This is a genomic window from Pseudomonas sp. C11, assembly GCF_034683865.1.
Classification (GTDB): domain Bacteria; phylum Pseudomonadota; class Gammaproteobacteria; order Pseudomonadales; family Pseudomonadaceae; genus Aquipseudomonas.
In genome coordinates this window covers 1-85,744 of the sequence record NZ_JAWIIP010000018.1, presented here as the reverse complement: position 1 = coordinate 85,744, position 85,744 = coordinate 1, and the positions used below count along the sequence as shown (strand labels likewise).

The window sequence follows — 85,744 nt, the reverse complement described above, 5'->3', positions numbered from 1 at the left end:
GCTCCTGGAAGGCTGTGTTGGTCGCGCTTCCAGAATTCCGGGAATGCCCCGGATGAACAACCTACTGAGAGATCACACCTAGCAGGCCGTGAAAACGACCTGCTAGCCGCGCATCGGCGCTTCGGGGTGCAACAGGGCGTAGAGGTAGCAATCGCCCATGCTGTGATTGTCGGCGACGCCGGCATAGCTGGCGGTAAAAGTCACCGGTACGCCCAGATGCTGATACAACCAGCGATCACTGTCCGCTGGCGGCACCTCGGGCACCAGGTCACTGTCGTTGACCAGACGCAAGGTGGGCACGGCCAGGTCGTTGTAGTAGCGGGCAAAGGCGGGCGAAGCCAGGCGCGGGCTGGCGAAGTTGTAGTGCTGCAGCGGCAACACCGGCCAGCGCCGGCGCAGATCCGGCACCGCCAGGCTGCTCAAGGCGCTGCCCAGGCTGTGCCCACAGGCCCATAGCCGCGCCTGCGGCTGCAGGTCGTCCAGCGCCAGCAAGGCCTGATCACGCAGCGAGGTATAGAGCTTGAGGAAGCCGTCGTGCACCGGGCCGACATCGGCCTGCCAGGGGTAGTCGGCCTGATCCAGGTCGAGATCATCGAGCCAGTCCTGCACCGACTCGGTGCCGCGGAACACCAGATAGCAATCGCCCTGCGGGTCGCGCGCAGCGAAGCCGAAAGGCTCCGACTCGTTGAACAAGTGCCACTCGCTGAGGACGCTCCAGATCGGCGCGGAAAACTGCCAGCCGGGTCGTTGCGGCAACTGCCAATGGAAGTTCGCAGGTACGCGTGGACGCTGTTGCGTCAACCACTGCGCGTACTGGTCATAGGCGAGCATGACCAGATCGGCGCATTGCAACGCATCGGCACGCGAACAACTGGGCGGAAAGTAGAGGGGAAGACTGGGCATGGCGAGGCCTCCTTGCCAATGGCGCGAGACCTCACTCTAGTTCAGATGCAGCCGCTCGTCAGCGGTCGTACTCGCCCGCCGCCTCCGGCTGATACTCCACGGCCAGCAGGGTCAGTTTGAGCTGCTTGCCGCTCGGTACCGGCCAGTCGATATGCTGACCGACGGACAGGCCCAGCAACGCGCTGCCCACCGGGGCAAGAATGCTGACTTTGCCCTCACCGCCGGCATCCTGTGGATAAACCAGGGTCAGGTGATAGTCCTTGCCGCTGCTTTCCTCACGGCAGTGCACGCGCGAGTTCATGGTCACCACGCCGGACGGCACTTCGTCATGGCCGACCACCTGCGCCCGAGCCAGCTCTTTCTCCAGCGCTTCGGCGCCTGGGCCGAAGTCCTCCAGCGAGTCCAGCAGACGCTCCAGGCGCTGCAGATCGAGACGGGTGATAGTGATGGCGGGTGCGCTGTTCATGATGCCGGGCAGACTCCTTGCGTGAGAAACCGTCCATGGCCGACTACGCGTCGGCTCTCCTGTAGCGAACGGATTCCATGGCTCAAAAAAGCAAAACCCCGTCTTGGAGACGGGGTTTCACAACGTTTTGCCGACCGTAACACAGCTGGCCGAATAAACAAGACTGGCAGGTCAGCTCGGTGATTTGCGCGATAGTAGCCGCGCTTCGGCGGCCTGACAGATCTGCCGGCGCCGCTGCGTATCGGCAGCGCCCCAGTCAAGAATCTCCTGCAGGCTGCGTCCGCAACCGATGCAGATATCCTGATCGTTCAGGCAACACTGCCGGCGGCAGGGCGAGGCCGGCGGGTGCGGCTCAGATCTCATCGAACTCCAGCTCGGCACCAGCCTGCTCGACCACGAAGCGGGTGAGCATCTCGCTCAGCAGTTCTTCGCTGGTGTCGCAGATCCAGTGCTGCTCGGCCTCGTCGTAATCGAAGTGGAAGCCGCCCGAACGCGCGGCCACCCAGAGCTGACGGATCGGCACCTGGCGGCTGAGGATCAACTGGGTGCCGTTCTCGAAGCGCACGGTCAGCACGCCGCCGCTGTTCTCCAGGTCAACGTCCAGGCCGCTGTCGTCGAAGATGTCCTCCACCGCTTGCTGGGTGGCATCGATCAGATCGTGGAAGCGGGCTTCGCTCAGGCTCATCGGGGTGTCCTCACTCGGTGCAACGACTGCAAAAAATAGGCGAAAACGCCAGGCTGCGGTAAGCCGCCTAGGCGCCAAGGTGGCGACGGTACTCGCCCGGAGTCGTTCCCGTCCAGCGACGAAAGGCCCTGAGCAACGAACCCGGCTCGCTGAAACCGACGCGAAAGGCAATTTCGCCGAGATCCAGAGAAGGCTCATGCAGCGCGTGCAGCACCAGTTGCTGGCGGGTTTCGTCGACCAACTGGCTGAACGACAGGCCGGCTTCACCCAGGCGCCGTTGCAGAGTGCGCGGGCTGAGCGCCAACGCGCTGGCGATGGCCTGCAGATCGGCGCCCTGCTCCGGCAGTTGCTGGGCCAGTATCAGCCGTGCACGGTCGAGCACGCTGCGGCCCTGCTCGAGTTCGGCGAGCAGGCGCTCGGCATAACCTTCGAACATTGCCCGTACCTGCGCATCGGCCTGGCTCAAGGGCAGATTCAGCAGCCGTTTGGGAAACACCAGTGCATTGTCGGCCTGCTCGAACAAAACCGGACAACGAAAGATACGCTGGTGCTCGGACGTATCGGCCGGCGCCGCATGCCGGAAGCGCACCTCGCTCGGCGGAATGTCCAGGCCGGTGATCCAGCGCCCGAAACTGACCCAACCGGCCAGGGTCTCCTCGCTGACCTGCCGTTGCTGCTGCACCAGAAACGGCGCCCAGCTATGCGCCACCAACGCTTCGCAGCCGGCGCGTGACGGCTCGTCGTCCAGCCCTACGCGCCCCAGGCTGCCAACCAGAGAGGCGTAGCGTGCCTGGCGATGCAGTGCGTCACCCAAGGTGGCGCAACTCATCACCAGATGACCGAGCACACCGTAGTAACCGGGGCGCACGGCCTCACCCAGGTGCAAGCCGAGACAATCGTCACCACTGAGCCGACAGCCCTCGCCGAGCAGTTGCAGGTAAGCGCTGGCAGCGACGCGCCGCTCCCGCTGCTGCAACAGCGCGGGCGTCAGCCGCGCACGGGCGAGCAGCGCAGGCGCGGCGACGCCATGACGCTCCAGGTGCTCGACCAGCCCCTGCAGGTAAGCCACAGAGACCGAGCCGGCCAGTGTCGCGGGATGTTCCATCCACTCTCCTCGATAGCCCCCCTGTACCCGGCCGATTCGGCCAGCCCCCGCCGGACGGGCGCCCGGCGCATAGGCAAGGTCGCGGGTGGTCGGTATACTCCGGCGCAATTCACGCTTTTTTCAAGGACTGTCCCATGAAGCGACTGACCCTCGCGCTCCTCGCCGTTGTCTGCCTGGTGGCCGGCTGCGGCCAGAAAGGCCCGCTGTACATGCCGGGCGACGAAAAAGCCGGCAACAGCCGAGACCGTTTCGAACTCTGACAGGAGCCCACCATGGAAGCCTTCAACTACCGCGACGGTGAGCTGTTCGCGGAAGGCGTTGCCTTGTCTGCGCTGGCCCAGCGCTTCGGCACGCCCACCTATGTCTATTCCCGCGCGCACATCGAAGGGCAGTACCGTGCCTATGCCGACGCCCTGGCCGGCATGCCGCATCTGGTTTGCTTCGCGGTCAAGGCCAACTCCAACATCGGCGTGCTGAACGTCCTGGCGCGCCTCGGCGCCGGCTTCGACATCGTTTCCAGCGGTGAGCTGGAGCGCGTGCTGGCCGCCGGCGGCGAGCCGAGCCGCATCGTCTTCTCCGGCGTCGGCAAGAGCCGCGACGACATGCGCCGCGCCCTGGAAGTCGGCGTGCACTGCTTCAACGTCGAATCCAGCGTCGAGCTGGAGCGCCTGCAGAAGGTCGCTGCCGAGCTGGGCGTCAAGGCGCCGGTATCGCTGCGGGTCAACCCGGACGTGGACGCCGGCACTCACCCGTACATCTCCACCGGCCTCAAGGAAAACAAGTTCGGCATCGACATCGAGCAGGCCGAGGCGGTCTACGCCCGCGCCGCCGAGCTGCCGAACCTGGACGTGATCGGCGTCGACTGCCATATCGGCTCGCAGCTGACCACCCTCGAGCCCTTCCTCGATGCGCTGGATCGCCTGCTGCTGCTGGTCGACAAGTTGGCCGCGCGCGGCATCACCATCAAGCATCTGGATCTCGGTGGTGGCCTCGGCGTGCAGTACCGCGACGAGCAGCCGCCGCTGGCCGGTGACTACATCGCCGCCGTACGCAAGCGCCTGGCCGGCCGTGACCTGTCGCTGGTATTCGAGCCGGGCCGCTTCATTGTCGCCAATGCCGGCGTGCTGCTGACCCAGGTGGAATACCTCAAGCACACCGAGCACAAGGATTTCGCCATCATCGATGCGGCGATGAACGACCTGATCCGCCCAGCCCTGTATCAGGCCTGGATGGACGTCTCGCCGGTGCAGCCGCGTGAAGGCGAGGCGCGCAATTACGATCTGGTCGGGCCGATCTGCGAAACCGGCGACTTCCTGGCCAAGAATCGCCAGTTGGTGCTGGAAGAAGGCGACCTGCTGGCCGTGCGTTCGGCGGGCGCCTATGGCTTCGTCATGAGTTCCAACTACAACACCCGTGGCCGCGCCGCCGAGGTGCTGGTCGATGGCGAGCAGGCGTTCGAAGTGCGCCGTCGCGAAACCGTTCAAGAGCTCTACGCCGGCGAAAGCCTGCTGCCAGATTGAGGGTAAAGCCATGCTATTGCGCTTTACCAAGATGCACGGCCTGGGCAATGACTTCATGGTGCTCGACCTGATCAGTCAGCACGCCCATGTGCAGCCCAAGCACGCCAAGCAGTGGGGCGACCGCCACACCGGCGTTGGTTTTGATCAGTTGCTGATCGTCGAGCCGCCGAGCCATCCGGACGTCGACTTCCGCTACCGCATCTTCAACTCCGACGGTTCGGAAGTGGAGCAATGCGGCAACGGCGCGCGCTGCTTCGCCCGCTTCGTGCTGGACAAGCGCCTGACCACCAAGAAGGTCATTCGCGTCGAGACCAAGAGCGGCGTGATCGAGCTGCGCGTGCAGAACGACGGCCAGGTCTGCGTCAACATGGGCGCACCGCGTCTGCAGCCGGAACAGGTGCCGTTCCAGGCCGAACAGGCCGCGCTCAGTTATCGCGTCGAGGTCGACGGCCAGAGCGTCGAGCTGGCCGCACTGTCGATGGGCAATCCCCACGCCGTGCTGCGCGTCGACAATGTCGATGAGGCGCCGGTGCATACGCTCGGGCCGAAGCTGGAACATCACCCGCGCTTCCCGCAACGGGTCAACGTCGGTTTCCTGCAGGTACAAAGCCGCAAACAGGCGCGCCTGCGCGTGTGGGAACGCGGCGCCGGGGAAACCCAGGCCTGCGGTACCGGTGCCTGCGCCGCCGCGGTCGCAGCGATTCGCCAGGGCTGGATGGATTCCCCCGTGCAACTGGAACTGCCCGGCGGCCGGCTGTCCATCGAGTGGGCAGGCGAAGGCCATCCCGTTATGATGACCGGGCCCGCCGCCCGCGTTTACGAAGGACAGGTTCGTCTATGACCGACCAGCAGGACACGCCCAAGACGCTCGACTCGGAGACGGTCGCCGCCTACCTGCGCCTGCACCCGGAGTTCTTCATCGACCATGAAGAACTCATCCCCGAGCTGCGCATTCCCCACCAGCCAGGCAATGCCGTGTCGCTGGTCGAGCGCCAGGTCAAGCTGCTGCGCGAACGCAACATCGAGATGCGCCATCGTCTCGGCCAACTGATGGATGTAGCCCGCGACAACGACCGCCTGTTCGACAAGACCCGTCGCCTGGTACTCGATCTGCTCGATGCCGGCAGCCTGGAGGAAGTGGTCGGCATCATCGAAGACAGCCTGCGCCATGAGTTCCAGGTGCCCTTCGTCGGCCTGATCCTGTTCAGCGACAACCGCTTGCCAGTCGGTCGCTCGGTCAGCTCGGCCGAAGCGCACCAGCAGATCGGCGGCCTGCTCAGCGGCGGCAAGACCATCTGCGGCGTGCTGCGCCCGCACGAGCTGGAGTTCCTGTTCGGCAAGGACGAGGCCAGCCAGGTCGGTTCAGCAGCGGTGGTCAGCCTCAGCCATCAGGGCCTGCATGGCGTCCTTGCCATCGGCAGTGCCGACCCGCAGCACTACAAGAGTTCGCTGGGCACGCTGTTCCTCGGCTATATCGCCGAAGTGCTGGCGCGCGTTCTGCCAGGCTTCTCTACCCCGCTGCGTTCGGTACGCTAGCAGGCCGTTGAAAAACGTAGGCGAGGCAGCCAGTGCAAGGCAAAAACAGCCGAAAAAGCGCAGTTTACGTGTTGTAAATGAGCATTTTGAGGCTGTTTTTAACGCAGCAATGGCAACGCAGGTAGTTTTTCAACGGCCTGCTAGGTCGTGTAGGGTGGATGACGAGGCTCATCCACCTTCGGCCCGCTCGGAGCCCGACACGTGACACTTGAAACCCACCTTGATGCCTACCTCGAACACCTGCGCCGCGAGCGCCAGGTGTCGGTGCATACCCTCGATGGCTATCGCCGCGATCTGGCCAAGGTGCAGGCCTTCTGCGAAGCCGAAAGCCTGAGCGACTGGGCCGCACTGGATACCCGTAATCTGCGCCGCCTGATCTCTCGCCTGCATCAGCAGGGCCTATCCAGCCGCAGCCTGGCACGACTGCTCTCGGCCACCCGCGGCCTCTATCAATACCTGCTGCGTGAAGGCCTGTGCCGTCACGACCCGGCCACCGGCCTCAGCCCGCCGAAACGCGAACGCCGCCTGCCGCGCACCCTGGATGCCGACCGCAGCGCGCAGTTGCTCGACGGCGCCGTGGAGGACGACTTCATCGCCCGCCGCGACCAGGCCATGCTCGAGCTGTTCTACTCCTCCGGTTTGCGCCTGTCCGAGCTGGTCGGTCTCGACCTCGACGGCCTCGATCTGCCCGCCGGCCTGGTGCGTGTGCGCGGCAAGGGCAACAAGGTGCGCGAACTGCCGGTCGGCAGCCTGGCGCGCCAGGCGCTGGAGCATTGGCTGCCGCTGCGCAAACTGGCCAACCCGAGCGATGGTGCGGTATTCATCAGCCAGCAGGGCCGCCGCCTCGGGCCACGAGCGGTGCAACTGCGGGTGCGCCAGGCTGGCGTGCGCGAGCTGGGCCAGCACCTGCATCCACATATGCTGCGCCACAGCTTCGCCAGCCATATGCTGGAGTCCTCGCAGGATCTACGCGCCGTGCAGGAACTACTCGGCCACGCCGATATCGCCACCACGCAGATCTACACCCACCTGGACTTTCAGCATCTGGCCAACGTCTACGACCAGGCCCATCCACGCGCCAAGCGCAAAGGCGGTAGCGAATGAGCATCGACTTGATCACCTTCGACCTCGACGACACCCTGTGGGACGTCACCCCGGTGATACAGGACGCCGAAGCCGCCCTGCGCAACTGGCTGGCCCTGCATGCACCCCGTCTCGGTGGAGTGCCGATCGAGCACCTGTGGGCCGTGCGCAGCCGCTTGCTCGAAGCCGAGCCGATGCTCAAGCATCGCCTTAGCGAGCTGCGCCGACGCATTCTGTTCCACGCCCTGGAAGACGCCGGTTATCCACACGGCGAGGCACAGGCACTGGCCGAGGCCGGCTTTCAGGTGTTTCTCAGCGCGCGCCATCAGGTGGAGCTGTTCGCCGAAGTGCATCCGACGCTGGAGGCGCTGGCCGAGCGCTTCATGCTCGGGGTGATCACCAATGGCAATGCCGACGTGCGCCGCCTGGGCCTGGCTGAATATTTCCAGTTTGCCTTGTGCGCCGAGGAACTGGGCGTGGGCAAACCCGACCCGAAGCCCTTCCGCGAGGCGCTCAGCCGCGCGGGCGGTGTGGTTGCCGAGCGCGCCGTGCATATCGGCGATCACCCCAGCGACGACATCGCCGGCGCCCAGGCGGCCGGCATGCGCGCCATCTGGTTCAATCCGCGAGGGCTAACCTGGGAAGGCCAGGGCACGCCGGATGCGCAGATCAGCAGCCTTTCCGAACTGCCGGGGCTACTGGATAGCTGGCTGCGCTAAGCCTTATCCGGGGAATCCTATAGATGGGCTTTTTGCGCTTTAGGGTTGAAATGCTTGGTTGAAACTGGACTGGCAAGTTTGTGCTGGCTTGCTGGTTGTTCCGGTGTTTCTTCCAGATTGCCGCGTTTTTGCTGATATCTTTGGTTTCGCCCTCCCGGGCGAGTGACTTTTGCCCCGGATGGCCGGCCCGACAAAAGTAACTAAAACCCTCCGCCCGTTCATCCGGCCCTGGCTGCGCCAGGGTTCGCTCACTCCATCGCCGTTCCAGAGGCCCGACCGGATGCGGCCCACCGACGGTGGGCCATCCCTGGCCCATCGCGGCTCTCGCGACATCCATGTCGCTCAACCTCTTCCACGACGATTCCGTTCGCCCTCCTAGGCGGGCTCTGCGCACGCCTGAGCATGAGGTAACTCAGGTGTAGCCAGGAGTGTTCTGGCAAAAGCAACAGAGAACGACTTGGCTATTGAATGAAACCAATACTTTCAGGCGCGCGAAACTCCCCCTTCAGGAGGCCGAACGTAGGCAGTGCGCAGGGGGCGAGTGGCATGGATGCCACGAGAGGCTTGATGGGCCAGGGATGGCCCATGCAAGCCGACCCCGGAGCGATGCCGGAGTGAGGGAAGTCGAGCGCAGCGAGACCCGGATGGCGGGGGTGCGTTTCTTTTGCTTACTTTTCTTTGCGCACTTCAAAGAAAAGTGAGTCGCCCGAGGGGGCGAAACAAGGAGTCCCCGCAAACACCGCAGCGGCGTCCAGACACAAACTTGCCAGCCCGGTATCAAGACGGACTTTCCCAAGACTCCACGAAAAACCATAAAAAACCCGCCACGCAGGCGGGTTTCTTATAGCGAGCCGTCCTCAGATGGGGCGGCTGCCGTATTTGCTGTCAGGCTTCTTGGGTGGGTCGGCGACCACGTTGGGCTCCACCTCCTGCACCTTGCCACCACGCGCGAGGAACTCTTCCATGGCGCGCGCCAGGGCATCACGTTCCTTCTGCTTGGCCTCGATGCTGGGCAGCTCGTCGACCTCGACGGCCTTGGCCTTGCTCTTCTTGCCAGGCGCTACGGCTTCACCGTCGCCGCCATCATCACCAGCGTCGCCGTCATCGGCTGCCGCCAGCTCCTCACCGTCATCCTCGTCGGAGGCTTCCAGATCATCTTGTTCCAGGTCTTCGTCGCTCATGTTCAACCTCATGACTTGCGAAAAGCAGGTTAGTTATAGACCAGCTACGCAGCCTTCACTGCCCAGCCAGAAAAAATTCAAATCACCTCACCGTGCAGCGTCGCCACCACTCGGCGCGCACCGCCATGGTCGCGATGTTCGCCGAGATAGATGCCCTGCCACGTGCCCAACGCCAGGCGTCCATCCTGTATCGGCAGCTGTAGCTGAAAGCCCAGCAGGCTGCCTTTGAAGTGCGCCGGCAAATCGTCCGGCCCTTCGTAATCGTGTTCGTAGCCCGCCTCGCCTTGCGGCGCGAGACGGTTGAAGAAGCGCTCGAAATCGCGGCGTACGGCCGGGTCGGCGTTCTCGTTGACCGTCAGCGACGCCGAGGTGTGCTGCAACCACAGGTGCAACAGACCCACACGCATCTGCGCCAGTTCAGGCAATCGTCCAACGACCTCATCGGTCACCAGATGAAAACCGCGGCTGCGCGGCGACAGTTCGAGGGTGCGCTGTATCCACATGGCACATCTCCCAGGCTTCGGCGCGCGCATTCTAGCGTGCTGTCAGAAAAAACAAAGGGCGCCGAAAGGCGCCCTTGTTTTTTCCACCGGCGCTTACTTCTTGCCAGTGAACTCCGGGTAGGCTTCCATGCCGCATTCGGCGATGTCCACCCCCTCGTATTCCTCTTCTTCGCTGACGCGCAGGCCCATTACCGCCTTGAGGATGCTCCAGACGATCAGGCTGGCGATGAACACCCAGGCGAAGATGCAGCCGATACCGAGCAACTGAGCGCCCAGCGAGGCGTCGTTGTTGGTCAGGCAGACGGCCAACAGGCCCCAGATGCCGACCACACCGTGCACGGAGATGGCACCAACCGGGTCGTCGAGCTTGAGCTTGTCCAGGCCGAGGATGGAAAACACCACCAGCACGCCACCGACACCACCGATCAGGGTCGCCTGCAGGGCGCTCGGGGTCAGCGGCTCGGCAGTGATGGCCACCAGGCCAGCCAGGGCACCGTTGAGCGCCATGGTCAGGTCGGCCTTGCCGAACAGGATGCGGGCGACGATCAGTGCCGCGATCAGGCCACCAGCAGCGGCCATGTTGGTGTTGGTGAACACCTGAGCCACGGCGTTGGCGTCTTCGATGGTGCTCATCTTCAACTGCGAGCCACCGTTGAAGCCGAACCAGCCCATCCACAGGATGAAGGTGCCGAGGGTAGCCAGCGGCAGGTTGCAGCCCGGAATGGCGTTGACCTGGCCGTTGGCGCCGTACTTGCCTTTACGCGCGCCCAACAGCAGCACACCAGCCAGAGCAGCAGAGGCACCGGCCATATGCACCACGCCGGAACCGGCGAAGTCGAGGAAGCCGGCTTCGTTGAGGAAGCCCGAACCCCATTTCCAGAAGCCCTGTACCGGGTAGATGAAGCCGGTCATGACCACGGCGAAGGCCAGGAAGGCCCACAGCTTCATACGCTCGGCAACGGCACCGGAGACGATCGACATGCAGGTAGCAGCAAACACGACCTGGAAGAAGAAGTCCGAACGAGCCGAGTAGTACGGGGCATCGTCGCCACCGGCCAGGACGGCCTCGACGGTGTTCTCGTCACCGATCAGGAACCCTAGGCTCGGCAGGATGCCGCCCTCGGGGCTGGAGTACATGATGTGATAGCCGATCACCAGGTACATGACGCTGGCAACCGCGTAGAGGGCGATGTTCTTGGTCAGGATCTCGGTGGTGTTCTTGGCACGCACCAGGCCGGATTCGAGCATGGCGAAACCTGCCGCCATCCACATCACCAGCGCACCACAGATCAGAAAGTAGAAGGTGTCGAAGCCGTACTGCAATGCAGTCAATGCTGTGTTGTCCATTATTCACCTCTTGCCGGCGCGCTTATGCATGCGCTCTTCGGTAGAGACGCCCGGGTTGGCGCCGGGCGCGCTCCATGTGATGGCCTGCCGGAGCCCGGCAGGCCTCAGCCACTTACAGGATGTAACCGCGCTCGTTGTGCTGAGCCAGGTCGAGACCGACAGTCTCTTCCTCTTCGCTGACACGCAGCCCCATCACCACATCGATCACCTTGAGAATCACGAAGGTGACGATGCCGGTGTAGACGACGGTGAACAGCACGCCGACGAACTGGGTCCAGACCTGCGCACCGATGTCTTCGACGGTGCCGAAACCACCCAGGGCCGGTGCAGCGAACACACCGGTGAGGATGGCGCCGACGATACCGCCAACACCGTGCACGCCGAAGGCGTCCAGGGAGTCGTCGTAGCCCAGCTTGCGCTTGAGGCTGGTGGCGCAGAAGAAGCAGATCACGCCAGCCGCCAGGCCGATGGCCAGGGCGCCCATGGGGCCTGCAGTACCTGCGGCCGGGGTGATGGCGACCAGACCGGCGACCACGCCCGAGGCAATGCCCAGTGCGCTTGGCTTACCGTGGGTAAGCCACTCGGCGAACATCCAGCCCAGCGCCGCAGCAGCGGTGGCGATCTGAGTGACCAGCATGGCCATGCCGGCGGTGCCGTTGGCGGCGACTGCGGAACCGGCGTTGAAGCCGAACCAGCCGATCCACAGCATGGCAGCACCGACCAGGGTGTAGCCCAGGTTGTGCGGCGCCATCGGCGTGGTCGGGAAGCCCTTGCGCTTGCCCAATACCAGGCAGGCGACCAGACCGGCGATACCGGCGTTGATGTGCACCACGGTGCCACCGGCGAAGTCCAGCACGCCTTCATCCCACAGGAAGGCACCGTCACCGGACCAGACCATGTGGCAAATCGGGGCATACACTAGGGTGAACCAGACGCCCATGAACACCAGCATCGCGGAGAACTTCATACGCTCGGCGAAGGCACCGACGATCAGCGCCGGGGTGATGATGGCGAAGGTCATCTGGAAGGTGATGAATACGCTCTCAGGGAAGGCAGCAACCAGGCTGTCGACGCTCAGACCGCTTAGGAAGGCCTTGTTCAGGCCACCGATGAAGGAATGGAGATTGGTGACGCCTTTCTCCATGCCGGTGGTGTCGAACGCCAGGCTGTAGCCGTAGATCACCCAGAGAATGCTGATCAGGCCGGTGATGGCGAAGCACTGCATCATCACCGACAGGACGTTCTTCGAACGCACCATGCCGGCGTAGAACAGGGCCAGGCCCGGGATGGTCATGAACAGAACCAACGCGGTGGCAGTCAGCATCCAAGCTGTGTCACCGGAATTCAGCGTCGTTTCCGCAGCCATGGCCAGGCCCGGGGAAAGCAGGGACAAAAGGGCTCCAAGCCCTGCGATTTTTCGCAGAGTCATGATTTAACTCCTGGGACGATTCTGGGGGTAGGGCGCTGGGCTTAAATCGCGTCGGTATCGGTTTCGCCGGTACGGATACGAATCGCCTGCTCCAGGTTGACCACGAAGATCTTGCCGTCACCGATCTTGCCGGTGTTGGCTGCCTTGGTGATGGCCTCGATCACGCGATCGAGTTGATCGTCGGCGATGGCGACGTCGATTTTCACCTTGGGCAGGAAGTCGACGACGTATTCGGCGCCACGGTACAGCTCGGTATGGCCCTTCTGACGACCGAAGCCCTTGACCTCGGTAACGGTGATGCCTTGCACGCCGATTTCCGACAGCGACTCGCGTACGTCGTCCAGCTTGAACGGCTTGATGATGGCAGTGACTAGCTTCATGAAACTTTCTCCCGTGTTAGGTGGACTTGCCCCAGGAATTTTCGGCCCGTCGCAAGTCTAAGCGCAGTGTCCGGCTTTTGTAATGCACCGACCGCCCCAACCGGGCCTGGCCGATACCCATCAACCGCTCCCGACGAAACACTCCCCCGCTTCGCCTGACGCTCCGGTACTGCATCGGTGCATGCGTCATCAGGGGTTAAGCAGAAAGCTTGCCAGCTCGAAAAAAAGACCGTTTATCAAGCGCTTGAGCAAGAAAAAGGGCTTTTCCCAGGGAAGCACGCCCTGATGCGCGCACCAAAAGCGCGCACTAAGCCCGTTCAAGCCGCTCAAAAAGTGTGCAAAGCCGCACCACCGATCCTCTCCAGGTCACGTGCTACACTGCCGGCCATCTCGATCTGGAACCCGACCATGCTGCCGCCCAAAGCCCTGCTCGACACCCTCAGTAGCCACGCCTCGCGCCTGTTCAGTGGCGACAGTCCGCTGCCCCGCGCCGAGCTTGAAGCCCAGTTCAAGGCTCTGCTGCAAAGCGGTTTCAGCAAACTGGATCTGGTCAGCCGCGAGGAATTCGACAGCCAGATGGTAGTACTGGCCCGCACCCGCGCCCGCCTGGAAGCGCTTGAGGCCAAGGTCGCCGAGCTGGAAGCCAAGCTCACCGCCACAGACTAAGGTTATGGTGTAGGAGCGGCTTCGGCCGCGCACAGGCTTCGCGGCCGAAGCGGAATGCCGCCCAGCCGCTCCACAGGCACTGCACCCCACTTGATCAAGGAGCGATCATGTCTCTGGCCATCGTCCACAGCCGCGCACAGGTCGGCGTCGAAGCACCGGCAGTGACCGTCGAAGCCCACCTGGCCAACGGCCTGCCGGCACTGACCCTGGTGGGGCTGCCGGAAACGGCGGTGAAGGAAAGCAAGGATCGCGTGCGCAGCGCCATCCTCAATTCCGCCTTCGATTTCCCCAACCGGCGCATCACCCTCAACCTGGCACCAGCTGACCTTCCCAAGGACGGCGGGCGTTTCGATCTGGCCATTGCCCTGGGCATACTTGCCGCCAGTGGCCAGATACCCGCCGATACGCTGGACGAGTACGAATGCCTGGGCGAGCTGGCACTTTCCGGCGCGCTGCGTCCAGTACAGGGCGCGTTACCAGCGGCGCTGGCTGCACGCGAGGTCGGGCGCACCTTGCTGGTGCCGCTGGCCAATGCCGAGGAAGCCAGCCTGGCCTCCGGGCTGAAAATCATCGCCGTCGAGCATCTGCTGCAGGTGGCTGGCCACCTCAACGGCAGCCAGCCGCTGCAACCTTATGCAGCCAAAGGCCTGCTCCGGCAGAGCCTGCCCTACCCCGACCTGGCCGAAGTTCAGGGCCAACTCGCCGCCAAACGCGCCCTGCTGGTAGCGGCGGCGGGCTCGCACAATCTGTTGCTCAGCGGCCCACCCGGCACCGGCAAGACGCTGCTGGCCAGCCGTCTGCCGGGCTTGCTGCCAGCATTGGAAGAGGACGAAGCGCTGCAGGTCGCGGCGATTCATTCCGTTGCCAGCCACACGCCATTGCAGCATTGGCCACAACGCCCCTTTCGCACGCCCCACCATAGTGCATCCGGGCCGGCGCTGGTCGGTGGCGGCAGTCGCCCGCAACCGGGGGAAATTACCCTGGCGCACCAGGGCATCTTGTTTCTCGATGAGCTACCGGAGTTCGACCGCAAGGTACTGGAAGTCTTGCGTGAGCCACTGGAAAGCGGCCATATCGTGATTGCCAGAGCCCGTGACCGGGTTCGTTTCCCCGCGCGTTTTCAACTCGTCGCGGCGATGAATCCCTGCCCGTGCGGCTACCTGGGCGACCCCAGCAACCGCTGTCGCTGCACGCCGGATCAGATCCAGCGCTACCGCGCCAAGCTCTCCGGGCCACTGCTTGATCGCATCGACCTGCACCTGACCGTGGCGCGCGAAACAACGGCCCTGAATGCAGCGCCGCAAAATGGCGAAAGCACAGCCCAGGCCGCCGCCAAGGTGGCGCAGGCACGTGAACGGCAACTGCAGCGCCAGGGCGTGGCCAATGCCTTTCTTAACCTACCCGGCCTGCGCCAGCACTGCTATCTGCCGGACATCGATCGCCAGTGGCTGGAGGGCGCCTGCGAACGCCTGGGCCTGTCCCTGCGCGCCGCCCACCGCGTGCTCAAGGTGGCGCGTACCCTGGCCGACCTGGAGGGCACCGACGCCATTGCCCGTCAGCATCTGGCCGAGGCGCTACAGTACCGCCCCAGCCAGAGCTAAGGCTTAGTGAAAGCGCTCGACTTCCTGGCGTAGCTGCGCGGCGACCTGATCCAAAGCGCTGGCGGTCTGAGCCAGATTGGCCACCACCTCGCGCTGCTCGCCGTTGGCATGGGCGATATTCTGCAGATTGCCGCTAAGCACGGTGGCGGTGCGGCTCTGCTCCTGGGTCGCAGTGGTGATCACGGCAAACTGCTCGCCGGCGGCGCTGCTGCGTTCGGTGATCTGCGCCAGCGCGGCGGCAACCTTGGTGTTGCGCTCGAGGCCTTCCTGCATCAGTTGCCGGCCCTGCTCCATGGTGGCGATGGCGCTGCTGGTTTCGCTCTGGATGCTGCCGATCATCGCCGAGATTTCGTTGGTCGCCTCACGGGTACGCCCGGCCAGATTGCGCACCTCGTCGGCGACCACAGCAAACCCCCGGCCCTGCTCGCCAGCCCGCGCAGCCTCGATGGCTGCGTTCAGCGCCAGCAGGTTGGTCTGGTCGGCGATGGAGGTGATCACGCTGACGATGCCGCCGATTTCCTGCGAGCGCTGGCCCAGGCCGTCGATCACCCGTGAGGTTTCGTTCAGCGCCTCGGCGATCTGTACCAGGGCTTCGGAGGCCTGATCCATCGAGGTGCGGCCGACTCGAGTCTGCTGCGCGTTCTCGCTGGCCAGGCGCTCGGTATCGCGCATGTTGTCGGCGATATCCTGCGAAGTGGCGCTGAACTCTTCAACCGCGCCGGCCATGCTGCTGATCTCGCCAGACTGCTGGTCGATGCCCTGGTAAGCCTCGTGAGACAGGGACGACAACGTTTGCGCGCGAGCGCTGACATCCTGCGCGGCATGGCGAATGCGCGCCACCATGGTCGACAGGGCCTCGCCCATCTGGTTGAAGCTGCGCGCCAGCATGCCGATCTCGTCATCACTGGACAGCGCCAGGCGCACGCTGAGGTCGCCAGCACCGAGCGCATGCGCCTGCTGCACCAGATCCTCCAGCGGACGCAGCTTGCGCCGCAACAGCCAGACCACGGCGATCACTGCCAGCAGCAGGGTGATGGCGCTGCCGATGGCGAGTTGGGTACCGACACTCCAGGTCACCGCCTGAATCTCTTCGCGCGGCATGCTCGCCAGCACCGTCCAGGGGCCACCGGCGAAAGGCCTGGCGACACTGTAGAAATCCTGCTGGCCGTCATGCCAGAAGCCGCCCTCGCCAGCCCGTTTGATCAGCGCGCTCAGCTCGCTGGGCAGGCTGTCCAGGGCGCCTGCACCGGCGGGTTTGACCAGCCACTTGCCCTGCTCATCCAGCAGCGCCAGGGAACCGGTGCTGCCGATGCGGAACTCGGTCAGTTTGCGCAATTGCAGGTTCTGCGCGTCGGTGTAGTCGAAGCCGACGAAAAGCACGGCGATGACCTTGCCGCCCGCGTCACGTACCGGGGTGTACTGGGTCATGTAATAACGATCGAACAACAGAGCCTTGCCCACATAGCCCTGCCCGGCGAGCAGGCGCTGGTAGGCCGGGTGCAGATGATCGAGTGCGGTACCCAATGCGCGGGCGCCATCCTGCTTGGTCAGGGAGGTGGTGATACGAATGAACTCGTCACCATCACGCACGAACACGGTGGCCACACCGGCGGTCATGCGCTTGAAATCATCCACTTCGGAGAAGTCATTGTTGAGGCGGTTGTCGCCGAGATACAGCGCAGGCGTCTGCAGACTGCCTACTGCAACACGCTCATCCGACTGCACATGCACGCCCTGGCTGAAGCGTTGCTCGAACAGCCCAGCCAGACGCTGGGTGCTGTCACGCAGACTGCCGTGGAAGGTTTCCAGTTGGTCGGCCAGCAGGCTGGCCTCGCTGCCCAGGTGCTTGGCACGCGTGGCGAGGTTAGCCTCATTCAGCGAACGCAGGGCGAACAGGGTGCTCAGACTGATCAGCAGTACCAGCATCAGTGCGAGCGCAGCGGCCAGTTGCAGGGCTATACGGGAACGGGGGGCATGCATGATGGACTCCGAGATGGCCATCCACAGACGATGGATGGATGACCAAGGCAATATCGATACCAGGCCTGGTCGTCCTATGACTCGGCGAAAGCGCGCGAGGGTACTTGACTGTTTAGCTCAGTCAATAACAAAGCGCCAAATGGCCATCATTTTTTATAAAAATGTCGTGACCGGTTAATGTAGGCACTCGACCGCCGGCAAAACCACAGCCTGCACCTCAGCCAGCAGGTAATCACGCAGGCGCCGCAGACGCGCCTGAGCACGATGCGCACGCGGCCATACCAGATAGTAGCTCTCGCCACTGAATACGGCGGTCGGCCAGGGCAATCCGAGGCGCCCGAGCGCCACGTCCTCGGCGACCATCAGCAGATCGCCAATCGACACGCCGTAGCCACGGGAAGCAGCGACGATGCCCAGCTCCAGCATGTCGAACATCTGCCCACTCTTCAGCGGCACGGCTTCGCTCAGACCTGTAGCGTGCAGCCAGCGGCGCCAGTCGCGGCGATCCACGGTGGGATGGAGCTGTTCCGTGGCCTGCAGCCGCGCCAACGACCAGGGCCCGTCCGCCGCGTCTGCCGCGCTGCACACCGGGATCAGCCACTCCTCGAACAACAGGGTGCTCTCCCATTCGTCGGAAAAGTTGCCATCCGACAGCAACACCGCACAGTCGAACGGTTCCTGGCGGAAATCCACCTTGTCCACATCCATCCAGGCGCTGGTCAGTTGCACCTCGGCATCGGCATGCGCCAGGCGATAGTGCGAGAGCCGCGCCAGCAGCCAGCGCACGGTCAGCGTAGTGGGCGCTTTCAGGCGCAACACACCATCGTCGGCCTGCAGGATTGCGCACGCCCGTGCCAGGCTGTCGAAACCCTCGCTCACCCCGGGCAACAGGGCGCGCGCCTGTTCGCTCAACTGCAGGCTGCGCCCATGACGCTCGAACAGGCGGCAGTCGAAGTGTTCCTCCAGGGTGCGAATGTGCCGGCTCACTGCACTCTGGGTGATGGCCAGCTCCTCAGCCGCGCGAGTGAAGGAGGCATGCCGCGCGGCAGCTTCGAAGGCGCGCAGGGCATAGAGCGGAGGCAGGCGTCGATTCATCGGCACGATCCATGAGTTTTTGGAATGCTGGCATGGCTATTTTCCTTTTGTGGGGAATTAACTCAAGCCAGAGAATGGAGGGCATCCACTCTCACCCGAGAATCTGGCGAGATTTCTCCTGCCGAAGTTTGACTCATCATGACGCTTTCCCCTGGACACGAACTGCGGGCGCTGCTGCGCCTGGCCGGCCCGCTGATTTCCGCGCAACTGGCCCATGCGCTGATGATCTTCACCGATACCCTGATGATGGCCATGCTCGGCCCGCAGCAGTTGGCTGGCGGCGCGCTGGGCGCGACCTGCTACTTCATCTTCTCGATCTTTTGCACCGGAGTGATCGCCGCCGTGGGCAGCCTGGTCGCCATCCGCCATGGCGCCGACGATCCGGCGGGCGTCTCCCGGCTGATCCAGAATGGCCTGTGGCTGGCCCTGCTGCTGGGCGGCATCAGCGCCCTGTGCCTCAATGGTCTGGGGCCACTGCTGCCCTATCTGGGGCAGGAACCGGGCGCTGCCAGCCAGGCCATGGCCTTTCTGCATCCGCTGTCGCTGGCCCTACCCGGCTACCTGTGCTTCATGGCGCTACGCGGGTTCACCAGCGCCATCGGCCATCCCGGCCCGGTCATGGCGATCAGCATCGTCGGCACCCTCGCCAACTTCGTCATCAATTACGCACTGATCCAGGGCTGGTTCGGCCTGCCCGAACTGGGCCTGAGCGGCATCGGCATGACCACTGCGCTGGTCAGCAGCGGCATGGCCCTGGCGCTGGCCCTGTATATCCGCGCCGCGCCTACCTACCGCCGCTACGCCTTGCGCCTCGGTCGCCCACAGCAGGCGGACATGCGCGCGCTGCTGCGCCTGGGCCTGCCCATCGGCGGCACCTATGCGGCCGAGCAGGGCCTGTTCACCTTCGCCACGCTGTGCATGGGCGCACTGGGCAGCGTGCAGCTGGCGGCCCATCAGATCGCTATGCAGACCGTCGCACTGGCCTTCATCGTGCCGCAGGGGCTGTCCTACGCCGTAACCTTCCGCGTCGGCCTACATTACGGCGCTGGGCGACTGGCTCTTTCGCGGCTGAGTGGTCACCTGGGCATGCTGCTCGGCGCGGGGCTGATGCTGCTGTTCGCCTTGCTGTTCTGGTTGCTGCCGGAATGGATCATCGGCCTGTTTCTCGACCGCAACGACCCGGCTTTCGCCGAGATCATCACACTGGCGGTGAGCCTGTTGGCAATCGCTGCCTGGTTCGAACTGTTCGACGGTCTGCAGAGCATCGCCATGGGCGCGATCCGTGGCCTGAACGACGGGCGTCTGACCCTGGTGATCGGCCTGGCCGGCTACTGGTGCGTGGGCGCACCGTTGGCCTGGCTGCTGGGCTTCGTGCTGGGCTGGGGTGCACAGGGCGTATGGTGGGGCCTGGCCGCCGGGCTGGCGGTCACAGCCAGTGGGCTGGTGCTGGGCTTCCAGTGGAAAACGGCGCGCCTGCAGCGGCCGAAAGCCCCCGAGGACAAGGCCTGCCTGGCGTAGCCCGGATGCAATCCGGGGCCGCACCTGAATCGCTTGCGGCTACGCGCTACCGCCGAACAACGGCTGACGCATGCCGAATACCAGAAAGCGCGCCAGCTCTGCGAGCGGTACGGGCTTGCTGATCAGGTAGCCCTGCACCTGATTGCAGCCGTACTGGCGCAGCATGTTCAGTTGCTCGATGTTCTCCACCCCCTCGGCCACCACCTCGAGGTTGAGGTTGTGCGCCAGATTGATCATCGCCTTTACCAGTTGGCGGTTCTCGGCGCGCTCGCCCATGCCGGCGACGAAGCTCTTGTCGATCTTTAGCAGGGCGATGGGCAGGCTGTTGAGGTGCACGAAGGAGGAAAAACCGGTGCCGAAGTCGTCCAGGGAGAAACGCACCCCCAGCCGCCCCAGGGCCAGCATGGTCTGCTGCACCTGATCGCTGCGGCGCATGACGGCGGTTTCGGTCAGCTCGAATTCCAGCCATTGCGCGTCCACGCCACGGTCTTCGATCAGGCGCGCCAGCGTCGACAGCAACTGGCTGTCGAGAAACTGACGAAACGACAGGTTGATCGCCATGTGCAGGGCCGGCAGGCCACGCCCGAGCAGCCACTGCATGTCGCGCAGGGCGCGGGCGATCACCCAGTAGCCGAGCGGCACAATCAGCCCGGTTTCCTCGGCCAGGGGCACGAACTCACTGGGCGCCAGCAGGCCACGCTCGGGATGCTGCCAGCGCACCAGGGCTTCGAGGCCGACGATACGCCCGCTCTCCAGGCACAGCCGCGGCTGATAGTGCAGCTCCAGCTCGTCCCGACGCAGGGCGCGGCGCAGCTCGCTCTCCAGGTCAGCCTGGCGGCGCGCACTGCGGTTGAAGCGTTCATCGTAGATATGGAAGACGCAGCCGGCATGGGCCTTGGCCTGCTGCATGGCGCTGTGCGCATGCCACAACAGCGGATCGGCGCCTTCGCCAGCGCGGGCATGGGCCAGGCCGAGGCTGCAGCCGATGAGCAGACTTTCGCCATCGACCCAGTAAGGCTCGGACAGCGATTCGGTGACCTGCTCGGCCAGACGCTCGGCCCGCTGCGGGTCACGGCGGACGTCAAGCAGCAGGGCGAACTCGTCGCTGCCCAGCCGTGCCAGATGATCGCCGGGCTGCAGCAGTGCCTTGAGCCTCGCCACCACCTGCAGAATCAGGCGGTCACCACCCTGGTAGCCAAGGGCGTCGTTGGCATGGCGGAAGTTGTCCAGGTCGAGGTGACCGAGCACCAGGCCACGCCCGGCGCATTCGCTCAGGCGCGCGGCAAGCAGGGTCAGCAGGCCCTGGCGATTGGCGATCCCGGTCAGCGGATCCTGTTCGGCCAGGCGCTGCAGGGTGTGCTTGAGATTGCCCTGCTCGCGGGCATAACGCAGGCAGCGGCGCAGGGTATCGAGGGTCAGGCTGTCACGCACCAGCCAGTCGCTGACGCCGACGGGCAGGTGCTGCGGCTCGGCATCGAGCAACAGCACCACGGGCAAGGGGCAACGGGTGGGATCGGGCAGGTGCTCGGGCGTGGCCAGCAGCAGGCCGTCCACGGCATCATCGAACAGATTGCTGGCCGCCTCCCAGGAGGGCGCGGTGATCAATGGCGACTGGCTGTTCAGTGCGCTCAGGTGCTCACGCAGCAGCTCGGCCCACTCTGGCGTATCCGCCAGCAATACCAAGCGTACGGGTTCGATGGGCGTGGACAAGCAACCTCCCCCAAAACACAAGAATGATGGCGACTTCTGATCGCCTGGTCGCGTCTTAATCGACGTCTAATCAAGGACATCCGTGTGAAATTTGGCGTACATCCTGAGGTATTGCCAAAAAACCGGCAAGCCCCTTGAGGGTACTGCAATGGGATAAATAACCAAGCGCAACGATGTCGCATTGCGTGCGCCAGGCCACAGTTCCAGACGGTCGCGGCAGAAAACCTCAGGCCTGTTAGAATGCGCGGCCCATTTTTCCTGCAAGCGATCCCATGTCCCGACTCAATCCCCGGCAGCAAGAAGCCGTGAACTACGTCGGCGGCCCCCTTCTGGTGCTGGCCGGCGCGGGCTCCGGCAAGACCAGTGTGATCACGCGCAAGATCGCCCATCTGGTGCAGAACTGCGGCATCCGCGCCCAGCACATCGTCGCCATGACCTTCACCAACAAGGCCGCGCGCGAGATGAAGGAGCGCGTCGGCACCCTGCTCAAGGGCAGCGAAGCACGCGGCCTGACCGTGTCCACCTTCCACAACCTGGGCATGAACATCATCCGCAAGGAATACGCGCGCCTGGGCTACAAGCCCGGCTTCTCCATCTTCGATGACGGCGATATCAAGGCGCTGCTCACCGACATCATGCAGAAGGAGTATTCCGGCGATGACGGTGCCGACGAGATCAAGAACTACATCGACAGCTGGAAGAACGACCTGATCCTGCCCGACGAAGCCCTGGCCAAGGCGCGCAATCCCAAGGAGCAGACCGCCGCCATCGTCTACCTGCACTACCAGCGCACGCTCAAGGCGTACAACGCGGTGGACTTCAACGACCTGATCCTGCTGCCGGTGAAGCTGTTCCAGGAGCACGCCGACATCCTGGAAAAGTGGCAAAACCGCATCCGCTACCTGCTGGTCGACGAATACCAAGACACCAACGCCAGCCAGTACCTGCTGGTGAAGATGCTGGTGGGCATGCGCAACCAGTTCACCGTGGTCGGTGACGACGACCAGTCGATCTACGCCTGGCGCGGCGCGCGCCCGGAAAACCTGATGCTGCTGAAAGAGGACTACCCGTCGCTGAAGGTGGTGATGCTGGAGCAGAACTACCGCTCTACCAGCCGCATCTTGAAATGCGCCAACGTGCTGATTGCCAACAACCCGCACGTGTTCGAGAAGCAACTGTGGTCGGAGATGGGCCATGGCGATGAGATCCGCGTGATCCGCACCCGCAATGAAGACGCCGAGTGCGAGCGCGTGGCCCTGGAAATCCTCACCGAGCACCTGCGCACCCAGCGCCCGTACAGCGACTTCGCCATCCTCTACCGGGGCAACTACCAGGCCAAGCTGATGGAGCTGAAGCTGCAGCACCACCAGATTCCCTATCGCCTGTCCGGAGGCACCAGCTTCTTCGCCCGTCAGGAGGTGAAAGACCTGATGAGCTACTTCCGCCTGCTGGTCAACCCGGACGACGACAACGCCTTCTTGCGCGTGATCAACGTGCCGCGCCGCGAAATCGGCTCGACCACCCTGGAAAAGCTCGGCAACTACGCCAACGAGCGCAAGATCAGCATGTACGCGGCCGCCGGCGAAATCGGCCTTGGCGAACACCTCGATGCACGCTTCACCGAACGCCTGCAGCGCTTCACCAAATGGATGGATCGCGTGCGCCAGGAGTGCGCGCAGAACGACCCGATCGCCGCCATCCGCAGTATGGTCATGGACATCGACTACGAGAACTGGCTGCGCCAGAACGCCTCCAGCGACAAGGTGGCCGACGCGCGCATGGGCAACGTCTGGTTCCTCGTCGAGGCGCTGAAGAGCACCCTGGAGCGCGACGAAGACGGCGACATGACCATCGAGGACGCCATCGGCAAGCTGGTGCTGCGTGACATGCTCGAGCGCCAGCAGGAAGAGGAAGAAGGCGCCGAGGGTGTGCAGATGATGACCATGCACGCCTCCAAGGGCCTGGAGTTTCCATCGGTGTACATCATCGGCTTCGAGGAAGAGATACTGCCGCACCGCTCCAGCATCGAGGCCGACACCATCGAGGAAGAACGGCGCCTGGCCTACGTCGGCATCACCCGCGCCAAACGCAACCTGGCGCTGACCTTCGCCGCCAAGCGCAAGCAATATGGCGAAGTGATCGACTGCTCGCCGAGTCGCTTCCTCGATGAGCTGCCACCCGAAGACCTGGTCTGGGAAGGCCTGGAAGAAGCCCCAACGGAGGTCAAGGCCGCCCGTGGCAACGACGCGCTAGCCAACATGCGCGCCATGCTGAAAAAATGACTGGGAGTCATTTTTAACATCGCGCAGCGATGGCCCGAAGGGTGGCCGCCAGGGACGGTGGCCATAAAAAATAGCCGGGAGCTATTTTTAACGTCGCGCAGCGACGGCCCGAAGGGCGACCGCCAGGGATGGCGGGCCGTAAAAAATAACCGGGAGCTATTTTTACGCGTAGCGACGGCCCGCAGCGGATGACAGATACCGAACAAGCGACACCGTAGCCCGGATGCAATCCGGGGAAACCGTCCCGGATTGCATCCGGGCTACGTTCATCTCAAGAGGAATCCCGCGTGCAAGCGCTGAAACAGAAGATTCGCGAGGAAGGCATCGTCCTGTCCGAGCAGGTATTGAAGGTCGACGCCTTTCTCAACCACCAGATCGACCCGGCGCTGATGCAGCAGATCGGTCACGAATTCGCCCAGCGCTTCGCCGATCAGGGCATCACCAAGATCGTCACCATCGAAGCCTCCGGTATCGCACCGGCGATCATGGCCGGTCTGGAGCTGGGCATCCCGGTGATCTTTGCGCGCAAGTTCCAGTCGCTGACGCTCAAGGATGACCTGCTGATCTCCAAGGTGTTCTCCTTCACCAAGCAGACCGAAAGCACCATCGCCATCTCCGCCCGCCACCTGACCGCGCGTGACAAGGTACTAGTGATCGACGACTTCCTCGCCAACGGCCACGCGGCCAAGGCGCTGATCGACCTGATCCAGCAGGCCGGCGCGCAGATCGCAGGCATTGGCATCGTTATCGAGAAGTCCTTCCAGAACGGCCGCGCCCTGCTGGAAAGCGAGGGCTACCGCGTCGAATCGCTGGCCCGCGTGGCCGCGCTGGAGAACGGCCAGGTGCGCTTCATCGACTGAGCCGCTCAGGGCTCGGGCTTATAGCCCAGACGCAGGCCGCCCCAGTGCCGCCCCCGCACCAGGATCGGCACCGAGAGGTCATGCATCAGCTCGCCGGTATCGCGCATGTAGGTCTGCAGCAACAGGGCCTGGCGGTGACTGCCACAGCGGATGCCGGTGCGATCATTGAACAGACGCTTGCCGCGGCTGCGCGTGGCGTCGACCGCCGGGTCGCCGCTCGGCGGGTGGTTGAACGCCTGGTTGTGGGTCGGCACATAACCTTCGGGCGTGGTGGTGATGGCGAACACCAGTCCCTCGTGGCGCTTGAGCAGCGGCTCCTGTAACCCCGGTAGCACCTGATCGGCGTACTGGTCGAAGCGGGTGCGGTACTTCTGCGGCTGGGTACCGGCAATCGGTTGATAGTTGCGGTCGAACAGATCGTCGAGCGCGATGCGCCCGGCAGAGAGATCCGCCTCGAACTGTGCGGCAATCGCCGCCGCACCCTCACGGGCCAGGTCATAGATGCGCTGGTGATAGTCGTCCAGGCCAACCTCGGCGAGCTGCTCGCTGACCGTCTCGGCCTGTCCGACCAGTTGCTCGGCGGCGCCTGCCAACTGCCGTGTCTGCCCCTCGCTGCCCTGCACGTCGTCACGCAACTGCAAGGCAGCCGCCGACAGGCTGGCCAGGCGCTGGTGGTTATCCGCCGTGCCGGCACTGATCTGCGCCACCTGCTGCTCCACCTCCTCGGCCTGATCGGCGATGCCGTGCAGTTGCTCGCCAGCACGCTCGATCTGCCGCGCCGCCTGTTCCAGCTCGCTGCTCTGGCGCTGGATATGGCTGACCACCGCCGCGCTCTGCTGGCGAATATCGGCGACCATCTGGCTGACTTCCTCGGTCGCACTGGCGGTGCGGGCGGCCAGATTGCGAACCTCGTCGGCGACCACGGCAAAGCCGCGGCCCATCTCACCCGCGCGCGCCGCCTCGATGGCCGCGTTGAGCGCCAGCAGGTTGGTCTGGCTGGCGATGGATTGGATCACCTGAGTGACCTGCTCGATCTGCTCGGTCCGGCTGCCCAGGCCGTCGATCAGCTCACGGCTGGCCAGGGTCTGCTCGCTGAGCTGCTGCATGCGGGCGATGGCCTGGGTCAATTCGGCCTGGCCGCTGCTGCTGGCGGCACGCACGTGCTGTGCGGCGGCCAGGGTCTGCTCGGCGCGCTGAGCGCTGTCCTGCTCGGTGAAGGTGATGGCTTCGGCCGCCTCGCTGACCTGCTCCACGGCAGCCAACTGCGTCTGCAGGCGCCCGGCCAGGTGTTGCACGGCATGCGCCACGCGCGCGGCGGACAGGGCGTTGTGGCAGGTATGGCGCGACAGGCCACGGCTCAACTCGACGAAATCGCTACCGCCCGGTGAGGGCCTGACGAGCGCATCGCCCTCGTCACGTCGCTGCCAGGGCCACAGCCAGGGCCACAGGGCCAGGATCATGAAGGACGGTACGCTGATGTACAGCGGCAACTGCATCGACTGGTAGGCCACCATCAGGGCGGCCAGCCCCAGCGCATGCAGCGCACAGGTGAAGGGGGAACGGACAAACGCAGCTTGCATGACCGACCTCGCGATTCTTGTTCTTGCGCGCGGCGACGCGCTGAGAGCGGACGGTGGCATGGACGACCTCCTTGATCATCTCGCCGCGCCCACAAGGCAGGCTAGGCGATTGGCGGCTAACCGGCGAGAGTCCCAAAACGGGCGACGGTCAGGTAACGCTCGATTCGACCATCCGGCCAGCACGGGTGCCATCACACTTTGGTCGCAGCCTACCCCGTACTCGGGTACGACACCACCGCTATCCAGCGAGGTGATGACGGCGCACGAAGCGCTGATCGAGCCAGTCCTTGCAGCACCCATAGAACCGACCATCGGCACTCCAACCGCGCCAATCGAGCAATGCACCACCATCACCGGTGGCCAGCAGCGTAAGCCCCTGGCGTGGCGCCCGATACAGGCGCAGTGGCTGGTTCTGCAGGGCGGCCTGCAGGTTGCCCGCCAGCACCCGCCCCTGGCGCGAGGAGCGACTGAGGCTGCGTGGCACGTCGAGCAACGTGGCGCACTCGCCGACGGCGAAAATCTGCGGGTGCGACAGGCTCTGCAGGCTGTCGTGGATGGCCACGAAACCCTCGGCATCACAGGCCAACCCCGAGGCGCGCAACCACGGCCAGGCTCGCGCGCCACTGCCAAGTAGCAGACGTCGCCCGCGCCAGACCGGCTCATCGCCGCTGAGCAGCCAATCGTCCTCGATGCGTCCGATCGGACAATGTTCACGCACCTGCACGCCGCGCAGACGCAAGTAGCCCAGCGCACGCAGGCGCAGCCCAAGCGATTGCCCCGGCAGCAGCGGCCCGCCGCAGAACAGGGCCAGATTGGGCACCTGCCCGGCAATGGCCAACGCGAGCTCGACGCTGCTCGGCGTACCACCGAGGATGGCCAGGCGTCTCGGCTCTTGCTGCCAGGCGCGCCAGCCGGCCAGGAACTCATCGATGGGCCGCGCGGCCAGTACCTGCATGGCATCGCCTGTCTTTGGCGGCGGCAGCAGGCCGGCACCGACATCCAGCGACAGCCACTGCGCCTGCAACGCGCGGCCGTCGGCCAGGTGCAAGGTACGACTGTCGGCCTGCAAGCCGTCGATAGCGCTCTCGATCAGTTCGACCTTGGCAGCCCGACACAGCGGTTGCAGCGCGATTCGGCAGGCATCTTCGGCGCAGTGCCCGGCGACCAACCCTGGCAGACGTCCGCTGTACCAGGCATGCGGCGCAGAATTGACCAGGGCGATGCGTCCCTGAGGGCGCGCCACCAGCGCCCAGCGCCGCAGCACACCGAGATGGGCATGCCCGGCCCCCGCCAGAATCAGGTCGTAGTCACTCATCTAACACTCTTCATTCCCTCGCAATGGCAGGCACTTCTGCAGTACCGAACCTGGCCTGCAGTAAGATGGCCTGGCGAGCATGTCGCGATGATCCCATGCTCGCAAGCCCTGCTGCAGGCACAGCGGCGATGAACGTCATTCGTCAGTACACGGAGGGGTTGAGACACGCCGCGCAATGATTTTGCCAGCACTCGACTAAAATCCCCGAGCGCCCTTTCCGAATGGCGCCCTCGTAGTGATCCCTGAGGCGCCGTCGATGGCTCGCTGTTTTTCCCCGCTGCTGCTGTTACTTTGCCTGATCGGTGCCTGGCCGACCTGGGCAGAATCGCGCCTGCCCCTGCATCAGCCAACCCGTGAGTTTCTCACCGAGCCCTTCGCGCTCGATCACAGCCTGCTGCTCGAAGATCCGCAGTCCACGCTCACTGCCGACCAGGCCCTGCCGGCACTGATCGCGCGCGGCCAGCCCATCACCGGCAACGCGCGCATCGGCTATTCAACCAGCACCTGGTGGCAGGCCATGCAGGTGAGCCTGCCGACCGACGAGGCGGTACAGCTGATCGTCGCGACCCCATTTCTGGACAACCTCGACCTGTGGTTGTTCGATGGCGAACACCCAATTGGCTCGCTGCGCAGCGGCAATCGACAGCCCTTCAACGAGCGCGGCGAGCCCTATCCGCAATTCATGCTCGCCTTGCCATACCTGCAAGCAGACCACCCCTATACCCTGCTGCTGCGCGTGAGCAGCCATTCCTCGATCGACCTGCCATTGCAACTGGTCAGCGCCGAAAGCAGCCCCGCGATGATCGGCCAGAGCTGGTTGCGCAGCGGCCTGCTGGTCGGCGCCCTGCTGGGCCTGGCGCTGTTCTACCTGATTCGCTACAGCACCCTGCGCGAAGCGCAACTGGCCTATTTCAGCCTCACCGCTTTGTGTGCGGCCGCCTATAACGCCAGCCTGTATGGCGTGGTCGGCCTGGTGGCGGGCGACCAGCCAGGCCTGTCACGCGTTCTGGTCAACCTGCCCACAGCAGGCATGCTGATCTTCAGCTCACTGTTTCTTGCCAGCGCCCTGCAGGTGCCGATGCGTCGCCTGCGCTGGGTACGCGAGCCACTGTTCGCCGCCATCTTGCTGGTGTGCGTGGGTGGCCAGTTAAGCGATCATCCACAGACCTACCGCGTGCTCAATCTGCTGATCCTGATGACCGGTGTCTACCAACTGGCCCTGCTGACATTCGCCATACGCATTCGCCGGCCTTATGCACTGGGCTACCTGCTGTGCTGGAGCGCGATCCTGCTGCTGATGCTGTTGCTACCGCTGAGCCGCAACGGCCTGCTGCCGATGCCTCCGGGCCTGCACAATCTCCATGCCTCGCTACCGGTGCTGAGCATGTTGATGTTCGGCGCCTTGCTGGACAAACAACTGGAGCAGGTACGCCGTGCCCTGCTGACCACCCAGACCCAGGCCATCGACAATCTCGAGCAGTATCAGGCGCTGTTCCGCCACAGCGGCGAAGGCATCTTCCGTTGCAGTCGCGACGGCCACCTGCTCGAAGCCAACCCGAGCCTGACGCGTATGCTCGGCGGCGACAGCGCACGCTTGCTGACTCAGCCACTGCAAGCGCTGCTCGGCGAAGACACCTGGGCCGAATTGCTTGCCGGCATGGAGACAGGCGACGGCACCGTCAGCCGTGAATGCCAGTTGCGCGACCTGCAGGCGCGCACGCACTGGGTATACCTGTCGCTGCATCAGCAAGAGACACAGGACAGCATCGAGGGCATCGTCGTCGACCTCAGCGAGCGCCGCGCCCTGGAAGAACGCCTGCAGCACCTGGCCGCCCACGATGCCCTGACCGGGATTTACAACCGCCGCGAACTGGAGCGCCTGTTGTCCGGCACCCTCAGTGGTCGCGCTGGCGTGCATTTCAGCCACCTGTTGTGCCTGGGCCTGGATCGCTTCAAGCAGGTCAATGACCTCTGCGGGCACCTGGCCGGCGATCAGTTGTTGCGCCAGCTGGCCAACCAGTTGGGCCGTGCATTGCCGCGCCATGCCGAGCTTGCCCGCATCGGCGGTGATGAATTCGCCATCCTGCTGCGCGAGGCAGACGACGCCGCAGCCCTGGAACAGGCCGAGCGGCTGCGGCGCAATGTCGAGCAGTTCATCTTCACCTGGGAGAATCGCCCGTTCCGCCTGCACGCCAGCATCGGCCTGCTGGCCCTCGACTCGGGCGTGCGCGACTGGGAAACCGCGCTGAACTGGGCCAGCAGCGCGGCACAACTGGCCAAGCATCAGGGGCGCAATCGCGTCCAGCAGTTCAACCCGGCCGACGGTGCGCTGCTCGAACATCAGCGCCAGCTGCAGTGGATCACACGTCTGCGCGAAGCGACCGAGCGCGGTCATTTCGAGCTGTTCCAGCAACCCGTCATGCCGCTGCAGGCGCAGGCCGACGGCCTGCATTACGAGGTACTGCTGCGCTACCGCGACCCGCACAGCGGCGAGTGGATCAGCCCGCTGCAATTTCTCGATGCAGCGGCACGCTACGGTTTTCTCGGTGCCATAGACCGCTGGGTGATCGAGCATCTGTGCGCCTGGCTGGCGAACAATCCTCGGCATCTCGCCAATCTGGCCCAGGTCAACGTCAACCTGAGCGCCGAATCGCTGCTCGACCAGGGCTTCCACCGCTTGCTGCACGAGACCCTGCAGCATCACGGCCTGCCCGCCAGCAAGCTGTGCATCGAAGTGACCGAAATGGTCGCCCTCGGCGAACTGGGCGTTTCCGCCAAATGGATCGACGAGCTACGCGGCCAGGGACTGAAAGTGGCACTGGATGACTTTGGCAGCGGCTTCGCCTCCTACGCCTACCTGCGCCACCTGCCGCTGGATATCCTGAAGATCGACGGCAGCTTCATTCGCGGCATCGAGCAGGATCCGATCAATCAGGCGATGGTCGGCTCCATGCAGCAGATCGCCGAGCAACTGGGGCTTTGCACGGTGGCGGAGTTCGTCGAGACGCCCGAAAGCCTGGAGTGCCTGCGCCAACTCGGCGTCGACTACGCGCAGGGTTATCACGTCGGCAAGCCGCAACCCCTGGCGCTGCTGGCCGACGCCCCTCAGCAGGCTTGATACAAGGCCGTCGGCAGCCGCTCGAACAGGCTGTCGTCGAGGCGCAGCAGGCGCACGCAGCGCTCTTCGGCCAGCGACTGCGGCGCCTCATGGGCCGGCAGGGCAAGCAGGCAGCTGCTCAGGTTGAGCACCAGCGCCTCACGCGAGTAGACCCCACGGCCCAGGCCATAAAAGGCCGCGATCAGCTCACGCAAGCCGAACGGCAGCCGCCAGCGGATACGCAACGCCGAACCGAAACTGGCCGCGCGCTGGCGCAGGGCCTGGTCGAGCCGCTCGTTACTCAACTCGCCGCCGGCATCCAGCCACTCCTGCAGGCTACGCAGCAGCGCCAGCTCACCGATGTTGTGCAGCAGTCCGGCGGTGTAGCAAAGCTCGGCGTCCAGACGCAGCTCCAGCGCCAACCAACGTGCCAGCTCGGCGCTACGCTGCGCCTGCTGCAGGGTGACGGCAGCCAGCTCGGCCAGGCGCGGATCACGCAACTGACCACTGCGCTGCAGAGCCAGCCCCAGCACCAGGTTGAGCGTGCGCGAGATGCCCAGGCGATGCAGCGCCTGGCTGAGCGTCTGGCAGGGCGCCCCCTGATGCTGCGCGGCCGCCCCGGCGGCAGCGATCAGCGTGGCGGTAATCTGCGGGTCGCGCGCGAAGACCGCCTCCAGCTCGCCCAGATCCTGCTCGCCGGACTGCAAACCCTGGCTCACCGCCATGCGGACATCGCTGAGCAAGGGCGCACCCTGCCCCTCCTCGCGCACGCTGTCGAGGTACTCGTCGAGATCGCTGACCAGCAAGGGCGCCCGCGTGGCCTGCGCCGCACTGCGTTCAGGCAACAGGCCCTGCAGGCGCAGGCGCAGGCTTTCGGCATTGAAGGGCTTGGCCAGGTAAACGCTGGGCGCCAGCGGCCGCGCCGCCTTGACGCTCTTGGCATCCAGGCGTCCGCTGATCAGCACGAACGGCAAGGCCGGGGTACGCGGATGGCGCCGCAACTGACGCAGCAACTCCAGGCCATCGAGCCCGGGCAGCTCGCCGTCGGCGATCACCAGATCCGGCAGGCGCCGCTTGCAACGCGCCAGCGCAGCCTGGCCATCGCTGACCTGCAGCACGTGCGCATCGCCACGCACGTCCAGCACCAGTTGCTGCAGCAGATTGGATGTCCAGGGATCAGCTTCGGCAATCAGGACTTCCACGGGATGGGCTGAAGCGCTCATGCAGCTCTCGGGTCGGTAACGAAAGGGAATTTGCCCGACCAGGCGCAGTGTCGCTGCGAAAGCTGTACGAGGCGTCAGTTTCAGGTCAGGCGCGCAGTCTAACCGGCGCCTGTCGTCGAGTCAGCCGGCTCGGCGCGGGCAACGTGCGGAATGAATCGGACGAATTGCCGCAGGCAGAAATGAAAAAGCCCGCCAGAAGGCGGGCTCTCTCGAAGAAAGGCCGATCAATTACTTGATCTTGGCTTCCTTGTAGATCACGTGCTTACGCACGACAGGATCGTACTTCTTGATCTCGATCTTGTCGGGAGTAGTGCGCTTGTTCTTGTCGGTGGTGTAGAAGTGGCCGGTACCGGCGCTGGACACCAAACGGATCAGTTCACGCATGACTCTCTCCTTAAACCTTTTCGCCGCGAGCGCGCAGCTCAGCCAGCACTACATCGATGCCACGCTTGTCGATGACACGCATGCCCTTGGCAGATACGCGCAGACGTACGAAGCGCTTCTCCGACTCAACCCAGAAGCGGTGATGCTGCAGGTTCGGCAGGAAACGACGACGGGTTTTGTTGTTTGCGTGGGAAATGTTGTTCCCGGTTACCGGACCCTTACCGGTAACTTGACAGACTCTCGACATGCCTCAGCCCTCTAAAACCACATGCCCAACCCGGCATGGGTTGGCCGCTTAAACTCAATGTCATTGGCGCTCAGCGCCGCGTTTCTCGAGGGTCTTACCGGGCGCACTGAATAGCGCAAGAACCGGGCCCCTAGAAAAGAGCGCTGCTTTATACCAGAAACCCCTGGACGCAACAAGGAAAAACGCAGGATAAAACAACACGCCATCCAAGCCGACCGGCCAGGCGCCGCAAGCCCGGGGCCTCGCTCGGGCACGACCGCTCGTCGCCTGCAAATGGTATTCAGCGCCGAGCAAATCGACTAGGGTTCATGCGTGCTGCAATCGCCTATAAAGATGAGGAATCGACCATGCGCCTGCTACTCGCCACGCTGTTCTGCGCTCCATTGCTGAGCCAGGCCGCCACGCTCGCCGTCTGCACCGAGGCCAGCCCGGATGGCTTCGATGTGGTGCAGTACAACTCGCTGACCACCACCAATGCCTCGGCCGACATGCTGATGAACCGCCTGGTGGAGTTCGATGCCGAGCAGGGCAAGCTGCTGCCAAGCCTGGCGCGTAGCTGGTCGGTTTCGGAGGACGGCCTGGTCTACGACTTCCAGTTGCGCGACGACGTACGGTTCCACCACAACGCCGACTTCACCCCCAGCCGCAACCTGAATGCCCAGGACGTACTGTTCAGCTTCGAGCGCATGCTCGATCCCCAGCATCCATGGCACAAGGTTGCCGCCAGCGGCTACCCGCATGCGCAGTCGATGCAGTGGCCGAGCCTGATCGCCAAGGTCGAGGCAGTCGATCCCCTGCATGTGCGCATCACCCTGACCCGCCGCGACGCGACCTTCCTCGCCACCCTGAGCATGGGCTTCGCTTCTATATATCCGGCCGAGTACGCAGAGCAGTTGCTCAAGGCAGGCACCCCGGAAAAACTCAACAGCGCGCCCATCGGCAGCGGCCCCTTCGTCTTCGAGCGTTTCCAGAAGGATGCCGTGGTGCGCTACAGCGCCAACGCCGACTACTTCGCTGGCAAACCCGCCATGGACAAGGTGGTCTTCGCCATCACCCCGGACAGCAATGTGCGCCTGCAGAAACTGCGCCGTGGCGAGTGCCAGATCGCGCTGTCACCCAAGCCGCAGGACGTACAGGCCATCGCCGGCGACGGCAAACTCAAGAGCGCGCAGACCGCCGCCTTCATGACCGCCTTCGTCGGCATCAACAGCCAGCACCCACCGCTGGACAAGCCGCAGGTGCGTCAGGCGATCAACCTGGCGTTCGACAAGGCCAGCTACGTCAAGGCGGTATTCGAAGGCAGCGCCGAGCCGGCCAACGGCCCTTACCCCCCCAATACCTGGAGCTACGCCAAGGATCTTCCCGGTTATGCCCATGACCCGGCAAAAGCCCGCACCCTGCTGACCGAAGCGGGCCTGAAGGATGGTTTCAAGACCACCATCTGGACACGACCAAGCGGCAGCCTGCTCAACCCCAACCCCAGTCTAGGCGCGCAGTTGCTGCAGGCGGATCTGGCCAAGGTCGGCATCGACGCCGAGATTCGCGTAATCGAATGGGGCGAGCTAATCCGCCGCGCCAAGGCCGGCGAGCATGACCTGCTGTTCATGGGCTGGGCCGGTGACAATGGCGACCCGGATAACTTCCTCACCCCGCAGTTCGCCTGCGCTTCGGTGCAGTCCGGGCTGAACTTCGCGCGCTACTGCGACCCGGCGCTGGACAAGCTGATCGCAGACGGCAAGACCAGCAGCGACCAGGCCGAACGCAGCCGCCTCTATCATGACGCCCAGACGATCATTCAGCAGCAGGCGCTGTGGCTGCCGCTGGCTCATCCGACGGCGTTCGCGCTGCTCAGCAGCAAGGTCGAGGGTTACAAGGTCAGCCCGTTTGGCCGGCAGAATTTCGCTTCGGTGCAGATGGCGCCATGAGCCGCGGTGGGCTAAAGCCCACCCTACACGGCACACGAAGGCACGTAGGGCGGGTGCAACCCGCCACCCTAGATGCGGCAAGTTGCACCCACCCTACGCCCCGCTACATCCAGCCCAACTCGGCCATCGACAACGGTTCGCCATCGCCGACGATGAAGTGATCGAGCACGCGCACCTCCACCAATGCCAAGGCATCCTTGAGGCGCTGGGTCAGCACGCGATCCGCCTGGCTCGGCTCGGAAACGCCCGAGGGATGGTTGTGAGTCAGGATGACTGCGGCGGCATTGTTGGCCAGCGAGCGCTTGACCACCTGCCGGGGATAAACACTGGCGCTGTCGATGCTGCCGCGAAACAGCACCTCGAAGGCCAATACGCGGTGCTTGGCGTCGAGAAACAGGCAACCAAACACCTCATGCGGCTCATGGCGCAGTTGCGCCTTGAGGTAATCGCGCACCGCCTGCGGGCTCTCCAGCGCCGAATCACGGCGCAGGCGCTCGGCCAGATGGCGCCGGGCCATTTCCAGCACAGCCTGCAACTGCGCGTACTTGGCCGGGCCAAGGCCAAGGTGCTGGCTGAAACCGCTCAGGTCGGCGTCCAGCAATGCCCTCAGGCTACCGAACTCGCTCAGCAGATACCGCGCCAGATCCACCGCACTCTTGCCGGTGACGCCGGTACGCAGAAAGATCGCCAGCAGTTCGGCGTCGGTCAGCGCAGCAGCGCCCTGAGCCAGCAGTTTTTCCCGCGGGCGCTCTGCCGCAGGCCAATCGCGAATGCTCATCGAACCCCTCCCTATCGAGCCAAGCCCCCGCTGATCCGCTGCGGGCGCTGTGCTATCGTAGCCCATCTTTTTGCCTGCGGTCGGCCTGGGGAGGCGTTGGCCGCGTGGCGCACATCAATCCGTCCATGAAAGGCAGGCCTATGCAGCGGCTGTATCGCAAACGCATCATCGTCGGCGTAGGGGGCGGCATCGCGGCCTACAAGAGCGCCGAACTGGTTCGCCGGCTCAAGGATCAAGGCGCCGAAGTGCGCGTGGTGATGACCCAGGGCGGCCGCGAGTTCATTACTCCGCTGACCCTGCAGGCCCTCTCCGGCCATCCTGTACACCTCGACCTGCTCGACCCGGCCGCCGAAGCGGCGATGGGCCATATCGAGCTGGCCCGCTGGGCCGATCTGATCCTGATCGCCCCGGCCACCGCCGATCTCATCGCGCGCCTGGCTCAGGGCATCGCCAACGATCTGCTGACCACCCTGGTGCTGGCCACCGATGCGCCGATTGCACTGGCTCCAGCGATGAACCAGGCCATGTGGCGCGACGCCGCCACCCAGGCCAACCTCGACCTGCTGCAACAGCGCGGCATGCGCCTGTTCGGCCCGGCCTCTGGCAGCCAGGCCTGCGGCGACGTCGGCCTCGGGCGCATGCTCGAACCGACCGACCTCGCCCAATTGGCCGCCGACTGCTTCCAGCGCCAGGCACTGGATGGCCAGCACATACTGATCACCGCAGGGCCGACCCAGGAAAACATCGATCCGGTGCGCTACATCACCAACCACAGCTCCGGCAAGATGGGCTTCGCCCTGGCCGAAGCCGCTGCCGAAGCGGGAGCGCGCGTGACCCTGGTCAGCGGCCCGGTGCACCTGCCAACGCCGGATCGGGTCAGCCGCATCGATGTGGTCAGTGCCCGCGACATGCTCGCCGCCTGCGAAGCGGCCATGCCCTGCGACGTGCTGATCGCCGCCGCCGCCGTGGCCGACTACCGTCCGGAAGTGGTCGCGCAGCACAAATTGAAGAAAGACCCCACCAGTGGCGAGGGCATGCTCCTGCAAATGGTGCGCAACCCGGATATCCTCGCCGCCATCGCCGGCCGCGACGACCGCCCGTTCAGCGTGGGCTTCGCCGCCGAGACCGAGAACCTGCTGGAGTACGCCTCGCGCAAGCTGCGCGACAAGAATCTCGATCTGATCGTCGCCAACGATGTGGCCAACCCCAGCATCGGCTTCAATAGTGAAGAGAACGCCATCACCGTGATCGACCGTGGGCTGCAGCAGATCAGCTTCGCCCAGACCAGCAAGGGCAAGATCGCCCGCCAGTTGATCACCCTCATCGCCGAACGACTGAACAAGAACTGACCATGCACGCTCTGCAAGCCAAGATCCTCGATCCCCGCCTCGGCCAGGAATTCCCCCTGCCGCAATACGCCACGCCCGGTTCTGCCGGCCTCGATCTGCGCGCCATGCTCAAGGAGGACATCGTCCTCGAACCCGGGCAGACCGTGCTGATCCCGACCGGCCTGTCGATCTTCGTCGCTGACCCCGGCCTGGCGGCGCTGATCCTGCCGCGCTCGGGCCTCGGCCACAAACACGGCATCGTCCTCGGCAATCTGGTCGGCCTGATCGACTCGGACTACCAGGGCGAGCTGATGGTGTCGTGCTGGAACCGCGGCCAGGACAGTTTCCGCATCGCCATTGGCGAGCGCATCGCGCAACTGGTGCTGGTACCCGTGGTGCAGGCACGCTTCGAACTGGTCGACGAGTTCGACCAGACCCAACGCGGCGCAGGCGGCTTCGGCCACTCCGGCAGCCACTGACGCACTCAACAGGACGATCCGCGGAGGAGCATCTGCGTGAAACTCTTCAAGCGCAACGCCAAGGAAGCCGAGACGCCCATCAGCCCCAAACCGGCGGCGAAGGGTAGCAAGGGCTCCAGCCCATCGCTCGGCGCACTGCTGCCAGGCGTGCTGGCGACCGCCATCGGCATCGGCGCCGGTGGCGCCCTGCTCTGGGTCGTCCAGAACGACAGCAGCCAGACGCAGCAAAGCCAATTGGCCCAGGCCATCGGCAGCAATCAGGCCAGTGCCGTGCAACAGGCACTCAAGCGCCTGCAGGCCGACAGCCAGGCGGCGGCACGCAACCCGGAGCTGCTGCAGGCTCTGCAGAGCGGCGACAGCCTGCGCATCACGGAAACCGAGCGTCGTCTGGGCTATTGGGATGGCGTCATCGATGCCCAGCTCAATCGGCGCGGCGAGGCGGTCCAGAACCCGGACCGTGCCGCACCGATGAACTTCGCCGGCCTGGACATGCTGCGCCGCGCCGAAAGCGGCCAGCCGCCCGCTGTCGAAGCCTACCGCGTTGGCCAGCGTTGGCTGGCCTATAGCGCCGTGGCCCTGCGCCAAAGCGAAAGCCAGCCAGCAGAAGGCACCCTGATGCTGGCAGTCGACCTGGAACGCCTGCTCGCCAGCGTACCGGCATTGCCGCCCGAACTGGGCCAGGTGCAATTGCTGCAGCAATTCGGCAATGCCCCGGCACAACCGCTGCTGCAACGCGGCGAAGCCGGTGATGCCAGCGCCCAGACTTTCGCCACCGGCAATCCGAACTGGAAATTGGTGTTCACCCCGGGGCCGGCACTGGCTCAGGGTGGCGTTCCCCCGCTGATGCTCGGCTTGGCCGCCCTGCTCGCCCTGGGCGGCGCACTGATCGGCCTGATCCTGCTGCATGGCGGGCTGCACCGACGCATCAACAGCGATGCTCGGCAGCTCGGGCAAATGCTCAAAGAACTCTCCGAGGGCAAAAACGTCAAAGCCTTCAGCCTGAGCCTGCCAGCCCTCGACGGCCTGGCTCGGAGCCTGGCCCGCCTGCCACGCCGCGGCCACGATTCGGCGGCCGGTAGCGTCACGGCCAAGAAAGAAACCAACGCGGCGCCTGCCGCTCCGCCCGCTGCCAAGCAGGACGAGCTGGTCGACCCGCTATTTCAGGACACCGATATCCTCGATATCGACATTCTCGATGAAGACCAGGATCTCCTGGGACTGGAGCAGAGCCCCGCAATGACCACTCGCCAAAGCGCCCCGAAACTTCCCGCCGACATCTTCCGCGCCTACGACATCCGTGGCGTGGTCGGTGACACCCTGACCGCCGAATATGCCTACTGGATCGGCCGCGCCATCGGCTCGCAAAGCCTGGCCCAGGGCGAACCCAAGGTCATCGTCGGCCGTGACGGCCGCCTGTCCGGCCCGGAACTGCTGCAACAGCTGGTGCAGGGCCTGCTCGACTGCGGCTGCGAAGTCACCGACATCGGCATGGTGCCGACCCCGGTGGTGTATTTCGCCGCCAACGTGCTGGAAGGCCGCTCGGCAGTCATGCTCACCGGCAGCCACAACCCGCCGGACTACAACGGCTTCAAGATCATCATCGCCGGCGACACCCTGGCCAACGAGCAGATCCTTGCGCTGAAGACCCGCCTGGACAACAACGACCTGGCCAGCGGCGTCGGCAGCGTGCAGCAGGTCGACGTCCTGCCGCAGTACTTCAAGACCATCCGCGACGACATCGCCCTGGCCAAGCCGCTCAAAGTGGTGGTGGACTGCGGCAACGGCGCCGCCGGCGTGATCGCCCCGCAACTGATCGAAGCCCTCGGCTGCAGCGTGATTCCGTTGTTCTGCGATGTCGACGGCACCTTCCCCAACCACCACCCGGATCCGGGCAAGCCGGAGAACCTGGTCGACCTGATCGCCCGCGTGAAATCCGAGAACGCCGACCTGGGCCTGGCTTTCGACGGCGACGGCGACCGCGTCGGCGTGGTGACCAACACCGGCACCATCGTCTACCCGGATCGCCTGCTGATGCTGTTCGCCAAGGACGTGGTTTCGCGCAACCCGGGCGCCGACATCATCTTCGACGTCAAATGCACCCGTCGCCTGACCCCGTTGATCAGCGGCTACGGTGGCCGCCCGGTAATGTGGAAAACCGGCCACTCGCTGATCAAGAAGAAAATGAAGGAAACCGGCGCCCTGCTGGCCGGCGAAATGAGCGGCCATATTTTCTTCAAGGAACGCTGGTACGGTTTCGACGACGGCATCTACAGCGCTGCCCGTCTGCTGGAAATCATCAGCCTCGAGAAACGCAACGCCGAGCAGGTGTTCAACGCATTCCCCAACGACATTTCCACGCCGGAAATCAACATCAAGGTCACCGAGCAGACCAAGTTCGGCATGATCGAGCGCCTGCAGCGTGAAGGCCAGTGGGGCGAGGCGAACATCACCAGCATCGACGGCGTACGCGTCGACTATCCCAAGGGCTGGGGCCTGATCCGCGCCTCCAACACCACACCGGTGCTGGTGTTGCGCTTCGAAGCCGAAACCCAGGAAGAGCTGGCGCGCATCCAGGACGTGTTCCGCGCCCAACTGCTCAAGGTCGCCCCCGACCTGCAACTGCCCTTTTAACCCATTTGCCCCAGGAGCCCCTGCATGACCCTCGAGCGTGACGCCGCTGCCCAGGTTGCCAAGGTACTGTCCGAAGCCCTGCCCTATATCCGCCGCTTCGTCGGCAAGACCCTGGTGATCAAGTACGGCGGCAACGCCATGGAAAGCGAGGAACTCAAGCAGGGCTTCGCCCGCGACATCGTGCTGATGAAAGCGGTCGGCATCAACCCGGTGGTGGTGCACGGTGGCGGCCCGCAGATCGGTGATCTGCTCAAACGCCTGAGCATCGAAAGCCACTTCATCGACGGCATGCGCGTCACCGACACCGCCACCATGGACGTGGTGGAAATGGTGCTCGGCGGCCAGGTCAACAAAAGCATCGTCAACCTGATCAACCAGCATGGCGGCAGCGCCATTGGCCTGACCGGCAAGGACGCCGGCCTGATCCGCGCGAAGAAGCTCAAGGTCAGCCGCCAGACGCCGGAGATGACCCAGCCGGAAATCATCGACATCGGCCATGTCGGCGAGGTCACTGGGGTCAACACCGACCTGCTCAACATGCTGGTCAAGGGCGACTTCATTCCGGTCATTGCGCCCATCGGCGTCGGTCCGGATGGCGAGTCCTACAACATCAACGCCGACCTGGTCGCCGGCAAGGTGGCCGAAGCGCTGAAAGCCGAGAAGCTGATGCTGCTGACCAACATCGCCGGCCTGATGAACAAGCAGGGCGAAGTGCTCACCGGCCTGACCACCGAGCAGGTGAACGGCCTGATCGCCGACGGCACCATCTACGGCGGCATGCTGCCGAAGATCAAATGTGCACTGGAAGCGGTGCAGGGTGGCGTCACCAGCTCGCATATCATCGACGGCCGCGTGCCCAATGCCGTGCTGCTGGAAATCTTCACCGATATCGGCAACGGCACCATGATCAGCAACCGCAAACGCCCGTAAGACTCAAGCGCACCACGCATCGACTGCCTGAGCAGCGATGCGTGGCATGCCTGTCGCGGCGCGACGCACTGCGCGCCATCAACGGTAACCCGGCAGCGAGAGCAGGCTTGAGGACAGTGGAGATTTACTGGCGTTTGCCGCTGAACAGTTCGGCCAGCCGTGCACGATCCGCAGCGAAATCGGCCTCGGCCTGATTGCGCGCTTCCTTGTAACGGGCGATATCGCGCTGCAGACGCTGCTGCTCGTCCTTGAGATTGTTGATCTGAACCAGCAAGGGCTCCGGTACCTGGCGCCCCGCCCGCTCGTGATCGGCGGCCTGACTCTGCAGGTTGGCCTGCTGGGTACGCACCGACTGCAGATTACCGCGCGCCACCCCGATCACCCCATCCAGCTCCGCCAGCTTGCGCCCACGCGCACGATCGACATCATCGAGATTGGAGTACAGGCGCAACAGCTGCGCGTCACTGCTGGCACGCGCCTTCTGCGCCTGCATACGCGCGTATTCCTCAGGCGTAGGCGCCGGCGGCACCACGCGCACCACGCGGCCCTGGTCGTTGAGCACCTCATAACCCTTGCCGATCAGCTCGGGCGGCACGCCCTGCCGACTGAGCACGGTGACACCCTTGGCATCGACATAGCGATACAGCTCGGCAGCCACTCCGGACAACGGTAGCAGTAGGCCAAGCAGCAGCGTACAGCGGGTCAGGAGCGGTGCAGGCATAGGGAAGACCTTGTGCTAGGGCTAGATTCCGTACTCGGCGCGGTAGGCTTCGACAGCCGGCAGATATTGCTTCAGTTCAGCATCCCCTGCCAGATATTCCAGTACCTGCTCGAGTGACACGATGCTCACTACCGGCATGCCGAAGTCGCGCTCGACTTCCTGAATGGCGGACAAATCGCCCTGGCCACGCTCCTGGCGGTTCAGCGCGATCAGCGTGCCGGCGGCCTGAGCGCCCTGGCCCTGGATGATCTGCATGACTTCGCGGATGGCAGTGCCGGCAGTGATCACGTCATCGACGATCAGTACACGGCCCTTGAGCGGCGCGCCGACCAGGGTGCCGCCTTCGCCATGATCCTTGGCTTCCTTGCGGTTGAAGCACCAGGGCAGATCGCGCTGATGATGCTCGGCCAGCGCCACGGCAGTGGTCGCCGCCAGCGGAATGCCCTTGTAGGCCGGGCCGAACAGCACATCGAAGTCGATGCCGCTGTCGACGATGGCAGCGGCGTAGAAACGCCCCAGCTGGGCCAGCGCCAGACCGCTGTCGAACAGACCGGCATTGAAGAAATAAGGGCTGGTGCGCCCGGATTTGAGGGTGAATTGACCGAAACGCAGAACCCCACGTTCGATGGCAAAGCGAATGAAATCGCGCTGATACGCTTGCATGAAAAGCCCCGGACGGCACGGATTTAGCTAAATGAGGTGAGCTCGGGTATCATACACGCACGTGTTTTTGGGGGCCATTTATGCGGATCATCAGTGTGAACGTGAATGGTATTCAGGCTGCGGCAGAGCGAGGTTTGCTCAGCTGGCTGCAAGCTCAGAATGCCGACGTGATCTGCCTGCAAGACACCCGTGCCTCCGCCTTTGAAATGGACGACCAGGCCTTCCAGCTGGATGGCTATTTCCTCTATGCATGCGACGGTGAAGTGCCCAGCCAAGGTGGCGTGGCCCTTTACTCGCGGTTGCAACCCAAGGCGGTGATCAGCGGCCTCGGCTTTGAAATGGCCGATCGCTACGGGCGCTACCTGCAGGCAGATTTCGACAAAGTCAGTATTGCCACCCTGCTTCTGCCTACGGGCCGAGACGGGGACGAGAACTTGAATCAGAAATTCAAGTTCATGGACGACTTCACCCATTATCTGGACAAGCAACGGCGCAAGCGCCGCGAGTACATCTACTGCGGCTCGCTGCATGTCGCCCACCAGAAGCTGGACGTGAAGAACTGGCGCGACTGCCAGCAGTCGCCAGGCTTCCTCGCGCCCGAGCGCGCCTGGATGGATGAAGTGGTCGGCAGCATGGGCTACGTGGATGCCCTGCGCGAAGTCAGCCGCGAAGGTGACCAGTTCAGCTGGTGGCCGGACAGCGAGCAGGCGGAAATGCTCAACCTGGGCTACCGCTTCGACTATCAGATTCTCACGCCCGGCATGCGTCGCACCGTACGCAGCGCTCGCCTGCCGCGCCAGCCGCGCTTCTCCCAGCATGCGCCGCTGATCGTCGATTACGACTGGATCCTCAGCATCTGATCTGCAGACATGAAAAAGCCGGCTGATCGCCGGCTTTTTGTTGCTCGCTCGCTTACTTCACCAAGCGCCAGCTGAAGGGATAGCGATAAGCCTTGCCCTCGTTGGCCTTGATCCCGGCGATGATGGTCAGCACCAGCGCGGCCAGGCCCAGCAGCATGAGCAGCGGAAAGCCGATCACCACGACCATCAGCAGGACGCACACGGCCGCCGCCAGCGCGACGCTGATCTGAAAGTTCAGCGCCTCCTTGCCCTGCGCGTCGACGAACGGATCCATGTCCTTCTTCACCTGCCAGACGATCAGCGGTCCCAGCAGGCTGCCGAAGGGAAACACCAGCCCGAGAAAAGCCGCAAAGTGGCAGAACATCGCCCACTGACGCGCTTCCTGGCTAGGAACGGGTTGCGGCACCTGGAACTCTTCACTCATGCGGCGTCTCCTTGCGATGCGCGTGCGATCAGTCGACCAACGCAGCTTTCTGCAGTTCGAATATCTCGTTCATGCCCTTCTGCGCCAACGTCAGCATGGCATTGAATTCCTCGGGCTGGAACGGCGCGCCCTCGGCAGTGCCCTGCACCTCGATGAAACCACCCGCGTTGGTCATCACCACGTTGAGATCGGTCTCGGCGGCGGAATCTTCCAGGTAGTCCAGATCCAGCACCGGCTCGCCCTGATAGATACCGACCGATACGGCTGCGATCATCTGCTTGAGCGGCTCACCCTTGAGCCCGCCACGCTTCTTCAGCACTTTCAGCGCATCGATCAGGGCCACCATCGAGCCGGTGATCGAGGCGGTGCGGGTACCGCCGTCGGCCTGGATCACGTCGCAGTCGACGTACAGGGTGTTTTCGCCCAGCTTGCTCATGTCCAGTGCGGCGCGCAGCGAACGGCCGATCAGGCGTTGGATTTCCAGGGTACGACCACCCTGCTTGCCGCGGCTGGCTTCACGCTGGTTACGCTCGCCAGTGGCACGCGGCAGCATGCCGTATTCGGCGGTCAGCCAGCCCTGGCCCTGGCCTTTGAGGAAGCGCGGCACGCCGGACTCGACACTGACGGTGCAGATCACCTTGGTATCGCCGAACTCGACGAGCACCGAACCCTCGGCGTGCTTGGTGTAGTTGCGGGTGATGCGAATCGAGCGCAACTGATCGGCGGCGCGGCCACTGGGACGTTTCATCGAGCGATACCTACTTCGTTAAGTGAAAACAGCACGCATTATAGGGGGCGCTCGACCCGCACGACACGTCGAATTGGCGCGAGCAGACCACAGGCCCGACCGCCTGCACATGAAATGAGCCAGCCGCGTGGGCTACAATCCTGCGTTTTTCGAGCCGACCACCACGAGGTATCCCATGGTTCACAGCATGACGGCCTTTGCCCGCAACGAGCAGGCAACCGCCCACGGCACCCTGAGCTGGGAACTGCGCTCGGTCAACCACCGCTACCTGGAACCGCACCTGCGCCTGCCCGACGCCTTCCGCGACCTCGAAGGTGCGGTGCGCGAAGCGCTGCGCCAGGGGCTGTCGCGCGGCAAGGTCGAGTGCACGCTGCGCTTCGCCGAAGAGAGTGCTGGTCAGCAACTGCAGGTCGACAGCGAGCGAGCGCGCCAGCTGATCACTGCCGCCGAACAGGTCGCCGCACTGATCAAACAACCGGCGCCGCTCAACCCCCTGGAAGTGCTGGCCTGGCCCGGCGTGCTGGTGGCCGACTCGGCCGATCCGCAAGCACTCAACGCCGCTGCGCTGAAGCTGTTCGACCAGGCACTGGGCGAGCTCAAGGCCGGCCGTGCCCGCGAAGGCGCCGAGCTGGCCAAGCTGCTCAACGAACGCCTCGACAGTATCCTCGACGAAGTCGCCGCCCTGCGCGAACTGGTGCCACAGATGCTCGCCGGCCAACGCCAGAAGATCGAAACCCGCTTCGCCGAGATGCAGGCCGAGCTCGACCCGCAACGCCTGGAACAGGAACTCGTGCTGCTGGCGCAGAAGAGTGATGTGGCCGAAGAGCTGGATCGCCTCAGCACCCACGTCAGCGAAGTGCGTCGCGTGCTCAAGGCCGGCGGCGCTGCCGGTCGCCGCCTGGACTTCCTGATGCAGGAACTCAACCGCGAGGCCAACACGCTCGGGTCCAAGGCGTTCGACCCGCGCAGCACGCAAGCTGCGGTCAACCTCAAGGTATTGATCGAGCAGATGCGCGAGCAGGTGCAGAACATCGAGTAACACCAGCCAGACGGCTGCTATTTTTCGCTCACCGATTCATCAGGACATTTTCATGGCCATCACCACCGGCACCCTCTATATCGTTTCCGCACCGTCCGGCGCCGGCAAGACCAGCCTGGTCAAGGCGTTGATCGACAGCGAACCGCAGATTCGCGTCTCGGTGTCACACACCACTCGCGCCATGCGCCCAGGCGAAGAAAACGGGGTGAACTACCACTTCGTCGACCATGCGCAGTTCAGCGCCATGATCGAGCGCAGCGAGTTCCTCGAACATGCGCAGGTCTTCGACAACTTCTACGGCACCTCGCAAACCTGGGTCGAGCAGACCCTGGCCGAAGGCTTCGACCTGATCCTGGAGATCGATTGGCAGGGCGCGCAGCAGGTGCGCAAGCTGATGCCGCAGGCCAAGTCCATCTTCATCCTGCCGCCGACCCAGGAAGCCCTGCGCCACCGCCTGACCAATCGCGGCCAGGACAGCGGCGAGATCATCGAGCGGCGCATGCGCGAAGCCGTCAGCGAGATGAGCCACTACGTCGAGTACGACTACCTGGTGATCAACGATGACTTCAACCACGCCCTGAGCGATCTGAAAGCCATCTTCCGCAGCAACCAGTTGATCCAGCAACAGCAGCAGCAGCGCCACGCCGGCCTGCTCAGCGAGCTGCTGGCATAAGAGTAGCCGCAAGCTCCAATCCACAAGCTGCACGCAAAAGCAAGGCCAGCCTGACTTCTGCTTGTAGCTTGAAGCTTGAAGCTGCTTTACACTATTCAGTCCGCTCGCCCGCTCGGGCCAAGCTTATCCGCATACGTTACGAGGAACACCATGGCTCGCGTTACCGTCGAAGATTGCCTGGACAACGTTGATAACCGCTTCGAACTGGTCATGCTCGCGACCAAGCGTTCGCGCCAGCTGGCCACCGGCGGCAAAGAGCCGAAAGTGGCTTGGGAAAACGACAAGCCCACCGTCGTGGCCCTGCGCGAAATCGCGGCTGGCCTGGTGGACTATGAAGTGATCGCCCAGGAAGACATCGTCGAGGAAGAACCGCTGTTCGCTGCCTTCGAGGAAGAGGCCAACGAGCCTCTGTAAGTCGATGATGCCGGGTCGAAGTCGCGCGGCGTGTAGCCAAGCCAGCCCTGAAGGGAATACCCCATGGCTGGCATAGACGCTCTCGCCGACCGACTTTCGGCCTACCTCGGCCATGACCAGGTCAACCTGGTACGCCGAGCCTACTTCTACGCCGAACAGGCGCACGATGGCCAACGCCGCCGCAGTGGCGAAGCCTACGTGACCCATCCGCTGGCCGTGGCCAGCATCCTCGCCGAAATGCACATGGATCATCAGAGCCTGATGGCCGCCATGCTGCACGACGTGATCGAAGACACCGGTATCGCCAAGGAAGCGCTCAACGCGCAGTTCGGCGAAACCGTGGCCGAACTGGTCGACGGGGTCAGCAAGCTGACTCAGATGAACTTCGAGACCAAGGCCGAGGCGCAGGCCGAGAACTTCCAGAAGATGGCCATGGCCATGGCCCGCGACATCCGCGTGATTCTGGTCAAACTCGCCGACCGCCTGCACAACATGCGCACCCTCGATGCCATGCCGCACGAGAAGAGCCGGCGCATCGCCAAGGAAACCCTGGAAATCTACGCCCCCATCGCCAACCGGCTGGGCATGCACAACATGCGCGTGGAGTTCGAAGACCTGGGCTTCAAGGCCATGCACCCGATGCGCTCCGAGCGCATCCGCGCCGCTGTGCGCCGCGCTCGGGGCAACCGCAAGGAAATCGTCGCTAAGATCGAGGAATCGATCCAGATGTGCCTGCAGCGCGAGGGCATGGAAGGCGAAGTGATCGGCCGCGAGAAGCACCTCTACAGCATCTACCAGAAGATGCGCGGCAAACGTAAGGCGTTTAACGAGATCATGGACGTCTACGCCTTCCGCATCATCGTCGACAAGGTCGACACCTGCTACCGCGTGCTCGGCGCCGTACACAACCTGTACAAACCCCTGCCCGGCCGCTTCAAGGATTACATCGCGATCCCCAAGGCCAACGGCTACCAGTCGCTGCACACCACGCTGTTCGGCATGCACGGCGTGCCCATCGAGATCCAGATCCGCACCCGCGAAATGGAAGAGATGGCCAACAACGGCATCGCCGCGCACTGGCTGTACAAGTCCAACGACGACGAAGCGCCCAAGGGTAACCACGCCCGCGCACGGCAGTGGGTCAAGGGCGTGCTGGAGCTGCAGCAACGCGCCGGTAACTCGCTGGAATTCATCGAGAGCGTGAAGATCGACCTGTTCCCGGACGAGGTCTACGTGTTCACGCCCAAGGGCCGCATCATGGAGCTGCCCAAAGGCTCCACTGCGGTCGATTTCGCCTACGCGGTGCACACCGACGTCGGCAACACCTGCATTGCCTGCCGCATCAACCGCCGCCTGGCGCCGCTGTCGCAGGCGCTGGAAAGCGGCTCGACAGTGGAAATCGTCACCGCACCGGGCGCACGTCCCAATCCGGCCTGGCTCAACTTCGTGGTCACCGGCAAGGCGCGCACGCACATCCGCCATGCCCTCAAGCAGCAGCGCCGTTCCGAATCCATCAGCCTCGGCGAGCGCCTGCTGAACAAGGTGCTGGCCAGCTTCGACACGCACCTGGAGAAGATCGCCCCCGAGCGTGTACAGGCCGTGCTGGGCGAATACCGCCAGGAGGTCATCGAAGACCTGCTCGAAGACATCGGCCTGGGCAATCGCATGGCCTACGTCGTCGCCCGCCGCCTGGTCGCCGAAAGTGGCGACGACACCCTGCCGAGCAGCGAAGGGCCGCTGGCGATCCGCGGCACCGAAGGCCTGGTGATGAGCTACGCCAAGTGCTGCACACCGATTCCGGGCGACCCCATCGTCGGCTACCTGTCCGCTGGCAAGGGCATGGTGGTACACATGGAAAGCTGCCGGAACATCGTCGATATCCGCCACAATCCGGAAAAATGCATCCAGCTCAACTGGGCCAAGGACGTCACCGGCGAGTTCAACGTCGAATTGCGCGTCGAGCTGGAACACCAGCGCGGCCTGATCGCCCTGTTGGCCAGCAGCGTCAACGCTGCCGATGGCAACATCGAGAAGATCAGCATGGACGAACGCGACGGCCGCATCAGCGTGGTGCAACTGGTGGTCAGCGTGCATGACCGCGTGCACCTGGCCCGCGTGATCAAGAAACTCCGCGCGCTCAAGGGCGTGACCCGCATCACTCGAGTACGCGCCTGACACAATTCCCCTAATTTCCAGTCTGTAGGCTGGGTGCTCGACCCAGTCAGTCCTCACAAGGAGCGATTCATGAGCAAGACCGTCATCAGCAGCGACAAGGCCCCTGCCGCCATCGGCACCTACTCTCAGGCGATCAAGGCCGGCAACACCGTCTACATGTCCGGGCAGATCCCGCTGGATCCGGTGAGCATGGAGCTGGTCGAAGGCTTCGAAGCCCAGACCGTGCAAGTGTTCGAGAACCTCAAGGCCGTGGCCGAAGCCGCCGGCGGTTCGTTCAAGGACATCGTCAAGCTGAACATCTTCCTCACCGACCTGTCGCACTTCGCCAAGGTCAACGAAGTCATGGGCCGTTACTTCGAGCAGCCCTACCCGGCGCGTGCCGCCATCGGCGTAGCCGCTCTGCCGCGCGGCGCGCAGGTAGAGATGGACGCCATCCTGGTCATCGAGTAAGTCCGGCGGCGGGGCTCTGGCCCCGCCTGTTCCTTCTTTCTCCCCGTGTGGAGACCGTCATGCGCCTGATCGCCCTGCTGCTGTGCAGCTCCGTCCTGGCAGGATGCGCCAGCAAGTCGAACGACGACCCCAGCGGTACCTGGATCAACCAGGCCGCCATCGATGCCGCACGCGAGAGCGGTCACCTGCGCGAAGCACTGGCGGCCTACGGCCCCAACCTCGAATGGCAGATCGACGCCGCCAAGCAGGAAGCCACCTACAGCAACGGTTTCGAGGTCGCCGAGGGCCGCCTGCAGCGTATCGACCCGCAGCACTGGCAGGTCACCTTCTATGGCGACTATCGCGAACGCCTGAGCCTGTCTCACGACCAGTTGACCCAGGACGCCAGCGATTACTGGCCCGAGCAGCAGTTCACCCGCGTTCCCGCCGCAGAAGCCCAAACCACCCCCGGCAGCAACTTCGAGCGCGCCCTGTATCGCGCCTACCTGGGTGGCGACTGGCTGATCGAGAAGGGGCCCGGCCGTGGCGGTCTGGTGCGTTTCGCTGCCGATGGCACGGTAGAGGGCCTGCCCGGTGCAGAACGCTACGCCCTGTGCCTGGCGGGTGATTGCGCCGCCATGAGCGGAGACAACGACAGCATCTGGCTGCAATTGGGCGAACAGGGCAGCCCCTGGATCTTCGTGCATGAGGGCAATCAGCTGCGCATCTTCGATGCCCAGAACCGCGCCCAGTTCGACGAGATGCCCGAGTACCAACCTGGCCCACAGCGCTGGCTGCTCAAGCGCAAATAGCCAATGCCGGCAGCGCCTCATAGTGCGCTGCCGAGCACCAGCCAGAGCCCCATCGCCAGCAACAACGCCCCGCACACTCGATCCAACCAGCGCACCTGGCGCTGCAGCCAGGCCCGCCAGCGCTGGCGGCCCAGCAGGCGCACCAGGGCCAGATCCCAGCCCCAGACCACCAGGGTCATCCACAGCATGGCCAATGCCAGCCCCCAGCCTGGCATCGCGGCGTCACGCAGCACGCTGAACAGCCCGGCATAGAACAGCGGCAGCTTGGGGTTGCAGCTGCTGGCCAGCAGCCCCTGACGCAGGCCGCGCCACCATCTGCCGTCCTGGCGTTGTTCACCGGCTGGCAACTGCAGGTCGCGTCCGGCGAGCAGCGCCTGCCAACCGATCCAGATGAAGTAGGCGCCCCCCAGAGCCTGTAGCACGCGCCAGAACAGGCCGCCCTGAGCCGGCAATACGCCGAGCAGAAGCAACACCAGCAGCATGCTCGAGAGATTGGCCAGGGCAATGCCCGCTGCACAGCCATCGGCCTGACGACGCCCCTCGCCGAGTGCAGTACGAATCAGCAGGAAGAAATCCGGCCCCGGCGACAACAGCGCCGCGAAATGGGTGCTGGCAACCAACAGGAACAACGCGACCATCGCAAGCGACCTCCTCGGCAAAGGAAGCCAGTCTCGCCAGAGCCAAGGCTCTCGGTCTTGGAGAAAACTCAGGCCTGGGCGGCGCGGCGGAACTGCCCGGGCGTGACGCCGGTGAAGCGCTTGAACGTACCGGAGAAGTGCGCCTGATCGTAGAACCCCAGGCTCAAGGCCACCGTCAGCGGCGATTGATCGCCGAGCAGCAGGCGCTTGGCCTCACGCACCCGGCGCTGCAGCAGGTAGGTATGGGGTGGCACGCCGTAGGCACGACGAAAAGCGTCGATCAGATGGCGTGGATGACGCTGCACCAGGTCAGCCAACTGCTCCAGGCTGATCGCATCGGCATAGTGCGCCTCCAGATAATCACGGACTTGCAGCGTGACGCCGCCATCGCGGCTGGCCGGGCGCGCGGCGCGCAAACCGCCGTGCCGGATGAAGACCAGTTCCAAAAGCGCCAGCAGTTCGCTCTCCAGCACCAGCGCATCGCTGCGCTCGAACTCGCTGGCCAGACGCAGCAGACCGGCCGCCACCTGGCCATCATCCTGCGGATTGAGCTGGCGGAAACCGTCGGGCAGACGCTTGCGCCCGAGCAGCGCCGGCAGGCGCGCCTCCTCGACATAGAGCATGCGGTAGATCAGCCGCGGCGACTCGGCATGGCCGGTGTGCGGTTCCTCGGGATTCATCAGCGACAGGGTGCCGGCCGGCAGGCGGTTGCCGGCCACGCTCAGGCGTCCTGCAGGATCGCGCTGTAGCCCTCGCGATAACTGGGGTACTGCGGTGCCCAGCCCAGGCTGCGGGCGCGGGCGTTGCGGCAGCGCTTGCTGCCAGCACGCCGTACCTGCGCTTCGTCGCTCCAGTGGCTGACGCCCAGTTGCTCACGCAACCAGGCCACCACCTCATGCAGCGGCGCGGGCTCGTCGTCCACGCCCAGGTAGCAGTTATCCAGGGCAACGCCACTGTGATCGGCCTCCAGCAGATGAGCCATCAGCCCGGCGGCATCATCGACATGGATGCGATTGCCAAACAGCGGTGGGGTCTCGCTCACCCGATAGCCATTGCGTACCTGGTTCAGCAACCACTGGCGGCCAGGGCCGTAGAGCCCGGTCAGGCGCACCGTGGTCGCCGGCAGGCCACTGTTCAGGGCAAGGCTCTCTGCCTCGCGCATGATCCGCGCCGAGTAACTCTGCGCTTCGGCCGGCGAATCCTCGTCGACCCACTCGCCCTGCTGCTGGCCATATACGCCGCTGCTGGAGGCGAACAGCACGCGTCGTGGCCGTTGCCCGTGCTGCGCCAGCCAGCCCAGCACACGCCGCAGCCCCTCGACATAAGCGGCGCGGTAACCGGCTTCGTCATGCGTGGTAGCCGCTGCGCAATACACCAGATAATCCAGTTGCCCCTGCGGCCAGGCGGCAGGGCAGGCATCGGCGTGCAGATCGCCCGCCACCGCATGGATCGTCTCGGGCAAGGCCGCCACGTTGCGACGCAGCCCGTACACCGTCCAGCCGCGGGCCTGCAGACGCAGAGCCAGGCGAGTGCCGACGTCGCCACAACCGGCGATCAGCACACGAGGAAATTCGGACATGGTCTGGGCCTCCGCAAAAAGAGTCGAGGATAGAGGGCGCACCCTGCGACGGCAAACGCCGGTCGGAGACCTCGGCTAAACGTTACAGTATCACTTTCACAAACAAGAATTAATTGCAATAATGCAGCTCTTTACCCGCCGCCGCTCAAGGACGGGTGATACCGCAATTCATCGTTCAGGTCCGACCATGAAACCTATTGCCCGCACCGCCCAGCCCTCCTCGCTCTTCCGTCGCGCTCCAGCACTGGCCGCACTCCTGTTTGGCCTGACGCTGCTGCCTGCTACCCAGGTATTCGCCGACGAACCCGCCAAAGCCCCCGCTGCGGCGACCGAAGCGGCCCCTGCCGCAGCCGCGCCTCAGGCGCCGCTGCAAGCGGCCCTGCCAGCCGGCAACGACGAGCTGAGCAGCAAGCTGCAAGCGCTTGGCCCGCAGGCCACGCCGGAGCAGATTCGCGAGACGACGCGCCAGACCCTGACTGCACAGGGCGCTCCCGCTGAAAAGATCGAGGAAACCCTGGCAGCTGTCGATCAGGCCCTGAACCCGGGCGATGACCTGGACGCGGCGGCCGAAGACGACGGCATGCTGGCCGGGCACGACCTGTCGCCCTGGGGCATGTACCAGAACGCCGACATCGTGGTGAAGTCGGTGATGATCGGCCTGCTGCTGGCCTCGGTGCTGACCTGGACCGTGTGGCTGGCCAAGAGCTTCGAACTGATCCGCGCCAAACGCCGCCTGCGTCGTGAACTGCCGGTGCTGAAGGCAGCGCGCACCCTCAAGGAAGCCGGCAGCAGCATGAATGGCGAGGCCTGCATCTCCCACCGCCTGGTACAGGATGCGCTGGAGGAAGTGAAACTCTCCGGCAGCGTGCGCGAGACCGACGGCATCAAGGAGCGCGTCAGCTTCCGCCTCGAACGTATGGTCGCCGCCACTGGCCGGCAGATGAGCCTGGGTACCGGCATCCTCGCCACCATCGGCTCGACTGCGCCCTTCGTCGGCCTGTTCGGCACCGTCTGGGGCATCATGAACAGCTTCATCGGCATCGCCAAATCGCAGACCACCAATCTCGCCGTGGTCGCACCGGGTATTGCCGAAGCCCTGCTGGCCACCGCACTGGGCCTGGTCGCGGCAATCCCGGCCGTGATCATCTACAACGCCTTCGCCCGCTCCATCGCCGCCTACAAAGCCCAGGTAGCCGATGCTTCCGCTCAGGTGCTGCTGCTGGTCAGCCGCGACCTCGACCACCTGCCGGCCGAGCGCCAGGCTCCGCACATGGTCAAGGCGGGCTGAGCCATGGGCATCCATCTGCAAGAAAGCGACGACCTGCAGGAAACGCACGAGATCAACGTCACGCCGTTCATCGACGTGATGCTGGTGCTGCTGATCATCTTCATGGTCGCTGCACCGCTGGCCACCGTGGACGTCAAGATCGACCTGCCCGCCTCCACCGCCAAGCCCGTGCCACGCCCGGACAAACCGGTGTACCTGAGCATCAAGGACGATACCAGTCTGTACCTGGACAACCAGCAGATCGACCCGACCCAACTAAAGGCGTCGCTGGATCGCATGACCGGCGGCGACAAGGAAAAGACCGTCTTCGTCCGAGGTGACAAGGGCGTGGAGTACTCCGACCTGATGAGCGTGCTGGATCAACTGCGCGGCGCCGGCTACCTGAAGATTGGCCTGGTCGGCCTGGAAACGGTCGGACAGAAATGAGCCAAACGCGCCGCCTGCCGTTATGGGCCATCTGCCTGCTCGTCGCGCTCGGCCTGCATATCGGCCTCTACCTTCTGGCTTCGCACTGGAAGCCAGAGGTGCCGACGATCACGCTGGAGCCCGCCGCCATGCTCATCGAGCTGGAGCCGATTCCCGAGCCCACGCCTGAGCCGACGCCACCGCAGCCGGTGGTCGAGCCGGAGCCAGAACCGATCCCCGAAGTCGTCGAGGCACCGAAGCCGAAGATCGTCATCGCCAAGCCGAAACCCAAGCCGGTGGTCAAACCTCAGCCGCCCAAGCCTGAGGTCAAGCCGCAGCCCGAAGCGCCCAAGGTCGCCACGCAGGAAAAAGCCCCTGCGCCGGTGAATGCCCCGGTCAGGTCGCAGCAAGTCGAGCAAAACGAGATCGACCGCGAAAAGGCCCTGTGGCTGGCCAAGCTACAGGCCTACCTGAGCAAGCGCCTGCAGTATCCGGAGCGTGAGCGCCGCCTCAATCGTCCGGGCAGCCAGCACGCGCTGGTGGTCAACTTCACCATCGATAGCCAGGGGCGCATCGTCGACAGCGAGATTCAGAGCTCCACCGCTCGTCGCGCCTTCGACCAGGACGTGCAGCGCCAGCTGCGCCGCCACAGCCCGGTACCTGCGCCGCCCGCCAAGGTGTTGAGCGACGGCAGGATCGCGATCAAATTCCCGCTGAACTTCAAGCTGGATCGCTGAACGCCATCGCGCCCGGCATGGGCAGGGTCGCAGACGGGCCGCTTGTTTCGAGCGGCCCGGTTGGTTCCATTGACTACACCCGCTATGCTTGCCGCAGTTCAATGGAAAAAGACTATGACCCTCACCGAACTGCGTTACATCGTCACCCTCGCTCAGGAACAGCATTTCGGCCGCGCGGCCGAGCGCTGCCACGTCAGCCAGCCGACCCTGTCGGTGGGCGTGAAGAAGCTGGAGGACGAGCTCGGCGTACTGATCTTCGAACGCAGCAAGAGCGCCGTGCGCCTGACCCCGGTCGGTGAAGGCATCGTCACCCAGGCACAGAAGGTGCTGGAGCAGGCCCAGGGCATTCGCGAACTGGCTCAGGCCGGCAAGAACCAGCTGGCCGCGCCACTGAAGATCGGCGCGATCTACACCGTCGGCCCTTACCTGTTCCCGCACCTGATTCCGCAACTGCACCGGGTCGCGCCGGACATGCCGCTGTACATCGAAGAGAACTTCACTCACGTGCTGCGCGACAAGCTGCGCACCGGCGAGCTGGACGCCATCATCATCGCCCTGCCCTTCCAGGAAGCCGATGTGCTGACCAAGCCTCTGTACGACGAGCCCTTCTACGCGCTCCTGCCGGCCGGCCATCCCTGGGCGGCGCTGGAGAGCATCGATGCCAAGCTGCTCAACGACAAGAGCCTGCTGCTGCTCGGCGAAGGCCACTGCTTCCGCGATCAGGTGCTGGAAGCCTGCCCGTCGCTGCGCAAGGGCGGCGAGGACAATGCCAAGCACACCACGGTGGAATCCAGCTCGCTGGAAACCATTCGTCACATGGTTGCCTCGGGTCTTGGTGTGTCGATCCTGCCGTTCTCGGCGGTGGACAGCCACCACTACGCACCAGGCGTGATCGAGGTGCGTCCGCTCACTGCGCCGACGCCATTCCGTACCGTGGCCATCGCCTGGCGCGCCAGCTTCCCGCGCCCCAACGCCATCGAGGTGCTGGCCGACTCCATCCGCCTGTGCTCGGTGGCCCGCCCGCAGGCCAAGAGCGCCTGAGGTCAACGTGGGCGAGCTGGCGACAGTCCCGGTCACCGCGCTCAAGGGCGTGGGCGCCGCACTGGCGGAAAAACTCGCCAAGGTCGGCCTGGAAAACCTGCAGGACGTGCTGTTCCACCTGCCGCTGCGCTACCAGGATCGCACCCGCATCACCCCCATCGGCGCGCTGCGGCCGGGGCAGGATGCGGTGGTCGAAGGCATCGTCGCCGGTGCCGACGTGGTCATGGGCCGGCGGCGTAGCCTGCTGGTACGCCTGCAGGACGGCAGCGGCACCCTGAGCCTGCGCTTCTTCCACTTCAGCCAGGCGCAGAAGGACGGCCTCAAGCGCGGCACAGCCTTGCGCTGCTACGGCGAGGTACGCCCCGGCGCCACCGGCCTGGAGATCTACCATCCGGAATACCGCGCGCAGAACGGTGACGAACCCGCGCCGGTCGAGCAGAGCCTGACCCCCATCTACCCCACCACCGAGGGTCTGACCCAGCAACGTCTGCGCCAGCTCAGCCAGCAGACCCTGGCGCGCCTGGGCCCGCACAGCCTGCCGGACTGGCTGCCCGACCAACTGGCCCGCGACTACCGCCTGGCGCCGCTGGATGAAGCCATCCGCTACCTGCACCGACCGCCGCCGGATGCCGATGTCGAAGAACTGGCCGAAGGCCGCCATTGGGCGCAGCACCGCCTGGCCTTCGAGGAACTGCTGACCCATCAGCTTTCCCTGCAACGCCTGCGCGAGCAGGTGCGCCGTCAGCAGGCACCGGCCCTGCCACCGGCGCAGAGGCTGCCGCAGCTCTACCTGCAGAATCTCGGCTTCGCCCCGACCGGTGCGCAGCAGCGCGTCGGCGCCGAGATCGCCTACGATCTCGCGCAGAACGAACCCATGCTGCGCCTGGTGCAGGGTGACGTCGGTGCCGGCAAAACGGTGGTCGCCGCCCTGGCTGCATTGCAGGCGCTGGAGGCCGGCTATCAGGTGGCACTGATGGCGCCGACCGAGATTCTCGCCGAGCAGCACTTCCTCAACTTCAGCAAATGGCTGGCACCACTCGGCCTGGATGTCGCCTGGCTGGCCGGCAAGCTCAAGGGCAAGGCCCGCGCAGCGGCGCTGGAGCAAATCGCGGGCGGCTGCCCCATGGTGGTCGGCACCCATGCGCTGTTCCAGGACGAAGTGAAGTTCAAGCGTCTGGCCCTGGTGATCATCGACGAACAGCACCGCTTCGGCGTGCAGCAGCGCCTGGCCCTGCGCCAGAAGGGCATCGACGGGCGCCTCAGCCCACACCAGTTGATCATGACCGCCACGCCCATCCCTCGCACCCTGGCGATGAGCGCCTACGCCGACCTGGACACCTCGATCCTCGACGAACTACCACCCGGCCGCACACCGGTGAACACCCTGGTGATCGCCGACAGCCGCCGCGATGAAGTGGTCGAGCGGGTGCGCAACGCCTGCCAGCAGGGTCGCCAGGCCTACTGGGTGTGCACCCTGATCGAAGAGTCCGAAGAACTGACCTGCCAGGCTGCCGAAACCAGTTTCGAGGAACTCTCCGCCGCCCTCGGCGAGCTGCGCGTAGGCCTGATCCATGGGCGCATGAAACCGGCCGAGAAGGCCGCGGTGATGGACGAATTCAAGCAGGGCCAGCTGCAGTTGCTGGTGGCGACCACGGTAATCGAAGTGGGCGTCGACGTGCCCAACGCCAGCCTGATGATCATCGAGAACCCCGAACGTCTGGGGCTGGCCCAGCTGCACCAGCTGCGCGGCCGCGTCGGCCGTGGCAGCGCCGCCAGCCACTGCGTTCTGCTCTACCACGCGCCACTGTCGCAACTGGGCCGCGAACGCCTGGCGATCATGCGAGAAACCACTGATGGCTTCGTCATCGCCGAGAAGGATCTGGAACTGCGCGGCCCGGGTGAAATGCTCGGCACCCGGCAGACCGGCCTGCTGCAGTTCAAGGTCGCCGACCTGATGCGCGATGCCGACCTGCTGCCGGCGGTGCGTGATGCTGCGCAGGCACTCATGGAACATTGGCCGCAACATGTGGCCCCACTGTTGGAACGCTGGTTGCGTCACGGCCAGCAATACGGTCAAGTGTGAACAAAATCACAGGACAACCGTCGCCACGAACCAATGCGTAACGACCCACTGGTTATACTCCGGGTCAGATGCGCCAACGCTGGATATCGAAATGACCGAAGCCGCCCTCGCCCCCGACGCCACCCCGCAGCCATCTGCCGTCATTCTGCAGTTGCTGGAGAAACTCAACCTGCCCTACCGCGTCTGCGCAGAGCGCCCCGGCCTGCCTGCCGAAGCGCGCGTCCAGGCCGTGCTGCTGGACGATGCCGTCGGCGCCCTGCTGGTGCTTTACCCACGCAGCCACCTGCTCGACCTGGCGCGCCTGGCCGAACTCACCGGGCGCCAGCTCACCGCCGTCAAGCCAGAGCGCCTGGAGCGCATGCTCGGCAAGCACAACCTCGGTAGCCTGCCCGCACTGCCGCCGCTGACCAGTTCGCCCTGCCTGTACGAGGAACGTCTGCTGCAGGTGCCGCAGTTGCTGATCGACTCCGGCCAGCCCGGCGTACTCCTGGAAATTCCCACGGATGCCTTCAAGTCCCTGCTCAGCAAGGCCAGCGCGGCACGCTTCGGCGAGCCGGTCAGCGCCATCCGCCTGAACCTCGACCGTCCCGACGATGACCGGGCGGAAATCACTCAGGCCGTGCAGGCCTTTACCGCACGCCGCATCCAGCAGCGCCTGGAAGAAACCATCGAGATCCCGCCGCTGCCGGAAACCGCACAGAGGATCATCAAGCTGCGGGTCGATCCCAATGCCACGGTCGATGACATCACCGGCGTGGTCGAGACCGACCCGGCGCTGGCCGCCCAGGTGGTCAGTTGGGCGGCCTCGCCCTACTACGCCGCACCCGGCAAGATTCGCTCGGTGGAAGATGCCATCGTCCGCGTGCTGGGCTTCGACCTGGTGATCAACCTGGCCCTCGGCCTGGCGCTGGGCAAGACCCTGAGCCTGCCCAAGGATCAGCCGCAACACGCCACGCCCTACTGGCAGCAGGCGATCTACACTGCCGCGGTGATCGAGGGCCTGACCCGCGCCATACCGCGCGCACAGCGCCCGGAAGCCGGCCTGACCTACCTCGCCGGGCTGCTGCACAACTTCGGTTATCTGGTGCTGGCGCACGTCTTCCCGCCGCATTTCTCGCTGATCTGCCGGCACCTGGAGGTCAACCCGCACCTGTCCCACAGCCATATCGAGCAGCACCTGCTAGGTATCACCCGCGAACAGATCGGTGCCTGGCTGATGCGCCACTGGGACATGCCCGAGGAGCTGGCCTGCGCGCTGCGCTTCCAGCATGACCCGAGCTATGCCGGTGACAATGCCGCCTTCGCCAACCTGGTGTGCCTGGCCGTCAGCCTGCTGCGCAATCGCGGCATCGGTGCCGGGCCGCAGGGTGAGATTCCCGAGGAGCTGTTCGAGGCATTGGGCCTGAGCCGGGAAAAAGCCGAAGACGCCGTGAACAAGGTGCTCAGCGCCGAAGCCGCCCTGCGCGAACTGGCTGCGCAGTTTCAGCCTACGCATTGAGTAACGGCCCGTCCCTGCTTCGCGCTACAGCCGTCATGCCGGTGATGCGAAGCAGCATGCTGTGGCGGGCTGTTCGCTTCGCTCTCTAGGCCGCCCTACGGCTTGCCTGCCTTCTGACGAATCCGCTCGCGGCGCTCGGCGAACAGCTGCGGCACTACCTCCAGACTGGCGCTGAACAGCAGGCGCACGCTGGGCTGTTCGTAGAGGCTGGCATATTCCGCGAGCTGATCGCTGGGCATCTGCCGATAGGCATAGAGCATGAAGGACTCCACCGCCTGCTTGCTGGAGCGGCGGATGGCTTCGGCTTGCGTCTGGGTCTGTTCCTGCAGCGGCTGTTCGCCCAGGATTTCGCCACGCGCCCTCAGCGCCAGCAGCGCCTGGGTCTTGCCCACCTCGTAACGCAGCAGACTGGCCAGGTCGGTGGTATGGGCAGCCTGGTCGAGCCGTTGCACCAGCTCCAGGCGTGCGCCACGTACCGGCTGCTGCTGCAGCCGCTCGCGGTACTCGGCCAATGCTTCGGGCTGCTCGCCAACCGATCGCTCGGCGGCAGTGAAGCGCTGCGCCAGCTCACCCTGGAGCAAGCGCTGAATTTCCGCTACCTGAGGGTGATCGAGCTGCGGCGCGACACGTTCGGCGAGTTGCTGGCAAAACAACTGCCCTTCGAACAATTCGCCCAGCAGCGCCTGCTGCTTCTGCTCCTGGCCCTGCTGCAGCATCGGCACCGTCTGTTCGCACAGCAACTGGATACCCGCCAGTTCGAACAACGGCGGCAGGGCAGACGGAGCGACGGGCTCGGCACGCGCCAAGGCAGTCGACAGCAGCAGGCAGGGCAACAGATACAGGCGCATGATCGGGCTTTCCGCAGAGACGTGCTGGCAGCCTAATCAATGCGCCGGCTTACAGCCAGTCAGGCGGCCTTTTTCGCCGAATCGCGCTTCTTTTTCGGCATCAGGTACTTGGTCAGGCCCTGGAACCACATGACCAGCGCCGGGTTGCCCTGGATCTGGATGACCTTGTCCTGGATGCCCTGCATGAATGCCAGCTGTTTGTTCGTGGCGGTCATGGTGGCGAAGCCGTAGGCGGCGTCCTTGAAACCGATGGCGAAGGCCGGCGCTTCAGCCGGGCCACGCTTGCTGGTGACACGCTGATTCTTGACGATGTAGTGGCGCGCCAGCTTACCGTCCAGGGTGTGCAACTGAAAGACCAGGTCACGCCCTTCCAGCTGCTGCTGGAACGCCGGATTCTCGCGACTGGCCTTGGCCATCAGCCGGCCCAACATCCACAGAAGGAAACGAAACTTCATGCACAGGCCTCATGATCGAAGAGGATGGGCGCGCATTGTAGTGGTTTTCTCGCAAGACTACAGCCAGCCCAAAGCATGGCCCTGAAACGACACGCCCCGCAAGCGCTCCCTGCGAAACAGAGGGCGATTGCGGGGCGTGCAGCGAACGGCGCTTAGTTGACGGCGTCTTTCAGGGCCTTGCCCGGCTTGAAGGCAACGGTGTTGCTGGCCTTGATCTTGACCGGCTGACCGGTTTGCGGGTTCTTGCCCGTGCGGGCACCGCGATGACGCTGGACGAAAGTGCCGAAGCCCACCAGGGTCACGCTGTCCTTGCGGTTCAGCGCATTGGTGATTTCTTCGAGCACGGCGTTGAGTACACGATTGGCCTGATCCTTGGTCAGATCAGCCTTTTCGGCGATGGCGGCGGCGAGTTCCGGTTTACGCATAGATGCCTCTGTGACGGTTTTTTGTTGTTGTGTCCGTGCTGTTCTTCCAGAACAGCGCCCAAGGCGCCGCAACAGCTCTGCGCTGCGGCAGACCCAGGCAGAATGGCACGCTCGCTGGTACTGCGCCAGTGCCACAGCGCGCTTTGCAGGGAGTTTTTCGTGGCGTTTCCGACAGAACGCCAGGCAATCACGCCAAGAGCGCTGGCAATTCCTTGTTCAGGGCCAGTTTTTCCTGCACTGCCGTGCCGGTCAGGGCGTAGCCAAGCAAGGCGCCATCGGCATCGCGGCACAAGGCCTTGATGTCGGCGCCCGTACCTTCGACCGTCCATTCGCCGTGGCGGCCGAGGGGTGGCGGCGACACCACCAACGGGCAAGCTGGGGTCTTCACCGTCACAGGCATAGGCCCGTAGGCTACCTTGGTCGGCTCACCGGCCAGGGTCTTGGCCAGGGCGCGGGCGCAGCTCATCAGCGGCATGACGTAGAGCAGGTTGAGGCCATCGACCTCGGCGCAGTCGCCGAGGGCAAAGATGTTGGCGTGGGACGTGCGCAGTTGGCGGTCGACCATGACGCCCCGGTTGATATCCAGCCCCGCCGCGGCAGCCAGTGCGGTGCGCGGGCGCAGGCCGACGGCGGACACCACCAGATCGCAGTCGATCAGCGTGCCATCGGACAGGTGCGCCTGCAGCGCTTCGCCCTGGTGCTGCAGGCTGGCCAGGGTCGGGCCGAGGTGAAAACGCGCGCCCAGGCCTTCCAGACCGGCCTGCACTGCAGCCGCAGCAGCCGCTGGCAGCAGCCCCGGCATCACTTGCTCGCACGGCGCCACCACATCGACCTCCAGACCACCCAGGCGCAGGTCGTTGGCGAATTCGCAGCCAATCAGGCCGGCACCGAGAATCAGCACCCGGCGCTTGCCGGCAGCCGCCGCACGGAAGCGGGCGTAATCCTCGAGGTCGTTGATCGGGAAGATCGCGTCCTCGGCATCGCCGGCCACCGGCACGCGGATCGGCTCGGCGCCCCAGGCCAGCACCAGGTCGCGGTAGGGCACGGCCTCTTCGCCGATCCACAGGCGCTTGTGGCCCGGGTCGATGCCGGTGATGCGGGTATGGGTGCGGATTTCCGCCTTGAGCTGCTCGGCCATGGCACCGACCTCGGCCATCACCAGGCCGTCGGCGTCCTTGTTCTTGCCAAAGCCGGTGGACAGCATCGGCTTGGAGTAGGAGCGACCGTCATCGGCGCTGATCAGCAGCAGCGGCGTCTCGCTGTCGAGCTTGCGCCACTCCTTGGCCAGGTTATAGCCGGCCAGGCCGGTGCCGACGATGACGACAGGTGCACTCATACGGTGATTCCTCACTGCGAAAACGACGCGACGGCCTAAAAGCCGTCGCCATTGATCAGTTGTTCATGCCAACTCGCCGTGCTCAGAACCTGTTCAGGATCTCGCGAGCTAGAGCCAGGCAAGGCAAGGCGAAACCAGGCGAAAAAGCGCAGTTTACGAGATGTAAATGAGCATTTTGACTGGGCTCGCACGCGAGGCTGGTTTCAACGCAGCATGGCCGACGCGCAGCAGATTCTGAACAGGTTCTCAGACGATCTCGATCATCTCGAAATCAACCTTGCCCACGCCACAGTCCGGGCAGACCCAGTCGGCGGGCACGTCTTCCCAGGCCGTGCCTGGGGCGATGCCCTCCTCGGGCAGGCCCAGGGCCTCGTCGTAGATGAATCCGCAGACGATGCATTGCCACTTGCGCATGGATCGAACCTCCGGGGAAGCTGGCGGAGACACACCCTACTGGATCGCAGGCCGGCTGGCCAGACGAGCGCCGGCCAGCCAGTCGGAGGTTGGGCATCAGCCGGCGAGCATGCGCCCGGTTTCTTCCAGGTTGATGTGCCATTGCAGCGCTTCGCGCAGGATGTGCGGCGTGTGGCCGCCACGCTGGCAGGCACGCTCGAAGTAGTCGTTCAGCGCGGCGCGGAAATCCGGGTGCACGCAGTTGTCGATGATCACCCGCGCCCGCTCGCGCGGCGCCAGGCCACGCAGGTCGGCCAGGCCCTGCTCGGTGACGAGGATGTCGACGTCATGCTCGCTGTGGTCGACGTGGCTGACCATAGGCACCACGCTGGAAATCGCCCCGCCCTTGGCCATGGACTTGGTGACGAAGATCGCCAGGTGGGCGTTGCGGGCGAAATCGCCGCTGCCGCCGATGCCGTTCATCATCCTGGTGCCACCCACGTGGGTGGAGTTGACGTTGCCGTACAGGTCGAACTCCAGCGCCGTGTTGATGCCGATAATGCCCAGGCGCCGCACCACCTCGGGGTGGTTGGAAATTTCCTGTGGGCGCAGCACCAGCCGATCCTTGTAGCGTTCCAGATTGCCGAACACATCCGCATTGCGCCGCGCCGAGAGGGTGATCGAACTGCCCGAGGCGAAGGCCAGCTTGCCGGCGTCGAACAGGTCGAAGGTGGAGTCCTGCAGCACCTCGGAGTACATGCTCAGGCCCTCGAACGGCGAGTCGATCAGGCCGCACATCACCGCGTTGGCGATGGAGCCGATACCGGCCTGCAGCGGGCCGAGGCTGTTGCTCATGCGCCCGGCGTCCACTTCGCGTTTGAAGAAGGCGATCAGGTGGTCGGCGATGGCCTGGGTTTCGGCGTCCGGCGGCAGCACGGTGGAGGGTGAGTCCGGCTGCTCGCTGATGACGATGGCGACGATCTTCTCCGCCGGAATCGGGATCGCCGTGGCGCCGATGCGGTCGTCCACGCGGGTCAGCGGGATCGGCGTGCGCGTCGGCCGGTAAGTGGGGATGTAGATGTCGTGCAGACCTTCGAGGTTGGGGTTGTGCGCCAGGTTGATCTCGACGATCACCCGCTCGGCGAAGATGGCGAAGCTGGCCGAGTTGCCCACCGAGGTGGTCGGCACGATATGCCCCTGTTCGGTGATGGCCACCGCCTCGATCACCGCGATATCGGGCTTCTTCAACTGGTGGTTGCGCAGTTGCTCGACGGTTTCCGACAGGTGCTGGTCGATGAACATCACGCGGCCGTCGTTGATCGCCTTGCGCAGCGTGGCGTCGACCTGAAACGGCATGCGCCGGGCCAGCACGCCGGCTTCGGTGAGCTGCTTGTCGAGGTCGTTGCCCAGGCTCGCACCGGTCATCAGGCTGATGCTCAGCGGCTGCTGACGCGCGCGTTCGGCCAGCGCCAGCGGCACCGCCTTAGCCTCGCCGGCGCGGGTGAAGCCGCTCATGCCGACGGTCATGCCGTCCTCGATCAATGCGGCCGCGTCGGCCGCCGTCATCACCTTGTCCAGCAGCGCAGGCAGCCGCACGCGATCAGAATGCATCGGGAAAACCTCGAAAGGCAGGGTCACGGAGGAGCGGCAGTCTAGGCCTGCGCGGACGCTTCGCATGCTCGACCAAGGTCGCATTGATGGCTCTAGGGCGGGCCTTTCGTCGGATTTTTCGCCGCCCGCACCAAAGCCAAGCACCTGCATGACTTTGGTGCGCGGCAAGAGAGCAGCGCGCCGGTACTCTCCCCAATCCATGCGTTTGAGCGCGACTGGCACCGGACTTGCTGCCCGAAGTCATTCGGCTCGGACATCTGATGGCCCCTCGGGCCTCGTCGATGAACAGATGCCAGGCCGCCACTGACGGCGCCTGGATGGGAGATTGGGATGCGACCGGAAGTCGTTCTGCTACTGGGCGCCAGTTTCTGGGGCCTGGGCTGGATACCCCTGGAACACCTGGCTGCACAGGGCCTGTCCGGCATGCCCGTGGTGGTCTACACCTACAGCCTGCTGTGCCTGCTCGCCGTACCGGTGTTGCTGATCCAGCGGCACGCTTGGTGGCCACAGCGCCGCGCCCTGGCCGTAGTCTGCCTGTGTGGCGGCTGGGCTACCGCGGGGCTGGTCGGTGCGTTGTCCGAAGGCGATGTGGTGCGCGCCATGCTGCTGTTCTACCTGGCGCCGGTCTGGAGCCTGCTGGGCAGCCGTTTGCTGCTCGGCGAACAGCTCAATGCCAGCCGCATCGGTGCCGTGCTGCTGGCCATGCTCGGTATCGCCCTGACTCTGGGCATCAATGCCGATACCTTCCGCCCACTGCAAGGCAGCGACTGGCTGGCACTGTCGGCGGGCATCGCTTTCGCCGCCAACAACCTGGCCACCCGCGCCGCCGAGCAGGTGCCACTAGCCAGCAAGGCGCTCGCCGCCTTCATCGGGGCAGCAATTACCGGCGGGCTGTTCTGTCTGCAGCAGGAGATCGCCTTGCCTGCGGTGGCGCCGGAGCAATGGCTGCAACTGGGCCTGTTCGGGTTGTTCTGGCTCACCGCCATGAGCGCCGCGCAGTATGGCTTCAGCCACGTCGACGCCAGCCGCGCAGCCGTGCTGGTGCTGATTGAGCTGGTGGTCGCGGTGCTCACAGCTGCTGCCTTCGGTGATCGTCAGCTAGGCCCCGGGGAGTGGTTCGGCGGCGCTCTGGTACTGACCGCAGCGCTGCTCGCCGAGCGGCCGTCGCGCCCTCGCTCGGCGTTGGCCTGAAGCAACAGATTGGCGAGGCCTCAGTCGAGCTTGAGCACCTTGGCCAGCACCACCTTCGGCCCCTTCATCTTCTTGACGATAATGCGCAGGCCGTCGGTCTCCAGCACCTCTTCTTCCTCGGGCATGCGCTTGAGGCTGTCGTAGATCAGCCCGGCGAGGGTTTCGGCCTCGATGTGGTCGAGGTCGACGCCGAGCAGGCGCTCGATCTTCGCCAGCGGCGTGTCGCCGCGCACCAGCAGCTTGCCCGGCTGGTAGGCGAGGATGCCGCGCTCGGCCTTGCGGTGTTCGTCCTGGATGTCGCCGACCAGGGCTTCGAGCACATCTTCCATGGTCAGGTAGCCGATCACCTTGCCGTCGGCCTCCTCGACCAGGGCGAAGTGCGCACCGCCCTGGCGGAAGCGTTCGAGCAACTGCGACAACGGCAGATGGCGGCTGACCCGCTCCAGCGGGTGCATCAGCTCACCGAGCTTGAGCGCCGAGGGCAGCATCTCCAGCAACGACAGGTGCAGCAGCAGATCCTTGATGTGCAGCACGCCGACGAACTCACCCTTGCTCTCGTCGAAGATCGGATAGCGGCTGTACTTGTGCCGGCGGAAGGTGGTGAACACCTGATCCAGGCTGGCGTGGAGTTCGAGGAAGATCAGGTCTTCGCGCGAGTTGGCCCAGTCCACCACCTCCAGCTCGCCCAGCTCCACGGCTGAGGCCAGCACGCGCAGATCCTGATCGTTGTCGCTACTGGCGCGGCTGGAATGGAGGATCAGCTTCAGCTCGTCGCGGCTGTAGTGGTGCTCGTGGTGCGGCCCCGGCTCGCCCTGCCCGGCGATACGCAGGATGGCGTTGGCGCTGGCGTTGAGCACGAAGATCGCCGGGTACATCAGCCAGTAGAAGGCGTACAGCGGCGCCGCCGTCCACAGCGAAAGCACCTCCGGCTTGCGGATCGCCCAGGACTTGGGCGCCAGCTCACCGATGACGATGTGCAGGTAGGAAATGATCGAGAACGCGGCGAAGAAGGCGATGCCGTGTACCAGTTGCGGCGACTCGACACCCAGCGCGCCGAGCAGCGGCGTGAGCAGCTCGGCGAAGGCCGGCTCGCCGACCCAGCCCAGCCCCAGCGAAGCCAGGGTGATGCCGAGTTGGCAGGCCGAGAGGTAGGCGTCCATCTGGTTGTGCACGGTACGCAGGATGCGCCCGCGCCAGCCATGGGCTTCGGCCAGGCTGTCGACCTTGGTGGCGCGCAGACGGACGATGGCGAACTCGGCGGCAACGAAGAAGCCGTTGAGCAGAACCAGGAACAGGGCGAACAGCATGAGGCCGAAATCGGCCAGATAGGTGGAAGCGGAAAGGCTCGTGGAGGGATCCATGGAGGTCAGGGTTGGCCAATGATCGCCTTAGGTTGGGGGCAGCGCGCAGCGATTGCAAGCCATCAACGGGCGCGCCGCACCACCTGGGCTGGAGCGAAGTGGCAGGTGAAGGTGCTGCCACGCCCCACCACGCTGCTGATATCGAGCCGGGCACGATGACGCAGCAGCACGTGCTTGACGATCGCCAGGCCAAGGCCGGTGCCGCCAGTGGCACTGGCGCGGCTGGAATCGACCCGGTAGAAACGCTCGGTCAGGCGTGGCAGGTGCTTGGCCTCGATGCCCACACCGCTGTCCTGCACCGACAGGTGTGCACCCTGCTCGTCTTCCCACCAGCGGATGCGAATCTCCCCGCCGGCCGGGGTGTACTTGACCGCGTTGAACACCAGGTTGGAGAAGGCACTGCGCAGCTCCGCCTCGCTGCCCTTGAGCTTGAGGTGCGCATCGGCCTCCAGGCTGATGCGATGATGCTGCTCGCCGGACAGGGCCTGCGCGTCGTTCTTGATCGACAGCAGCATCAGGTCGACGGCCACCGGCTGGTTGTCCGAGGGGTAGTCGGTGGCCTCCAGCTTGGCCAGCAGCAGCAGATCGTTGAGCAGGGTCTGCATGCGCGCACCTTGCTGCTGCATCTGCTGCAGGGCACGCAGCCAGCGCGGATTGAGCGTCTCGACGTTGTCCAGCAGGGTTTCCAGGTAGCCGGCGATCACCGTCAGCGGCGTGCGCAGCTCGTGGGAAACGTTGGCGACGAAGTCCTTGCGCATCTGTTCCAGCTGATACAGCCGGGTGACATCGCGCACCAGCAGCAGGTGCTCGCGGTTGCCGTATTGAGTGATATGGATCTGCAGACGACGGCGGTCGTTGACCGGCGACGGAATCTCCAGCGCATCGGCGTAGTTGCCACGCTCGAAGTAGTCCTTGAAGCGCGGGTCACGCAGCAGGTTGGCCAGCGGCTGACCGCTGTCCTGCGGGGTCTTCAGGCCCAGCAGGGTTTCCGCAGCCAGGTTCCACCACTCCAGATTGCCCTGGCTGTCGAGCATGACCACGGCGTCCTTGAGCGCGGCAGTGGACTCCTGCACGCGGTCGATCACCGCCTGCAAACGCCCACGCGCCTTCTGGTTGCGCCGTTGCAGGTGGTAGATGCTGTCGAAGACTTCGCCCCACAGGCCGTAGCCATCCGGCGGCGGCTCGTCCGGACGGTGCTCACGCAGCCATTTGTGCAGACGCAGCAGTTGGCTCAGTGTCCAAGCGAGGTGGATTCCCAGACCGATGGCCAGCACCCAGGCGTATTGACCGGTGAGGAAGCCGAGCAGCAGGCAGGCGCCGATCAGCAGCAGCAGGCGGCGCACCACGGCACCACGCCAGTTTTGGTTCACGATGCGGCGCTTCCTTGTCGTACGGCAGGCATGAGAAATACGGCCGGGAGGTCAACCCTTGGTGGAGAAACGATAGCCGGTGCCACGCACGGTTTGCACCAGGTTTTCGTAGGCCTCACCGAGTGCCTTGCGCAGGCGGCGGATGTGCACGTCGACGGTGCGCTCCTCGACGTAGACGTTGCCGCCCCAGACCTGATCGAGCAACTGGCCACGGGTGTAGGCACGCTCTTGATGGGTCATGAAGAATTGCAGCAGGCGGTATTCGGTCGGCCCCATCTCGGCGGGCTTGCCGTCGATGGTGACGCGATGGCTGATGGGGTCGAGCAGCAGGCCACCGACTTCGATCGGCGCCTCGCTGTCGCTGGGGCCGGCGCGGCGCAACACGGCCTTGAGACGGGCGACCAGCTCACGTGGCGAGAACGGCTTGGTGATGTAGTCGTCGGCGCCGACTTCCAGGCCCTGGATCTTGTTGTCCTCTTCGCCCTTGGCGGTGAGCATGATGATCGGGATGTCGCCGGTCAGCTCGTCACGCTTGAGCCGGCGCGCCAGCTCGATGCCGCTGGTGCCGGGCAGCATCCAGTCGAGCAGGATCAGATCGGGCTTGCGGTCGACGATGACGGCATGGGCCTGCTGGGCATTCTCCGCCTCCAGGCACTCGTATCCGGCCATCTCCAGGGCCACCGCGATCATCTCGCGGATCGGTGCTTCGTCATCGACGATCAGGATGTTCTTGCCAACCATGGGGCCTTAGCCTCTATACGTTCATCTGTCTGCGCCGCATTAGATAACGAAATTATTGCAGCGATGTGACAGAGCGACGGCGCCTCCAAGCCTCGGGCCGCTCAGCGCAGGGCGTAGTCCAGCACGATACCGATGAAGATCGACAGGCCCGCCCAGTGGTTGTGCAGAAACGCCTGGAAGCACACCAGCGGCTCGCGCTGGCGGGTCTTGATGAACTCCCAGACGAAGCAGCCAACGGCGCCGAGCAGGCCAAGCTGGAACCACAGGCCGAGCTCGAAACGCGCACCGGCCAGCAGCAGGCAGAGCAGCGTCAGGCCCTGCAGGGTGGCGATGATCAGGCGGTCGGCGTCGCCGAACAGGATGGCGGTGGATTTCACCCCGATCTTCAGGTCGTCCTCGCGGTCGGCCATGGCGTAGTAGGTGTCGTAGGCCACCGTCCACAGCAGGTTGGCGATGTACAGCAGCCAGGCCTCGGGCGGTGGCAGCTCGCCGGTGACGGCACTGAAGGCCATCGGCATGCCCCAGGAAAAGGCCGCACCGAGCACCACCTGCGGGTAGAAGGTGTAGCGCTTCATGAAGGGGTAGCAGGCGGCCAGGGCCAGGCCGCCGAACGACAGCCAGATGGTAGTGGTATTGGTGAACAGCACCAGCACGAAGCTCAGCGCCACCAGCACGGCGAACAGCACCAGCGCCTCGCGCGGTTTGATCTTGCCGCTGGCCAGCGGACGAGCCTTGGTGCGGCTGACATGGCCGTCGAAATTGCGGTCGGCGTAGTCGTTGATCACGCAGCCGGCGGCGCGCATGAGGATCACCCCGGCGACGAAGATGAACAGGTTCTTCGCGCTCGGCATCCCTTCTGCCGCCACCCACAACGCCCACAGCGTCGGCCACAGCAGCAGGTAGATGCCGATGGGCTTTTCCAGGCGCATCAGCTGGATGAAGTCCCAGGCGCGCGGGTGCAGGCGGGTGGTCGATTGCAGCAGGCGGGTGTACATCGCGGCGTCTCCGTGCAGGTTGCGCGGATTATACGGGGCTTGCCGGCGTAGGGTGGATGGCGCTTTATCCATCCACCATTACAGCAAGCGCTTCAACGCGGAGAACGTACTCGGCTTTGGCTTACTGCGTCGCTCTACCTCCTGCATCCATGCAGTCGTCGCGAAACCGTACGCCATGGCCCAATAGGCATCAGGCATAACCTGCGCCCTAAGCCTCGATACCCGCCGCCCGCCAGAAGTCCGGGAGGAACACCTCGGCCACCAGCACGCCCAACGCGCCCCGGCTGAAGCAGGAACGCCGCGCCCACAGGCACTCTTCGCGCACAGCATCCGGCAGCCAGGCGGCGGGATAACGGCAGGCCTGCAGCTCGCCCCGATCGAAGGCGCGATCACTGAACAACAACTCACCAAGCGAACGGCTGCCCAGCTCGGCCAGGTTCAGCCCGGAACCCTCCAGGGCGCTACGTGCGGCGACGCTGCGGGCGAATACCCAGCGCTGCTCATGGCCGCGCAGGTACACCTCGCGCACCCAGCCCTGGCTGCCATCGGCCACGCCGAGCGCGGCACATTCATCCAGGCGCAGGCGCTGCCAGCCTTCGTCCAGCGGCACAACGGAAAAGCCATTGCGGGACAAGTCCGTCAGGCGTCGGGTCAGAGAATCCTCGTTGAACAGCCACTCGCGCACACCGGCAACAGGCTGTGGATGCAGCTGAGCATGGGTCAGCCAGCGCGGCGGATGAGCAAGGGCGGCGTGAGGCACGAAGAGAAATCACCACAGAGCGAAAGCGGGCGAGTCTAGCACGGCGCGGCAGGCGCTTTGAGGCCGGGACATGAGCGTCAGGGGCATTGCGTGGGCCGGGCGACAATCCGGATCCGCGTGGGCTAAAGCCCATCCTACAAGGCTGAGACCGGTAGGGTGGGCTTCAGCCCACCAACGGCGTTCAGCTTGGTCTCATGCGGACGCCGCCCCTGAAGGGCCAAACCACTCAATACGGCTGTGGCGAGTACAGCTGACCGGCGCCCGGCTCGCCGAGCAGTTGTTCGAGAATCTCGTGATGCATCGCCAGCAACTTGCCGTTGCGCTCGTTGAGGCGTTTGCACTGTCCGGCCAGTTGGCCGAGTTGCTGCCAGGTGAGTTCGAGGTTGTTGCGCTGCGCCTGTGGGTAACGCGCCAGCAGCTTGTGCATGCCGCTATGGCCAGCGCCCAGGCGCAAGGCCATGAGCACCTTGCTGCGCCGCTCGGCGCGTTGCTTGGCCTGATCCACCAAAGGCAGGATCTGTTCGTTGAGCAGATCGATCTGCTGGCTGTCACGCTTGAGCAACTGCTGATAAAGCTCCTGCATGAGGCCACGCAGGGTCAGGTAGTCCGAGCAGTCCTGGTGCAGATCCTGCTCGACCACCTGTAGCAACTGTTGCTCACGCGCGTTGGTCACGCATCGCTACCGCTGTGGTAGGTGAGCATGCTGCCGGCCAGGGCCTGCGGATCGCTGAGCAACTCGCCACGGGCGAGGGCAGCCTTGAGCGTAGCGACCTTGTCCATATCGACTTCCGGCAGGCTGCGCAGGGCCGATTGCAGCTCTTCCAGACGGGGCTCGGCGCTGGCTGCAGCGCGTGCGGAACTGGCGCTCGGCTGCGCGCTGACGCTCTGTACCTGCGCCGGCGCGTCGCTGGGCAGGTTGAGGCTGGGCTTGAGGTGCCGGCTGATTTCCATGATTGCATCCAACTCGTGGGGTTATGGCCTAAGAGCGACCGCGCCGCGCCTGCACTTAAGCGCCGCGATGAAAAAATTAGCCGACCTGGCTACGCCACCAGGCCTGCGTGGCCAGGCCATCCTGAATCTTCTGCTCCTGGCGGGCAAGTTCATCCTGCCATTGCCCCATCTTGCTCTCGAGAAACTGGGTGATGACCTTCTCGCTGCGCATCGCCGCCAGCAGCTCGCGCTGGATGCGCGCCAGGTTCTCCTCGGCCAGCGCCAGCTCGCGGCGCTGCAGCTCGACCATCTTGTACAGCGTGGCCTTGTAGCGCTGCTGGTTGTCACGCTGCAGCGGCGTAGTCATCGGTACGGTAAAACCGCACAGGCGGCTGAGGCCGGCAATGTTGTTGCGATAGCGCTGGCACAGGTTCTGCTGATAGGCGACGCGGCCAAGCATCTGCTGCACCTTGTTGCCACGCAGGCTGGCCAGGCGCCCGAGTACCTCGATCTGCTGCTTCATTTGATGATGCTCTGCAAGGTGGCGATGCTGGCGCCGAGCTCGGCACTGGCACCGACCTCCTGGCGCAGGAAGCGTTCGAGGCTCGGCGCCAACTGCACCGAACGGTCGGTCTTGGCGTCCATGCCGGGTGTATAGCCGCCCAGCGGGATCAGCTCCTTGATCTTCTCGAAGGTGCTGTAGAACTCCTTGAACTGCCGCGCCGCGCCCAGGTGCGCGGGCTGGCCGACCTGGCTCATGCAGCGGCTGACCGAGGCGGCAATGTCGATGGCCGGGTAGTGGCCGACATCGGCCAGGCGCCGTGACAGCACGATATGGCCATCGAGGATGGCGCGGGCACAGTCGACGATCGGATCCTGGTGATCGTCGCCCTCGGCCAGCACGGTGTAGATGGCGCTGAGGCTGCCACTGCCGCTCTCGCCATTGCCGGCACTTTCCACCAGCTCCGGCAGCATGCCGAACACCGACGGCGGGTAGCCCTTGGTCGCCGGCGGCTCGCCAAGGGCCAGGGCGATTTCGCGCTGGGCCATGGCGTAGCGGGTCAGCGAGTCGACCAGCAGCAGCACGTCCTGGCCCTGATCGCGAAAATAGGCGGCGATGCTGTGGCACAACTCGGTGGCCTTCAGACGCATCAGCGGCGACTCGTTGGCCGGCGCCACTACCACCACCGCCTTGCGCAAGCCTTCCTCGCCAAGCGAATGGAGGATGAATTCCTGCACCTCGCGGCCGCGCTCGCCGATCAGGCCGACCACCACCACATCGGCCTTGGTCTGCCGGGTGATCATCCCCAGCAGCACGCTCTTGCCCACCCCGGAGCCGGCGAACAGGCCGACACGCTGGCCCTTGCCCAGGGTCAGCAGGCCATTGATGGCGCGTACGCCAACGTCCAGTGCCTCTTCCACGGGGCGCCGCTTGAGCGGGTTGACCGTGGGCAGCTCGACCGGCAGCGGGTCGCGGCCATTGAGCTTGCCGCGCTCGTCCAGCGGCTCGCCGAGGCCGTTGACCACACGGCCGAGCCAGGACTCGTCGATCTGCAGCACGGCTTCGTCCTTGGCCGGGAATACCCGCGAGCCGGCGGCCAGACCAATCGGCTTCTTGAACGGCATCAGATAGGTGATATCGCGGTTGAAGCCGACCACCTGGGCATCGAGCAGACTGCCATCGGCCTGCTCGACGCGGCAACGCTGGCCGGTGCTGCGCTGGCAGCCGAGGCTTTCCAGCAACAGGCCAGAGACCCGCACCAGGCGCCCCGCCACCTTGGCCAGTTGCACGCCATCGAGCGAGCGCAGCGCTTCGTCGAGTTTGTAGTCGAGCATCGTGGCGGCCCCGGCTCAGGCTTCGGTCAAATGCAGGTGTTCGGACAGGGTGTCGATGCAGGCATCCAGACGCTGCTGGCAACCGACATCGGCCTCGGCTTGCGGCGTGACCACGCGGCACTCGCCCAGCGCCAGGCGCTCGTCGGCGACCAGCTTCCAGTTCGCCGCACGCTCCGGCGCCACGGCCTTGATCCGCGCGTATTCCTCGGGGCTGAGCAGTACCTGCACGTCTTCGGGCTCGCCCGGCATGCTGGCCAGAGCCTCTTCGACCAGCGCCAGCAACTGCGTCGGATGCAGGGTGAGTTCGCAGCGGATGACCTGCTGCGCCACCTTCTTCACCAGCTCCAGCAGTTCCTGGCGGCGCTTGTGCTCCAGCTCGCCGAGGTACTGCTCGACCTTCTCGCTGATCTGCTGCAGCGGCTGCGCGGCCTGCTCGAATTCACGCCGACCTTCGCTGCGGCCTTCTTCGCGGCCCTGGCGTACGCCCTCGTCACGGCCCTGTTCGAAGCCAGCCTGGCGCCCGGCTTCCTCGCCCTGCTGCAGGCCGTCCTGGTAGCCCTTTTCGATACCTTCCTGGAAGCCATCGGCGATGGCCCGCTGCAGGCCGGCCGGGTCGGCGCTCCAGTCCGCGGATGCCTGGCTGATGCGCGGCGGGAAGCGGTAGGGGCGCCAGTGGCGGGTGTCACCCTTGATCATCTTGACCGTCATCTCATTCCACCGTCTGTTCGCGGAACAGTTGCACCTGCAGTTCGCCGTTGGCCGACATCTCGCGCACCACGGCCATGATGTCCTTGCGTACCTGCTCGACGCGGCTCAGGGGCACCGGGCCCTGGCGCCGGTTGATCGACTCCATCTGCTGCGCCTGGCGCTTGGGCATGGCGCCCTGGATCGCGCGCACCAGCTCGGGCTCGGCGCCCTTGAGGGCGACCACCCACTCTTCCAGCGGCACGGCTTCGAGCAGCGCCTGCAGCACGTCCTGGTTCTGCCGCGAGAGGATGAAGAAGTCGTACATTTCGTCTTCGATGCGCTCGACCAACTGGTCGTCGTGGGCGCGCAGCAGCTCGAACATCTGCGTCCGGTCGCCCTTGAAGCGGTTCATGATGTCCGCCGCCTGCTTGATGCCGCGCACCTGCGAGCCCTGGGTGCTAAGCACCGCCAGGCTGCGCTCGATCAGTTGCTCCAGCTCGGCGATGACGTCGCTGTTCACTTCGCTGAGGTTGGCGATGCGGTAAAGCAGCTCGTCCTGGCGTTCCTTGGGCATGCATTCGAGCACCTCACTGGCCATGCCCGGCGGCAGGAAGGCGAGGAACACCGCCTGCATCTGCGCGTGCTCCTTGGCGATCAGCGCTGCGAACTGCTTCGGGTCGAGCCATTCCATCTTGGCCATCTTGGCGCGGATCTCCTCGCCGTAGATGCTATCGAGCAGCGAACGAGTGATCTCGCTGCCCAGCGCCTTGCTGAGCATGCCGTCGAGGTAGCCACGCGAGGCGCCCTTGATGCTGCTCTGCTCCTTGTAGTCGTCGAAGAAGCGGCCGATGACGTCGGACACCATCGGCTGCTTGACGTTGGACAGGCGCGCCATGGCCTGGCTGATGGCAACGATCTCCTCGCGCGAGAAGTGCTTGAGCACGCCGGCGGAGATCTCGTCACCCATGCTCAGCATGAGGATGGCCGCCTGCTCGGACGAGCTGAGCGCACGGTTCTGCACGCGCAGGCGCATTTCCTTGGCGGTGGACGCTGCGCCGCTACGGCCTTCAGGCTGGTTTGAGGTCTCTTTCATTGCGCCCTATCCATTGCTTGATGACTTCCGAGACGCGCTCGGGATCGTTCTTGGCCAGCATCTGCAGGTGTTCGATCTGCATTTCCAGACCCGAACCCGGGGCTGGCAGGCGAATTTCCGACAGCGGGCTGAGCTCGCTCAGCATGCGCGCGCCCGGGGCGTCGTCACCCACGCGGGCCAGCAGACGCTCACCACTGCGTTCGCCCTGCAGCGCCAGCGCATCGTCATCCGTGGCCGCCACCGGCGTGGCCAGGCTGCGTTGGCTGAGGCTGCGCACGGCAGGGCGCACCACCATCAGCAGCAACAGCACGCTGATCAGGGCGAACACGACCAGCTTGGCCAGGTCATGCACCTTGGGGTTTTCCCACCAGGCCAGGCCATCGGCGCCAAACTCGCCCATGCTGTCGGCGGTGAAGGGGAATACGCTGAGGGTGAGCAGATCGCCACGGGCCTGGTTGAAACCGACTGCCGTCTTGATCATCGCCTCCATCTCGGTGCGCGCCTCCGGCGTCCAGCCGCCCTCGGGGGCGGCAGCGGCATTGAGCACCACGGCGATGCTCTGCTGACGCAGGCTGAAAGGGGCGTATTTGACGTGGGTGACGCTCTGGTCGTAGTCCAGCTGGCGGTTGGATTCCTTGCGCAGCGAGGTCGCGGCCTGGTTGGCGTTGTTGCCCTGCGCGCCGGCCTGGCCCTGCTGCTGATTGGCTGCATTGGCGGCGTTGGCGCCCTGGTTGCCCTGGGCATTGGCAGCGGGCGGCGGGCGGTTGGCCAGGGAGCCGGGCACGCCGAGCGCCAGTTGATCGAGCACGCTTTCGTCACGCAGCACTTCGTTGCGCAGGCGCGGGTTCTCGCCATAGGCCTGGAAGGTTTCTTCCTTCTGGCTGAAATCGATATCGGCAGACACGCTGATGCGGTAGTTGCCGCCACCGACAATCGGCGCCAGCACCGACTCGGCATTGGCCACGGCCTTGCTCTGGTAATCGTCGACCACCTGCCAGTTCTGCAACGGCCCGCCCAGGGTGTCGATGCCACGCGAGAGCAGCGCGCCGTACTGGTCGACCACCTGCACGTTGGCGGCGTCCAACTGCGGCACGCTGCCAGCCACCAGATTGACGATGGCACTGACCTGCTCCGGCGCCAGCTTGTAGCCCGGTGCCAGTTGCAGCATCACCGAGGCCTTGCCCGGTTCGCGCTTGCCGACCACGAAGGAACTGCTTTCCTGCAGCGCCAGGTGTACGCGCGCGCCCTGCACGCCCTTGAGCGCCATCACCGTACGCGCCAGCTCGCCCTCCAGGCTGCGCTTGAGGCGCACGTCCTGGACGAACTGGCTGGTGCCCAGCGGCTCGTCCTTGTCGAACAGTTCATAACCGGCCGGCACCTTGACCTGCACGCCCTTGGCCGCCAGCAGCATGCGTGCGCGCCCGAGCTGATCCTCGCGCACCAGCACCTGGCCGCTCTGCGGATGCAGGCGGTAGCTGATGGCGTCGCCATCGAGCACCTGCATCACCTCGGCCGCCGGATAGGCTTCGCCGGCACCATAGAGCGGGCGGAAACTGCCCGAGTCACGCCAGAGGTAGAACACCACGCTGACCGCCAGCAAGGCGGCGACGGCGGCCAGGCCGAACAGGGCGATGCGCGGATCGATTTTCAGGCCGCCGACGGGCAGCTTGCTCTTGATGGTCTGCAGCACGCGAGGCTCTCCGAACCGCTTACAGCGGCAACTTCATGATGTCGTCGAAGGCCGTGGCCAGCTTGTTGCGCACCTGCATCAGGGCACTGAAGGAAACGCTGGCCGTCTGGCTCTGGATCATCGCGCCAACCAGGTCATCGCTCTTGCCACTGTCCACCGCCGCCATGGCGGCACTGGAAGCGTGCTGCTGGCTGTCGACAGCGCGCACCACCTCATCGAAGGCCACCGCGAAACCGGGCTGCCCCGGCTGGGTGGCGAAGTCCTGCGCCGGCTTGATGACCGCCGCATCGCTCAGGCTCTTGAGCTGTTCCATGCGGCCCAGCAGATCCTGCTGTACCTGGCTGATCGAGTTCATCCTTCGCTTCTCCTAGACGGGAATCTGCACGCCCTGCTCGCGCATGGCGTTGAGGCGGTAGCGCAATGCGCGCGGGGTCATGCCCAGGCTTTCGGCAGCCTTGGTCTTGTGCCCGCCGAAACGGCGGATGGTGTCGATGACATGCTGGTATTCGGCCCACTTGCCACTGGCGCGCAACGCCGCCTTGCCACCCTCTAGCGCCTGCGGCTGCATACGCAGGGTCGGCTCCAGGCTGGCAGCTGGCGGCACGGCCAGGCCGAGATCCTGCGCCTGAATGTACAGGCCGTTGCGCAGCACCAGGGCACGCTGCAGGCAGTTCTCCAGCTCGCGTACGTTGCCCGGCCAATCATGCGCCAACAGCGCACGGCAGGCGTCCTCGGTGAGCAACTCCTGACCAGCGTCGTGCGGGGCGTACTGACGGATGAAGCGGCGCGCCAGCGGCAGCACGTCGTCCTTGCGCTCGCGCAGCGGGCTGATGTGCAGCGGCAGCACGTCGAGGCGGAACATCAGGTCGGCGCGAAACCGCCCCTCGGCCACTTCCTGCTGCAAATCACGGTTGGTGGCGGCAATGATGCGTACGTCCAGGGTGATTTCCCGACGCCCGCCCAGGCGCTCGACGCGCTGCTCCTGCAACACGCGCAGCAGCTTGGCCTGCAGCGCGAGCGGCAGTTCGCCAATCTCGTCGAGCAGCAGGGTGCCGCCATTGGCCAGCTCGAACTTGCCCGGCTGGGCACTCACCGCGCCGGTAAAGGCGCCTTTCTCATGGCCGAAAAGAATGGACTCGAGCATCTGCTCGGGAATCGCCGCGCAGTTCACGGCGATGAAGGGCGCACCGTCCTGTGCCGAGAAGCGGTGGATATAGCGCGCCATCAGCTCCTTGCCCGTACCGGTTTCGCCGGTGATGAGAATGGGCGCGCGGGTCATGGCGACGCGCTGGGCCATCGCCAGCAGGCGGCGACCGGCCTGCGAGCAGGAGACGAAGCCCTCCTCGCCCGTACTGGCCGACTCCTGACGGCGCAGCAGCGCGCTCAGTTGCGCTTCGCTGAACGGCGCCAGCAGGTAATCGACGCAGCCCAGCTCTAGCAAGGCGGCGGCCTTTTCCTGGTCGGCATACTCGACGACGGGCACCACACCCACGCGCCCGCCTTGGCGCAGGATCGCCCCGACCTGGGCATACAAGGTATTGCCCGCCAGGCTGCTGACGAACACCAGCACCAGGCTGGCCCCCTCCAGTGCCGACGGGTCGAGTTCCAGGCAACTGGCAAAGCGCCGCACCGGAAAGCCCTGACGCTGCAGACCACCGGTCAACAGGCGCTCGCTGGCGGCGTCGGCCTGACCGATCACGACAATATGTGGCTGCTGCAACTGTTGCGCGAACAGTTCCTCGCAGGCGTAACTTACCGTTTGAGTTGAGTGCTTCAAGGTAAATCACCCGTTGTCTTTATCTGCCAGTCGATTCATTCGACCCAGCGTTTGAAACTGCCAACTCGGTGACAGATTTTTTTCACTCGGCCCCTTAATCTTTCGAAACTTTCCGTCGCTCTTGATGGTCAACAGGGGCACCTCGGCGACCCTCTTCGTTTCTGCGCGGCAAGTCACGGCGCGGACGTTAACAAGCGCACAGAAAACCGCCGAATTACTTTGCGTTAATTGCTGTCAATGCGCCCCAGCTGCCATCAAAAACAGCATTTGATATCTATTGATTTAATTTCCCGCCCCCTCGCCCCCTAGACTCCCCCTCGTCATCACTGGCCTGCGCGCTGCTGCCAGGATGATTCTGGCGCCTGGGTCGTCACGTTCACGACACCCGCTTGGTTGCCTGTCAATGTCGCCTGCGCTGCCCGCTGGGCATCTTCGGTGGCCCACGCCGTTACAACCAGGAATACAGCCCACAACATGACTGGCATTAAAAAAGTCCATCATGGCGTGCCCGCCGACAGTCTGACCCGGTTGAAACCGCAGAAACTCGGCCGGCACTACCACAAGATTCCTCACTATATTCGCGAGCTTTCCAGCAAGTATCCGCGGATCATCAGCGACTATTTCCTGCGCAACTACCGAATCAATCTGGAGTTGCTCAAGGTCGAAGTTCACGAAGCGGTAGAACTGGACGCCGAATGCGTCTATCGCTCGCCGTATGGCAAGGTCGGTTTCTCCATCGACCGTCCTCTGCTGACCGAAGCGCTGGAGTGCTACTACGGTGGCACCTGCCTGCCAAACCACGAAGCGCCGCCGATCAGCACCTCCGAGCAACGCATGCGCACGCGCCTGGGCATGGACGTGACCCAGCTGTTCGCCCGCTCGATCCTCGCCGGCAGCACCTTCGGCAAGCTGGAACCTCATGACAACGCCTACGACGAGGCGGTCTGGGAATACGTGGCGCAGTTCCACTTCACCAGCCACATCACCGGCAGCCAGGCATCGATCTTCATTTATCTGGATACCCAACTGGTCGACGAACTGACCAGCCGCCTGACGCCGCCGGCACCCGCCTCGCAGAGCGGCAACTCGCTGAACCAGATCCGCGAACTGCCGGTGCGCCTGGATTGCGTGGTGGCCAACCTGCAGATGCCGCTGTCGCAGGTGCTCGCCCTGCGTCCGGGCGACGTGCTGAGCATGCGCCTGCTGGAGCGTTGCGAGGTGCAGATCAACCAGCAGAAGTTGTTTCGCGGCGTCATCTTCGAAGAGGACGGCTCCCTGTTCCTGACATCTCTTGAGAGCGTGAAGACCCCATGAGCAGCTCCATTTCCGATAACGATTTCGACAGCCTGATCAACGACGCCGGCCTCAGCGGCGACGAGTCCTTCAGCGAGCCCGCCGCCGAGCCCGCAGCGACCCTGCCGCATCAGGATCTGAGCTTCTTCGGCAAGATCCCGGTCAACGTCACGCTGGAAGTGGCCTCCACCGAGATCTCCCTCAAGGAACTGATGGACGTCGATGCCGGTAGCGTCATCGCACTGGATAAGCTGGCCGGCGAGCCGCTCGACGTGAAGGTCAACGGCGCGCTGTTCGCCAAGGCCGAAGTGGTGGTGATGAACGGCAACTACGGCCTGCGCATCGTCGAGCTGTCCGGCACCGGCCTGAACGGGATCGGCGCATGATCGCTCGCCGCCTGCTGCACACGGCCCTGCTGCTGGTAGCCCTGGGCTGCCCGCTGCTGGCCCAGGCCGCCGGTGGCGACATCACCCTGTTCAACTTCAACGACACCGAGAACGGCCAGACCCTGAGCGTCAAGCTGCAGATCCTGCTGGTGATGACGCTGCTGGGCTTCCTCCCGGCGATGTTGATGATGATGACCTGCTTCACCCGCTTCATCATCGTCCTAGCCATCTTGCGCCAGGCCATCGGCCTGCAGCAGAGCCCGCCCAACCCGATCCTCATCGGCATCGCCCTGTGCCTGACGCTGCTGGTGATGCGCCCGGTGTGGCAGGAGATGTACACCCAGGCCTACGTGCCCTTCGAGGCCGACGAGATCAGCCTCGAGCAGGGCCTGGGCGAAGGCAAGCGGATCATCAGCCGCTTCATGCTGGCGCAGACCAACAAGAACTCGCTGGAAACCATGGTCAGCCTGGCCGGCGAGAAAATGCCGGACGATCTGGCCCAACTGGATTTCGCCCTGCTGCTGCCGGCCTTCGTCCTCAGCGAGCTGAAGACCGCTTTCCAGCTCGGTTTCATGATCTTCGTGCCTTTCCTGGTCATCGACCTGGTGGTGGCCAGCGTGTTGATGGCGATGGGCATGATGATGCTGTCGCCAATGATGATCTCGCTGCCCTTCAAGCTGATGGTGTTCGTGCTGGTCGATGGCTGGACGCTGCTGATCGGCACCCTTACCACCAGTATCCAGCCCTATTAGCGAGGCCCGCGCGATGCTCACGCCCGAACATGCCGCCGAGCTGGTGGCTCACGCCGTCTATATCACTGGGCTGATCGTCTGTGTGCTGGTGGTGCCGAGCCTGCTCGGTGGCCTGCTGGTGAGCATTTTCCAGGCGGCCACGCAGATCAACGAACAGATGCTCAGCTTCCTGCCACGCCTGCTGATCACCCTGGGCATGCTGATCTTCGCCGGGCACTGGATTCTGCGTACCCTCAGCGACCTGTTCATCGAGACCTTCAGGCAGGCCGGGCATCTGGTGGGCTGAACCATGTCCGACCCCGTGCTGCACGCCACCAGCTACCTCACCAGCCTGCAGGCCTACTGGTGGCCGTTCTGCCGCATCCTGGCGCTGTTCAGCATGGCGCCGCTGTTCAATCACCGCGCGGTCTCGGTGCGCGTACGCATCCTGCTCGCCCTGGCACTGACCGTCGCACTCGGCGCCTCGTTGCCGGACATGCCGCTGATCGATCCGCTGTCGCTCAAGGGGCTGCTCACCGCCCTGGAGCAGATCAGCTTCGGCGTGCTGCTGGGGCTGACCCTGCAACTGGTGTTCACCATCTTCATGCTGGTCGGCGAGGTGGTGTCGACGCAGATGGGCATGAGCATGGCGCGCTACAACGACCCGGTGAACGGTGTGTCGTCCTCGTCCATCCTCTATCAGCTGTACTTCATCGTCCTGGTGCTGATGTTCTTCGCCATCGACGGCCATCTGCTGACGGTCAGCGTGCTGTACCAGAGCTTCCTGTTCTGGCCGGTGGGCAGCGGCCTGCATTACCTGGGCGCACAGAGCTTCGTGCAGGCCTTCGCCTGGGTGCTGGCAGCCGCCGTGCTGGTGACCCTGCCCATCGTCTTCTGCCTGACCCTGGTGCAGTTCTGCTTCGGCCTGCTCAACCGCATCTCGCCGGCGATGAACCTGTTCTCTCTGGGCTTTCCCATCAGCATCCTGATGGGCCTGCTGTGCGTGTATCTGACGCTGCCGGATCTGCCCGACAACTATCTGCATCTGACCCGCGAGCTGCTCAACGGCATCGGCGTGATCCTGCGCGAGGGCGGCAATGTCTGAGCACAGCAGCCAGGAAAAGACCGAAGAGGCCTCCGCGCACAAACTCAAGAAGAGCAAGGAGGACGGCCAGGTCGCGCGCTCCAAGGATCTGGCGACCACCATTTCCCTGCTGGCCACGCTGTTCATCCTCAAACTGTGCGCCGGGATGTTCATGGAAGGCCTGCACGACAGCTTCCGCCTCTCCTATATCCAGTTCGGCCACAGTGAGATCGGCCTGGATGACCTGGATACCCTGCTCGGCTACAACATGCTGGTATTCATCAAGCTGCTCGCGCCGCTGCTGCTCACCTCGCTGCTGGTGGTGGTGCTGTCGCTGATCCCCGGCGGCTGGGTGTTTTCCTCGAAGAACTTCGCACCCAAGCTGAGCAAGCTCAACCCCATCACCGGCCTGGGGCGGATCTTCTCCGCGCAGAACTGGAGCGAGCTGCTCAAATCGATCCTCAAGGTGCTGGTGCTGCTGGGCGTGGGCTATCTGCTGGTGCGCAGCGCCATGCCCGAATTGATGGCGCTACAGCGCACCAGCGTGGTCGAGGCGATCAGCGCGGCGCTGGATCTGACCTTCAATCTGATCCTCTGCCTGCTGCTGATCTTCGTGCTGTTCTCCTTCATCGACATCCCGCTGCAGCGCTTCTTCTTCCTCAAGAAAATGCGCATGACCAAGCAGGAGCGCAAGGAGGAGCACAAGAACCAGGAGGGCCGCCCGGAGGTCAAGGCGCGCATCAAGCAGTTGCAGCGGCAGATGCTGCAACGGCAGATCAGCCGGGTGATCAAGAAGGCCGACGTGATCATCACCAACCCGACGCACTACGCCGTGGCCCTCAAGTACGACAGCAAGAAGGCCCAGGCACCTTTCGTACTGGCCAAGGGCGTCGACGAAACCGCCCTGTACATGCGCCAGATGGCGCAGAAACACGAACTGGAAATGGTGGAGATTCCGCCACTGGCGCGTGCCATCTATTTCACCACCCAGGTCAACCAGCAGATCCCGGCACCGCTGTATACCGCCGTAGCCCACGTGCTGACCTACATCCTGCAGCTCAAGGCCTGGCGCCAGGGCCGCAGAAGCAAGCCACAACTGGCGAACAACCTTCCGATTCCCGACAGCTTGGCCAACAGGGGCTGATTCATGAACCTTCTGCAGCAACTCGCGCCCACCTTCCGCAGCGGCCGCATCGGCATTCCGGTGATGATCCTGTCGATCCTGGCCATGGTCATCCTGCCGTTGCCACCCGTGCTGCTCGACGCCCTGTTCACCTTCAACATCGCCATGGCGATCCTGGTGCTGCTGGTCAGCGTGTCGTCGAAGAGCCCGCTGGACTTCTCCCTGTTCCCCACGGTGATCCTGATCACCACCCTGCTGCGCCTGTGCCTGAACGTCGCCTCCACGCGCGTGGTGCTGCTCGAGGGCCATACCGGCACCGGTGCGGCGGGCAAGGTGATCGAGTCCTTCGGCGAAGTGGTGATCGGCGGCAACTTCATCGTCGGTCTGGTGGTGTTCGTGATCCTGATGATCATCAACTTCATCGTCATCACCAAGGGCGGCGAGCGTATTTCCGAGGTCACCGCGCGTTTCACCCTGGACGCCCTGCCCGGCAAGCAGATGGCCATCGACGCCGACCTCAACGCCGGCCTGATCGACCAGAACGAAGCCAAGCGCCGCCGCTCGGAAGTGGCCAAGGAAGCCGACTTCTACGGCGCCATGGACGGCGCCTCGAAGTTCGTCCGCGGCGATGCCATCGCCGGCATTCTGGTACTGCTGATCAACCTGTTCGGCGGCTTCGCCATCGGCATGTTCATCTATGACCTCGATGCCAGCCACGCCTTCAAGCAATACGCCCTGCTCACCATCGGTGATGGCCTGGTGGCGCAGATTCCGGCGCTGTTGCTGTCCACGGCGGCGGCGATCATCGTCACCCGGGTCAACGAGTCGTCGGAGATCACCGACCAGGTGCATCGCCAACTGCTGGCCCAGCCCGCTCTGCTCTACACGGTGGCCGGTATTCTGTTCACCCTGGCTCTGGTGCCGGGCATGCCGCACCTGGCGTTCATCAGCTTCGCCGCGCTGGTCGCCTTCATCGGCTGGACGGTCGCGCGCAACGGCCCGCCCAAGGAGGCAGCCGACCTGCAACAGGTGGAAGCCCTGGGCAAGGCGATGGAGCAGGAGCGCGCGCAGAACCTGCTGTGGGAGGACATCCCTCTGGTCGAGCGGCTCTCGGTGTCGCTGGGCTACAAATTGGTCGGGCTGGTCAATGAAGCAGCCGGTGCACCGCTGACCCAGCGCGTGCGCGGCGTGCGCCAGACCCTGTCAGAGAGCCTCGGCTTCCTCCTGCCGGAGGTGCACATTCGCGACAGCCTGCGCCTGAAGGCATCGCAATACAGCATCCAGATCAACGGTGAGAAGATCGACGGCGCCGAGTTGCACGCTGACCGCATGATGGCCATTCCATCACCGGAGCTGTATGGCGAGATCGATGGCATCCTCGGCATCGACCCGGCGTACCGCATGCAGGTGGTGTGGATCCACCCGGAGGACAAGTCGCGCGCGCTCAACCTCGGTTATCAGGTGATCGATTGCGCCAGCGTGATCGCCACGCACCTGAACAAAGTCATCCGCGAACACCTGCCCGACGTGTTCAAGCACGACGATGTCGACCACCTGATGCAACGCCTGCAGGTTCAGGCACCGAAGCTCGCCGAAAGCCTGAAGAGCCAGCTCAGCTACACCCAGCAGCATCGCGTCTATCGTCAATTGCTGCAGGAGCAGGTGCCACTCAAGGACATCGTGACCATCGCCACGACCCTGCTGGAAGCCAGCGAGTCGACCAAGGATCCCGTGCTGCTGGCGTCGGACGTGCGCTATGCCCTGCGCCGCAGCATCGTCAGCATGATTGCCGGAGAGCGCCAGGAGCTGTCGGTGTTCATCCTCGAGAATGCACTGGAGAATACGCTGCTCAATGCCCTGGCCATCGCGCAGCAAGCTGGCCCGGTAAGCCTGGACAATATCCCGGTCGAACCCAGTCTGCTCAATCAGTTGCAGAACACCATGCCGGTGGTGAAGGAAAAACTGCGCAAGGACGGCCACCCGCCGATCCTTACCGTGATGCCGCAGTTGCGCCCGCTACTGGCCCGCTATGCGCGCGTCTTCAGCCCAGGGCTGCATGTGCTTTCGCAGAACGAGATTCCAGATCGCGTCGGGGTGAATATCCTCGGCACGCTGGGCTAAAGGAAAGTCCGTAAGTAAAGCGGCAGGGCTGGGCTGACTCAGCGTGCCGCACTACACCTCCCGGCAAATACCTGGAGCAGCGACTACGCCTGCTCCTTGCGTCCCTTGCGCATACCCTCGATAAGGTCGATGTAGTCGGCCGACTCACCCAGCAACGCCAACCCGGCCTCGAAGAAACCGGTACGCACATTCTCTTGCGACCACTGGCAGACCATATCGACGTCCACCTGGCGCATCTCACCATCACGATCGCGCATCCTGACCCGCAACTTCAGCTCGCTCCCAGGTTCGATGGGCTCGTCCCCAAGCAACTTCATCCCGCACTCGGAAACGTCGCCGGCGTAACCGATCAAGGTGTCGCGCTCGCGATCACTGATCTTGATGCGGAAAGTGGAGCGGAAGGTGATACGACTCGATTGACGCATAGGAGAATGCCTTAGTGCTCGCCACGCCTGATTGGATCGCAAGGATCAGGAGTCATCAATCGAGATCGTTCAGAAGGAAGTCGCGCATTGATGACCTGTGATTCATCAGAACAGGACGACCATAGCGAGCAGGCACTTAAATCCAAAGCCAATGCTGACGCGGAGAAGTTGTAGGAGCGAGCTCTGCTCGCGAAGCCTGTCAGCGCACCAACCAAAGGCGCGAAGGCGCGCGACGAATCTCTGACCGGCACTTCAGCGGCCAGTGCTGTCAGTGCCATGCATCATTTTCCGGCGCACAAAGAAGAAACCCCAGACCGCTAGGCGATCTGGGGTTTCGTATAGGAGCTTGACGATGACCTACTCTCACAT

85 protein-coding genes are annotated in these 85,744 nt (G+C 64.5%); 38 read left to right on the top strand and 47 right to left on the bottom strand.

What is annotated here, in order from left to right; translation table 11 throughout:
* Positions 1–102 precede the first annotated feature (102 nt).
* The 5 genes from VC352_RS22905 to VC352_RS22885 all read right to left on the bottom strand — a co-directional run bounded on the left by VC352_RS22905 (position 103) and on the right by VC352_RS22885 (position 3,159).
* The gene (locus VC352_RS22905; protein WP_322981805.1) at positions 103–903 is read right to left on the bottom strand and encodes a lipase family protein; all 801 of its coding nucleotides are present in this window, start codon (positions 901–903) and stop codon (positions 103–105) included.
* A gap of 58 nt (positions 904–961) precedes the next feature.
* Positions 962–1,369 carry a nucleoside diphosphate kinase regulator gene (gene rnk / locus VC352_RS22900; RefSeq protein WP_322981804.1) on the bottom strand — a complete coding sequence of 136 codons (408 nt, stop codon included), beginning with the start codon at positions 1,367–1,369 and terminating at the stop codon, positions 962–964.
* Positions 1,370–1,540: 171 nt separating this feature from the next.
* On the bottom strand, positions 1,541–1,732 hold the full coding sequence (locus VC352_RS22895) for a DUF1289 domain-containing protein (RefSeq protein ID WP_322981803.1): 192 nt from the start codon (positions 1,730–1,732) through the stop codon (positions 1,541–1,543).
* The gene (cyaY, locus tag VC352_RS22890) at positions 1,722–2,054 is read right to left on the bottom strand and encodes an iron donor protein CyaY (protein WP_322981802.1); all 333 of its coding nucleotides are present in this window, start codon (positions 2,052–2,054) and stop codon (positions 1,722–1,724) included. Before cyaY ends, VC352_RS22895 begins: the two co-directional genes overlap by 11 nt.
* 67 nt (positions 2,055–2,121) lie before the next feature.
* A complete protein-coding gene (locus tag VC352_RS22885; protein WP_322981801.1) occupies positions 2,122–3,159 on the bottom strand; it encodes an AraC family transcriptional regulator in 1,038 nt (345 codons plus the stop codon).
* 134 nt (positions 3,160–3,293) lie between these two features.
* Here VC352_RS22885 and lptM point away from each other — a divergent pair, with 134 nt between their 5' ends.
* The 6 genes from lptM to VC352_RS22855 all read left to right on the top strand — a co-directional run bounded on the left by lptM (position 3,294) and on the right by VC352_RS22855 (position 8,017).
* Positions 3,294–3,419 (top strand): LPS translocon maturation chaperone LptM, encoded by a 126-nt coding sequence (gene lptM, locus VC352_RS22880; protein WP_268180623.1) that lies wholly within the window; start codon positions 3,294–3,296, stop codon positions 3,417–3,419.
* Between the two features lie 12 nt (positions 3,420–3,431).
* The gene (gene lysA / locus VC352_RS22875) at positions 3,432–4,679 is read left to right on the top strand and encodes a diaminopimelate decarboxylase (RefSeq protein WP_322981800.1); all 1,248 of its coding nucleotides are present in this window, start codon (positions 3,432–3,434) and stop codon (positions 4,677–4,679) included.
* Between the two features lie 10 nt (positions 4,680–4,689).
* Positions 4,690–5,520, top strand: a complete 831-nt coding sequence (gene dapF, locus VC352_RS22870) for a diaminopimelate epimerase (protein WP_322981799.1) — start codon at positions 4,690–4,692, stop codon at positions 5,518–5,520.
* Positions 5,517–6,215, top strand: coding sequence for a DUF484 family protein (locus VC352_RS22865; protein ID WP_322981798.1), 699 nt, complete (start codon positions 5,517–5,519; stop codon positions 6,213–6,215). The genes dapF and VC352_RS22865 overlap by 4 nt, the downstream gene beginning before the upstream one ends.
* Positions 6,216–6,416: 201 nt before the next feature.
* The gene (xerC, locus tag VC352_RS22860; protein WP_322981797.1) at positions 6,417–7,319 is read left to right on the top strand and encodes a tyrosine recombinase XerC; all 903 of its coding nucleotides are present in this window, start codon (positions 6,417–6,419) and stop codon (positions 7,317–7,319) included.
* Positions 7,316–8,017, top strand: a complete 702-nt coding sequence (locus VC352_RS22855) for an HAD-IA family hydrolase (RefSeq protein ID WP_322981796.1) — start codon at positions 7,316–7,318, stop codon at positions 8,015–8,017. The genes xerC and VC352_RS22855 overlap by 4 nt, the downstream gene beginning before the upstream one ends.
* An 857-nt stretch (positions 8,018–8,874) precedes the next feature.
* Here the strand turns inward: VC352_RS22855 and sutA are convergent.
* The 5 genes from sutA to glnK all read right to left on the bottom strand — a co-directional run bounded on the left by sutA (position 8,875) and on the right by glnK (position 12,857).
* Positions 8,875–9,198, bottom strand: coding sequence for a transcriptional regulator SutA (gene sutA, locus VC352_RS22850; protein WP_322981795.1), 324 nt, complete (start codon positions 9,196–9,198; stop codon positions 8,875–8,877).
* 77 nt (positions 9,199–9,275) lie between these two features.
* Positions 9,276–9,701, bottom strand: a complete 426-nt coding sequence (locus VC352_RS22845; protein ID WP_322981794.1) for a secondary thiamine-phosphate synthase enzyme YjbQ — start codon at positions 9,699–9,701, stop codon at positions 9,276–9,278.
* 93 nt (positions 9,702–9,794) lie between these two features.
* A complete protein-coding gene (locus VC352_RS22840; protein WP_322981793.1) occupies positions 9,795–11,048 on the bottom strand; it encodes an ammonium transporter in 1,254 nt (417 codons plus the stop codon).
* Positions 11,049–11,160: 112 nt separating this feature from the next.
* On the bottom strand, positions 11,161–12,477 hold the full coding sequence (locus VC352_RS22835) for an ammonium transporter (RefSeq protein ID WP_322981792.1): 1,317 nt from the start codon (positions 12,475–12,477) through the stop codon (positions 11,161–11,163).
* A 41-nt stretch (positions 12,478–12,518) separates the two neighbouring features.
* The gene (gene glnK, locus VC352_RS22830; RefSeq protein ID WP_003096476.1) at positions 12,519–12,857 is read right to left on the bottom strand and encodes a P-II family nitrogen regulator; all 339 of its coding nucleotides are present in this window, start codon (positions 12,855–12,857) and stop codon (positions 12,519–12,521) included.
* Positions 12,858–13,265: 408 nt separating this feature from the next.
* On the opposite strand from glnK, the gene VC352_RS22825 reads away from it, so the two are divergent.
* A complete protein-coding gene (locus VC352_RS22825) occupies positions 13,266–13,523 on the top strand; it encodes an accessory factor UbiK family protein (protein ID WP_322981791.1) in 258 nt (85 codons plus the stop codon).
* 107 nt (positions 13,524–13,630) lie between these two features.
* On the top strand, positions 13,631–15,124 hold the full coding sequence (locus VC352_RS22820) for a YifB family Mg chelatase-like AAA ATPase (RefSeq protein ID WP_322981790.1): 1,494 nt from the start codon (positions 13,631–13,633) through the stop codon (positions 15,122–15,124).
* A gap of 3 nt (positions 15,125–15,127) precedes the next feature.
* Here VC352_RS22820 and VC352_RS22815 read toward each other — a convergent pair whose 3' ends face one another.
* Together VC352_RS22815 and VC352_RS22810 are read right to left on the bottom strand one after the other, a co-directional pair.
* Positions 15,128–17,104, bottom strand: coding sequence for a methyl-accepting chemotaxis protein (locus VC352_RS22815; protein ID WP_322981789.1), 1,977 nt, complete (start codon positions 17,102–17,104; stop codon positions 15,128–15,130).
* A 174-nt stretch (positions 17,105–17,278) separates the two neighbouring features.
* Positions 17,279–18,199: a LysR substrate-binding domain-containing protein gene (locus VC352_RS22810; RefSeq protein WP_322981788.1), complete on the bottom strand. Its 921-nt coding sequence runs from the start codon at positions 18,197–18,199 to the stop codon at positions 17,279–17,281.
* A gap of 138 nt (positions 18,200–18,337) precedes the next feature.
* Here VC352_RS22810 and VC352_RS22805 point away from each other — a divergent pair, with 138 nt between their 5' ends.
* The gene (locus VC352_RS22805; protein ID WP_322981787.1) at positions 18,338–19,717 is read left to right on the top strand and encodes a NorM family multidrug efflux MATE transporter; all 1,380 of its coding nucleotides are present in this window, start codon (positions 18,338–18,340) and stop codon (positions 19,715–19,717) included.
* Between the two features lie 39 nt (positions 19,718–19,756).
* Here VC352_RS22805 and VC352_RS22800 read toward each other — a convergent pair whose 3' ends face one another.
* On the bottom strand, positions 19,757–21,427 hold the full coding sequence (locus tag VC352_RS22800; protein ID WP_322981786.1) for a bifunctional diguanylate cyclase/phosphodiesterase: 1,671 nt from the start codon (positions 21,425–21,427) through the stop codon (positions 19,757–19,759).
* Positions 21,428–21,699: 272 nt separating this feature from the next.
* Here VC352_RS22800 and rep point away from each other — a divergent pair, with 272 nt between their 5' ends.
* Both rep and VC352_RS22790 read left to right on the top strand, forming a co-directional pair.
* Positions 21,700–23,709, top strand: coding sequence for a DNA helicase Rep (rep, locus tag VC352_RS22795; protein ID WP_322981785.1), 2,010 nt, complete (start codon positions 21,700–21,702; stop codon positions 23,707–23,709).
* A gap of 287 nt (positions 23,710–23,996) precedes the next feature.
* Positions 23,997–24,569 carry a xanthine phosphoribosyltransferase gene (locus VC352_RS22790; RefSeq protein WP_322981784.1) on the top strand — a complete coding sequence of 191 codons (573 nt, stop codon included), beginning with the start codon at positions 23,997–23,999 and terminating at the stop codon, positions 24,567–24,569.
* A gap of 5 nt (positions 24,570–24,574) precedes the next feature.
* Here the strand turns inward: VC352_RS22790 and VC352_RS22785 are convergent, their stop codons facing one another.
* On the bottom strand, positions 24,575–26,029 hold the full coding sequence (locus VC352_RS22785; protein WP_416340229.1) for a methyl-accepting chemotaxis protein: 1,455 nt from the start codon (positions 26,027–26,029) through the stop codon (positions 24,575–24,577).
* A 358-nt stretch (positions 26,030–26,387) separates the two neighbouring features.
* Positions 26,388–27,464, bottom strand: a complete 1,077-nt coding sequence (locus VC352_RS22780) for an FAD-dependent oxidoreductase (protein ID WP_322981782.1) — start codon at positions 27,462–27,464, stop codon at positions 26,388–26,390.
* Between the two features lie 256 nt (positions 27,465–27,720).
* On the opposite strand from VC352_RS22780, the gene VC352_RS22775 reads away from it, so the two are divergent.
* The gene (locus tag VC352_RS22775) at positions 27,721–30,582 is read left to right on the top strand and encodes an EAL domain-containing protein (RefSeq protein WP_322981781.1); all 2,862 of its coding nucleotides are present in this window, start codon (positions 27,721–27,723) and stop codon (positions 30,580–30,582) included.
* Here the strand turns inward: VC352_RS22775 and VC352_RS22770 are convergent.
* The 3 genes from VC352_RS22770 to rpmB form a co-directional block, all read right to left on the bottom strand.
* A complete protein-coding gene (locus VC352_RS22770; protein WP_322981780.1) occupies positions 30,570–31,784 on the bottom strand; it encodes an HDOD domain-containing protein in 1,215 nt (404 codons plus the stop codon). The two genes, VC352_RS22775 and VC352_RS22770, sit on opposite strands and share 13 nt — an antisense overlap.
* Positions 31,785–32,012: 228 nt before the next feature.
* Positions 32,013–32,168 carry a 50S ribosomal protein L33 gene (gene rpmG / locus VC352_RS22765; protein WP_012703270.1) on the bottom strand — a complete coding sequence of 52 codons (156 nt, stop codon included), beginning with the start codon at positions 32,166–32,168 and terminating at the stop codon, positions 32,013–32,015.
* Between the two features lie 10 nt (positions 32,169–32,178).
* Entirely contained in the window at positions 32,179–32,415 is a 237-nt protein-coding gene (gene rpmB, locus VC352_RS22760) for a 50S ribosomal protein L28 (protein WP_003242523.1), read from the bottom strand.
* Between the two features lie 347 nt (positions 32,416–32,762).
* On the opposite strand from rpmB, the gene VC352_RS22755 reads away from it, so the two are divergent.
* On the top strand, positions 32,763–34,340 hold the full coding sequence (locus VC352_RS22755) for an ABC transporter substrate-binding protein (RefSeq protein ID WP_322981779.1): 1,578 nt from the start codon (positions 32,763–32,765) through the stop codon (positions 34,338–34,340).
* Positions 34,341–34,443: 103 nt separating this feature from the next.
* Here the strand turns inward: VC352_RS22755 and radC are convergent, their stop codons facing one another.
* Complete coding sequence (radC, locus tag VC352_RS22750) at positions 34,444–35,118, bottom strand: RadC family protein (RefSeq protein WP_322981778.1); 675 nt, start codon at positions 35,116–35,118, stop codon at positions 34,444–34,446.
* 140 nt (positions 35,119–35,258) lie between these two features.
* Between radC and coaBC the strand changes: the two genes are divergently transcribed.
* From coaBC to argB, 4 genes are all read left to right on the top strand, one after another.
* On the top strand, positions 35,259–36,467 hold the full coding sequence (coaBC, locus tag VC352_RS22745) for a bifunctional phosphopantothenoylcysteine decarboxylase/phosphopantothenate--cysteine ligase CoaBC (protein WP_322981777.1): 1,209 nt from the start codon (positions 35,259–35,261) through the stop codon (positions 36,465–36,467).
* A 2-nt stretch (positions 36,468–36,469) separates the two neighbouring features.
* Positions 36,470–36,925, top strand: a complete 456-nt coding sequence (dut, locus tag VC352_RS22740; RefSeq protein ID WP_322981776.1) for a dUTP diphosphatase — start codon at positions 36,470–36,472, stop codon at positions 36,923–36,925.
* Between the two features lie 1,236 nt (positions 36,926–38,161).
* Positions 38,162–39,556 (top strand): phosphomannomutase/phosphoglucomutase, encoded by a 1,395-nt coding sequence (gene algC / locus VC352_RS22735; protein ID WP_322981807.1) that lies wholly within the window; start codon positions 38,162–38,164, stop codon positions 39,554–39,556.
* Between the two features lie 24 nt (positions 39,557–39,580).
* Positions 39,581–40,486: an acetylglutamate kinase gene (argB, locus tag VC352_RS22730; RefSeq protein WP_322981775.1), complete on the top strand. Its 906-nt coding sequence runs from the start codon at positions 39,581–39,583 to the stop codon at positions 40,484–40,486.
* A gap of 124 nt (positions 40,487–40,610) precedes the next feature.
* Here the strand turns inward: argB and VC352_RS22725 are convergent, their stop codons facing one another.
* Together VC352_RS22725 and pyrE are read right to left on the bottom strand one after the other, a co-directional pair.
* Positions 40,611–41,207: a DUF4124 domain-containing protein gene (locus VC352_RS22725; protein ID WP_322981774.1), complete on the bottom strand. Its 597-nt coding sequence runs from the start codon at positions 41,205–41,207 to the stop codon at positions 40,611–40,613.
* A gap of 21 nt (positions 41,208–41,228) precedes the next feature.
* Complete coding sequence (gene pyrE, locus VC352_RS22720) at positions 41,229–41,870, bottom strand: orotate phosphoribosyltransferase (RefSeq protein WP_322981773.1); 642 nt, start codon at positions 41,868–41,870, stop codon at positions 41,229–41,231.
* Positions 41,871–41,950: 80 nt separating this feature from the next.
* Here pyrE and VC352_RS22715 point away from each other — a divergent pair, with 80 nt between their 5' ends.
* Positions 41,951–42,730 (top strand): exodeoxyribonuclease III, encoded by a 780-nt coding sequence (locus VC352_RS22715; protein ID WP_322981772.1) that lies wholly within the window; start codon positions 41,951–41,953, stop codon positions 42,728–42,730.
* A gap of 52 nt (positions 42,731–42,782) precedes the next feature.
* Here the strand turns inward: VC352_RS22715 and VC352_RS22710 are convergent, their stop codons facing one another.
* Positions 42,783–43,154 carry a DUF4870 domain-containing protein gene (locus tag VC352_RS22710; protein ID WP_322981771.1) on the bottom strand — a complete coding sequence of 124 codons (372 nt, stop codon included), beginning with the start codon at positions 43,152–43,154 and terminating at the stop codon, positions 42,783–42,785.
* 28 nt (positions 43,155–43,182) lie between these two features.
* Positions 43,183–43,902, bottom strand: a complete 720-nt coding sequence (rph, locus tag VC352_RS22705; protein WP_322981770.1) for a ribonuclease PH — start codon at positions 43,900–43,902, stop codon at positions 43,183–43,185.
* A 175-nt stretch (positions 43,903–44,077) separates the two neighbouring features.
* Between rph and VC352_RS22700 the strand changes: the two genes are divergently transcribed.
* The 6 genes from VC352_RS22700 (at position 44,078) to VC352_RS22675 (ending at position 49,444) form a co-directional block, all read left to right on the top strand.
* The gene (locus VC352_RS22700; protein WP_322981769.1) at positions 44,078–44,941 is read left to right on the top strand and encodes a YicC/YloC family endoribonuclease; all 864 of its coding nucleotides are present in this window, start codon (positions 44,078–44,080) and stop codon (positions 44,939–44,941) included.
* Between the two features lie 52 nt (positions 44,942–44,993).
* Positions 44,994–45,614 carry a guanylate kinase gene (gene gmk / locus VC352_RS22695; RefSeq protein ID WP_079785230.1) on the top strand — a complete coding sequence of 207 codons (621 nt, stop codon included), beginning with the start codon at positions 44,994–44,996 and terminating at the stop codon, positions 45,612–45,614.
* Positions 45,615–45,764: 150 nt separating this feature from the next.
* Positions 45,765–46,028 carry a DNA-directed RNA polymerase subunit omega gene (gene rpoZ, locus VC352_RS22690; protein WP_036998775.1) on the top strand — a complete coding sequence of 88 codons (264 nt, stop codon included), beginning with the start codon at positions 45,765–45,767 and terminating at the stop codon, positions 46,026–46,028.
* A 63-nt stretch (positions 46,029–46,091) separates the two neighbouring features.
* Positions 46,092–48,203 (top strand): bifunctional GTP diphosphokinase/guanosine-3',5'-bis pyrophosphate 3'-pyrophosphohydrolase, encoded by a 2,112-nt coding sequence (gene spoT, locus VC352_RS22685; RefSeq protein WP_322981768.1) that lies wholly within the window; start codon positions 46,092–46,094, stop codon positions 48,201–48,203.
* A gap of 69 nt (positions 48,204–48,272) precedes the next feature.
* Positions 48,273–48,653 carry a RidA family protein gene (locus tag VC352_RS22680; protein WP_322981767.1) on the top strand — a complete coding sequence of 127 codons (381 nt, stop codon included), beginning with the start codon at positions 48,273–48,275 and terminating at the stop codon, positions 48,651–48,653.
* Positions 48,654–48,712: 59 nt separating this feature from the next.
* The gene (locus VC352_RS22675) at positions 48,713–49,444 is read left to right on the top strand and encodes a hypothetical protein (protein WP_322981766.1); all 732 of its coding nucleotides are present in this window, start codon (positions 48,713–48,715) and stop codon (positions 49,442–49,444) included.
* A 17-nt stretch (positions 49,445–49,461) separates the two neighbouring features.
* Here the strand turns inward: VC352_RS22675 and VC352_RS22670 are convergent, their stop codons facing one another.
* The 3 genes from VC352_RS22670 to VC352_RS22660 all read right to left on the bottom strand — a co-directional run bounded on the left by VC352_RS22670 (position 49,462) and on the right by VC352_RS22660 (position 51,661).
* Positions 49,462–50,082: a LysE family translocator gene (locus VC352_RS22670; RefSeq protein ID WP_322981765.1), complete on the bottom strand. Its 621-nt coding sequence runs from the start codon at positions 50,080–50,082 to the stop codon at positions 49,462–49,464.
* A gap of 68 nt (positions 50,083–50,150) precedes the next feature.
* On the bottom strand, positions 50,151–50,801 hold the full coding sequence (locus tag VC352_RS22665; RefSeq protein ID WP_322981764.1) for an AraC family transcriptional regulator: 651 nt from the start codon (positions 50,799–50,801) through the stop codon (positions 50,151–50,153).
* Positions 50,802–50,803: 2 nt separating this feature from the next.
* Positions 50,804–51,661, bottom strand: a complete 858-nt coding sequence (locus VC352_RS22660; protein ID WP_322981763.1) for an NAD-dependent epimerase/dehydratase family protein — start codon at positions 51,659–51,661, stop codon at positions 50,804–50,806.
* A 187-nt stretch (positions 51,662–51,848) separates the two neighbouring features.
* On the opposite strand from VC352_RS22660, the gene exbB reads away from it, so the two are divergent.
* The 6 genes from exbB (at position 51,849) to VC352_RS22630 (ending at position 58,713) form a co-directional block, all read left to right on the top strand.
* Complete coding sequence (exbB, locus tag VC352_RS22655) at positions 51,849–52,949, top strand: tonB-system energizer ExbB (RefSeq protein ID WP_322981762.1); 1,101 nt, start codon at positions 51,849–51,851, stop codon at positions 52,947–52,949.
* A 3-nt stretch (positions 52,950–52,952) separates the two neighbouring features.
* On the top strand, positions 52,953–53,375 hold the full coding sequence (gene exbD / locus VC352_RS22650; protein ID WP_322981761.1) for a TonB system transport protein ExbD: 423 nt from the start codon (positions 52,953–52,955) through the stop codon (positions 53,373–53,375).
* A complete protein-coding gene (locus VC352_RS22645; RefSeq protein ID WP_322981760.1) occupies positions 53,372–54,091 on the top strand; it encodes a TonB family protein in 720 nt (239 codons plus the stop codon). Before exbD ends, VC352_RS22645 begins: the two co-directional genes overlap by 4 nt.
* A 114-nt stretch (positions 54,092–54,205) precedes the next feature.
* Positions 54,206–55,132 carry a hydrogen peroxide-inducible genes activator gene (locus VC352_RS22640; protein ID WP_074918722.1) on the top strand — a complete coding sequence of 309 codons (927 nt, stop codon included), beginning with the start codon at positions 54,206–54,208 and terminating at the stop codon, positions 55,130–55,132.
* 7 nt (positions 55,133–55,139) lie between these two features.
* Entirely contained in the window at positions 55,140–57,215 is a 2,076-nt protein-coding gene (gene recG / locus VC352_RS22635) for an ATP-dependent DNA helicase RecG (RefSeq protein WP_322981759.1), read from the top strand.
* 91 nt (positions 57,216–57,306) lie between these two features.
* Entirely contained in the window at positions 57,307–58,713 is a 1,407-nt protein-coding gene (locus VC352_RS22630; protein WP_322981758.1) for an aminoacyl-tRNA deacylase and HDOD domain-containing protein, read from the top strand.
* A 95-nt stretch (positions 58,714–58,808) separates the two neighbouring features.
* Here VC352_RS22630 and VC352_RS22625 read toward each other — a convergent pair whose 3' ends face one another.
* The 6 genes from VC352_RS22625 to VC352_RS22600 all read right to left on the bottom strand — a co-directional run bounded on the left by VC352_RS22625 (position 58,809) and on the right by VC352_RS22600 (position 63,781).
* Complete coding sequence (locus VC352_RS22625; protein WP_322981757.1) at positions 58,809–59,561, bottom strand: hypothetical protein; 753 nt, start codon at positions 59,559–59,561, stop codon at positions 58,809–58,811.
* A 59-nt stretch (positions 59,562–59,620) separates the two neighbouring features.
* Positions 59,621–60,016 (bottom strand): helicase, encoded by a 396-nt coding sequence (locus tag VC352_RS22620; RefSeq protein ID WP_322981756.1) that lies wholly within the window; start codon positions 60,014–60,016, stop codon positions 59,621–59,623.
* A gap of 152 nt (positions 60,017–60,168) precedes the next feature.
* Positions 60,169–60,441, bottom strand: coding sequence for an HU family DNA-binding protein (locus VC352_RS22615; protein ID WP_322981755.1), 273 nt, complete (start codon positions 60,439–60,441; stop codon positions 60,169–60,171).
* 187 nt (positions 60,442–60,628) lie between these two features.
* Positions 60,629–61,777 (bottom strand): NAD(P)/FAD-dependent oxidoreductase, encoded by a 1,149-nt coding sequence (locus tag VC352_RS22610; protein ID WP_322981754.1) that lies wholly within the window; start codon positions 61,775–61,777, stop codon positions 60,629–60,631.
* 246 nt (positions 61,778–62,023) lie between these two features.
* Positions 62,024–62,191, bottom strand: coding sequence for a rubredoxin (locus VC352_RS22605; RefSeq protein ID WP_268179792.1), 168 nt, complete (start codon positions 62,189–62,191; stop codon positions 62,024–62,026).
* 96 nt (positions 62,192–62,287) lie between these two features.
* Positions 62,288–63,781, bottom strand: a complete 1,494-nt coding sequence (locus tag VC352_RS22600) for an acetyl-CoA hydrolase/transferase family protein (RefSeq protein ID WP_322981752.1) — start codon at positions 63,779–63,781, stop codon at positions 62,288–62,290.
* A gap of 330 nt (positions 63,782–64,111) precedes the next feature.
* Between VC352_RS22600 and VC352_RS22595 the strand changes: the two genes are divergently transcribed.
* Positions 64,112–64,972, top strand: coding sequence for a DMT family transporter (locus VC352_RS22595; RefSeq protein WP_322981751.1), 861 nt, complete (start codon positions 64,112–64,114; stop codon positions 64,970–64,972).
* A gap of 20 nt (positions 64,973–64,992) precedes the next feature.
* Here the strand turns inward: VC352_RS22595 and VC352_RS22590 are convergent, their stop codons facing one another.
* The 14 genes from VC352_RS22590 to VC352_RS22525 all read right to left on the bottom strand — a co-directional run bounded on the left by VC352_RS22590 (position 64,993) and on the right by VC352_RS22525 (position 78,212).
* Positions 64,993–66,333 carry a hemolysin family protein gene (locus tag VC352_RS22590; RefSeq protein ID WP_322981750.1) on the bottom strand — a complete coding sequence of 447 codons (1,341 nt, stop codon included), beginning with the start codon at positions 66,331–66,333 and terminating at the stop codon, positions 64,993–64,995.
* Between the two features lie 62 nt (positions 66,334–66,395).
* The gene (phoR, locus tag VC352_RS22585; protein ID WP_416340228.1) at positions 66,396–67,706 is read right to left on the bottom strand and encodes a phosphate regulon sensor histidine kinase PhoR; all 1,311 of its coding nucleotides are present in this window, start codon (positions 67,704–67,706) and stop codon (positions 66,396–66,398) included.
* A gap of 48 nt (positions 67,707–67,754) precedes the next feature.
* Positions 67,755–68,444, bottom strand: coding sequence for a phosphate regulon transcriptional regulator PhoB (phoB, locus tag VC352_RS22580; protein ID WP_322981749.1), 690 nt, complete (start codon positions 68,442–68,444; stop codon positions 67,755–67,757).
* A 101-nt stretch (positions 68,445–68,545) separates the two neighbouring features.
* On the bottom strand, positions 68,546–69,439 hold the full coding sequence (gene ubiA / locus VC352_RS22575; RefSeq protein ID WP_322981748.1) for a 4-hydroxybenzoate octaprenyltransferase: 894 nt from the start codon (positions 69,437–69,439) through the stop codon (positions 68,546–68,548).
* A 208-nt stretch (positions 69,440–69,647) separates the two neighbouring features.
* A complete protein-coding gene (locus VC352_RS22570; RefSeq protein ID WP_322981747.1) occupies positions 69,648–70,199 on the bottom strand; it encodes a chorismate--pyruvate lyase family protein in 552 nt (183 codons plus the stop codon).
* A gap of 226 nt (positions 70,200–70,425) precedes the next feature.
* The gene (gene flgN / locus VC352_RS22565) at positions 70,426–70,872 is read right to left on the bottom strand and encodes a flagellar export chaperone FlgN (protein ID WP_322981746.1); all 447 of its coding nucleotides are present in this window, start codon (positions 70,870–70,872) and stop codon (positions 70,426–70,428) included.
* Positions 70,869–71,150: a flagellar biosynthesis anti-sigma factor FlgM gene (gene flgM, locus VC352_RS22560; protein WP_322981745.1), complete on the bottom strand. Its 282-nt coding sequence runs from the start codon at positions 71,148–71,150 to the stop codon at positions 70,869–70,871. The genes flgN and flgM overlap by 4 nt, the downstream gene beginning before the upstream one ends.
* A 76-nt stretch (positions 71,151–71,226) precedes the next feature.
* Entirely contained in the window at positions 71,227–71,652 is a 426-nt protein-coding gene (locus tag VC352_RS22555; RefSeq protein ID WP_322981744.1) for a flagellar FliJ family protein, read from the bottom strand.
* The gene (gene fliI, locus VC352_RS22550) at positions 71,649–72,965 is read right to left on the bottom strand and encodes a flagellar protein export ATPase FliI (RefSeq protein WP_322981743.1); all 1,317 of its coding nucleotides are present in this window, start codon (positions 72,963–72,965) and stop codon (positions 71,649–71,651) included. The genes VC352_RS22555 and fliI overlap by 4 nt, the downstream gene beginning before the upstream one ends.
* Before the next feature lie 15 nt (positions 72,966–72,980).
* On the bottom strand, positions 72,981–73,673 hold the full coding sequence (gene fliH, locus VC352_RS22545; RefSeq protein WP_322981742.1) for a flagellar assembly protein FliH: 693 nt from the start codon (positions 73,671–73,673) through the stop codon (positions 72,981–72,983).
* Between the two features lies 1 nt (position 73,674).
* Positions 73,675–74,745 carry a FliG C-terminal domain-containing protein gene (locus VC352_RS22540; RefSeq protein ID WP_322981741.1) on the bottom strand — a complete coding sequence of 357 codons (1,071 nt, stop codon included), beginning with the start codon at positions 74,743–74,745 and terminating at the stop codon, positions 73,675–73,677.
* Positions 74,720–76,435 carry a flagellar basal-body MS-ring/collar protein FliF gene (fliF, locus tag VC352_RS22535; protein ID WP_322981740.1) on the bottom strand — a complete coding sequence of 572 codons (1,716 nt, stop codon included), beginning with the start codon at positions 76,433–76,435 and terminating at the stop codon, positions 74,720–74,722. The genes VC352_RS22540 and fliF overlap by 26 nt, the downstream gene beginning before the upstream one ends.
* 19 nt (positions 76,436–76,454) lie before the next feature.
* A complete protein-coding gene (locus tag VC352_RS22530) occupies positions 76,455–76,790 on the bottom strand; it encodes a flagellar hook-basal body complex protein FliE (RefSeq protein ID WP_322981739.1) in 336 nt (111 codons plus the stop codon).
* A 12-nt stretch (positions 76,791–76,802) separates the two neighbouring features.
* Positions 76,803–78,212, bottom strand: coding sequence for a sigma-54 dependent transcriptional regulator (locus tag VC352_RS22525; RefSeq protein ID WP_322981738.1), 1,410 nt, complete (start codon positions 78,210–78,212; stop codon positions 76,803–76,805).
* Positions 78,213–78,686: 474 nt separating this feature from the next.
* Here VC352_RS22525 and VC352_RS22520 point away from each other — a divergent pair, with 474 nt between their 5' ends.
* Genes VC352_RS22520 through flhA form a run of 7 tightly spaced genes read left to right on the top strand, consistent with a single transcriptional unit; the run spans position 78,687 to position 84,950 of the window.
* Positions 78,687–79,526, top strand: coding sequence for a FliM/FliN family flagellar motor switch protein (locus VC352_RS22520; protein WP_322981737.1), 840 nt, complete (start codon positions 78,687–78,689; stop codon positions 79,524–79,526).
* Entirely contained in the window at positions 79,523–79,891 is a 369-nt protein-coding gene (gene fliN / locus VC352_RS22515) for a flagellar motor switch protein FliN (RefSeq protein ID WP_322981736.1), read from the top strand. The genes VC352_RS22520 and fliN overlap by 4 nt, the downstream gene beginning before the upstream one ends.
* Positions 79,888–80,643, top strand: coding sequence for a flagellar type III secretion system pore protein FliP (gene fliP / locus VC352_RS22510; protein WP_322981735.1), 756 nt, complete (start codon positions 79,888–79,890; stop codon positions 80,641–80,643). The genes fliN and fliP overlap by 4 nt, the downstream gene beginning before the upstream one ends.
* A 13-nt stretch (positions 80,644–80,656) precedes the next feature.
* Complete coding sequence (locus tag VC352_RS22505) at positions 80,657–80,929, top strand: flagellar biosynthetic protein FliQ (protein ID WP_322981734.1); 273 nt, start codon at positions 80,657–80,659, stop codon at positions 80,927–80,929.
* 3 nt (positions 80,930–80,932) lie between these two features.
* On the top strand, positions 80,933–81,727 hold the full coding sequence (fliR, locus tag VC352_RS22500) for a flagellar biosynthetic protein FliR (RefSeq protein WP_322981733.1): 795 nt from the start codon (positions 80,933–80,935) through the stop codon (positions 81,725–81,727).
* Positions 81,720–82,850: a flagellar biosynthesis protein FlhB gene (gene flhB, locus VC352_RS22495; RefSeq protein WP_322981732.1), complete on the top strand. Its 1,131-nt coding sequence runs from the start codon at positions 81,720–81,722 to the stop codon at positions 82,848–82,850. Before fliR ends, flhB begins: the two co-directional genes overlap by 8 nt.
* A gap of 3 nt (positions 82,851–82,853) precedes the next feature.
* A complete protein-coding gene (gene flhA, locus VC352_RS22490) occupies positions 82,854–84,950 on the top strand; it encodes a flagellar biosynthesis protein FlhA (protein WP_322981731.1) in 2,097 nt (698 codons plus the stop codon).
* An 83-nt stretch (positions 84,951–85,033) separates the two neighbouring features.
* Here flhA and VC352_RS22485 read toward each other — a convergent pair whose 3' ends face one another.
* Positions 85,034–85,375: a PilZ domain-containing protein gene (locus tag VC352_RS22485; protein WP_322981730.1), complete on the bottom strand. Its 342-nt coding sequence runs from the start codon at positions 85,373–85,375 to the stop codon at positions 85,034–85,036.
* Positions 85,376–85,744 lie beyond the last annotated feature (369 nt).

What these genes read in the sequence shown, in the direction of transcription:
- ubiA (WP_322981748.1), bottom strand. Translation starts at nt 69,439, where the DNA reads ATGTACACCCGCCTGCTGCAATCGACCACCCGCCTGCACCCGCGCGCC.
- VC352_RS22555 (WP_322981744.1), bottom strand. Translation starts at nt 71,652, where the DNA reads ATGAAGCAGCAGATCGAGGTACTCGGGCGCCTGGCCAGCCTGCGTGGC.
- VC352_RS22825 (WP_322981791.1), top strand. Translation starts at nt 13,266, where the DNA reads ATGCTGCCGCCCAAAGCCCTGCTCGACACCCTCAGTAGCCACGCCTCG.
- glnK (WP_003096476.1), bottom strand. Translation starts at nt 12,857, where the DNA reads ATGAAGCTAGTCACTGCCATCATCAAGCCGTTCAAGCTGGACGACGTA.
- flhB (WP_322981732.1), top strand. Translation starts at nt 81,720, where the DNA reads ATGTCTGAGCACAGCAGCCAGGAAAAGACCGAAGAGGCCTCCGCGCAC.
- cyaY (WP_322981802.1), bottom strand. Translation starts at nt 2,054, where the DNA reads ATGAGCCTGAGCGAAGCCCGCTTCCACGATCTGATCGATGCCACCCAG.
- VC352_RS22540 (WP_322981741.1), bottom strand. Translation starts at nt 74,745, where the DNA reads ATGAAAGAGACCTCAAACCAGCCTGAAGGCCGTAGCGGCGCAGCGTCC.
- VC352_RS22855 (WP_322981796.1), top strand. Translation starts at nt 7,316, where the DNA reads ATGAGCATCGACTTGATCACCTTCGACCTCGACGACACCCTGTGGGAC.
- spoT (WP_322981768.1), top strand. Translation starts at nt 46,092, where the DNA reads ATGGCTGGCATAGACGCTCTCGCCGACCGACTTTCGGCCTACCTCGGC.
- radC (WP_322981778.1), bottom strand. Translation starts at nt 35,118, where the DNA reads ATGAGCATTCGCGATTGGCCTGCGGCAGAGCGCCCGCGGGAAAAACTG.
- VC352_RS22725 (WP_322981774.1), bottom strand. Translation starts at nt 41,207, where the DNA reads ATGCCTGCACCGCTCCTGACCCGCTGTACGCTGCTGCTTGGCCTACTG.
- VC352_RS22845 (WP_322981794.1), bottom strand. Translation starts at nt 9,701, where the DNA reads ATGTGGATACAGCGCACCCTCGAACTGTCGCCGCGCAGCCGCGGTTTT.
- coaBC (WP_322981777.1), top strand. Translation starts at nt 35,259, where the DNA reads ATGCAGCGGCTGTATCGCAAACGCATCATCGTCGGCGTAGGGGGCGGC.
- lptM (WP_268180623.1), top strand. Translation starts at nt 3,294, where the DNA reads ATGAAGCGACTGACCCTCGCGCTCCTCGCCGTTGTCTGCCTGGTGGCC.
- VC352_RS22630 (WP_322981758.1), top strand. Translation starts at nt 57,307, where the DNA reads ATGACCGAAGCCGCCCTCGCCCCCGACGCCACCCCGCAGCCATCTGCC.
- VC352_RS22840 (WP_322981793.1), bottom strand. Translation starts at nt 11,048, where the DNA reads ATGGACAACACAGCATTGACTGCATTGCAGTACGGCTTCGACACCTTC.
- rep (WP_322981785.1), top strand. Translation starts at nt 21,700, where the DNA reads ATGTCCCGACTCAATCCCCGGCAGCAAGAAGCCGTGAACTACGTCGGC.
- VC352_RS22805 (WP_322981787.1), top strand. Translation starts at nt 18,338, where the DNA reads ATGACGCTTTCCCCTGGACACGAACTGCGGGCGCTGCTGCGCCTGGCC.
- pyrE (WP_322981773.1), bottom strand. Translation starts at nt 41,870, where the DNA reads ATGCAAGCGTATCAGCGCGATTTCATTCGCTTTGCCATCGAACGTGGG.
- VC352_RS22610 (WP_322981754.1), bottom strand. Translation starts at nt 61,777, where the DNA reads ATGAGTGCACCTGTCGTCATCGTCGGCACCGGCCTGGCCGGCTATAAC.
- VC352_RS22785 (WP_416340229.1), bottom strand. Translation starts at nt 26,029, where the DNA reads ATGATCCTGGCCCTGTGGCCCTGGCTGTGGCCCTGGCAGCGACGTGAC.
- VC352_RS22625 (WP_322981757.1), bottom strand. Translation starts at nt 59,561, where the DNA reads ATGCGCCTGTATCTGTTGCCCTGCCTGCTGCTGTCGACTGCCTTGGCG.
- VC352_RS22680 (WP_322981767.1), top strand. Translation starts at nt 48,273, where the DNA reads ATGAGCAAGACCGTCATCAGCAGCGACAAGGCCCCTGCCGCCATCGGC.
- VC352_RS22835 (WP_322981792.1), bottom strand. Translation starts at nt 12,477, where the DNA reads ATGACTCTGCGAAAAATCGCAGGGCTTGGAGCCCTTTTGTCCCTGCTT.
- VC352_RS22595 (WP_322981751.1), top strand. Translation starts at nt 64,112, where the DNA reads ATGCGACCGGAAGTCGTTCTGCTACTGGGCGCCAGTTTCTGGGGCCTG.
- sutA (WP_322981795.1), bottom strand. Translation starts at nt 9,198, where the DNA reads ATGAGCGACGAAGACCTGGAACAAGATGATCTGGAAGCCTCCGACGAG.
- VC352_RS22820 (WP_322981790.1), top strand. Translation starts at nt 13,631, where the DNA reads ATGTCTCTGGCCATCGTCCACAGCCGCGCACAGGTCGGCGTCGAAGCA.
- VC352_RS22700 (WP_322981769.1), top strand. Translation starts at nt 44,078, where the DNA reads ATGGTTCACAGCATGACGGCCTTTGCCCGCAACGAGCAGGCAACCGCC.
- VC352_RS22505 (WP_322981734.1), top strand. Translation starts at nt 80,657, where the DNA reads ATGCTCACGCCCGAACATGCCGCCGAGCTGGTGGCTCACGCCGTCTAT.
- VC352_RS22620 (WP_322981756.1), bottom strand. Translation starts at nt 60,016, where the DNA reads ATGAAGTTTCGTTTCCTTCTGTGGATGTTGGGCCGGCTGATGGCCAAG.
- rpmG (WP_012703270.1), bottom strand. Translation starts at nt 32,168, where the DNA reads ATGCGTGAACTGATCCGTTTGGTGTCCAGCGCCGGTACCGGCCACTTC.
- VC352_RS22530 (WP_322981739.1), bottom strand. Translation starts at nt 76,790, where the DNA reads ATGAACTCGATCAGCCAGGTACAGCAGGATCTGCTGGGCCGCATGGAA.
- VC352_RS22775 (WP_322981781.1), top strand. Translation starts at nt 27,721, where the DNA reads ATGGCTCGCTGTTTTTCCCCGCTGCTGCTGTTACTTTGCCTGATCGGT.
- VC352_RS22615 (WP_322981755.1), bottom strand. Translation starts at nt 60,441, where the DNA reads ATGCGTAAACCGGAACTCGCCGCCGCCATCGCCGAAAAGGCTGATCTG.
- VC352_RS22885 (WP_322981801.1), bottom strand. Translation starts at nt 3,159, where the DNA reads ATGGAACATCCCGCGACACTGGCCGGCTCGGTCTCTGTGGCTTACCTG.
- exbD (WP_322981761.1), top strand. Translation starts at nt 52,953, where the DNA reads ATGGGCATCCATCTGCAAGAAAGCGACGACCTGCAGGAAACGCACGAG.
- fliR (WP_322981733.1), top strand. Translation starts at nt 80,933, where the DNA reads ATGTCCGACCCCGTGCTGCACGCCACCAGCTACCTCACCAGCCTGCAG.
- gmk (WP_079785230.1), top strand. Translation starts at nt 44,994, where the DNA reads ATGGCCATCACCACCGGCACCCTCTATATCGTTTCCGCACCGTCCGGC.
- fliI (WP_322981743.1), bottom strand. Translation starts at nt 72,965, where the DNA reads ATGCTCGACTACAAACTCGACGAAGCGCTGCGCTCGCTCGATGGCGTG.
- fliH (WP_322981742.1), bottom strand. Translation starts at nt 73,673, where the DNA reads ATGACGGTCAAGATGATCAAGGGTGACACCCGCCACTGGCGCCCCTAC.
- VC352_RS22865 (WP_322981798.1), top strand. Translation starts at nt 5,517, where the DNA reads ATGACCGACCAGCAGGACACGCCCAAGACGCTCGACTCGGAGACGGTC.
- VC352_RS22815 (WP_322981789.1), bottom strand. Translation starts at nt 17,104, where the DNA reads ATGCATGCCCCCCGTTCCCGTATAGCCCTGCAACTGGCCGCTGCGCTC.
- flhA (WP_322981731.1), top strand. Translation starts at nt 82,854, where the DNA reads ATGAACCTTCTGCAGCAACTCGCGCCCACCTTCCGCAGCGGCCGCATC.
- VC352_RS22670 (WP_322981765.1), bottom strand. Translation starts at nt 50,082, where the DNA reads ATGGTCGCGTTGTTCCTGTTGGTTGCCAGCACCCATTTCGCGGCGCTG.
- VC352_RS22645 (WP_322981760.1), top strand. Translation starts at nt 53,372, where the DNA reads ATGAGCCAAACGCGCCGCCTGCCGTTATGGGCCATCTGCCTGCTCGTC.
- VC352_RS22755 (WP_322981779.1), top strand. Translation starts at nt 32,763, where the DNA reads ATGCGCCTGCTACTCGCCACGCTGTTCTGCGCTCCATTGCTGAGCCAG.
- rpoZ (WP_036998775.1), top strand. Translation starts at nt 45,765, where the DNA reads ATGGCTCGCGTTACCGTCGAAGATTGCCTGGACAACGTTGATAACCGC.
- VC352_RS22715 (WP_322981772.1), top strand. Translation starts at nt 41,951, where the DNA reads ATGCGGATCATCAGTGTGAACGTGAATGGTATTCAGGCTGCGGCAGAG.
- exbB (WP_322981762.1), top strand. Translation starts at nt 51,849, where the DNA reads ATGAAACCTATTGCCCGCACCGCCCAGCCCTCCTCGCTCTTCCGTCGC.
- VC352_RS22675 (WP_322981766.1), top strand. Translation starts at nt 48,713, where the DNA reads ATGCGCCTGATCGCCCTGCTGCTGTGCAGCTCCGTCCTGGCAGGATGC.
- VC352_RS22520 (WP_322981737.1), top strand. Translation starts at nt 78,687, where the DNA reads ATGACTGGCATTAAAAAAGTCCATCATGGCGTGCCCGCCGACAGTCTG.
- VC352_RS22590 (WP_322981750.1), bottom strand. Translation starts at nt 66,333, where the DNA reads ATGGATCCCTCCACGAGCCTTTCCGCTTCCACCTATCTGGCCGATTTC.
- VC352_RS22485 (WP_322981730.1), bottom strand. Translation starts at nt 85,375, where the DNA reads ATGCGTCAATCGAGTCGTATCACCTTCCGCTCCACTTTCCGCATCAAG.
- rpmB (WP_003242523.1), bottom strand. Translation starts at nt 32,415, where the DNA reads ATGTCGAGAGTCTGTCAAGTTACCGGTAAGGGTCCGGTAACCGGGAAC.
- VC352_RS22810 (WP_322981788.1), bottom strand. Translation starts at nt 18,199, where the DNA reads ATGAATCGACGCCTGCCTCCGCTCTATGCCCTGCGCGCCTTCGAAGCT.
- dut (WP_322981776.1), top strand. Translation starts at nt 36,470, where the DNA reads ATGCACGCTCTGCAAGCCAAGATCCTCGATCCCCGCCTCGGCCAGGAA.
- fliN (WP_322981736.1), top strand. Translation starts at nt 79,523, where the DNA reads ATGAGCAGCTCCATTTCCGATAACGATTTCGACAGCCTGATCAACGAC.
- rnk (WP_322981804.1), bottom strand. Translation starts at nt 1,369, where the DNA reads ATGAACAGCGCACCCGCCATCACTATCACCCGTCTCGATCTGCAGCGC.
- VC352_RS22895 (WP_322981803.1), bottom strand. Translation starts at nt 1,732, where the DNA reads ATGAGATCTGAGCCGCACCCGCCGGCCTCGCCCTGCCGCCGGCAGTGT.
- flgM (WP_322981745.1), bottom strand. Translation starts at nt 71,150, where the DNA reads ATGGAAATCAGCCGGCACCTCAAGCCCAGCCTCAACCTGCCCAGCGAC.
- VC352_RS22770 (WP_322981780.1), bottom strand. Translation starts at nt 31,784, where the DNA reads ATGAGCGCTTCAGCCCATCCCGTGGAAGTCCTGATTGCCGAAGCTGAT.
- VC352_RS22600 (WP_322981752.1), bottom strand. Translation starts at nt 63,781, where the DNA reads ATGCATTCTGATCGCGTGCGGCTGCCTGCGCTGCTGGACAAGGTGATG.
- VC352_RS22640 (WP_074918722.1), top strand. Translation starts at nt 54,206, where the DNA reads ATGACCCTCACCGAACTGCGTTACATCGTCACCCTCGCTCAGGAACAG.
- algC (WP_322981807.1), top strand. Translation starts at nt 38,162, where the DNA reads ATGACCACTCGCCAAAGCGCCCCGAAACTTCCCGCCGACATCTTCCGC.
- VC352_RS22660 (WP_322981763.1), bottom strand. Translation starts at nt 51,661, where the DNA reads ATGTCCGAATTTCCTCGTGTGCTGATCGCCGGTTGTGGCGACGTCGGC.
- VC352_RS22605 (WP_268179792.1), bottom strand. Translation starts at nt 62,191, where the DNA reads ATGCGCAAGTGGCAATGCATCGTCTGCGGATTCATCTACGACGAGGCC.
- lysA (WP_322981800.1), top strand. Translation starts at nt 3,432, where the DNA reads ATGGAAGCCTTCAACTACCGCGACGGTGAGCTGTTCGCGGAAGGCGTT.
- phoB (WP_322981749.1), bottom strand. Translation starts at nt 68,444, where the DNA reads ATGGTTGGCAAGAACATCCTGATCGTCGATGACGAAGCACCGATCCGC.
- VC352_RS22780 (WP_322981782.1), bottom strand. Translation starts at nt 27,464, where the DNA reads ATGAGTGACTACGACCTGATTCTGGCGGGGGCCGGGCATGCCCATCTC.
- VC352_RS22905 (WP_322981805.1), bottom strand. Translation starts at nt 903, where the DNA reads ATGCCCAGTCTTCCCCTCTACTTTCCGCCCAGTTGTTCGCGTGCCGAT.
- VC352_RS22710 (WP_322981771.1), bottom strand. Translation starts at nt 43,154, where the DNA reads ATGAGTGAAGAGTTCCAGGTGCCGCAACCCGTTCCTAGCCAGGAAGCG.
- dapF (WP_322981799.1), top strand. Translation starts at nt 4,690, where the DNA reads ATGCTATTGCGCTTTACCAAGATGCACGGCCTGGGCAATGACTTCATG.
- rph (WP_322981770.1), bottom strand. Translation starts at nt 43,902, where the DNA reads ATGAAACGTCCCAGTGGCCGCGCCGCCGATCAGTTGCGCTCGATTCGC.
- fliP (WP_322981735.1), top strand. Translation starts at nt 79,888, where the DNA reads ATGATCGCTCGCCGCCTGCTGCACACGGCCCTGCTGCTGGTAGCCCTG.
- argB (WP_322981775.1), top strand. Translation starts at nt 39,581, where the DNA reads ATGACCCTCGAGCGTGACGCCGCTGCCCAGGTTGCCAAGGTACTGTCC.